Raw genomic sequence first — 115,343 nt, 5'->3', positions numbered from 1 at the left:
CTGTATGGGAGATATATAATTATAAGGATAATAAAAAGTTATAGACAGAAACATATAAAAATAATTAAGTCTGATTATCAGTGATTTATTTTTTTGGTATGTTGCGTAAAAGAATAAGTTTTCTCATGGGGAGGATACTAATGTCTGTAAAAATAGAATGGAAAATTTTTACTGCTGAAACACAGAGTGACGGGACGTGGAAATCAAATAGCCCTAATCTTGAAGAACTGCTCAATGCCATAGCCAGTCCTGTAAAGGTTAAGGGATATACCCCGGATATGGAATATTCAATGGCCCTTCTGGCAGTTAAAGGGTTACCGTACTTTAAAATCACCGAGATCAATTCAGGAAACTTAAGTATTTCCGGCATGAAAGCAGAGCAGGTCAAGGCGTGAAGGCCGATGCAATGTTTCATACCTGGGAACGTTAAATTATATACGGATATGGGGGTATATCTATAGGGATACTATCCAGTATTTTCCATACTAAATGTAAATATTGTTCCTCATGTCCTCATTACGTTCCTGACAGTAAATATTGCGAGGGCCTGGACTATCCCAAGTGCGGAATCTTTTTAAAACGTAAAAGAGAAAAGTAAATCTTGATATTGAATTTAATATTCGGCCTATTGAATCTAATATTCAGCCTATTGAATTTAATATTCAGCCTATTGAATTTAATATTCGGCCTATTGAATCTAATATTCGGCCCCCGAATTTGAAACCATTTTTGTTCTTTTAGAGAAGTTTATTTACTTCTCTTACCCATAAATTATTTCCGGAGCTGATTTTGTGGCCCATAAAAAGGCTTTAACATTTATATTTCTCATTTTTTTTATATCCGTAACTTCCGGTTGTATAAACACTGGCAGCCTTAATAAGGGCCTCGTTACTGAATATTTAAATACGCAGCTTACTGAAGATCCTGTCCGGGAAGAAAATTCCGAAACTCAGGAGAATAATGTTGCTGAAAAAAATGAAAGTGATGAAAGTTTTACCCTCCCTGAGATTCCTGAAGTCCCGACATATATTGAAGAGGGTCCAGCTTACTCTTATTCTGCAGAACGCAGGAGGATGTCTCTGAGTTTCCAGAGAGCCATTAACTCAGATGAAGAAAGGATAAAGGAAGAAATTTTCAATATCACAGGAAAGTCTTCGGGATATAATATGGAAGATGCATGTGCTGTGTATAACCATGTAAACAGGCAATGGAAGTACAGGTATGACAAAAATGCCGAGTTTTTCTTCAGGGCTTCACAGACTATAGACAGCGGATATGTAGGGGACTGCGACGACTATTCCATTGTTATCTCTGCCCTTTTGAAGAATATGGGGTTTAACACAAGGGTGGTTACCACATATAACGGGTCATACGGGCATGCTTTTCCCGAAATCTATATCGGGGATGACCTTGATACTGTTTACAGAATAACGGACTATATAGCAGAAAGGTATCCTTTTGCTGAAAGCGTCTGGTATTGCGAAAGAGAACTGGACGATGGGATGAAACAGTACTGGCTCAACTTCGACTGGAGCGGGTCAAATGGATATATGCACCCCGGAGGCGTGTATTTTGATGGTAAGAGTGTTATATATTACCCGAATGGCCTTGTAGAGTATTAACGTTTACAGGGAGGCTGTACTCCCTTTTTATGCCCGGCCCCTGTCAATACCGGCTGGTTCTGGAGTTCAGATCTATTTTATGTGCTCCTGCCTGAAGAAATTGATACTGGCTTAATCTTTTTTTCGTTATGGGTGTAAGTATTGAAACTAAATTTTTATGATTAACTTTATATGATCATATCTCCACCCTATTTTAGTGAAGGGTATTCCGGTTCAGGGCATCAGGGGAAAGTAAAGCCTGAAGATCTGTTTGATTAATAGGGGGATTTTTATGATTGCTGATTTTAGGGAGATTATAAAGGGAGACAGGGTGAGGGCTAATACGCCTCCTGAAATTAATGAAGCAATTGACCGTGAAATCGCTGCAAGCGTACGGTTCTATGCGGGCAAGACCGACTATGAGATTTCCAGGAGGATAGAAGAGCTTTGCAGTGAATGGGATATAGGGCGCCATGTTGAAACTCGTGCGGCTGTGATTTCCATTGTCGGGCTGGTGCTTGGTTTTAAAAGGGGCAGAAAATGGTTTGTCCTGCCTTTAATAGCCACAACTTTCCTGCTTCTTTATGCTGTACTGGGATGGGCTCCTCCTGTACCTTTTCTCAGAAAAGCCGGTATTCGTACCAGGCAGGAAATTGATGTCGAAAAATATGCCTTGAGGGTTTTGCGCGGCGATTTCGATGATCTTTTTTCCCAGGAAAACAGGACAGAAAACGCAGAGAATTTTTCTGAAATTAATGATGTTTAAGGGGCAGAAACTTCAAAGATAAATTTTTGTTGTTTATTAATTTTTAAATTTATCTGGAACGTATTTTTTGCCAGGGGGAATATGCCGGTGGTTGAATTTGGAGAACTTGTGAGGGGAGACAGGGTAAGAGCCAACACTCCCCACGAAATTAATGAAGCTATCGATGCTGAAATTGCAGCAACTGTCCGTTTTTATTCGGACAGGACCGCCTACGAGATTTCTGAAAGAATTGAAGAACTTGATCATGAATGGGATATTGAACGATATATTGAAGCCAATGCAGCTATGCTTTCTTTTACTGGAGCGGTGCTTGGCTTAAAAGAGGACCGAAAATGGTTAATCCTGCCTGTTGTGGTTTCAACTTTCCTGCTTCAACATGCCATACAGGGCTGGTGTCCTCCTGTATCTTTATTCAGACGGCTTTTTATCCGGACCAGAAAAGAAATAGAAGCTGAAAAATACGCCCTGAAAGCCCTTCGAGGAGACTTTGATGTCGTTTCCTTCCAGGAAAGTGGAAGGGACAGCGAAAAAGAAGCCGTGAGCAGCAGTGGAGGCATTTAAGATTCCGGTTAAATTACCGGTCATTTATTTTTAGCGTTTATTGTTTCCGATTTTATAATGGCTCCCGGGTGTTTTTTCCGGAACAATTCTTACTCCGCGCGGGTTAATACCGATTATTCTTCACAATTCATATATCCAGACAGCTTTATATTATATCATGCGTCTGGTCCAGGTGCTTATACCTGAAGGGAAACGCGAGTCTGTCTTGAGCGTTCTTGATAATGAACAGATCGACTATGCTGTCTGGGATGAAACAGGAAGAGGGGATTTCGAAGCTCTTGTTCAGTTCCCTATTCCCTCCATAGGCGTCGAGCCCATACTTGACAAACTCCGCGAAGCCGGGGTAATTAGGGGAGTTTACACCATAGTATTGTCTCCTGAAACGGTAATTTCCGAGCATATAGATATGCTGAAGAGCCGGTATGCAGGGGAACGTATTTCAAGGGAAGAACTGATTGCGCGTGCACGGAGCCTTGCACCTGCAGCTTCAACCTATTTTGCTTTTCTGATCCTGAGCACGATCATTGCAACTGCCGGGCTTTTGCTAGATTCGGTTGCGACGATTATAGGGGCAATGGTAGTGGCTCCGTTGATGGGACCTGCAATAACTGCCAGTGTCGGGACAGTTGTGGATGACAGGAAGCTTGCCTCTCGCGGAGTAGTGCTTCAGGTCACAGGTCTCGTGATGGCAATTGCAGTTTCTGCACTCGTAGGTTTCTTTATTAAGGAATCTTTCTTCCTGCCTCCTGGCCTCGATATTCGGGATGTGACCCAGATTGCTGAACGCATAAGCCCCAATTTCCTTTATGTGCTGCTTGCCCTGGGGTCCGGCCTTGCAGGCGCTATCAGCGTAATTCGAAACGTAGGGTCTGCTCTTGTAGGAGTTGCCATCGCCATTGCTCTTATCCCTCCTGCCGCAACATCAGGGCTTGGAATTGCATGGGGACTACCTGGGGTGGCTCTTGCTTCTGCTTTGCTTGTGGTCATCAACATGCTTGCAGTCAATGTCTCTACACTTGTCCTGTTCTGGCTTTCCGGGTTCAGGCCGCCTGAATTCTCTGCAATCAACCATGCACGTTATGCCGTGATCTCCCGCAGTGCTCTTCTCCTTATTGCAATCACCATTCTTTCTGTAGTTCTGATCCTTGTCAGTTTTTCATCCTACCAGACCTATGTAATTGAACAGAAGGTGAACGAGGAAGTCAATTACATGTTTGAAGAGCCCATGTACAGTGGAATTGGGCTGACACCTGTCGAAGTCTCTATAGGTTACGACTCTGGCAATATCCTTTTAGAAGAACCTGTAAGGGTTGATATTGTTGTGGCCCATCCTGCAGCACAGGAAGTCCCGGAGGATATTGCAATTCAAATAGACAGACGCCTCACTGAGGCTATAAATAGAAATTTCGAGGTCAGAGTCGGTTTCGTTGAGACTCAGCAGACTGCATAAAATTCGTTATTTTTGTGTAATTTAAAGCGAGAAGATGGGAGTGAAAAGATAGACGAGCCTGCTTTTTACTGCTGTGCCCAGAATTTTATTGATCGAATCGGGTGCATGTCAGAAATTGAATGTTCCGCCACAAAAGATGAAAATTATGAGAAAAAGAGAAACCTGAAAGCAAAGCCCGTGATTGCAAACTATTTCCCCGGAACCAGCCCATTGCCTCTATTTTTTATTGAACGGAACAATTTGAATAAAGAAGAGTTCAGCCTTTTAAAGAGGCACTGGAAAATGTTCAGGAAAAATTTTCCTGTGGCAGGAATACTCTATTCAAATGGCAGGCCGTTTATTTTTTGTGCAAAGGTAACCGATTTTATGAATGAAAATGATTTTGAATTCCTGTATGAAAATATCCATAAGTCTTTTTTATACTTTGCAGATAAGCACTCTTTAGCACTGCTTCAGACAGGGCAATGTGTAATGACACTTTGTTTCGGGTTCAGAGATGCTGAAAGCCTTGAAACAGCTAAAAAATTTGTAGAGCATAACGGGCATGATATGCATTTATTCAAAAGAACATTTGTTGAGACGTGGCTCATAGATTTGAATTCTCTGGAAATTATTCAGGGCACGGGCATTCTCAGAAAAGCAGGTCAGACCATAACAGAAAATGCTGACGAGCTTTTGAAAAAAAATAGGGCTTCAAACTTAAACGGAGCCAGTTTGTCTCCGGATGCATTGACAAAGCCTTCTTCTTTTATCCAGTACGTCAGGGAATTCGATTCCAGAATCCGGGAAGGTAAAGTCAGGGTACCGGAATGCTGGGTTGAAAGGTTCAGACCTGAATGCATCAACCTGAAAATACTCTCATGTAAGAAGCAGATCCAGAAAATTGAAACTAAAAAAGAGGAATACGAACGAAAAACAGGACAGGCAGTACTTTCAAGGTATAAAAACTCGAGATATAAAGAAGATATTTCCAGACAGGGCTTTTCTGAAGACAGATTTTCCAAAGAAGGTTCTCCTAAAGAAAGCTTTCCTATAGAAAACTTTTCAAAAGAGAATTCCTTCATAGATAGCCTTTCTTTTGATGGCTTTGATAAAGAGATTGAGTTTGTACTGAAGAAACAGAAATATCTTGATTCAATTGAGGAAAACATATCTCTCATTAAAAAAATGAGGTTCGAATGGGAAGAATCCCTGACTAGAGTAAGAGAATTACACGGGGAATTTAAAATACTGGACCGGGAATATAAAAACTCCTGTTACCAGCTCACGAAAACACTGTTCGAACAGGAGATGGAAGCCGTCAAAAATGATCCTGATTTAAAAAGAATATTTGCTGACATGCTTCAAACACTGTCTGAAACCAATAACAGAAACAGGAAAATTTCGGAACTGCAAAACAAAAAAACCGGATTTGCCGACAGGGTAAAAACCGAAACAAAAATAATATATTTAAAAGGACTTAATCAGGTTGATGACTGGAATAAGGATAAAAGATGGGTTGAAATGGGAGAAAAGGTCGTAAATTCCTCGTCTTCCGCAGCACATTTGAGTTCATCAGGAAAGATTATTAAAACTATTGAAAAAATCAAAAATGAAAAAGAAATTCTGAACGATAAACATTTCAAGGAAATAAAAGTCCAGGGCCGGATTAAAGAAAATATAAAAAGTATGTCGGATAAAAATGAGATAAATATGTCAGGTAGGAGTGAACATTCCTACCCCTTGCTGGAGCTGGAAAAAGAGCTTACTGAAAAAGCCCTGATGAGTAAACAGGAACTTTCAACACTATTTTTATCTTTGGGGAAATCTTTCCGAAAAATCTCACAGAAATATTTCAGTTCTGACCTTCAAACTCTGGATAACGAACTAAGGGCCTGCGAATCTCAAATAATGGAGCTTGAGTACGAAATAGACGGTTTGAAGGCAGAGTTAAGGAAGCTTACTTATGTTTGATATCTGGAAGCCGGAAATATTTCATGGCCGGAGAAAAGAGAAGAATTTTTTCGAAGGCTGGTATTTTAAGGTGGTGGACCACAGCGAAAAGAATGCCTGTGCAGTCATACCCGGTGTCTCCATAACTGGCGACCCTTCGAAGTCCCACGCATTTGTAATGTTCCTGGATGCCAGGGCGCAGCGAATGCGCTATTTCAGGTATCCTCTCGATGAGCTTAAAGCGAGTGACAAAAAGTTTGAACTCTCTATTGGCGGGTCCTTTTTCAGCTCCGAGAGAATGAATCTCACCCTCGGGCAGGGTAGAGGCCTGATCACTGCCCGAATCAGTTTTAAAGGCACTTACCCCTGGCCTGTGAAACTGTTATCCCCAGGGGTGATGGGCTGGTATGCGTTTGTGCCTGGAATGGAATGCTATCACGGCATATTGAGCATGGACCACTCTATCGAGGGGTTCATCGAGGTTGACGGCATAAGGACAGATTTCACTGGCGGCAAGGGCTATATTGAAAAGGACTGGGGCGTCTCAATGCCTTCCTCCTGGATATGGATGCAGACCAACCACTTCGACCGGGAAGGTGTATCACTCTCAGGCTCAATAGCGAAAATACCATGGTTTGGCAGTTATTTTACGGGTTATATCTTCGGTTTTTTGTACGATAAAAAGCTGTACAAATTTACGGCTTATTCCGGGGCAAAAGTCACTTTACTCGATGTGACCGCAGATAATACTCGGATCCGGCTGGAAAATAAAACATATCGGCTCGATATCGATGCGGACAGGTCGAAAGGCGTCGATCTTCCTGCTCCAAAACTGGGAGAAATGACGGCTAAGGTAAACGAGTCGCTAAATTCCAGCATCAATGTGGACTTGTTAAAGAAAAAAGGTTCTGGCACCGAGCTTATCTATTCGGGGACAGGAAGAAATGCCGGACTGGAATTCGTGGGCAATATTACGGAACTGATAAAGGGGTTGAGGGAATAATTGGGGAAGTTGATCTTTCATAGTTTTAAATCAGTAAGAGTATCTATATCTTTACTCTTCAAATTCTTTTTTAGTTGCTTGCAAAATGCGCAAATGTAACCTATGACAGTCTATACAAATCAATTCCTGCAATGCACAAATCTGGACTAAATTTTTAATTGTATTTAGCATTAAATTTTTTAATTGTATTTAGCGTTACATTTTTGACTGGGAATTCGTTTGCTGCCTGACAAGAAAACTGGATTTTGTTTTAGCTTGATTTTGGGTTCAGAGAACCGATTTTAAATAAAATAAAATAAAGGGTCCTGAATATTTTTTGATTGGAATGAATCAGGGTTTTCTAAGGGATTTCACATTACATGAAGCAGATTCTCCTGTAGACAGGCTTGCTTCGTGGTATGGAATAATTCCAAATGTATATCTATCAGTAGTTAAATTCTATAACGGTCAAATTACAGAGAGAGAATTTTAGCAATAATTGTTAAATGAGAAAAATTTAAATTAATGCATTTGCTCTTTTTATAGATTAACTTTTATATTCTCGCGTGTGAGTGGTCGCAACAATAAGATAAAGTCAGGTATACTGCCGTCAAAGATAGGAGTCTGATGGGAATTATGAAAACAGACCTGGAGCAATTTCCGGCAAAGAATCCGAATCCTGTGCTGAGTGTGGCAAATAATTGTACTGTTCTTCACTCAAACAAAGCAGGTGAGCCCTTATTACACGAATGGGGTGTGGCTGTAGGAGGAAAATTGCCGTCCTATTTAAGAGATCTCGTGAAGAGTGTAATTACTCTAAATAGACCTGAAAAAATGGAATTAAAAATAGAGAAAAAAGTATACCTGGTCGCGTTTCATCCTTCATCTGAAGAAAAATGCGTAAACATTTATGGGTTCGACATAACTGACCAGAAAGAGCTTGAAGAAAGGCTCCGTATCAAGGAAAAGCAGAACGACATTCTCTACAGAATAGGAAAAGTCGCTCTTGAATTCGAAAGCCTGCAAATCTTTCTGGATGAGAGCGTAAAGCTGATTGCAAATATACTTGAAGTAGAATATTGTAAAATTTTGGAACTTATGCCCGACGGAAACTTCCTGTTAAGGGCTGGGTCTGGATGGAAACATGGGCTTGTAGGGAAAGCTATTATTGGGGGAGAAAAGGAGTCACAGGCGGGATATACCTTATTTTCAGGTATGCCTGTGGTTGTGGAAGATTTTGCAGGAGAAAGCCGCTTTAAGAAACCTGAAATACTGAGAATGCACGAGGTTAATAGCGGAGTAAGTGTTACAATCGGCAGTATCGGGAAAATATTCGGAGTACTTGGTGTCCATTCCAGGAAAAAAAGGAAGTTTACTTCAGATGATACCTATTTTCTCAGTTCGGTAGCTTTTTTAATTGCACAGGTAATCGAACGCAAAAAAGCAGAAGAAGCCCTGAAAGAGGCACACGACAGTTTAGAAGAAACAGTTACAGAACGTACATCAGAGCTTGAGAAATCTTATATTTCGTTAAAGGAAAGTGAAAGTAGGCTTGCTGAAGCTCAAAGAATGGCTCATATTGGAAGCTGGGACTGGAATCTTATAACTGGTGAAGTATGCTGGTCTGACGAGCTATATCACATTTTTGGACGTTCCCCTCAAGAATCGGGCGCAACTTATGACGAGTTCCTGAGTTATGTGCATCCAGATGACAGGGACCGTGTAGATAATGCCCTAAAAAAGGGTTTAAATGGAGAATCTGTTGCAGGTAACTACAGGATAATTTTAGGTGACGGAGAAGAGCGCATAGTCCGTACAGAGGCTGAAGTTGTTTTTGATGAGAAAAATAACCCTGTTCAGGTGAAAGGAACGGTTCAGGATATCACTGAGATAAAAAAAGTAGAAGAACAGCTCAAGATCCTGGCAAATATTGTGGAATCATCAAACGATGCTATTGGAACTATATCCCTGGATGGCAACATTACAGGCTGGAATCAAGAAGCTGAGAATGTTTATGGTTATTCGGTGGGAGAGGTTCTGGGAAAGCCTGTATCTATCGTTACTCCACCTCATTTAGATAAAGAAACCATAAAACTAATTGAAGAGATAATGCATGGGAAAAAGGTCCAGCATTATGAGACCTTAAGGTTAAGGAAGGACGGTACGACAATATACGTCTCGATAACTCTTTCTCCTGTTTTTGATTCCTATGGAAAGCTGATTGCTATCTCTTTCATTTCCAGAGATATAACAGAAAGAAAAAAAATAGAAGAAAAACTTCGTGAAAGCGAAGAGAAGTACCGCAACATCGTGGAGACTGCAAATGAAGGCATAAGCATAGTTGATGCTGAAGAAAGAATTACTTTCGTCAATAAGAAGATTGAAGATATGTTTGGTTACAGTTCGGAAGAACTCATTGGCGGATCGATGTGGGATCTTCTCAGTGATGAAAGTAAGACTATTATCAAACAGATGTTAGAAAAAGGTTGGAAAAATGTCAATGAGAGCTTTGAAATTAAATTTATACATAAAGACGGCTATCCAGTTTGGACATATACAAACTCCAAATCTCTTTTTGATAAGGATGGTAAGTTTTTTGGAACTATGAACCTTCATACTGACATTACAAAACGAAAAGAAGCCGAAGAAGCCCTCAGGAATTTCGAAATTGCCCGTAAAAAGGAAATCCATCACAGGATAAAGAATAATCTTCAGGTAATCTGCTCCCTTCTGGACCTTCAGGCTGAAAAGTTCAGAAGCAGAGAATCTGCTGAGGATATGGAAGTTCTTAACGCTTTCATAGAAAGTCAGAACAGAGTAATGTCAATCGCTCTTATACATGAAGAGCTGCACGAAGGCAGGGGAACGGATACATTAAACTTCTCGCCTTACCTCGAAAAACTTGTTGAAAATCTTTTCCAGACTTATATACTTGAAAATGTAAATACGAGCCTGGACATCAAGCTGGAAGAAAACATTTTCTTCGATATGGATACTGCTATCCCATTGGGAATTATCGTTAACGAACTTGTTTCCAACTCCCTGAAGTACGCATTTTCAGGTAGAGATTATGGGGAAATTCAAATCAAACTTTACAGGGAAGACTCTGCAGAACACGAAAACAAAGAGCAGAGAGTCATAAAAGAAAGTTATGGTGGCACTAATGTTATTTTAATAGTTTCGGACAATGGAATTGGTATTCCTGAGGACTTTAATCTGGAAGATTCCAGCTCTCTTGGCTTACAGTTAGTAAAAATCCTGGTTGACCAGTTAGAAGGCCAGATTGAGTTAAATAGAGATTCCGGAACTGAATTTACTATAAGATTTACAGTACAAATATAAATTCTTTTGTCATCGGTTAACGAATTTTATGCACAACTTCGAATACCATGCATAGCGATTTTCCGGTATAATTTAGAGATAGTTACATAAAAGGTAATAATTTATTGGCACTTCGTATCTTAACCGAATCCAAATGAATATAAATTATATATATAAAGTAAAATCGAATTCTCGTACGATAATTGCGGCTCCCGACTAATTCAGGACAAACTGTAACTCAATGGTCTATCGAAAATTAGATAGCAGCTATTATCGAAAAAGATATATATACACTTGGATTCGGTTGAGGATTAAAACGTCAAAAAGTGTTATTTTTTATGCCATATATCTATGAATTTTGTTGGAAAATAGTTATACTTGGTATTCGAAGTTGTGCGTAAAATTCGTTAACCGATGCCAAATGGATATAGATGGTAACTACTTTTTCAGGTTCATCTCTTAAACTGTCTTTAAATTCTCTTATTTTTATCATATGAAACAGTTTCGGTCACTTCATAAATTAATTAATATATATAATTTTTTAGAAACGAAGAGAATATATTGGATAAATTCTAACTATGTTAAACTCTGTGATGTTACAAATCAGAATAATTGTGTTAAGCAGATTCTGAACAATGTTTAGCTTATATATAAGAGGTTTTAAAAATGACCGAGAAACTTGGAATTCTGGCCATCGGCCACGGGAGCAAACTGCCTTACAACAAGGAAGTAGTAACCCAGATCGCAAATTACATCGCACAAAAGCACTCTGATGTTGTTGTTAGAGCAGGATTTATGGAAAACAGCGAGCCGACCCTTGAAGAGGCAATTGCAGGCTTCTCCGGTACAGGAGTAACAAAGATTTCAGCAGTGCCTGTTTTTCTGGCTTCAGGCGTCCACATCACAAAGGACATCCCTGAAATCCTGAGCCTTGACAAAGAAGGGTGCGGAATCCTTGAAATCGATGGGAAGGAAGTCCCCCTTTGCTACGCAAAGCCTCTCGGTGCTGACGAACTGATCGCAGAACTCGTCTTCAAGAGGGTCCAGGAGTCCCTGTAGGAATAATATTCGAGTCCGGTTTTATTATGGGCCTGCTGCGGAAGAAGCTCGCCGTGCTTGACCTTACTCACGGTGGCATTCCAATCGCAAAAAAGCTTGCAGCCCTGGGAAATGATGTGTCCGGGGTGGACGTTTACGGGACCGTGGACCCTGCGCTTCTCGGGGAGCTTGAAGAAAAATACGGCATCCGCTGTTCAAAAGCTCCCCTCCCCGTTTCCGAATTTGACCTCCTGGTAGCACCCGTACACCTTGATTCTGCTTACTCCATGCTGGAGGAAGCCAGAGCAGCAGGAAAAACCATTCTTTCTCACCACGAAATCGTGGGAAAGATCCTTAAAAAAAACCCGTGGCTTTCGGGCACAAAAATAGTAGAGGTAACGGGCGTAAAAGCAAAAACAAGTACTGCATCCCTTCTCGCTGACATGCTCTCCCGCAGGTTCAAAGTTGTGCTCCACACCTCCCGGGGACTGGAAGTCTGGGATAACGGTTTTCACTCTTCAATTTACAGGGGCCTGAGCATCACTCCTGGAAGCATCCTTACAGCCGTTGAAAAAAGCCTTGAGGCGGGAGTAGAGCCTGATTTAAAGCCTGAATTCTTCATATTTGAGATTTCTATCGGAGGCACCGGGACAGCAGATTTCGGGATTCTTACAACTCTTTCCCCTGATTACGGGATCGCAAACAACACAGCCCTTGCAAGCGACGCAAAACTCCAGCTTATCCTTAATGCAAAACCCGGAAGTGCCCTTCTCATCAATTCGGGGGCGGAAAAAGCCCTTGAAGCTGCAAAAAAAACCCAGGCAGAGGTTCTCACCTTTAAAGACCCTTTTCTTGCAGAGGCTCATGCAAACATTTCTGAAACTGGCAGGACTCCGGACTTTGTCCTGGAAACCGAAAAAGCTTCAGGCATTTCAGAAGTTTCGGGCTCTACCCTGCGTTTTCTCAGCCGGGGAAAAGAAATCTTTTCAGCTTCCCTGAGCCCGGGATACAGCAGCTCTGCATACAGGACTGCTTTTGTTGCAGCCTCTGCCGCAGCCCTCGAACTCGGGGTTGAGGTAAAAGATGTAGTTTCCGTGCTTGAGGAGTTCAGAGGGCTTTCAGGCAGGATGCAGGAAAAAGAACTTAACGGGATTGCCCTGATTGACAACTCAAATTCCGGGATGGACATCCTTTCTGCAGAAAAAGCCCTTGAGTATGCCCTTCTTAAGAAAAAAGACGAAAAAAAGAGGAGTGTAATCCTCGTCCTCGGAGAAGAAGCTTCCCAGGTCTGTGAAGGGCTGCCTCCTGCCTCAGTGCAGAAGTTTGTAGAAAAATCAGGTACAAAATGCGGGCAAATTATACTGGTAGGAGAAAGGATGCAGGAAGTAACTGCTAAAAACGCTTCCTATGCAGGCAGCATCCAGGAAGGGCTTTCAAAAGCTGTGGAACTTGCGGGAACTGAAGATATTATCCTTTCCTCTGTGAAATGTTTCCGCTGAGAAATGTTTTGAGGTGGCTTCAAATGTGTGCTGTTTTTTCGAAACTTTTCCTCTCCAATCTGGAAAACAGGGAACACATGTGTGGTTGTCTACGTTTCAGGATTCGTTTCGGGCAGCAGGCTTTTTGCAGAATTTTTATGATACAATTTTATACAGGGTCTTCCAATCTGTATTCGTTTCCGTTGCCTGTCTGATTTCATCACTGATTTAACTATCATTCATTAACCCTTAGCCGACCGTCACCTGTTTAATTTATATGGCTATTTCACCTGTCTAACTGTATTAAAATTCAAATAATCATGTTTTCGGGCACCTTTCCCGTTAATGCAGGGGTAATTGTCCTGCGGGACTCCGAAATTTTCCGGATGGAACCCATACCGGTATTCGTATAATCAGAAAGAGGATTTGTCATGACTCAAAAAGAGATTTCAATTATCCATCCCCGCCCGAGTTCAATCGTTGCGGCTCTTTATACTCTCAGGGACTTAAACGTAGATGTTGCAATCCTGCACGGGCCTCCAGGCTGTTCTTTCAAACATGCAAGGCTGCTTGAAGAAGACGGGATCCATGTGGTAACCACAGGGCTTGACGAAAACGGTTTTGTGTTCGGTGGGCACGATAAGCTTGTGCAGGTCATCAACAAGTCAATCGAGTTATTCAACCCGAAAATCCTGGGCGTTGTCGGGACCTGCGCCAGCATGATCATAGGAGAGGAAATGCACGAAGCCGTGCTTGAAGCAAACCCGGACATCCCTGTAATTGAAGTCGAAGTTCACGCAGGCTATCACAACAACACAAAAGGCGTGATTTTTGCTCTGGAATCCGCACTCGATGCCGGGATAATTGACCATAAAGAGTTCGAGCGCCAGGAATACCTCCTCCAGAAAGCCACAGAGGTTGAAAAGAAATTCGGGGCTGCAAGCAAAGAGTACCTTGCTCCCTCCAGGGGCGACGTCAAATATAAAGTTGCAAAGAGGCTTGTTGAACTCCTGAAGGAAGGCAAGAAAGGCCTGGTCATAATGAACGCCAAAAAAGAAACCGGCTATATGTTTGCAGATATTACCCTTGCAGTCAATGAGGTTGCAGAGGCTCTCGGGAAAAAGGAAAACCTGGTAAACATGGCAAACATTGACCCTGAGCTCGGGCTTCCCCGTGTCAGGCAGCATGCAGAATATATTATGCGGGACTTCAAAGCCCACGGGGTCGAGATTCACGAGATAATCGGTGGCATGGACGAATACCCTGTTGCAGGGGAAAAGGTCAGCGAGCTGATAAAAGAAAAATACAGTGATTATGATTTTGCCGTTATCACAGGTGTCCCACATGCAGTTCCCATGGAAAACATAGGGCATATGGAATTGATCTCGATCACAAATGGTCCAAGGCAGGTTCTCCCATTAAAAGAAATGGGGCATGAGCATGTTATGGTTGAGATTGACCTCCACCCAAAGACCCTTGGAGTAAGCCAGATCGTGGAGTCCGAATTCGGAGCCACATTAAGGGAAGTTGCAAAGGAAGCCTGAAATGGGAAAGAAAGACCGGATAAAAAACCAGAGTCCATGATAAATCAGGATAAAGCCGGAAAATATTCAATAGCGGGAGGAAGATCCTTTGAAAAAACAAAAGATCATTGCAATTTACGGAAAAGGCGGCATAGGCAAGTCGAGCACAGCTTCAAATGTTGCAGCCGCCTGTGCGGAAGAAGGCAAGAAAGTTATGATCATAGGCTGTGACCCCAAAAGCGATTCTTCGATAACCCTTCTCAGAGGGCGGAGAATTCCGACAATTCTTGACCTCCTCCGCGAAGGCGTGGATGTTAAGGAAAAAGACATTGTCTTTGAAGGGTATGCAGGCGTCAAATGCGTGGAAGCCGGAGGCCCGGAGCCTGGAATAGGCTGTGCAGGACGCGGAATTATAGTCGCAATCCAGAAATTAAAGAGCGTCACCGGAGACCTTCTGAAAGAACAGGACCTCATAATCTACGATGTACCCGGGGATATCGTCTGCGGCGGGTTTGTTGCCCCTGTCAGGAAAGGCTTTGTAAACGAGGCTTATGTCCTGACCTCGGGAGAGTACATGCCCCTTTATGCAGCAAACAATATCTGTAAAGGGCTTTCCAAAATCGGGATGCCTCTCAGCGGAGTTATCTGCAACTCAAGAAACGCAAGCAGGGAAGAGGAAATTGTCAGAAAGTTTTCCGAAGAAATCGGCAGCCAGTTAATGGCTTTCATTCCAAAGAGGCAGGCAGTACAGGACTGGGAGAGGGAAGGCTATTCCGTTATGGAGAAAGCTCCTGACTCCGATATTGCCGAAGTCTACCGCCAGCTTGGAAAAGCAATCCTGGAAAATGAAAAAAAGGTTATGGCAGACCACCTGAGCGATGAGCGGCTGAGGGAAATGACAAAGTAAACCGGAAGTTCTGGAACGCGAACTGGAAATAATTGAAAATAAGCGAAACATGAAAAAATAAATTCTTAAAAGCATCATAACTGCAAAACTATCCGTAAAAACTACCTGTGCCGCAGTAAATAGAAAAACCACATCAGGGGTAGTGAAAACATGTCCCAAAGCAACCATCCGGGCGGAAAAGATGCCGGGAGTATTCCCAGAGTCCTGATTTCCGCAGACCGCTCTTCTTCAGGCAAGACCACAATTTCCATGGGGCTCATGGCTGCCCTTGTCTCACGAGGGTATAAAGTCCAGCCTTTCAAGGTCGCCCTTGACTATATCGACCCCAGTTACCATACCGAGATCACGGGCAGGTTCTGCAGGAACCTTGACGGATACCTTATGGATGAGCACGGAATTCTTGATGTTTACACCCATGCCTGTGAAACCGGTGGTGGGGCCGATATTGCAATTATTGAAGGTGTTCGCGGGCTTTTTGAGGGTTTTGAAAGTCTAAGCGACGTCGGGAGCACTGCCCAGATTGCAAAGATCCTTAAATGCCCTGTGGTTTTCGTAATCAATGCTCGCAGCATTACACGCTCAGCTGCTGCTCTCATAGGCGGGTATAAGAACTTCGACCCCGATGTTGAGATCGCGGGAGTAATCCTCAATAATATCGGAGGCCGCCGCCACGCACAGAAGGCAAAAGAGGCAATAGAACATTATACCGGCGTGCCTGTTTTAGGGATCATTCCAAGGGACCCTTCGATGCAGATTTCCATGCGGCACCTCGGGCTTATGCCGGCTCTGGAAGGAAGGCGGAGGCTCGGAGACGGAGGGTTTGAGAACAGGCTACAGGGCATTGAAGAGATTATCAATAAAGGAATTGATGTGGACCGTTTTCTGGGAATTGCAGAAAGTGCAAAACCTCTGACAGCCCTGGAAAACAGCATCTTTTCCCCTGCCGTAAATGAAAATTCTCAAAAACCGAAGATAGGGGTTGCTCTTGATGAAGCTTTTAATTTCTACTACCGCGACAATATCGACCTCCTGGAAATTGCAGGTGCTGAGATTGTTTACTTCAGCCCTGTAAATGACCCCGGGCTTCCTGAGGTTGACGGGCTTTACATAGGAGGCGGCTACCCCGAACTTTTTGCAGCCGAACTTGAAGCCAACGAAACCATGCGGAAATCCATCAAAGAAGCTTCCGCTGCAGGTATGCCCATATATGCCGAATGCGGAGGGCTCATGTACCTTACGGAAAAAATCAGCACCGGTGTCCCCGGGAAAGGCACTTATCACGATGCTTCCATGCCAGAGTCCACCTATTCAATGGTCGGGGCTCTTCCGGGCCACACAATTATGGGACAGACAAGGGTTGTCAGTTACAATATCGGGACCCTTGCAAGGGACTGCCCTATAGGGAAAAAAGGCAACAGCTTCAAGGGGCACGAGTTCCACCACTCTGAAATCCTTGAAATTCCGGATGATGCGGAATTTGCAATAGCACTCACAAGGGGCACGGGGATAAGAGGCGACAGGGACGGGCTTATAGTTAACAATACCATTGGCTCTTATGCCCACCTTCACGGAGTTGCATACAGGGAGCTTGCCGGCTCTCTAGTCGAAGCTGCAAGAAAGTTCAGGGATTCCAGGGTTTCCAGCTAAAGAGTTGTGAGCAACTTGCCTCCTCTGCAGGTAGAAAAAACAATATTATATTAAGCCAGATTATTATACACCAGTTATTAATAAGAGCCGGATTTTTAAATGCCAGGATAAAAATCCGGTCCGGTGCAAATCAGACTGTTAAAAACCGGGATCTTACGAAATAAATTTTTATGTAACTTATTTTCATCCCATTTTCTTTTCAGGTGAATCTATTGAAAACACAACTTAAAGGGGACAGGGTCCTCGCAGGAAAGGAAGCTGTAGCCGAACTTTACAAAACAGGTTATTTCGGGCGTCCAAAAGACGACGGGCTTGAACTTTCACTTGTGGAGGCTGCGTACCTTCAGTCCCGAGGAAAACTCGACATCGAGCTTGAAGGAAAACTGCTAGGTTTCAGGGCATTTTTTGAACAGGCTTCTCTGAGGCAGCAGAATTTCGAGCTTAAGTACATCGTTTACAAGGACCTCAAAGAAAGAGGATATTATGTCCAGCCCTCAGCCGCGGATTTCAGGGTGTACCCTCGAGGCAGCCACCCGGGAAAAAGCGCAGCAAAAATTTTTGTTCACGTCCTTTCCGAAAGGCAGCCCCTTTCTGTAAAACTTTTGCAGGAATCCGTCGCTTCTGCAGAAAATGTCCACAAGCAGTTCATCCTGGCTGTTGTGGACGAAGAAAGTGACCTCACCTTTTACGAAATCAAATCCGCTTCTCCCAAAGGGGAAATGCCTGAGCCCTTCCCTGCAGTCAAAGCCGATGCAACTTTCCTTGAAGACAGGGTAATAGCCTGGGATGCAGAAGCCTCCGGGGCACTTTATTCCAGGGGCTTTTACGGGAAAATGCTTGATCCTGAAAGGCTGCAGCTTTCGCTGGTTGAGTCCCTCTACCTTTTTTCGAGAGGGGTTATAGTCGTCAGGGACAGGAAAGGAAAAATCTTCTCATTCGATGAGTTTGTTGAAAAAGCTTCGGAAATCGAAGGCTCTTTCCTGCGCAAATACAGCGCATATAAAGCCCTCAGGGACTCAGGGCATGTGGTCAAGACAGGATTTAAGTTCGGGACACATTTCAGAGTCTACAGGAAAGTCGAATCAATAGAAAAAATTCCCCACTCAGAATACCTTGTGAACGTTATCCCTGAAGATTACGAGTTCAGGCTTCCGGTCATGTCCGGGGCTGTAAGGCTCGCAAACAGCGTAAGAAAAAGAATGCTCTTTGCGGTCGAGAAAGGGGAAGAAGTCGAGTACCTTGATATAGGCAGGGTCAAAATGTAATTCCGTTTGATTCTATTGATCTCATATTGCTTCTGTATTGTTTCTTAAAGAACGAATGTGTTTTATTGACTTTACTTCTGGCTTGTTACGTTTTCATCCCGTAAAGAGGGTGAAGTATAAAAATGTGGGATATTATTGCAGTGGACATTTCAGGAAGGCACAGGATAAAAGGCGGCTACTACATGGTCTGTGCAGCAGCAGCTCTCACTGTTTCTGCTGACCACATAGAAAAGGTAAAACAGGTAAAAATTCTTCCAGTCTGGCTTAAAAAAGCTCCAGGTCTCCTTGATATTGTCCAGTTAATTGAGGATACGGCTGACCAGCTTTCCTTTGAGGGCACGATTGTGGCAGAAAAAGGGGATATGTATAACCAGCCCCTCTGGGTGCCTGAAAGCATGTTTTCGCAGGCATTTAAGTACCAGGAGTCCATGGCTGAGAGGAGAGCTATCGAGCTTGCCCACCACATCTCTCTGAGTGCGCGAAATTTACTTATTAAAGAACTCAACATCGAGGCGTAAAAATTCCAGCAGATAAGAAAACAGAGGCTGAAAGCCGGGTAATTCTGGTAAAAAGGACAAACCCGCGGGCTGACCCAGAACGCAGTGAATACCTCTTTGAGGAACTGAAAGAGCTTGCAAGAGCCGCAGGCTATATCCCTGTCGGTGAGCTTACCCAGACAAGGTTTCCTGACTCAAGGTACCAGCTCGGGAAAGGAAAGATAGAGGAACTTGCCGAACTTGTGAGGCAGAAGAGAGCCGGAAAGGTAATTTTCTATAACAGACTTTCCACAATTCAGCTTTTCAATATCTCGGAAATCTGCGGGTGCCAGGTAATGGACAAATTCCAGCTTATCCTGGAGATTTTTGCAAAAAGAGCTACTACACGCCGTTCCAAACTTCAGGTTGAACTTGCCAGGCTGAAATATGAAATTCCAAGAGCGCGAGCTATTGTTTCCCTTGTGAAAAAAGAGGAAAGAGCAGGTTTTATGGGGCTTGGGGACTATGAAGACGCCTACGAGCAGGACCTGAAGAAAAGGATAGCCAGGATCGAAGATGAACTCGAGTCTGCAGGAAAAGATGACGAGTCTCTCCGGGCTTTTCGGCACAGGAAAGGCTTTTCCCTTGTCGCTCTTGCAGGTTACACCAATGCCGGAAAAAGCACACTTTTCAATGCGATTGTTAATGAAAGCGTTGAAGCCAGGAACATGCTTTTTACAACCCTTGTTCCTACAACCAGGGCGCTTGACCTGGGAGGAAGAAAAGCACTTTTGACGGATACCGTGGGGTTTATAGAGGAGCTTCCTCACTGGCTTGTCGATGCATTCAAGTCGACCCTTGATGAAATCTTTCTTTCCGACCTCATCTTGCTGGTGGTTGATGCAGGTGAAAAACCCGAAACAATCCTGCAAAAGCTCTCCACGTCCCACGACACTCTCTGGGACCGCATACAGGGAGTTCCGATAATCACAGTGCTTAACAAAATCGACCTGCTTGAAGAAGCCCAGCTTGAAGCTCTTATGGAAGAAATTGGCTATATGGCTCCCAATCCTGTATTTGTTTCCGCAAAAAAGAAGATCGGAATGCAGGAGTTAAAAGATGAAATAATCAAACATCTGCCTGCCTGGTCTTTCTATTCTTTTTCTCTCCCCAATTCGGAAAAAGGGATGTCAGTCCTCTCCTGGCTCTACGATGAAGGCATTGTGCACAGGGTCGAGTACGGAGAAAGGATTTCAGTGGATTATGAAGCCAGAGAAGACATAATTAACAGGATAAAATCTCTGGAACTTAATCCTTATGAGCAGGGTTAAATTTGTTTTTAATGCCCTTTCAGGCAGCACGGAATTATGATAAACTTTTCCAATTATATAAAAATCATTGGCATATTAAACTTATGTTTGCCAATATTTTTCTTCTCAGAAAGTTTTTTGCATAATTTGAATATTGTTCGTATGTCTACGAAAGACATTTATACCCAAAAGTCGTTTGTTTATTTGCGAACGGGTGTCTACTGAATATATCAGACCCTCCTAATATCCTAAACTACCCCTACACCAGATTTTTTAAAATAAGTGTGCCCGTTCGTGATTCCTCCTTTTGCCTCTTATCTGATTTTTGCTTAAATCTTAATTTATTCGTATTCAATCGAAATGCTTTTATTTTATCCTGCCGTCACTATAAAATGCGGGAAGATTTCTCTTTCTGGAGGTAGCGCCTCTTTTCTTTAAAGTGTGAACCCAGTATCCTGAAATCCTGCCGCAGTTAGTTGACTTTTTTCATACTATTTTTTCAAAGTATTTTTTCAAAGTATTTTTTTCATACTATTTTCCTATATTTTAACACTTTTTTCCTGTTCTATTATAAGCAGGAGATTTACAAACGTATAAGCAGGAGATTTTACAGACGTCTGGTTTCTTTTTTCTTTTCCCCTTCAAAATTTATATAAATTCTACTTGCAATTTTATATTATCATGAAATTCGATCTTCACGTACATTCCGAGCATTCAAAGGATAGCAATTCAAGCCACAGGGACATTATTGAGGTTGCCCGCAGACGGGGGCTCGACGGGTTTGCTATCTGTGACCACGACACTGTGGAAGGCGGCCTCGCCTGCGCGGAAAAAGCCCTTGAACTCGGCCTTGAAATTACAGTAATTCCTGGGGTGGAAGTGAGTTCTTCAAAAGGGCATATTCTGGTTCTGGGAGTAAAGGAAAATATCGAGCCCCTGCTGAGCCCGGAAGAAACAATCCTGAAGGCAAGGAAACTTGGCGGCACAGTTATTATCCCCCACCCATTCAAACGCAGTTCCCATGGGATAGGAAGTTTCGAAGGGCTTGATATTGATGCGGTTGAGGTTTTCAATTCTCGCTGCCTTTTTAACTCGGCCAACAGGAAAGCCCTGGAAGAAGCAAAAAGGCTCGGAATACCCGGAGTGGCCGGGAGTGATTCCCATATTCCCGAGATGGTGGGGCAGGCATATACTGAAATCGACGCTGAAGAGAATACGGTTGAAGCAGTACTGAAGGCTATCAGGGAAGGGAAAGTCGCCCCTGCAGGGAAAAACACTCCAACTTCAATTATCCTTGAACAGATGTCAGGAAGCGCAAAAAGGAAAATAAAGAGAAAGTTATTCGGAAAATCTTAAAAAACGACTGGAACTATTAATTTTTTAGATAGTATTAACTGTTCTAATATTGCTTGATTTTCCTTTATTTTTACCCTTATCTGTTTTTTCTAGATTTTTCTGGATTTTTCTGGATTTTTTCCGATTTTTCGGATTTATTTTTCGGACTTTTTATCCGGATCTATTTTCTTGATTTGTTTTCTTGAAGTCCAGATTATTCAGTTCCTTTTCATGACTATAAATTTATACAATGCTTTTTATATATTACTCAGGGATTAATCTTCTGTAACCTCTGATTTAAAAATCATTTTTTCCGAAACCGGGAATGCCTGGCTGCTGAAAATGAGCCAGGGTACTGGGGGCTCAGTATTGGAAGGCATGGCTGCTGGAAAATGTATAGGCATATTGTCCCGAATTGAGGCTAAGGCTCTTGACAGATTCTGGAAGGATACTTCTGCAGGCAAATATCCGATAATTGACCTTGAAGGTAATATGGGTTATTCGCTTTCTGACCAGGAAGGCCTTCTGTTTGTCAGGAACGATTTTACATCTTCGGCTTACGAAGAATGCGAATTTGTCTTCGGAAACATATTCCTGCCGGACACTGTCCAGGAACTCTTTTCCGGAGATAAAGTGCTGTTTTTAATGGTATACAGGAAAGAAACCCGGAGTCTTTTATTAGCCGAGCTTGAAGCAGACATCAGGTGCATGCTTGACCTGCCTCATGGGCTTTACTACTTTTTTGCGCTTGTTCTTGACGCAGGAGCCAGAAACCTTCCTGATTCCAGAATTTTTGCAATTGGCCTTCCCTGTAAAGAAAACATGAACCGTCCGGAGCGCGAGAAATTCTATCTCAAACATCCGGCTGACATCCTGGAATTCGTAGACCCTGCCCCTTTAGAAATTAAACGCGGGGGGCCTTTCTACCTTAATATGATTTTAGTAAGTGCCGAGAAAATCCCTGAATGCTCCCTTATTTTTTCCGAATTATGGCAAGAAGAACCCTCGCCTCCCCTTTGAAAAAAATAGTAAAAATAAATATATAGTTGCCAGCCCCAGTAATTTTGAATGCAGCTAAAAACCGAATATGGAAAGATAGATCCCTATATTACAAAAGACGGTTCAATAATCCGTGAACTCATGCACCCCGCAATCCACGGAAATTCCGGACAGAGCCTTGCCGAAGCTACCGTGCCTGCCGGAGGACAAACAATGCTCCACAAACATGCAGTGGCTGAGGAAATCTATCACATCACGGAAGGCTGCGGGATAATGACCCTCGGCGGGCAGGAGTTTGAAATCCGTAAAGGAGATACCGTCTGTATTCTACCCGGAACTCCGCACAGGATAATGAACACCGGTGAAAAAGAACTGAAAATTCTCTGCTGCTGTGCGCCGGCGTATTCGCATGAGGATACGGAATTGATGAAATGATCAGTGGTTTTCTTCTTTTGTCATTTTTACACCTGTCCATCGTAATTTTCAACCTTTCTCCACATACCACTCGTCCCTTGCCTCCACAAGCGCCCTTATATTAGAAAGCGGAGTCCCTGGTGCGATCCCGCATCCCGGCGCAAGAATATCCACACCTGCTGAAAGGCATTGTTTTGCTTCTGCCTTCACGGCATCCGGGGTTCCGAAAAGCAGAGTTCTTGAGGGAGAAACATTTCCGATTAACCTTGCCCTGTCGCCAATAGCCTCTTTTGCAGCTTTCAAGCTCACTTTTTCTTCTATGCTGATAGCTTCGAAACCGCATTCCGAAAGAGTTCTCAGGGAATCTCCAGCATCGCCGCAGATGTGCAGTATCACGGGACCATTTACTTTTCTGCAAAGGCGTTTGTAGAAAGGTTTTACCGAATCTTCAAGGACTGAAGGTGGCATCATTCTTGATCCCACTATTCCGCCGTCGGGCATACAGAGGGCATCTGCTCCGTGGTCGAAAAGTGTGCTTGCATACTCAATACAGAGTTCGGTGCAAGTTTCCATAAATGTATTAAAATAGTCTGGCTTTTTTAGTGCCCAGATAAGGCAGTTTTTAATTTCGGCAATGTGAGTAAAAACTGTCAGAGGACCTTCCATGCCTGCAATCAGGGGAATTTTCCTTCCTTTTTTGTTTTCAATCATATCTACCAGAATTTCAGTTGCTTTGAGGACAGCCGGGATCCTTCCTTTTTCGAGCAGGTTTTCAGGAATCCCTAGATTCTCGGGCCCTTTTGAGAAAGGGTGAGACAGAACCGAGGGCTGAATGTCTTTTGTACCCATTCTTACATCACAGCCCATGGTTTCAGCGAGAACGGTCAGGCAGTAAGGATAGTGGACAGCTTCAAAGCCTGCTATTTCGTGCCATGCAATTGCCAGTTTTGCCATCTTTTCAGGGTCTGAGTGGGCTTCCGGCCAGGCTGCTCCGGTCATGTCCATAAGCTCTACGGTTCCGGTCTGGGTAACAGAAAGGGCAGGGATCCTGTTAACAGGATTTCCGTGAAGGGCGTTAAGAAAGTTTTTCCTGAGGCTTTTTTCCATTTTTCTGGCTCCGGTACTGTTCAAATGAGTACCCTTTTCGAAGGAATACCTTTTCCAAAGAAGTACTTTTTTCAAAGGAACATTTTTAAATTGATTTTTATTTTATTCTGGTTGCATCATTCAAATCTGTTCTCTTTTTGTAGTTACTGCAAATCCGGAAAAACTCTGGTTTTTGATAGTTCCTCCATTTCAATTTCCTCCAGGATTTCAAAAGCAAGGTTTGCTGCAAGTTCATTTTCCGAATCAAGTAAATTCTGCATCTGCTCTTTGTCTTCCTTTGTACAGATCTTCATAAGAGCTCCGGCAGCTTCTGCTTTTACAAAGCGGTTCTGGTCGTAAAGTGTATTTATAAGAGGCTCTATGGCTTTTTTCGGTTTTATCCTGCCAAGAGCTTTTGCAGCAGCCAGCCGTGTGAAATCGTCCTTATCTTCAAGAGCAAGAATAAGAGGAGCAGCTGCACTTTCAGCTTTAATCCTGCCAAGAGCCTCAGCAGCTCCCCATTTTCCTTCATTGTTTTCATCAAGGAGTGCGCTAACAAGAGGCTCCACGGCTTTTCCGGAATGTATTTTCCCGAGAGCGCGCGCGGCTTCACCCTTAACAAAACCAATAGTATCGGAAAGCATTGTATCTATCAGGGGCTCAATCGCTTTTTCGGACCCCGTCTGCCCGAGGGCTTCGGCTGCAAAGCGCCTTACAACAGGGTCATGGGATTTGAGAGCACTGGCCAGGCGGGGGACGGCTTTTTCGGAACCGAGGCATGTCAGTATTCCGGCAAGGAGCCTCCTTACTTCATCGTCTTCGTCGTCAAGAGCATTAATCAGGGACTTGAAGGCTCTTTCAGGCATGTTTTTTGATATATTTTCCAGAGACCTTGCTGCTTCTCTCCTTACAAGTTTATCTTTATCCTCAAAGGCACTATCAAGGGAATCGAAGACTTTATCCGACATCTGGTTCCGGTTTCCGTCCGGGTTCATCTGTCCAAGGGCTCTAGCCGCCCCCTGCCTTACAAACTGGTTTTCTGACATAAGTGCCTGGCTGAGCAGCTCAAGGACTCTTTCGGACTCGAGCTGGCCGATAGCCTTTGCTGCTTCTTTCCGTACAAAGCGGTTTTCATCCCCCAGCACAAAAAGAAGCGGGTAGATTGCTTCTCTGAATCTTATCATTCCCAGTGCTTTTGCAGCTTCCAGGCGGACGAAATGGCTTTTGTCGTTGAGCATTCTTACCAGTGCATCGGCAGCCGTTCCTGAATCTGCTATTTCGGGTACTATCTCGCCCAGAGCTTCTGCAGCCGCCTTTCTCACGAATTCATCTTCATCCGAAAGTGCGGAAATAAGGTGCTCGAGTGCTTTATCCGAACACGCCGTTCCAATAGCCTTTGCTGCTTCCCTTCTGACGTAATGGCTTTTATCCTCCAGTATATCCGTGAATCTCTCAGAAACTCTGTCCGATTTTATTTTTCCAAGAGCTTTTGCAGCTATCCACCTGACAAATTCATCTTCGTCCTGAAGGGCAACAAGGAACGGTTCAACGGCTCTTTCAGACCCCATCTGCCCAAGAGCTTCTGCAGCCCCGAGCCTTACGAGCTTATTCTCTTCCTGAAACGCTTTTATAAGTGGGTCTGCCGCTTCCCGCGGGTTTGCTCGGCTAAGAGCTCCTATAGCTCCAAAGCGAACGAAATCATCCTTGGATCCGAGTGCAAGAACGAGAACTTCCAGCGCCTTCTTTGACCCAATCTTCACCAGTGCGTCCGTAGCCTCCAGGCGGACAGCCCGGTTCCTGTCTCCGAGAGCATCTGTAAGTACTTCCACTACTTTTTCGGACCCTATCAAGCTAAGAGCCTTTACGGCTTCTATTCTCACGGAATAATCCTCATCTACAAGTGCAGCCGTCAGAGGGGCAAGCGCTGTCCCGGATTTCGTTTCTCCAAGAATTCTTACAGCCTCTCTTTTTATGCCTGTATCCCTATTTTCAAGTACTTTTGAACTGGCTTCAATTCCACAAGCACCAAGGCTTCCCAGGCTGTGAATTGTCCTTATTTTTTCCACTGTATATCTACTGTCAAGCCTGGAGGCAAGTGTTAAGCATAATTTCGTTTTTTTTTCAGGGCTTGCTTTTCCTGCACATTTTGAGGCAAGGTCTAAATTCCCACAGGAAATCATGGAATTTACCAGTTCATCCCCTGATTCTACCATCTCAGATGTAAATATAACCGTATTTTTCCACTCCGGGTGCAGGTATGATTCTGAAATATCCTTTCCTTCATCAAGGAGTTTTTTCAGTTTTAAAGATGCAAAAAATTCCTGAAAAGACCTGTCTATTCCGAACCTTACCTCTGAACGGGTTCTCGACAGCAGGCCAAGTTCAAAACAGGTTCTGAGAAGCCTTCTGGCTTCTGCTTTTTTTGCTTCTGCCTTTTTAATTATTATTTCTTCGCCGGTGCTTATTTCTTCACTCTCTCTTTTAACAGGCGTTTCTCTTTTGACAGGCATGCTGGGCCTGGCATATTTTTCTGCCAGTTCAAGGGCATAACCGTACCTGCATGAAATCTCGTTCCGGCGCTGGATTTTAAATGCCAGGTCCATTAGAAAATTTTCCAGCTCTTTTCTCCATACATCCGCTCCTTTCGTTTTTATACTCCCGGGGTGAGTGTTTCCAGAGCCAGAAGAGTCTGCTTTTATCCGATAATTCATGAAAAGTTCTGAAATAAAATCAATGTAAAGTTCTGCCCGGCCGGAAGGAGTGAAGTCAGAATCAAAAGGAGCAGGCTCCCTGTCATACCTTTTCTTTCCCGCGTTCTCCATTTGAGCGATTGAAATCCTTATCCAGAGCTGGAGCAAAAAGGGGTTACGGAGAAAAGGATGTGAATTAATCTTATTCAGGACCCTGGCTTTCAAAAGTTTAGCCTGCCTCTTATTGGGGACGTAATTATCTATAAAAAGCCCTGTTTTTTCATCTGATAATTTTTCAAGTTCGCAGACCACAAATGTGCTTTTTATATTCCCCGAAGGTCCGTGCCTTGAAGCAATAATGTACCTGCAGTCTTCATGATCCGAAATAAAGTCAGAAATCTCTTTAAAAGGGGAAAAATGATCTGAAGGCGAAAGCATGTCCAGCCCGTCCAGAAGCAGTACGGCTTTGCCCTGGAGTAATTTCCTGAAATCGGTCCCTGATATCCCCTTTTCCTTCGCTTCTGATTTCAGGTAGTCATAAAATGAGCCTTTAGTATAGGAATCAAGAGTCACATAAAGAGGGAAGTATTCCTCTTTTTCCTCAAGGCAGGTTCGGGAAAAAATAAAATTAAGCCATTTAAGCGTGAATGTTTTTCCCGAACCTGCCTCTCCGCAAATTAGAAGGTTTTTTTCTTTTTCTACAAGCTGTGAAATCCTGAATTCGTGCACCAGAGAGAGTTTTTCTTCGAAAAGCCGGCGTGTGATTGTCAACGTCTCCCTGGCAGACAGTTCAACATAAAAATCGCATATTTTATTTCTGTTTTCTACCGCCTCTTTTTCCAGTATTGTGTTTTTCAGGTAATTTTCCAGCTCCTCATTTACCTTTATTCCAGTCTCAGGCATAAGAATCCCAGCATTTTCATAAAGATTCTATCATTTTCTTAAAGAGTTTATCATTTTCTTAAAGAGTTTATCATTTTCTTAAAGAGTTTATCATTTTCTTAAAGAGTTTATCATTTTCTTAAAGAATTTATCATTTGTAGAAGACCGATGAAATCCCCTGCTACTTCTCCACCAAGCAGCCGATAAATCTCGATTACATGCTCAGGGAGGACGATACCATCAAAATCCTCAGGTTTCATTTTTCTTCTCCTTTGAGCACTTCGCGGTAAAGCCCATTATTATAAGAGACAGAAACAACCACGAGCTTACTTTTCATTCTGATACACTCTCTATGCTGTTAAGATTCTGCAGAATTTTTCCAGGCTTGGTTTTTACTCTATGTTTTTATAAACATTATGTTATAAAATAGCTATTTATTTTCCCTGCTAACGTTAGTATGGGTTAGTATGGCAGCCTTATGTTTTGCCCGGAATATCTGAACCTGGCTAATGTCCTGGGACCCCATAGGAACGTCACTACCGCAGCTAAAATTGCAGTGATCACTCCGGTAATAACCGGGTCATAATGTGAACCATAATTTGGAAACAGAAACTCGCTGACATTCATCATGTCGTGAAAGAGAACTGCTGCAAATACACTTTTTCCAGTATTGTTATAGAGCCAGAAAATAATGATTCGAAGTGCTACTGTAGAGATAAATTGTCCTGCAGTCCATGTCACAGTATGGTGAGTTTGAAAATGCCATCCCGCAACATGCCACATCCCCCATATCGACCCCATGAGAATTCCAGCTCCTGATGCGCCCCAGCGATGCTGCATGGGGTCAGCTGCATATCCCATCCAGCCTGCTTCTTCGAATACAGCAGCAATAAAGAACATGACAAAAAACAGAGGAATCGCCAGAACAGGAATGTGAGGTTCGGGAAGCGGCTTTCCCATAAAACGCATTACCAGATAAGATAGCAGCATAATGGCTGGCATCAACAAAAAGATAGGCAGGTACCAGATCTTTGGATTTATTTTTCTATAATTGAGAGTCTTTTTCAATAGCTCATTTATTCCTTCAAATTTGCTTTCTTTATAAACAAGTATCGAAGCTGCTATGAGCGGGCAAACTAACATAAAAGAACTCACAGGAAGATTTATCGGGAGAGGCAGTGGCCGTCCGCCAAACAACAGAAACGGAATTGAAAGAGCGAAAATTAATACAAAGAAGGTTAAAGGAGACTTCTCCGATGATACATCGCTGCTCATGTCCTGTGACCTCTAATATTTATTTCGTCCATGTCGAAAATGTTTTTTTCTGCTCTTCAGATATGTCTAAACATCTTTGAGGAGAGTTTTTGCCGGCCTTCGTAGCGGGGATAGCACTCATTGAGGAACAACAGCAATTGCATCCATCTCTACCAGAAAATCAGGGTTTGCCAATCCTGATACGAATATAGCGGTTATGACCGGTGGGTCAGGTCTTCTACCCCATAATTGCTGGAACGCTTCAAAACCTGGCTGGAGAGGTTGCCCCTGGACTATGTATAAGTTCCATTTGACTACATTCTCCAGTTCAGCGCCGCCAGCTTTCAGTGCTGCTTGCAAATTGGCTAAAACCTGCTCAGTCTGCTTTTTGATGTCCCCTTTTCCAACAATTGTCCCGGAAGCATCTACTGCGTCCTGACCTCCAATGTAAATCGTTTTTACCAGACCGGTTACTGCAACTACGTTTGTGAATGCCGGGTTTTTGTGCAGATCGTCAGGATTTATATAAGAAACCTGCCCTTTAGTTGAATCTATCATCGTTGAAAATCCCCCAATTACATATGTTTTACCTCACAGAGAAAATAACAAACGGTTTGCTGTTTTGCAGAAATGTCCTTTAAGAAAGCTGCTGGACAATATCCACAAAAGTCCGGTTCATTGTCCCTTATGTGCCTGCTTTAGCTTTTCTATGTCAATTTTATCCATCTGAAGCATTGCTTCCATAACTCTTCTAGATTTTTCAGTATCAGAGTCACTCAACAGTTCTCCCAGAACAGTGGGAACTATTTGCCACGAAATGCCGTATCTATCTTTAACCCATGCAGGACCCTGTTTTTCTCCGTCCAGAGAGAGTTTCTCCCACAACTCATCTACTTCTCCCTGAGTCTCGCAGTTGACAAAAAACGATATGGATGGTGAGAAAGTAAATTCTGGGCCGCCGTTTAACGCAATGAATTCCTGTCCTTCAAGCTGGAATGTCATGGACATCACAGCTCCTTTCGGCCCGGGCCCTGCTTCTCCATAGCGCACAGTGCTTAATATTTTTGAATTCTTAAAAATGGAAATATAGAAGTTAACCGCTTCCTCAGCCTGGCTGTCGAACCATAAAAATGGGGTGATTTTTTGCATGTATTTTTCTCCGGACTTATTATTTTAAACAGTTTTTTCTTTCAATGGAAGTTTTATTTTTTCATTTTTTCCAGCAACTCATCAAGACGTTCATAAGAATCATTGATACCTTCTTCCATGCCTGACTGAAGCATACCATCGCGGTCTTCAACCGTCTGGAAGACAGAATGAGATGTTAATTTTGTCCTGTCACCTGGCAACGCTTCAAATCTCGCTGTGTCAAGGATGACATGCCCTTTTTCCGGAAGCCCTTCAAATTCAAAGGTACTGATTATTCTTTCCGGTTCTGTAACATCGTGGTTTACCCCGTGAAATGCGTACTCATTTCCTTCCGGGTCTTTCTGGATATACTGCCATGAACCGCCGTTTTTCGGTTCAAATATCTTAAGAGCCGTTGTGAACCCTCTGGGTCCAATCCATTGTGTATAAAGATCCGGGTCTGTAAATGCTTTAAAAACAAGCTCTCGCGGAGCATCAAATTCCCGTGTGATAATAATCTCCTGCTTTCCAGGTTCTGCAGTAATCTTGGTAGGATTATTTTTTGCCATTTCCCCATACCCCTTCAATGAGCTAATCCGTAGTTTGAAAACAGAAAATATGAAGCCTTTTTTCCAATCAGTGCTTCATTCACCTTTCCCATGTAACTATAAGTCGCGTCCTACAAAAAGGCTACCGTATTAAATGGAGGTATTTCTAAATCGTTTGGCAAAGTGTATGCTCAGGTCTATAGTGAGTATATGCTCAGGTCTATAGTAAGTGTATGTTCAGGTCTACAATTGAACTGATACAGAGCGCATTTTTGTTTTTATATTCACAGGAACTTTTATCAAATTTCCTCACCGGTAGCAAGACTGATTATTTAAAAACCGAGGTTCAAAAAGTAGTTTTTGATTTTTGGGACTGATCCCTTATCATTGAAAGCAGACTCAGCCAAAAAAGTAATTAAAAAAGGAAGTTACAGTTTTTCTATTTTTTTCCTGGCATGAAAGTAGTTCCGGATACTTTCATTTTTTGTGCCTGTTATTCGAAGAATTTCATGTGCGTTTTTTGTGAAAATCCAGTGCATTCAATGCAAATCGTGAATAAGCAGCAGCAGGGCCTCCTCCCATTTCGATGGCCACATCTATAGTCTCATATATCTCTTTATCTGATGCACCTGCTAAACAGGCCTGTTGGACATGCCATTCTATACTGGGCTCACATTTGGTAACAATAGAAATAGACAGGGCCATGAGTTCCTTATGTTTCCGTGAAAGGCTGCCAGCTTCAAATGCTTTCTTTTCTAACTCCAGAAATGAGTTATAAGTACTGCAATTTTCTAAAAATCGGGAATGATATTGTTTTCTATCATTCATACTTTGATTTATTTTATCTTTGACGAATGCATCCATGCGATCACATCCTGATCTACAGTATTAATCTAACATTTACTTGATTATTTCTTCTCAGAATCTAACATTTACTTGATTATTTCTTCTCAGAATCTAACATTTACTTGATTATTTCTTCTCAGAATCTAACATTTACTTGATTATTTCTTCTCAGGCTTAAAAACGGGATTAATTCCAAATAATTCAGTTCTAATACAAGCAAAGTTTTCAAAAATGATTTTTATAATCCTAAATCGATTTATAACTTCAATCCAGCATTTAGAGGAAAAACTAAGGGTTATGGGGGGCTCATTAATAAAAAGAGCTCATTAATAAAAAGCCTGGAATAAATCCATTTTTTAATGAATCGAGTATGATTAGAATATCTCTTGTGTGAGGGGCTTTTTGTTCACCACTTTCAAATGCCTGTATTTTACGGGTGAAGCAATTATTCCGTATCCCTAACTTTTTCTATCACTTTCTTGTTGTATGAGTTTACGACGTCGCTCCGGGTAATGAGACCCAGGAGTTTTGTCCTTTCCTCGCGGTCCACGACAGGAAGCCTGCCTATCTGCTTTGATCCAAGGCGTCTGAGAACAGCTTCAAGGGTTTCGTCGGGATAGGCTACTTCTACGGTGCGGGTAGCGATGTCCCCTATTTTCTTGTCAACTTCTCCATACTTTACTTTGCTGCGGAGGTCTGAAAGTGTTACTATCCCTGAAAGTTTGCCTTTTGAATCCAGCACCGGGAAACCGGCATGACGGCTCGCCTGCATGAGGGCGATAAGGGTCCCCACATTTTTTTCTTCTGAGACGGTCTGGACATGTGTGACCATTGCATCTTTCACAAGCATGGAGTCCATAATATCCACTTCCCTGCCTTTCCGAATCTTGAACCCTTTCCTGCGGAGCCCTTCCGTGAAAATCGACTCAGGGTACAGGGCATTTGACATCACGTTGCTCAGGACGCAGGAAAACATAAGTGGAAGAATGAGGCTGTAGTCTCTGGTCATCTCAAAAAGGATCAGGATAGCGGTAAGTGGCGCCCTCGCAGTTCCGGCAAAGACAGCCCCCATCCCTATCATGGCATAGGCTCCCGGCTCTGCTATCGTCCCCGGAAAGAGGAGATTTGCAGCTGTCCCGAAGGCTCCTCCAAGCATTGCGCCTGTGAAAAGAGAGGGTACAATTGTTCCTCCTGAACCTCCCGATCCCAGGCTCAGGGAGAATGCGAGTATTTTCAGGAAGAGAAGGATTAACAGGAGGTTAAAGGCAAGCTGGCTGTTCAGGGCATCCATGATAACGTTATATCCCATCCCGAGAACTCTGGGATAAAATAGGCCGAGTGCGCCCACCGCAAGACCGCCAAGGGCAGGCTTGAAGACGGGGTGGACAGGGATTTCCGAAAAAAGGTCTTTCATATAATAAAGAGCCTGGATAAGGATAGTTGAGATCACTCCTGCAAGGAGCCCGAGGATAAGGCAGAGCCCGACCTCTTTATAGGGGCTGACCAGCTGGTAGGAAGAGATCTCTATGGGTTTTATCCCGAAAAGAGTGCTTGAGACAAGGGTTGCAAAGACAGATGAAATTACTATCGGAATAAAGGTTTTTGTTTCAAGTTCCCCGTAAATCACTTCCACCACGAAGACCACGCCTGCAAGCGGAGCGCTGAAAGCAGCTGCAATCCCTCCGGCAGCCCCGCACCCGAGAAGGACCTGGAGCTGTCTTTCCGGGCTTTTCAGGATTTTCCCGACAAAAGAGCCTGTCCCTGCTCCTGCAAGTACACCCGGAGCCTCCTTTCCGAGAGCGCCTCCGGAGCTGATAGTAATTATTGAAGTGAATACTTCCAGAAAAACATCAGTGAGCTTTATTCTTGCTCCTCTGAGGGTTACGGTTTCTATAAGACCTTCTACACCGTACCTCTTTTTTATCAGGAAGTGAGAGATCGCCCCCACCACCAGCCCTCCGAGGGCGGGCATGAAGATTACGTAGTAATGCGGGAATTCGTGTAAAGAGAACCCCTGCTGCATCCCAAAAAGAGTATTGCTGTACTGGAGAGCGCGGTCATAAACTCCTATAACGAGCCCTGTCAGGAGTCCTATTAAAATGGCAATTGAATTGACCCTGGTAGCTTCTGTATCAAACCTGCTAATGTACTCGATTAGCCTGGGGTATTCTTTTATTCTATGGATACCGAATCTGGACTCTGGCTTAACTTCCAAATGTTCGCGCCTCTCAGGAGTTTTTTACGCTTCAACTCTTTTTTTGAAAAAAGTAAATCCTCAGGGCTCTGAATAACTCTTAATATTAATCTGCCTGAATTTCTTTTTCTGCCCAGAAGATTTCAAGCATTTATTTAAATGTATCTCTCTAAAATATATGTCTATGTTTCAGGGTCCAGTCAAATTTCTGAGAGACTCATTTTTCTTTTATTTCTGTTCTAGCCTGTTTAATTTACACTAACTTCTCTGGTCAATAAAAGCTGTTAGTTAAGCCTGTTGCTTATTTCTTTTTATGAACCAGCTCCAGGACATCGCACAGCTTTTTTGCAGTTTCGAAAACGGTCTGCATTCCTACGGAGTCTTCTTCTGAAGGGTTCCAGATTATTCCACCGAAGTGTGCATTGTCTCCAACCACTATCATCCCATGGATATGCATCCAGTCATGAATGGACTGTATAGTTTTTTCCTGTCCTCCGTTTCTTGAGCCTCCGACTGAAAGAGCTGCTCCAACTTTGTTTTTAAGTGCAAAGTCTTTACGGCGGAGCAGTACACTCCTGTCAAAAAGGGCTTTGAGCTGGGCAGGGTAATTTCCCATATATACGGGAGCTGCAACAATTACACCATCTGCTGCCCTCATTTTCTCATAAATTTCTTCCATACTGTCATCGATCACACAGCAGTCTTTTTCTCTGCAAGCCCCGCAAGCTTTGCACGGAGCGACCTCAGAGCAGGAGAGGAAAACGGTGTCTGTTTCAAATCCTCTTTCTTTTGCTACTTCAAGAGCGCTTGCAATCATTTTCTCGCAGTTCTGGCCCTTTCTCGGGCTTCCTGAAATTCCCAATATTTTCATTCGTTTCATTCCGGAATTCTTTTATATCTATTTATCATTTATATTCATAACAAATCTTTCAAATATTAATGACAGATCTTTCAGACATCTGTAACAGATCTTTCAAATATTAATGACAGATCTTTCAGACATCTGTAACAGATCTTTCAAGTTATAAAAAATTTCAGCAGAGATTGCCTTCGGTCTTCATATACTTTAGGATAAATATTTTAATATAGATATATACACGGGCTCTTAAAATATATATTTTTGATTTTTATATATCCCTCTATGCTTTTTACGTAAATTTATATATCAAGAGCCAGCTAAGTTAATTACTCTAATTATATAGGAGGTTGGTTGATTGGTAACATTTTTAGAAAAAATCAGTGAGAGAGCAAAGAAACTCAACAAAACAATCGCTTTACCTGAAACTGAAGATATAAGAACCCTCCAGGCAGCTGCCAAGATCCTTGAAAGAGGTATTGCAAAAGTTGTCCTTGTCGGTGATGAAGCCGATATTAAGGCACTTGCAGGCGATCTGGATCTCTCAAAAGCCAGAATTGTAAATCCCAAGACCTATGAGAGAAAGGATGAATACATTAACGCTTTCTACGAATTGAGAAAGCACAAAGGCGTCACACTCGAAGGTGCAGCTGAAATAATGAGCGATTACGTTTACTTTGCTGTCATGATGGCAAAACTCGGAGAAGTAGACGGAGTAGTATCAGGAGCTGCCCACTCTTCTTCGGACACCCTGAGACCTGCTGTCCAGATAGTTAAGACTGCTCCAGGCGCAGCTCTTGCATCAGCTTTCTTCATTATTGCCGTACCTGACTGTGAATACGGGTCCGACGGGACATTCCTCTTTGCTGACTCGGGAATGGTCGAAATGCCAAGTGTAGAAGATGTTGCAAACATTGCTGTCATTTCTGCAAAGACATTTGAACTGCTGGTACAGGACACGCCATATGTTGCAATGCTTTCTTACTCCACCAAAGGAAGCGCACACAGCAAACTGACCGAGGCAACAGTCGCTGCTACAAAGCTTGCACAGGAACTTGCTCCTGATGTTGCAATCGACGGTGAACTGCAGGTAGATGCAGCAATTGTCCCCAAAGTTGCAGCTTCAAAAGCCCCAGGAAGCCCTGTTGCAGGAAAAGCCAATGTCTTTATCTTCCCTGACCTGAATGCTGGAAACATTGCATACAAGATTGCTCAGAGACTTGCCAAAGCTGAGGCCTACGGACCTATTACCCAGGGGCTTGCAAAGCCAATTAACGACCTGTCCAGAGGTTGCAGTGACGAAGACATTGTCGGTGCCGTTGCAATTACCTGTGTGCAGGCGGCAGCGCAGGATAAATAATATTAGATGTTAAAACAGCGTTTTATTAACTTTCATATATAGTAACATTTATCCGGAAACTCTAAATGTAATTGAAAGTAATGGATTGAACTGGGGTTCACAAATGAAAGTACTGGTTATAAACGCAGGGAGTTCTTCTCTCAAATATCAATTAATTGATATGACAAATGAGTCCGCTCTTGCAATAGGGCTCTGTGAGAGAATAGGTATCGATAACTCTATTATCACCCAGAAGAGGTTTGACGGCAAAAAGCTGGAAAAACAGACCGATCTTCCCAACCACAAGATCGCACTCGAAGAAGTTGTCAAGGCTCTCACAGATTCTGAATTCGGTGTTATAAAGAGCATGGATGAGATCAATGCTGTCGGGCACAGAGTTGTGCACGGTGGGGAAAAATTCAATTCCTCGGCTTTGATCAATGAAGGCGTAGAACAAGCAATCAAGGACTGCTTCGAACTGGCACCTCTCCATAACCCTCCAAACATGATGGGAATTTCTTCCTGTCAGGAAATTATGCCTGGGGTCCCGATGGTTGCTGTCTTTGATACGGCATTCCACCATACAATCCCGCCATATGCTTACATGTATGCTCTGCCGTATGAACTGTACGAAAAGTACGGGATCAGAAAATATGGTTTCCACGGCACCTCTCACTTCTATGTTGCCAAGAGGGCTGCCGCTATGCTCGGAAAACCCGAACAGGATGTCAAGGTAATCACCTGCCACCTTGGTAACGGCTCAAGCATTACAGCTGTTAAAGGCGGAAAATCCATTGAAACTACTATGGGCTTTACCCCTCTTGAGGGAGTTGCAATGGGAACCAGGTGCGGTTCTATTGACCCCGCAGTTGTCCCCTTCATCATGGAAAAGGAAGGACTGTCAACCAGAGAGATTGATACCCTTATGAACAAGAAGTCGGGTGTGCTTGGAGTTTCCACTCTGAGTAACGACTTCAGAGATCTTGACGAAGCAGCTTCCAAAGGCAACCAGAAAGCTGAACTTGCCCTTGAGATCTTCGCATATAAGATCAAGAAAGTCATAGGTGAGTATATAGCCGTTCTCAATGGTGTAGACGCAATAGTCTTTACCGCAGGTATCGGAGAAAACAGCGCAAGCATCAGAAAGAGAATCCTTGCTGACCTTGACGGAATTGGCATCAAGATCGACGAAGAGAAGAACAAGATCAGAGGCCAGGAAATCGACATCAGCACTCCGGATGCAACAGTCAGGGTCCTTGTTATCCCAACCAATGAAGAACTGACCATTGCAAGGGACACAAAGGAAATCTGTGAAACCGAAGTAAAGCTGAGAAGCTCAGTGCCTATCTGATGGTAAAGGAACCTTTCCTTTGCCTTTTATTATCTTTTTTAGCCCCGAATTGCGGCTCGGGAGTACGCTGTCCTTCCCGAATTGCGGCTCGGGAGTACGCTGTCCTTCCCGAATTGCGGCTCGGGAGTACGCTGTCCTTCCCGAATTGCGGCTCGGGAGTACGCTGTCCTTTTCACTCGCTCCGCTCGCTCAAGAGGACTAATTTTTGGTTTTCTAAGCAAGTTTCACTTGAAAGGACTGATTTATAAGTTATAGCAGTGACTTTGCTCAGGAAACTATATTCTGATTTTTCGAAGTAAAACTCACTCCAGAGGATTAAAGTAAACTATTTTCAATCTGAAGTTAAGACCTCACAATTTTTAACTTATTAATTAAATTAATTATCTTAAAGAATAACTGTTCTGAGGGCGTCATATGAGTATGAAGCAGGTAGATCCAGCCTTTACGGTATCCGGTTCAGATAAGGCTCTGGCGGATGAAATTTTCAAAGCTGCACTGGATGTTCAGCGGCGAACACTGGGCCTTGAGTCTTTAGGCATTCTGGAAGCGTATGGTATTCCAGTGGTGAAAACTGTGTTTGCAAAAACTGAAGAGGAAGCCGTGAAAGCTGCTGAGGAGATAGGTTATCCTCTGGTGATGAAGGTTGTTTCTCCGCAGATATCACATAAATCGGATGTTGGAGGGATCAGGCTTTCTCTGCAAAGTGGAGATGAGGTGAGGGCAGCTTATCTGGGGATGATGGAAAAGATTCCTGAAAAAAGGCCGGATGCGGTTCTTGAAGGAGTACAGATACAGAAAATGCTCTCAGGGGGAAATGAAGTAATTATAGGGATGATCCGCGACCCGACATTCGGGCCTATGTTAATGTTCGGGCTTGGCGGGGTTTACGTGGAAATCCTCAAGGATGTGAGGTTTGCCATTGCCCCTGTGAATGAAAAGGAAGCCAGGGAGATGATTACAGGGATCAAAGCCTATCCTCTTCTTGCCGGAGCGCGGGGTGCAAAGCCTTCGGATATTGACGCTCTGGTGGATGCCATCTTAAGAATCTCAAGGCTTGTCTGTGATTTTCCGGAAATTGAGGAGTTTGAGATTAATCCTATGATGGTTTTGGAAGAAGGGAAGGGAGCTTTTGCAGTGGACATGAGACTTACATTGAAGAAAAACTGACAGAACTGAAGGTTTTTTCTTTTCGGAATTCTGAGATTTCTGGCTCGGATACACTCAGTCTTCTACCAGTTCTATCGCGTCGGTAGGGCAGACCTCCACACATTGTTCGCATTCTATGCAGTCCTCTGGGCGTGTGACCAATGCTCTTTTTCCTTCTTCCGTTTCTTTAGCGTCAAAAACGTCCACAGGGCATGTATCATAGCATTCAAGTGAACAATGCATTTATTATAGTCAATTCTTGGGTGCACTTTTATCCCTTCAGGATTTTCGGCTTATTCCGGAATCTCTATCGTTTTTTTTCTGCTGAGCTCTTGCCGGGTACTCTGTTTGCTTTTCCTGGCAATTCTTTCCGGAGGTCTGAAATTCACTCCTCTACCAGCTCAATAGCATCTATCGGGCAGGCTTCCACACATTGCTCGCATTCTATACAGTTTTCCGGGCGGGCTACAACTGCTTTTTTTACCCCGTTCATTTCTTCAATATCAAAAACTTCTGCAGGACAGACCTCATAACAGGCAAGAGCGCCGTTACATTTGCTATAATCAATTACTGGATGCATATTTTCTCCATTTAATCGGTTTTTTACTGGATTTTAACATCTACCGTTTCTGTAGATTCCCTGTAGGGCACTTTCACATACAGTTTTCCATCAGTGTATTTTGCAACAGCTTTTTCCGGGACTACATTACAGCAAAATGCGTATGTTCCAGCGTATTCAACTCCGGTTTCTTCCTTTTTTGCCCTTATGAAAAAGCCTTCTTCAACCATTTTCAATTCAATATTCTCTTTCTTTACCCCGACCATATCTACCTCTATAAGCAGATTTCCCTCATCATCAGAACATGAAAGCACATCAGGTGACATTTTCACCATTGACATTTCTTACCCCCCGGTATTGTAAAATAATTCTTATTTATGTGACATAATTATAAAGCAAATCTAGATAATTATAGCGGGATCGCTTTATTTATATTTTATGAGGAATAACCGCCTTTTCAGTTCCATTTTTCTTCTTTCTATTTTTTTCTCCCTTTCAATTATTTTTTTTTCTTTCAATTATTTTTTTTTCTTTCAATTATTTTTTTTCTTTCAATTATTTTTCTTTACTGCCAGAGCTCCCTGTTTTTATCAATGAAACCGCGCTGGACTTCTATCTTCGAAGCTGTGTAAATCAGGGCTGCAGGATGGTAAAGTTTAAGGATTGTCCTTCCCTCATGTTCTACCGGGACTCCCCATTCCAGTTTTCTTTCCGGGCAAAATGACTTTTCAGCTGTGTTGCCCAGGAGAATTATGAGTTTGGGGTTAAGAAGGGTTATCTGGGCAATAAGGAAAGGTTTGCAGCATTCTATTTCCTGTACCCTTGGCTTTCGGTTTCCCGGGGGACGGCATTTAACTGTGTTTGTTACGAACCAGTCTTCTTCCGAAAGCCCCATATACTCAACCATCTGGTCCAGCTTTTTTCCCGCCCTGCCGTAAAAGGGAATTCCTGATTTGTTCTCACTTTCTCCGGGGGCTTCTCCTATAAAGAAAACTTTCGGGTTGCAGGATCCTTTTCCTATCACTCTTTTAATTGCACTTTCATGGAGAGGGCACCGTATACATGCTATTATCTCCCGTGCTACAGTCTCATACCCTGCTTCAACCAGTTTTCTAACCCTTTCTTCACGATTTCCGCAATTCTCTTCCTCTGCTACCATATCGACTTCCTCTCTGGCTTATTCTTTTCTTATTTTTCATATAAAAATAGTAATCTATCTCTTGAGATGTATACGAGGACAAACTTATTTATGGAAAAAATTCCATGACAAGATAACCAATACTGAAAGAATAAGATTCTCTTTAATTTTATTTATCAAGCTTTATTCTTCGATATATATAAAATTTTGTTTACAAAGGTGTGCTGAGGGTAATGACTTCCAGAAACTTTCTTACGATCGATGATTTTGACATACGCGGAAAGACGATTCTTTTAAGGGTCGACATGAACTCTCCTATGGACACCCAGGGTCACATTCTGGACGATATGAGGATCAGGAGTCATATTGCGACTCTTAAAGACCTTGAGAGTGCAAAAGTCGTTGTGCTTGCGCACCAGAGCAGGCCCGGGAAAAAAGACTTCACCACTATGAAACCTCATGCTCACCTGCTGTCCAGGTATCTGGGCAGGCAAGTTACTTATGTGGACGACATCTTCGGGACTTTTGCGAAAACTCAGATCGCTTCTATGGAAGACGGGGACGTCATCATGCTCGAAAACGTCAGGTTCTATTCTGAAGAGAGCATCGAGAGGACTACAGCCGAGCAGGCCAATACCTTTATGGTTAAAAAACTGGCACCCTTTGTTGATATTTTCCTTAATGACGCGTTTGCGGTATCTCACAGGTCTCATCTCTCTGTTGTAGGCTTTACCGAAGTCCTCCCTTCCGGAGCAGGCAGGGTAATGGAAAAAGAACTTATTTCCCTGGAAAAAGGAGTTAAAAGTGGAGAGAGGCCAAGCGTTTTCGTGCTGGGAGGGGCAAAAGTGGACGACTCACTTAGAGTAACCGAAAATGTCCTCACAAACGGGGGAGCTGACAGAGTCCTCCTTACAGGGGTAGTTGCAAACGTTGCCCTTGCCGCTTCCGGAGTAAATATAGGAAAAGCCAATCTGGATTTTATTAAATCCCAGGGCTACGAAGACCAGATAGAAAGGGCGAGAGGTTTGCTTGCGAAGTTCGAAGATAAAATCGGACTTCCGAAAGACGTTGCTTTAAATGATAACAAAAAGCGTGTTGAAGCTCCTATTTCCGAACTTAATTCCGATTCTCTGCCCATTAACGATATAGGTCTTGAAACCATTGTGGACTACACCAATGAAATCCAGAATGCCAAAACAGTTGTCCTGAACGGCCCTGCCGGGGTTTCAGAGATTGAGGACTTTGCCCTCGGAACCCATGAAATTATAAAAGCTGCTATTAAATCCGATTTCTCTATCATTGGCGGCGGGCATATCTCTGTGGAAGTTGCACACCTCGGGCTTGAACACCGCTTTTCACACATAAGCACTGGAGGAGGAGCCTGTATTGATTTCCTTGCAGGGGAAAAGCTGCCAGGCGTCGAAGCTCTCAAGGCTGCTTACAATAAGTATCAGGAAGCTAAAAAGCTTTAAAGGCCTGTTTTCTGCAGCTTCCGGCAATGCCAGAAACCTACTTTAACCAGCTTCGATAAACATACTGTTACACCGGCGCACAGACATACAAGTAAACAGATACCCATAAGCTGATAATGACTTATAATCTGGCTGGTCTTCAGCTTAAAGATATGATTAACAGCTTAAGCTTATAAAAGGTTAAATGCAGTTACAGGTGTTGGTTCAAGCATGCTTACAGAAACAGAAGGCAGGGCTGCAGTCAAGCTTGCAAGGAAAACTATTGAAATATTTTTGTCGAAGGGAAAGTCTCCCAGACCTGACGCGTCAGGTGTTGAGCTTTCTCCGGTCTTTGAAGAATATAGGGGCGTTTTTGTCACATTAACCGAGGGCGGCCTCCTGAGGGGATGTATAGGTCATCCTTACCCTGATTCAACCCTTAAAGAAGCAATACTGGACTCCGCAATCTCTGCGGCAACCCGTGACCCTCGCTTTCCTACTGTTGAACAGGACGAGATGAAAAATATATTGGTTGAGGTTACTATACTGACCCAGCCTGAAAAAATCAATGCTTCTCCAAAGGAGCTTCCGGATAAGGTGGAGATCGGCAAGCACGGGCTTATCGTAAAACAGGGCTACTGCCAGGGTCTGCTGCTTCCACAGGTGGCGCCTGAGAATGACATGGATTCCATTGACTTTCTGAGCCACACATGCATGAAAGCAGGTCTTTCTCCGGATGCCTGGGTTAAAGGGGCAGAAGTCTACTGTTTCGAAGGGCAGATATTCAAAGAAAAGGAGCCTGACGGGGAAGTTATAGAAGAGAAGTTCTAAAGAAAAGTTCTGAAAGAGATATCCTGATTTTTTACTAAATCTGATTTTTTACTAAATCTGATTTTTTACTGAATCTGATTTTTTTACTGAATCCTGACTTTTTGAATATTTTTTTGAGAATCTGGAGTTATCTCTACGGGATCTTGAATACTTTTAGAAATCTGGATATTACAATTCAAATGTAGAGTGATCTTTTTGAGAACCTGCAGGCTCGGAGAGCCAGGACTTCTGGACAGTCTGTTTACAGTTTCTCAAAAAGATTTTTTAGGCAGAGGTGACTTTTAGTTTTTCAGGCTAATTTCAGGAAATGGCAGCTCTGAATTTAATCCGTTTTATTGGTGGTTTGTTTGTCTGTTTGAATAATTTACCAGACTCTCATCATTCATTTTGAATCGTTCATTTTGAATCGTTAATTTTGAATCATTCAATCTGAATTCTTTTCTCAGTTACGTCTTTCGTCTTTGGAAGCGTGACTGTTAAGACGCCGTTTTTGAGCTGGGCAGTTGCCCCGTCTTCGGTTACGTTATCAGGAAGAGGTATCTCACGGTAGTAGCGCATGAAAGACCTCTCTTTTCTGAGATAGCCTTCTTTTTCCGTCTCCTCCTCTTTTCCTTTCTGTGCGCTGATTACAAGTAAATTCTCCCTGAGGTTCAGCTCGACATTTTCTTTGTCAATGCCTGGCAGGTCTGTTGTAACAATTACTTTATTGTCTTCTTCCGCAACATCGGTCAGAGGGGATAAGGTATCGCTTACGTATCTGTTTTCAAGTGCAGGAAATGCTCTCATCATCTGTTCCATATATTCCTGCATCCTTTTGATCTCATCAAACGGGTCCCAGCTGTACACGTCACGTGATGGTCTCTTAATTGGCAGTTTCATGTACAAATTCCTCCTTGCTCAAATTACTCAGTTTACTTCTGGTGGTTTATTGAGGTTGGTTAGTAATTTTTGATCTTATCTGTAGGTTTTCTGGAGGTGTGGAACAGTTTATTTCCTTTCTCAATGGAAGCTGCCTGAAAGACATGGAAACCCTGTCGGGTGGAGATACTTTTATCTCTGTCCATACTTGCAGGCAAAATAGATGAGAGCTTTAAACTTTCATCTGCTTGCTCGTGGAGGGAGGAAATCCGTTTTTAAAGGTTCACGGGTTCACCTTCAGCCTGTTCGCAGATCTTGTTTACAGGTCTTGAAATGTAACTGGTGACGTTGCCCTTACAGTTAGTAATTTATGGTTACTGTAAGTTCGTATTGTTGCTCAGTTACTATAGTGATCCTTCTATATAATGCAACATTTATATAATTGAAGTAATTATATTATTTTAATTATGAGTTTGGAAATGTTTACTACTTCTGATGTTGCCACAGCTATCTGTAGTTCCTGTGACAAGAATGAGAAGTTAAAACTTCAAGCGTTGCTGTTAGTTAAAAATGGTTTGAGTCCAGCTAAAGTTGCAGAAGATTTCTCAGTTCATCGTTCAACAGTTCATCGTTGGATGAAAAGAGCTGAAGAAGAAGGTTTGTCCAGCCTTAAATGTAGACCTGGTCGAGGAGTAAAGTCTTTTTTAACTGAAGAGCAACTTTCTGTGTTAAAGAAAGCATTATCAGAGCCAATACCAACAGATGATGGCTTTTCTCGTGGTTGGCAAACTAAGGATGCAATTCAATTTGTCAGAGAGAAATTTGGAATATCTTATTCCAAATCAAGAATGAGACAAATTATTAAAAATTTAGGATTTAGTAGAATTACATGTAGACCTCAATCAAAAAGACGAAATCAGGCATTAACAAACGAATTTATTGCTGAAATCAAAAAAAAGACTCTTAAATCCTGACTATTTATTTGTCACTCAGGATGAGAGTAGTTTTTATTTAGACTCAAACAGATCAAAATGTTGGGCAAAAAAAGGCTCTAAGCCTATTAAATTTATAAGTGGTTCAAAAACAAAAATCAATATTGGAGGATTCTACACTGAAAACAGAGACTTTTATTGGTATGATTTAGGGATTAAAAAGAATACAGACTCTTTCTTAAAATCATTAATAAAGCTTAAAAAAGACATAGGAAGAAAAATATTTCTTCTACTGGACAGAGCAACATGGCATAAATCGAAAAAAGCAAGAGAATTCTTTCAAAATAACAAATATTGGTTGCAAATATTACTTTTCCCTCCAGCTACTCCAGATAGGAACCCAACAGAATATTGTTGGAAAACGACAAGAGAAGAGTTAACGTCAATAAAATCATTCAAGAATATTAAAGTATTAAAGGAAGAACTAGATGAGTTTTGGGAGAAGCATGTATTCACGCACAAGATGTCGCATTATTTAAAATGGTGACTATAACATTTAGTTAGTATTCATTATATTTAAATTCTTTGTTCAGCCTCTTTTTTTAATTTATTCATAGCAGGTTATTTTTCTGGAAAAAATCAGAGTTTGCAGATGGAATGGCTTTTTTGTGAACTTGAAGAGCTCAGGATTTTACCAGATGACTCAGGAGTTTACCGGATGACTTTATTCTGCAGAAGAAAAAACTGATTACCGAGACTGAAGATCAGTGAAATAAGAATGAAAATGAGAATGAAAATGAAAAAGAGTGAATAAACGAAAACTAAACTTTCACCAGGCAAGCTGAGTTTACATAATAAATCCAGGAATTTTTCAGGCGTGCACTCAACTTATTTTCTCTATAAAAGAAACGAAGCTTGCTCTTAATTTTTCTTTTGTCGCGTCCGAAAATTCATCCAGCTTATCAAGGGTTTTCAGTGCCTGTTCAAAATAGAACTTTGCAAGGCCAGGGTCTATTTCAAGATAGGTTGCTCCCATAATCACATACAGGTAGAGGAAGTTATCATATTTCTCTGTGAGTTTGCTGTAAAGCTCCTGTATCCTGTCATATTTCCTTTTTTCTGCCAGCTCTGATATGTAAATTCCTGCAAATTCATAAAATTCCGGGCCGTTTTCCAGCAGGAAATCGAATTTCTCTTCATCTTCCATCAGGCGGAATTTGTCCTCCATTTCCGCCACCAGCTCTTCATCGCTTAATTCCTTTTCTTTAAACCTTTTTTCAGCCTTATTTTCTATTTTTACTTCCTTTTTTTGTCTTTCTCCTGCATCTTCTCCCCGAAGCCCTTCTATATCCTTGTATTCTTCCCTATATTCTTCCCCATATTCTTCTATAAATTCAAAATAATCTTCCTCTTCCCCTTTCATGAGCATAAGGTCTGCGTGCTTATCCGAGAGGCCAATTTCGGCGGCAAGCTTCTTTATTTCTTTTTCATATTCTTCCTTTTCTCCCTCTGTGAAAAGGTCCATTATATAGGCTACCCATTTTATGTATGCCTGTTTGTCTCCCATCCAGGACCTGTTACTGATAACTTCCAGAACGTAATCTATTACCAGGTTTAATTCGTGGACTGTTATCTGCTTTTCTTCAAGGACTTCTATAAGGCTTTTAATAATCTCTTTTTCAAGGCCACGGTTAAAAAAAGAAATGGGTCTGCTGCAGTTTTTCCTGAGATTCTTCAGTGCTGCTACTGCGTCTTTATCCGTTATTTTTCTGTCAACTTCATAATAGTAACGGGCAATCGAATACTCAACCATTCCGATATACCCGGCATACTCGTATTCCTTTCCCTGCAGGCTTTTTATTTTCTTTGCTTCCGGTGTATCGGGTGCAAGGTAAAGGAAAAGCGAGCCTTCCTCCTCTCCAACGGATTTATCCTCAGTTTTATGATTCATAACTTCCCCTCCTTCACTCCCTGCTTTTTCCTTTTTCATCTCCCCTTTTTAACTCTCCCCTTTTCTTTTTCCTCTTCTTTTCTTTCTTTCTTTCTTTCTTTCCTCTTCTCTTCTCTTCTTTTCTCTTCCCTTTTCTTTTTCCTCTTCTTTTCTCCCTTTCCTCTTCTCTTCTCTCCTCTTTTTCTCATTCCTCTTTCTTTTTCTCTTTTCCCTTCTCTTTAGCGCCAAATTTCCCAATCCATATTAAGAATCTTCCCACTCCATTAAAATCTGAACGCAGCCCGTATATTCGTCAACTTCCTGCCTTGTTGCCCTGAGCCCATTCTTTTCGTAAAAGAGGATGGCTTTTTTATTATCCCTGTAGGCTTTAAGGAAAAGCCTTTTTTTCAGGGATTTTGCATGCTCAAGCAGTTCTTTTCCTGCTCCTTTTCCCTGTGCTTCGGGAGCTACAAAAAGTGCACATACTATCTCTCCTGTAAGTGAAATAAAGCCTGCGACCTCACCTTCCTGTTCGTAAACATAATTTTCTGAAAGGGGGAGGTACTCTTTTTTCATCGCAGGTCTGTACGAAGCCCAGAAAGAGGCTGGCACAAAGGGATGGGCAATAACTGAGGCATCGTACCATATTCTTACCATGTCTTCCAGGTCGTTTTCCCTGTAAACTCTGATCAACGCACCGGCTCCTGTTTTCAAGCTTCCCTGTTTTGTAAATTCAAGTTATCTGATTTGTAGAGAATTTACTGGCCCAGTGTTAAGTTTTCTCTGTTTTAAGGCTTTTACTGGTCTAAAGCTGAAAGCATATTCGCATAAATTGAATTTCAACTGAGTTGAATAGCAACTGAAGCGATTTTTAATAAACCGAATTTCACATAAACCGAAGACAGTGTAACATAAGTTCTGTAAAATCACAAATCTCAAGAAGTTATTGAGTAGAAAATTCCACATCAGAAGATCAATTTCCCGATAATACACAAAAACTTGACTTCAAATTTACAGCAAATTCGCGACACTGCCTAAACCCGAATCTCAAATGAACTAAATTTCACATAAACCGAATCTCAAATGAACTGAATTTCAAATGAACCGAATCTCAAATAAATCTAATCTTATAACATAGCGGACACCAAAAGTATCCACTGCAAGATCATGAGGGCTCTAAAGTATTGGATGATAGAGGTTATCTCAAGGCTATTTAAAGACTTTAGACAAAAAATTAAGAAAAAAGGTAGTTATTTATAGAAAGAAAAATGTTTAAAAAATACCAGGCCGAAAGGGCTTCGGTCTGTAAAGGGGCTTTCACGAAAAACGGGTCCGAATCAAAAATAAAAAGTCGGAAAAAGTTTTTATATTTTAATCCATGGCTTCGATCTGGCGGATCAAGTCAGTGGCGTATCTTTCGGATAACTCCACATGTGGACCGCATGGTACGACTCTCACCAGCTTCCCATACCTGGATACGTACATGTCAGGCCCATGTGAAGTTTTTACTTTTGTAAAATTATATCCTTTAGCAAAGGTCATTGATTTAACCTCCACTTGTTATTATGTATGGCATTCCATATTAATATTTTTTTACCTAATAATCATTATGAATTATGGCTTCTGTGGATGAATCTGTTTTAGACTTCTTTCAATTCAGGTATAATAATATTTTCACTTATATAAAATAAGTTTTAAATATCTCTCAATATAAAAGTCATTTTTATAACTCAGTTAACAGGCTTCATCATTTAAAATTAAATCGCAATCATATCGGTGAAAAATAAGCTGTATACAGGTAAAAAAAGGTTCAGAGACGGTTATAGTTCACTGGTATTTTTCAATTATTTTGATGAGTTCTTCTTCGTCTCTGGCAAGGGCAACTATAGCCATCTCCAGCATCAGGTTAACTATCCCGTCCGAAAGCTCCCTGAAATCCGTCCTGAGCCCTATCACCGGCTTTCCTTTTGCATAGGCATAACCTGCCTCCCATGCTGTCCCGGCATCCACGTCTGCACCGTCAAGGACTGCAACAATAATGTCCGAGGCATCAATGCCTTCCACACATTTTAGAAATATGCATTCCTGGTTCTGCCTTTCGCGCTCCTGTGCCGCATCTTCTGCGTCTTCCTGGGGCAAAAAAACAGAAAAACCATTATTGAGCAACGTATCTCTTAATTTTCTGTTATATTCGAGTTCGGCATGCGTAAAGAGAGGGCCTGCAAGATAAACTAACTTTTTTTCGCTCAAATTCTTTCCTCCTGTTCCTCCGGAAGTCAGCACTCATAAGAATTTTATTGCAGGAAAAAAGGCTGGTAAAGGTAAAATACTTTACCTTATTATTCGGTTTCCTCAGAGGCATTTGCTTGATTGAAGCTGGTATTACCTGACCGGAATATTCTGGAATATCCTTATATATCTGGAAATTTAAACTTTACTGTCTTAATATTAATTATATGACTTTTCTCTTCCCGGGGGATATGATGGTAAAGAAATTTTCAGCCTTGAAGGGCTCAGATGAAAAGGGGCTTGCTCCTGTTATCGGGACGGCAGTTACAATAGTCATCGTGTTCATTCTTGCAGGACTGGTTTCCTCAGTCTTTTTTGAGGAGTACGGCAATCCATCCAATAAGATATCACCAACAGCAAAACTGCAGATCTATTTTACCGGGGACGAGAGTTCCCTTGAGTTCAAACATGAAGGCGGAGATCAGCTTTTTTTCGACAGTCCTTCGATATCGGTTATTATGGACATTAACGGCAGCTCGTATCCGCTAAATGACTCCGAACTGGGGGCTCTCGAAACCGGAGAAAAAGGAGTTCTTGCGTTGAATAAAAGCGAATTGCTGCCTTCAATGGAGCTGAAGCCAGGAGAATGGGTTTCGGTAAAGGTAGTTGATTATGATAGTGGCAGCATTATCGCAGAAAATGATCTTGAAGTTAAAAGACAGATGCTTATAGAGCCGGAATGAGCCCGGATCAAAACAGATCTTATGAGCCATTATCTGCGTGCCAGCAACCCCCAGATCCTTCTCTCTTGTTTTTTTCGATAACAAGCTTAATTATCTTGTATTGACATTACACTGGCAGTGAATACCATGATCAAGGCAGGAATTATAGGAGCTTCCGGATATACAGGAGGAGAACTCCTGCGCTTACTTGTAAGCCACCCCGATGTCAGTCTTGAACTGGCGACCTCCCGGAGTCTTGCAGGAAAACCCGTGGCAAGCACTCACAGGCACCTCGAAGGCTTTCTGGACCTGAAGTACGAAAACCCCGGGCTTGAAGAAATCAGGGAGCGCTGTGACGTAGTTTTTGTGGCTGTGCCCCACGGGACTGCTATGAACTATGTGCCTGAACTTCTTGACGGCAGCACAAAGGTAATCGACCTCAGCGCGGACTACAGGCTTGATATTCCGGTATTTGAAAAAATTTATGGAATAAAACACAGCGACCCGAGGAATGCAGTGTACGGGCTTGTAGAACTTCACCCTGAAGCAGCCAGAGAATATTTTGTGGCAAACCCGGGCTGTTTCCCTACAGGAGCGATTCTCTCAGCAGCCCCGCTTGCCGCAGCCGGGCTGATAGATATCGCGGTATTCGACTCCAAAACAGGGATTTCAGGGGCAGGAATTTCTCCAACTGAAACCTCGCATTACCCGAATCTTGCAGAAAATATTGTCCCGTATAAACTTACAGCCCACAGGCACAGGGCTGAGATCGTCCAGGAACTCACGAGGCTTGACGGAAATCTCCGGAACATCAGCTTCACTCCTCATGTAATCCCGACCATCAGAGGGATCTCTACAACTGCACACCTCTTTACAAAAGAGCCTCTTTCGACCGAAGATGTCAGGGGAATTTATGAGGAATTTTACAGGGATAAGCCTTTTGTCCGGCTCCCGGGAGGAGTCCCGTCCCTTACTGCGGTCAGGGGTTCTAACTTCTGTGATATTGGCTTTGAAGCAGATAAAGAGAATAACAGGGTTGTTGTACTCTCGGCAATCGATAATCTTGTCAAAGGCGCATCCGGGCAGGCTATCCAGAACATGAACCTTATGTTCGGGCTGGCTGAGACCTGCGGTCTCTGGACGCCTGCCACAGCTCCATAAACGTAGAGCAGGCGAGAATATATAACTGGTGACGGATAAAAATAAAGAATGGAATTTATTTTGGGGTAGTCCGATGAAAGTAAAAGATGTCATGAATCCTGATGTTGTATTCTGCAAGCCTGAAACTACAGTTCGGGAAGCTGCAAAGATCCTTAAGGAAAACAACATCAGTGGAGCTCCTGTCCTTGAGGACGGAAAGCTTGTAGGGATAGTAAGTGAGGCTGACCTTCTTGAGCTGCTGGTGATCCCGGAAAAAGGAAACCTCTGGCTCCCGAGCCCTTTTGAAATAATAGAGGTGCCCATAAGGGAACTCCTGAGCTGGGAGGAAACCAAAAAGATGCTTTCTGATGTTGGTTCTACAAAGCTGGAAGAGATGATGACAAAGAATGTGCACACAATCTCTTCCGAGGCATCCGTTGAAGAAGCCTCAGAACTTATGGTCAGGCACAGGATCAACAGGCTTCCTGTGATTGAAAATGGTTATGTTGTCGGAATTGTCACGCGCGGAGACATTATAGAAGGACTTGCAAAACTTTGAGTCTAAGGAGAGTTTTCATGAAGCAAATAGAGGGCGGAATTTGTGCAGTAAGGGGCGTATCTGCATACGGGATAAAACCCGGAAAAATGGGGATAGCTGTTATCCTTGCGGAAGGCCCTGCGGCAGGTGTTTTTACAAGGAATAAGGTGGTTGCGGCTCCTGTTACACTCAGCAGGGAACGGATTGAAACCGAACACAGGCTGTCTGCTGTGATTGCAAACAGTGGAAACGCCAATGCTTTTACTGGTGATGACGGTTTTCTGGACGCTATGGAAATGGCTTCTATGGTCGCTGAAAAGCTAGGCATGAACCCTGATAACGTTGCCGTTGCCTCGACAGGAGTAATCGGCAGGAGGCTTGATGTCTCCTTTATAAAAGAACACCTTCCTGAAGTCCTTGAAGGGCTGGGCAGTTCTCCCGAATGCAGCCGTGCAGCAGCAAAGGCTATCATGACCACGGACAGAGCCCTTAAAGAATCTGCTGTGGAACTTGACTGCGGGGTAAGGATAGGGGCAATTGCAAAAGGCTCCGGCATGATAGAACCGAATATGGGAACCATGCTCTGCTTTGCATATACCGATGCAAAGGTGCCTGCCGATGTTCTGGATGCGGCTCTGAAGATAGCTGTCGACAAAACCTTCAACATGGTTGTCGTGGACGGGGACACGAGCACGAATGATATGGTGCTTTTTACCTCCACCTGTAAGTCCGGAGTCAAGCCCTGCCTGGATTGCCTTGACGACTTTGAGGAAGGGCTTGTTTGTGTGTTTACCGACCTTGCAAAGAAAATGGCTAAAGACGGGGAAGGTGCGACCAAACTTATAGAAGCCAGAGTTACAGGGGCAAAAAAATACGAAGATGCCAGACTTGTTGCAAAAACCATTGTCCGCTCTCCTCTGGTGAAGTCTGCCATTTTCGGAAAAGACCCTAACTGGGGCAGGGTTGTAGCTGCAGCAGGGTATTCGGGTGCCGAGCTTGAGCAGGAAAGGCTCACTCTATCTTTCTCAGGAGGAGGAGAGGAGGTCGAACTTGTAAAAGCCGGGGAAATATCAACGGCTTCGGATCTTTCCCTCCTGAAGAAAATAATGGCAAACGATGAGATTATCATTAACCTTGACCTTGCAATGGGAGAAGAATCCGCAACTGCATGGGGCTGCGACCTGACTTACGATTATGTCAGGATCAATGCCGAATACACAACCTGAACCGAAAAAGAACGGTATTGTGTACGGGTATAGGGCACGGGTGTTGGGTGCACAGGGTAAACCCTGGCATATGCAGTTTTATGTGCCTGTTATGCCTGAATTTTATTTCTGATGCCTGCTATGGGTCTGGAAGCCGGCATCAGGTCAGACTGGACTGCCCTCAGACTCCCAATCTACACAATGTTAAATAAAATAACGTAGAATGGGAAATAGAGTAAATACAGCAGATAACTCCTGTATTCAAAACCAGGGATTTATCCTGGTTTATTTATTTCATTATTCCAGAATAATATGTTTCTTGATTCTGGATACTTTATTTTATTCCCAGGGGGTTTACTGACGTGGACATGGAAGAATGGGAACAGCGCCATAAAGAAGCATTTTACGATGCTAAAGAAGCCCTTCCTTATCTGGACGGGATGTTTGTAGCTTACAACAGCAATATTGATGCTATCAGGCACCTGGATGAAGAAGCCCTGACAAAGCTTATCGGGTTTTTCGATGAGGCTGAAATTCAGGAAAGGGTTGCGGTATACCCGAGAGAAATTGCCGATCCGTTGGATTTCATCGCCCGCCTGCTCATAGCTATGAGGGAAGGGAAAGCCGCAGAAGTGCCCACATATACCGAAGAAATCCATACGTGGCTGAAAGAACACCTTGGTTTCGACTATGCCAGAATGGGAGGCCAGGCAGGAATTATTTCAAACCTTCTTGCCCGGTTAGACCTGAAAAAGGTTGTGGCTTATATTCCCTGGCTTTCCGCAGAGCAGGCAGAATACTTTGAAGATAACGGCAACATCCTTCACCCTAAAGTAGAAAATGGAAAAGTCGTCCTCAAGCCTCCTGCAGAGGCTTTCAATCCCGGGATGGGGTCAAAGGTCAACTGGATATTTGAGTTTTCCAAAGACCTCAAAGTGTCCTGCGCAGGGAGCACTTTCAAAGTGCCCAGGGACAACCGCCTGATTATCTCTTCCCGCCCCAAATGGATCCGCCTTGATATGGACAGAGCGATATATGACCAGCTTGAGACCATCTTTCCGGTTGACGGGGCAATGCTTTCCGGTTATCAGATGATAAAAGAAGAATATGAGGACGGGTCTACCTACAAAGATTATGTTGAGCATTCCTTAGAAGTCATTAATAAGCTGAAGTCATTGAACCCCGACCTCCGTATCCATGTGGAGCTCACTTCTATCCAGAACCGGGTTATAAGAAAGGCTATCCTTACAGAAATTGTTGCAAGACATGTCCATTCTCTCGGGCTTGACACTGTGGAAGTTGCAAATGCCCTTAATGTGCTCGGATATGAAGAGCTTTCATATTCCGTGATCCGGAAGGGAGAAAACGGAATTATGTCCCTTTACCAGGGGGCTGTCCAGTTAATGAAGGATCTTAAACTTGAAAGGGTACATGTTCACTCTCTTGGCTTCTATATCTGTATCCTGGCAAAAGGCCATCCTCTAACCCTGAAAGAACACAGGGATGCCCTGCTCTTCTCTTCTGTCCTCGCAGCTGCCCGGGCTCTTCACGGAAAAATCGAAGACCTTGATGAAGCCGAAACCGGCCTGGACGTGCCTGTCTCAGCCCAGGGCCTGGAAGATCTGGAGACCTTCAAGCTTTACTGTACGGGAAGAAAACTATGCAGCTCGGATGAATTTGAATACGGGTACATATACGGGTCAGATCATGACGCTATCCTCATACCATCCAAAGTGGTGGACAGGCCAAAAGCAACGGTAGGGATAGGAGATACCATTTCTGCAGGGGCTTTTGCAGCCATGCTTGCAAGGATGAAACAGATAAACTCAGGGAAATAAGTTTTGTTATAAATTTCCAGAAATTTCTGAGAAGAGACTTTTCTGGAACTATTTTCAGGATAGGTTTTCCAGGATAGATTCTTATCTTCCACGCTTTATAACGGATTAAATGATTCCCAGCATGGAAACCTGAAAAAGGCTCCCTCTCCGTTTAATTTGCAGGAACAGGTCAGATGAAAATACTTTGTGGCTATAATGTTAATATAGACTCCGTATACAGGATAAACAGAGCTGAAATCTCGGAACTGCTGAAGTCGTTTGAAAAGGCTCAAATTCTTGAAAAAATGGAGAACCCTCCCGGAAAAATCCTTTCAGAGTCTGATTTCGTGGCAGGGCTAGTTTACTGTATGAAAAATGGTTGTGGAGCCGAATGGCTTGTTTTTGAACAGGGAGTCTTTGCGTTTTTGAAGAACCGTTATCTTGAAAAGTCCATTGTAAGAATGGGCGGAAATGCAGGGATTATGGCAAACGTCCTTTCCGAGATGGGGGCTTCGAAAGTCGTCCCGAATGTTGCTGTCCCCTCGGAAACCCAGCTCTCTTTATTCTCAAAAAAAGCAGTCTATTTTCCGGGCACTCCTCTTCAGGCAGATAAAGAGCCGGGAAAAGTAAACCCTGAAGACGAATCTATAAAAAATACTCAGGAATCTGAAGATGCACATAAATCTGAAGATGCACATAAATCTGAAGATGCACATAAATCTGAAGATGCACATAATTCACGGACAGGCAGCACAGGTACTTCCAGAACCCAGGACCCTATCCATTTCGTTTTTGATTTTTCAGAAGGCGAAACTTTTTCCCTTTATGGAAAAGAAATCCGGGTCCCCAGGGAAAACCGCTTTATTGCGACCTGCGACCACCTGAACTTCAGGCTCTTTACCAGCACTGCTTTTGAGAATTATGCCCTGGACAATGCAGGAGAAATGGACGGGGCACTCATATCAGGCTTCCATCTCCTTCTTGATACCTATCCTGACGGCAGCACTTACGGAGAATATCTTGAAAATTCTTTTTCCAGGCTTAAAACCTGGAAATCAAAAAATGAAAATCTCAGGATTCATGTGGAACTGGGACATTTCGCAAGCAGGGATATAGCAAACTCTGTATTTTTAAAATCTGCCGCAATTTCGGACAGCATCGGAATGAACGAAGACGAGCTTGCAATCTTTAATCACCTGCACGGAATACCTGCTGAAGGTCTTTTGCGCATGGAAGCCGAGTCCATAGGAAAGGCAGCCTGTAAACTTGCTTCTATGAACGGGCTTGAGAGACTCTTTATTCATACAAGGGAGTTTGTTCTGGCCGTATCAGGGCCGGATTCCGGAAATCCTGACAGTTCGGGAATTTCAGAAAAATGGGATGAAATAAAATGGAAAGACAGAGAAAGTCCAGCCCTGCTGAAGGAAGCCGGGAAAATAATCGAAGCCATGAACTTTGGACAGAAGTGTGCAGGAGCATATGCCGCTTCAGGGAAGCTCGAAGGGCGGGGATTTATGGAAAAAGAGGCTTTGAAACTTCAGGAAAGCGAGATTGGAATAAAGCAGTTGCAGCTTTTCCTGAAAGCCTTCGGAGGAGCTGCCTGCGGACGGGGAGCATATGCTTTAATGGAAGGCTGCATGCTCTGTATTCTCCCCACTCTGCTCTGCAAATCCCCGATAACTACGGTTGGGCTCGGGGACACGCTAACTGCGGGAACTTTTTTGAGGGGGCTTGAGCTGGATGTACAGACTTGATCCCAATTTTTTCAACCTTGATTATACCCTGGACTGCGGCCAGGTCTTCCGCTGGGAAAAGAATGGAGACTGGTGGACAGGGGTTGTAGGGAACAATGTTATCCGTCTTTCCCAGGAGGAAGACAGCCGGGAACTGCTAATAGACTCCAAACTCCCTCCCGAATTTTTCTCCCGTTATTTTCGCCTTGACGACGACCTCCCTTTAATTTACGAGAGCATCAACAGGGACCTTCTGATAGACAGGGCAATAAAAAGATATAAGGGCCTGCGCCTGATCCGTCAGGATCCCTGGGAATGCCTGATTTCTTACATGCTTGCCACGGCTTCGAGCATCCCGACAATTCAGAAAAGGATCTACCTGTTGAGCCAGATTTTCGGACAGGAGCTCGAAGACGGATATTTCAGCTTTCCGGACCCTGAAACTCTTGCAAACGCTGACATGTCCATGCTTGACCTCTGTAAGCTGGGCTTCAGGGCAGACCGCATAAAAATGGCAGCAGAGGAAGTCTGCTCAGAAGAACTGGACTTTGATGCACTCTTCCGCCTTGAATACAAATACGCCAGGGAACGTCTTATGAGGCTCCGCGGCATAGGAGAAAAAGTTGCGGACTGTGTCCTCCTCTTCGCTTTTGAGAAAATGGAATCTTTCCCTGTAGATACCCACGTCAGGCAGATCATCCAGCATTACCATATCGATGACAGATACTTTGAAACCTGCACAAACCTGAGCTGTATGGGAGACTGGGGGCGGGAATACTTCGGACACTACTGCGGGTATGCCCAGGAGTACCTTTATTATCAGAAAAGGGTTGAGGGATTTGTTCCGCTATATTAAAACCTGCTTTTGATTATGGTTTCTAGGATTTCAAATTAAAACTAAGGATTCAGGTTAACTTTTCAAGGATATCATCTTCATCATGCAGAAGCAAATAACCATTGACTTTGTTAGCTAATCTTTTTGGTAGTTTGGATAATTTGTCTATTGTTTTCCCCCTTATTTGTTTCAGATCTTCTTGCAATTCTGAATACGAAATTTCTTGTAAAGGAATAACGATAGAATGCTGAAATCCAGAACCAGCAAGTTGGAAACCAGTTGAAATTACTATCTCTTCACTGATGCCAGGTCTTGAAATAATTATGAGTTCCTCAACTTTTTTATTGATAGAACTCAGACTTGCATCAATTCTGCTTACACAAGTAATCATATCCAGTTGATAAGAAAATTTGCTTAAAATATCATTAATAAGAGGAATTTTATCTTCAATTGAGTGTTCTTCATGTATGGTTTTGAGTAACTCACAAGCTTCATCTTTTTGACCTTCAGGCAATTTAGAACACATTGAACTGAGTTTATTTTCTAAATTTTGAACCTGTTTTTTAAAACCTACCAGATCACGAACCTGTAAAAGAGATAAACTTCCTTCATTTAAGTCGTAACCTAATTTTTCAAATGGAGTTCCTTTTGTCTGCTTACGAATTACTTCTGTTTTCTTTTGAATCTCTTCGAGAAGCTCTTTTAGATTTCTGTCTAGGATAGGCAGACCTCTTTTCAACGTAGCTGTTGCAAAAGGTGCTGTTTTTTCGGTTTCTCTCATGAGTTCTGCTGCACGATCACAGTATTTTCTATAAAAGTTGAGCTCGCATTTTTTTGTCTCTAAATCTATACTCCCCAGATTCTGGACTTCTTTTAAGGCATTTGCAAGGTTTTCAACAGCTTCAAAGAGTAATTCTTTGCTTTTTGAATTTTCAATTGCTTCTCTCGCTTCTGCAAGATATTTGTTCACTTCCTCATTTGCGTCCTGTTTCTTGAAAATTATTGTATAGAAAGAACGGTAAAAAGGAAGACAAAATTGAGAAATACTTAAGGAAGACCCCCTCTCTGATGCGTTTTCAAAAAACTCTATAGCGCTTTCAAGTTTCTTTCTGTAGTTCTCTTCGGTTTGTGCTTGGGAAGCCTTCAATATAGATATTTTTCCAAGAGAGTGATTTGCATAGGATCGCACTATCCAATCTTCGTCAGTGGTCAATCTACACAAGTTTTCAAATGCCCGTTCTTTATCTGTAATACAAGCGAAAGCAGAACCAAGAGCAAGAGCTGCACCACATCTGACATTACTGTCATCATTAGTCAATCTACATAGGTCACTCCATGCTTGTTGTTTCTCGAACACATAAAAGAAAGCAGAACCAAAGGCAAGGGCTGCTTCCCATCTTACGTCACTGTCATCGTCAGTCGTAAGTCTATGCAAATCTTTCCACGCCTCTTCTTTAGGCATATGAGAAAATGAAGAGCCAAAAGACTTTGCTGCATTCCTTCTCACGGAACTGTCTTGGTCACTGGTCAGTCTATGTAAGTCTTCCCATGCTTGCTGTTTATCGAGTAATTGAGAAAAAGTAAAACTAAGAATATTCGCTGCCCATCCTCTAACAGAACTGTCTTTATCGTTCGTCAGTCTATGCAAATCTTTCCAAGCCTGTTGTTGATCTGGCACTTCAGAAAATGAATGGCGAAGAGCAGCGATTGCCCCCATTCTTACATTCACGTCCTCATCACTGAGCAGTCTATGTAAGTCATTCCATGCTTGTTGCCTATTGGGCAACTGAGAAAACGAGGAGATAAAAACAACGATAGCTCCCATTCTCATATCCCTGTCTTTATCGTTCGTCAGTCTATGCAAGTCTTCCCATGCTTTTTCTTTATCTGGTACATGAGGAAAAACAGAATATAGGGACTTTGCTGCACTCCTTCTCACGGAACTGTCTTGATCAATGGTTAGTCTAATTAAATCATTCCATGCCTGCTGTTTATTTGGAAATAATAGGAAGTTGAGTCTTAATTGATCTAATACCTTGAGACGCTCCTCTGGATCATTACTAAGACATTGAGTACGAATCTCCTCTTGATCAATCAACTGCCCAACACCATAAGTTCCGATAAAACTTAAAGCTTAAAACGATTTCTTTTTAGAATTAGGATTAACGAAAAAGGGCTGATAAAAAGGATTTGTGCGGAAAAATTCCGCTTTATATAAAAAACCGAATCTTGAGGGGCTACTTATGCTTAATGGTAAATTTACACCCATTTCCTCAAAAAAACCCTGAAATCCTGATCTTTCAGCCTGCAAATCTCTGCATCTTCAAGAAGCTCAAAGCCTTTATTCACGCTCTGATAAACCTGTTTTCCCAGGGAGCAGTTTAGAAGCTGTTCTTCAAGGAGCCCTTTTGCAGTTGTATATTTTCGCTGGACTTCATAGACGTACTTCCCGTTTTCGATATATCCTCCGAAAACATTTTCAGCTCCTTCATACTTGTCTTTGAACTTCTCAGCATGCTCCCTGACCCATACCGGAGGACCAATTCTTTTTTTGACGTTGGGGAGGGTGCCTGAGATTAATTCGAGCATAACTACGGTTTCGGGTTTCCCTGACCAGACGCCGGTTTTGATCACTGAAAAATCAAACTCGCTCGCGAGAGATGCTGCAGCCTGTTCCATTTTATACAGTTGCGGGTAGAGTACGTCGTCCACCACATCAGGCGTCTCGAAGACGATTGCAAGCTGTGAAGTTTTCCGGTTTTCCAGCTTTTCAAGAAACTCTTTATCCCCCATGGGCAGGGGGGTTTCAGGGAAAAAGAATTTGATTTCCGGGCTTTTCAGAAACTCCCTGCAGTGGTCTATAAACATGCAGAATTTGTCAAGGGAGAGGGCTGCTGCAACATTCCGCTTTGGGTCGGTCGGATCCACCATTACCAGGGGTTCGCTGTGCTCCATTTCCGAGTGCTGCATAATATCTATTTTCTTGCCGGGCTTCCAGGAAGAGGCTGCTTTAACGGTTTTTTCGAAAGAGCCGTAATAAATGATAAGGAGCTCGGTCAGGTAGCCTGAAAAGCCCTGTGTTTTCAGTTCCGAGCCGTAGACTCTGCCCCCGCGCATAAACTGCTTCATGAGAAGGACATCATCTTCCCTGCCTTTTATGCGGGATTTTATGAATTCATTATGGAAAGGTGTCCTGTCGACTGCGGATTTTAGCTGGCATGCAGAACAGACCCGGAAGCAAGGGACAAGGTCCACATCAAAGCCTTTGTAGACGATATTCAGGTAAGGGTGTTCAGCATGGCGGTCTTCGGCATATTCCGCGTGTTTTGCAACTTCCCTGGCAATTCCCATTCCTCTTATTTCCAGGTCTTTTCTGGAAGTTTCTTCGGGAAAGCTGATAAAAACATCAATATCGTGAGTTCCTGAGAGCCAGGTGCCTCTTGCAGCAGAACCCACCATCTTCACAAAAATATCAGGCACGCAAAGTTTCTCTGCTGCTGCTTTTACTTCTGCGGCAAGCTCATCCTGAACAGCCATGAGTTCTTTCCTTTCGGCTTCCGTGGGTTTAATCTTTTCAAGGACGGCAAGCTTCAGGTCTTCTGAAATACTGGTATCTGTATCCATGCCGGGACGGCTCCATACGTTATTAATCGTTTATGACAGTAAATTATTGAATATGCAATTTATTCTCGAATCTGCAGTGATTCTTAATTTTATAATGATTCTTAACTGGTACTGACTTTCTGGTTACCTGCTGGTAAATTCAGTTAATTAGTTCGTGGTTTTACTGGACTTGTAATTTCAAAGGTCAGAAACCTTCTCTTTTAACTTATATTTTGTGGATCTTTATATAGAATATAGAATATAAAATTTTGAAATACTGGTTATTTCCCGGATTGTAAGGCTGGAAAATTTTCTTTCATCCGGGCATTTACACGTTTCTGTTCCTATGTCGCTGGATGCTCTTTGAGGAGTCCTGGGATAAGAATAGAGTGTGAACTTTAAATAAAATGAACTGCATTTCTATTCCCCGAATCCGGCAGTTTTGCTGGTTTGCCTTACCTTTAATTCAAGCTTAATTCAGACTCAGTTCCAAAATCTAGTGATAAAAGTAAGTATAACATCACTACACAAAATTATAATTCTATAATTATGTAATGATGTTACGGCACAAACAATGGTAACTATAAACCTTACTCTTAATAACTTTTCGGAGCTCCCTGCTCTTTTAGACGTTTTTGGTTGTTTTGGAAACGATTATGAATATACTACACGAGGAATTTTTCGTAGAAAAATTCCTCCAATCTGTTCTATTTGTAGTACTCCAATGGTTCATAATGGCTATAATCCCCATACCAAACAAGGTCTTGGAGAAATCATCATTGGTCGATATAAATGCTCAAATTGTGGTAGTACACACGAAGAAGATCATAGTTTTTGGGAAGATTTGAAGACTTTACTTTTTGATTCATTCAATAATTTCTTCAAGTTACTCAGATACCATAACGTTTCATACGATGGAATTTCTGATGTAATGGGTTTCATTTTTCCAAGATCAAAAAGCACTGTCTTAAGAGCATTCTACAATGGAATGGAAAAGGAAACTGTTCCATATTCAGAAAATATACATATGGTGCATTATGACGAACAGCATCCAAAAGAAGGACGATGTCAGAAATACCGTTTAACCTTACTGGACGCAAAAACTCAAACAACAATAGCAGATGACCTTTTTGATGATAAGAGTCCAGAAACAATCAAGGAATTTCTACGGAAAAATCTTGATGCATCAGAACCTGTATTTATCGTTACGGATTTTGATAAGAGATATCCTGATATATTAAAGGAAATTTTTGGAGATAAGTTAGTTCATCAATATTGTTTGATGCACTTAAACAAGCTTATAGTTAGTGATTTCCCAAAGAATACAACGATTGAACAGGAACTATTGAAGTACAGGTTATTGAATATATTTTACAATCGAGAGAATGAAATTAAATTTTTGGAAGAACTTCAATCTGAAGAACTCAACGTAATTAATAATGAAGAAAAACATCAAGAATGGAGTAAAAAAGCAAAAAAGGAATTTAACCAATTTAGACGTAAATTAAAGCTTGAAAGAAGACGAAAAAAGGAAAATCTTCCACTTAATAGTCTTGAAAAAGCAAGAGATAACTTCGATAAATTAATGGAAAATATAAGAACATACGATCAAACGATTCAAAAACGATTATGGATGATCAATAAACACTGGTTAAATCTTACTTTGTTCCATTATCTTCCAGGAGCGCCAGCGACAAATAACCCTATAGAAAGCTATTATTCTAAAAGTCTAAAAACTGATAACAAGAAGCAGTTCAGGACTGATAAAGGAATTGGGAACCAGATTAAACTTACTCAAATGAGAAGATTAAATTTGCTCAAGAAACCACAAAAGTCATTTCTGGAATTGTTCAGATTATTTAATCCATTTAAGCTTTAGTAATCTAGTTTGAGAGAGGAGTTAAGGATTATGTAGCGGAGCGTATCGATTTTAGGCAAAAAATAAAGTGAAAAGTTAAAGGAATAAAAGAATTCTTTGGCATTCATGCCAAAGAAATTGTTTCTCAAGGAATATTACAGTTTATTTGGGCAGTTAGCAGAGAAAAGTGAAGATTTAAGGAAGAAAAAAATGAGAAATCACTAAATTATGAAATTGTGTCTTAATTCAATTAATTTTATTTTAATTTCGGCTTGATTTCAGTTTAACTGCAGCTTATATCAAATTGCCTTACTTTAACTCCTATCTGCCACCTCATAAGTTTCCCATTCCCTATAAATCCGGTTGTGAAAAAATATGCTTGTCTGGCTTTACTGGATCATCACTCTAACAATTGCTACCTATGCATCCGTGTATATTATTAAAAAAATGCCTGAGAATGGATTTGCAGCCCTCACCGCTTTCTATGTAGTTTACCTCGCAGCTTCGCAGGTACTTGCTACACGCATTATCGTGTTTGACCTTGGCTTCTATTCCTTTTTCGCGCCCGCAGCGGTTTTCATTTATCCTTTTATTGCCCAGGTCGTGGATATGATTAACGAAGTCTACGGGGAGAAAAGGACGCATATATCCATCCTTATCGCTTTTGCTACCCAGGTACTTTTTGTACTCTTCATAGGCATGGTTACAAACCTCAGTCCTGCACCTTTCTTTGAACTTGAAGATGCCTGGAAGAGTCTCTTCGGGCTGAGTATCAGGATTACCATTGCAAGCTGGGTTTCTTTTCTGGTCTGCTCGAACCTTGATGCCTGGATCTTTGCATCCCTTAAAAAGCGTTTTTCGGAAAAAGAAAAGAACTTCAAGCATGACACCATGATAAACCCTTATATCTGGCTACGTTCAGGGGCTAGCGACTTTGTTAACCTTACTCTGGACTCTGTGATATTTGTCTTTATTGCTTATTATGGAGTTATGCCTGTGCTTCCTCTGATTATAGGGCAGCTCATCAGCAAAAATGTTATAGGTTTTCTGGATAACCCGTGGTTTGTGTTCTACAAAAAATTGCTTAATAAAAATACAAATGGTTAAACACGCAAATTGTTGAAAAATATAACGGATAAAAATACCAACTCTTTAACACATACGGATACTTGAAAACTAATAATACTTGCTAAAAATTAAAATTCTTGAAAATAAGTTCTAAATTTAACAGCTAAATATATAATATTTTTTTATATCTTCCTTTGTTTATTTTTGAGCTGTTATATCCCCTCAATTCTTTTTTAATCCTTTTTTAGACCTTATTTTTTTCAGTTTTTCGTTTTATACATACAGGACAGCCCAAAAACTTTTATCTAATTACTTCAATACTTAGAACTGTATATAGTTGAATATTTCAATATGTTCAAAGTGATATGGGGTATCCGGATACGGGAAAAAATCCAGGGGAGTATTCAGGAACTTTTTTGTTTCTATTTCTCCCGGACTTCCTTACGGCCAAACCCCTGCTCCAATCCATTAAAAGGAGGTTTAACTTGGGGAATAAAAACTACTTAAAAATTCTATGCCTATTTTTAATGCTCGGATTGCTGTGCGAATCCGCAGCTGCACAGGTTTCAGGCTCATCAGGCAACCGCATATGGGATGCAAATTTAAGCCAGAACCTTACCTATACCTGGACGCCTCAGACATATTCAGGTTTTTACTATGACCTGGATACCGGGGAAGGCTCGGAAAATATGACTATCCAGCTTACAGAAGGCAGCCGGAGTGTCCAGAGAAACGGATTGCAGTATGAGACAAGACCCATCGAAACAAACTTCGAATATAGGAACTGGGGCTCTTACCAGGTTATAGGATTTATGGCTGAACGGTATTTCGCTGGATATACTGAAAATTCTAATTTTGTAAATGACGATATCAGCGTAATTTCGGACGGTCAGCTTTCAAAAATATTGATTGACAGCGATGATAGGAAATCCCTCTACACAGGCTCCTCCCTTATACTTGAAGAAGGTTATTCCCTGAACATCGTGGAAGTCGATGTTAACGGAAACACGGTCTGGGTTCAGCTCGAGAAAGACGGAGATGTGATAGACAACGGTTTCCTATCTTCCAACAGTAACTATGTCTATGAAACTGATCTCGGGGACGCAGATGATGTACCTCTGATTGCGGTCCATTTAGCTCAGATATTCAGGGGCACTGAGACAAATGCTATATTTGTAGAAGGAATCTTCCAGATATCGGACGAATATGTCCAGATCGAGAATGGGGACAGGTTCGGGAAAATGGAGATAAGTTCCACTTCAAGTTCCGGAATCATAATGAGAAACCGTGATTCTTTTACTCTGGGCAGAGGGGATACGGTTGACATTATGGGAAAACTCAGCTTTGTCGTGGCTGACTCCAGCGAGCTTCGCTTTGCTCCCATAGTTGAAATTTCCGAACCAGGAACCTATGAACTGAGGGGAACGGTTCATGACGAGACATTTAATACCACTGTCTGGACGCCTTATAACTTTGAAGGGTTCTATTACAGCATAGATGAGAATGTCTCAACCGAAAGCCTGACCCTGACAGAAGAGATTAGCGGCAGGTCGATTGATGACGAGGCCCTTGTCTATTCAACCAGCCCTGCACTCGTGAAATTCGAACAGGAAAGCTGGGGTTCCTATCAGGTCATTGGCTTCATGGCAGAGAAGTATTTTGCAGGCTACCCTGCGAATACCTTCGGAAATTCAAGAAGTGTGAGTGTCCTTTCAGATGATATCCTTGCAAAAGTTTTGATTGATGACGATAACAAGAGGTCTATGTTCACGGGCTCCTCCATAGCTCTTGAAAATGGCTACTCCCTCAAAGCCGCAGAGGTCGATGTAAACGGTAACAGAGTACTTCTCGAGCTGTACAGGGACGGAAAGCTTGTGGATTCCGGGATAACTTCCAGCAACGGGGACTACATCTACGAAGCGGATATCGGCGGGGCGGAAGATGTCCCCATGATCGCAGCCCACATAAGCACAGTCTTCCGTTCACGTGAAACTGACGCTGTGTTTATAGAAGGCATCTTCCAGGTCTCAGATGATTATCTTGAGCTTTCCCAGGGCGACTCCTTCGGCAAGATGGAAATCAGCACCATATCCAGTTCAGGAATTATAATGAAGAACGAGGATTCAATTTCCCTTTCAAGGGGCAATACGATCAGCCTGATGGGCAATGTAAGCTTCAAGGTAGCTGATTCAAATGTCCTGCGTTTCTATCCATTCGTTGAAGTCAAGAGCGCGCCACAGGACCAGCTCAGGATAGAAACCCCTGATGTCTTTGTGGTCGGAGAGGCTGCAGAAATCTCTGTAACCGCAAGGGATGCTGCAGTCAGTGACGTTGAAATCCGGCTCGGCAACCAGAGCATCGGAACCACAGGGGACGACGGGATCCTTGCCTACACCCCAACCCTGGAGGGCGATTTCACTTTATATGCAAACAAGGCAGGCTACCTCTCCGGAAGTAAGGATGTGGATATTGTCGGAGCCGGAGTCCTGAAACTGCTGCTCTCAGTTTCTCCTGAAAACATCAGGGAAGGAGACCAGATAAGCATCAGGGTTACTGATTCTGTAGAGAAACAGCCTGTCCCCGGAGCAGATGTATTCTTTGGAGGGCAGAAAGTTGAAGGTCAGACAGGTACGGACGGCACTGTATCTTACTGGGTAACCGCTCCGGGCACATTCACAGTAAATACTACAAAAGCAGGTTATGAAGAAGGAGAAATTATTGTTGAAGTCTCTGAAGACAAAGCCGAATTCGAGTTTTCAGACCTCTTAATTGAACCTGCTTCTGTTAAGGGCGGAGATGCAGTCACAATCCAGGTAAATGTTACAAACACCGGTAACATTGCAGGAGAAACCGAAGTGGAACTTCTGGTCAACAATGAAACCGTGGACTCCGAAACCGTAAGCCTGGAAGCTGGCGAGACCACAACAGTCGAATTCTCGCACACTGAAAAGGAACAGGGCGACTATACGATTGAGATAGGAGACCTGAGCGGAACTTACGAAGTAACGAAATCAACTCCCTTCCTGACCGGCGCTGCAACCATCGGCATACTTGCCACAGCATTTATACTGCTAAGGAAAAGAAGGGACTGAACAGGTTTCTTCTTTTTCTTAGCAGGGACCGGAAATATTTTTTGATTCCGGTCTTTTTCTTCTTTTTTGTTTTTTAAGCACCATTTAGGACTTATTTAAGTCAAAAGTAAATTATCTGCCCTTTCTCTTCTTTCTGTGCAGTCTGTTTATCCTGGTCGGGCATGACATGCCAGGTCCGGTAAATAGAGTAAGGCTTCAGGATAAGAGATATTTTTGTAATTTAATTTTTTTAGCCCTTTATGAAAAATTTACTCCATACTCTTCTTACCCGGTCCTCCCTGGTCCAGTCCAATACCATTGTCATAAATCAGTTTCTTGAGCGAGCCGGGCAGGTGAAAAGGACAGCGTGGTGTTGAAATTGCACCATAATTCTCAGAAAATCTTCAATTTCCTGTGCTCTAAATGAAATTCGGGTGGCAAGAAACACTTTAAATAGAATCGCAGGCAGGAGTGTAAGAGAAGGATTACCATGTTTGAAACCCTGAGTGCTTTTATTGCCGATTACGGTTACCTGAACCTTTTTGTCCTGAGTTTTCTGGCTTCTACAGTCCTGCCTTTCGGCTCAGAGGCTCTGGTAGTCGCTCTTGTTTACCAGGGGTTCAGCCCTTTTTCTGTGGTTATGGTGGCCACTACCGGAAACTTCCTGGGGTCATGCACCACTTATTATCTGGGCTTAAAAGGGCGGCATGTGCTTGAAAAATACCTTTCTCCTTCTCCGGAAAAGCTCGAGAAAAGTGAGAGGCTTTTCAATAAATACGGGGTTTATACTCTCCTTTTTACCTGGGTTCCGGGCATAGGAGATGTAATTACAATGGTTGCAGGACTTATGCAGCTGTCTTTCAGGTCTTTTTCAGTCCTGGTTTTTATCGGGAAATTCGGGCGTTATTTTGCAATTGCTTATTCGGTAGTATTTTTCAGTCACGGGCTTTGAATTCGTAAATTAGGTTCATAGCAATTGTGGGAATAATGCCTTCACCGGGAAAAATTCAGTGGAAAGAAGCATTAATTCACTGAAAAAGAGCTTTAATTCAGTGGAAAGGAGCTTTAATTCACTGAAAAGGAACATTCTATGATTTCATGATTCTATCCCAAACGAAATTTTCTTTTTAAAAAAGCCTTACTTTTAAATCTTCTTATTTTTATTCAAAAGTATACCCTTCCTGACGATCTTATTTCAAGACTTCTTTTCTAAACGAACCAAATGGATATATTTATATATTTCAGGATACAATACTTTTTTGCTAAAGCAATTTTAGTTGATTATATTTTGCTTTGCTTGCCATTCTGACCTGTCTTCCAGGTCTAAAAACAGGATCTATATACATTATAACCTCCATTTTTATTTTTTTATTTTGTAACTATTCAGGTAGCCTTAACGAGGCTACACATTTTTCCTCGTTCCGAGGAAAAATTGGATATAAAATGATTCCTTTTTAGCTTTATGAAACGTGATGAGATTCTTTCTTACTGTGCTTCAAATCCTGAAATTATTGTAGCTTACATTGAGAGTTTAGAATCTCAAGTTAAAGAACTCACTGAAAGACTTGTAGCCTTAGAATCTCGTTTAAATCAAAACAGTCGTAACAGCAGTCGACCTCCTTCTACTGATTATTTTGTCAAAGAGAAACCTAATCCCAAGAGTCTGCGTAAACCAAGCGGGAAGAAACCTGGAGGTCAGGAAGGTCATCCAGGCACGACTCTTGATATGGTTGATCATCCTGAGTAGGTAATAGAACATTCTTTGACCTGCTGCAAAGAATGCGGATCTACCCTTGAGAATGTTGAAGTTGAAGCTTATGAGAGAAGACAGGTCTTTGACATTCCTCCCGTAAATCTAATTGTTACAGAACATAAAAGTCAGATTAAAACCTGTCCTTGTTGTGGAAAGTTGAATAAAGCCGTTTTTCCCGAATCAGTGAAATATCCGGTTCAGTATGGCCCTAATATTTTAGCTTCAGCTATTTACTGTAAAAATTACCAGTTTGTTCCTTATGATAGAATTTCTGAGTTATTTGAAGACATTATGGGAATAAAAATCTGTCCTGCTACGATAATTAGAGCAGAAAGAGAATGTTTCCAGAATTTAGAGGAATTTGAAAACGTTATTAGAGAGAAGTTATTAGCCTCGCCTGTAATCAATTTTGATGAAACTGGTATGAAGATTGAAGGAAAAAGACACTGGCTTCATGTAGCTTCTAATGAAAAATACACATGTTATTTTGCTCATACAAAAAGAGGAGCAGAAGCAATAGATGCTATGGGAATTCTTCCGAAGTTTAAGGGAGTAGCAGTTCATGATGGATGGAAACCTTACAACGTTTATGATTGTGATCATGCTCTGTGTAACGCTCATTTACAGAGAGAACTTACAGGAATTGAAGAGAACTATAAACAGACATGGGCTAAAGAGATGAATGAACTGCTCACTGAGATGAAGAAATACACTGATGAGTGTAAAGAGCAATTAAGAGAACCTGATTTTGAGCAAATTAAAGCATTGGAAGAAAGGTTTGATGCAATTATCATTAGAGCGCTTGAAGAAAATCCGCATTCTCTAAATCCTGAAAAACAGGGAAAACGCGGTAAAAATCCAAAAACAAAATCAAGGAATCTGCTGGATAGGTTTATAGAACACAAAGAAAAGATTCTGAGATTCCTGACAGATTTGAAAGTTCCATTTGATAATAATCAGGCAGAAAGAGATATCAGGATGATGAAACTACAGCAGAAAATATCGGGAACTTTCAGAAAAGCAATGGGAGCGCAAGCTTTCTGCAGAATTAGGGCGTACATTTCTACAGGAAAAAAGAACGGTTTACCTGTTTTAGAGGGTATTCGTGCGGCGCTCATAGGAGCGCCGTTAACTATACTCTGAGCAGTTACTTTATTTTTTTTATTTTCATTATTATCTTTTTAATCATTATACAACTTTACTTTATTATCTCTTTTTCCCTGCTTACTGATACTGATATTAAATTCTACCTTTGTCAGGATATTTTTCACAGCGTCTCAAGTTATTGATTCATTTTTATTTATTCTTTATAATATATAATGTTCCTGCCAGTTTATGCCTGATATTACTCAAGTTTGCTTGTTCTGTCTTATCTGTCCAGATTTTCAAGAGTTGTATTACCTTCAAATTAATTTTTATAGGCTCTTGTGCACCCGTTTCTCTTCCACCGTAACCTTTATGTATTCTATAACTCAATCTAACTTTACTTAATCCCAATAATCTTTACTTGATATCCTTGCGGTGATCCTATGCATATAATGGAAGGTTTTTTACCTACTCCCTGGTGGCAGTTATGGTTTGCAGTATCAATTCCCGTGATACTGTACGGCATTTACAAAATGAACAATCTGGTCAAAGAAAAACGCGAAATATTGCCTCTCCTTGCTGTCGCAGGTGCGTTTATTTTTGTGTTATCCTCCCTGAAATTGCCTTCGGTAACCGGAAGCTGTTCCCACCCTACAGGAACCGGAGTTGCAGCAATTATATTCGGTCCGGCAATATCCGCAGTGCTCGGGACTATCGTGCTTCTCTATCAGGCACTTTTCCTTGCGCACGGGGGACTCACAACTCTTGGAGCAAATGTCTTTTCCATGGGCATCGTAGGGCCTGTGGTAGCATACCTTGTTTATAAAGCAGGTATGAAAGCTAATATCAACTTCTTTGTCGTGGTCTTCCTTGCTACGGCTTTTGGGGACTGGGCAACCTATCTAACTACATCCGTGCAACTTTCTCTGGCGTATCCTGCAGGTGGAGCGCTTACTATTGCAGGTTTCATGAGTTCATTCGGCAAATTCGCCACAGTCTTTGCAGTTACTCAGGTGCCCCTTGCGATCATGGAGGGAGCTATCAGTGCCCTGCTCTTCAAGTACGTTGTCAACGTCAAGAGCGACATCCTGGTTGAAATGAAAGTCATTGAAGATGCTGTTGTAAGAAAACTGAGAGGTATTTCCGCATGAGCAGAAAACTGGAACTTATTGTACTCGCAATTTTCCTGGTCTTTGCAGTGCAGTTCGTTTATATGTCATCCACGTCAGACGCCGAATACGGAGGAGCTGACGGGGAAGCTGAAAATGTTATCAATGAGATCACCGGCGGAACCTATGAGCCAAATGCAGAACCTTTCTGGGAGCCTCCAAGTGGTGAAATTGAAAGCCTCCTCTTTGGCCTTCAGGCAGCTATCGGCGCAGGGATTATCGGTTATTTCCTTGGCTACTACAAGGCAAAAGGCCGATACGAAAACGATCTTGGATATAAAGATAAAAAAAAGTCAGAAAGTGACAAACATTCCTTATAATTTCTTTTCTACCCCTTTACTTTCCTGCCTTCATTGCAGGAAAGTTTTTATCTTTTGCCTATTATTTTTAACCTTTGATTTTTGCTTAAATCCACAATCTGCGGGTTTGCTATATGACAAATATTCTTGATGATTATGCGCTTATGAGCCCACTCAGGCACATAAACAACTGGCTAAAGCTTGCAATAGTCTTTTTCGGGCTGCTTGTGGGAGTCTCATCCACGTCTCCCATAGCTCCTCTCTTCATAGCCCTCTGCATGAGCTTTGCAACTGTTGTTCTCGGCAGGACTCCCCTCAAATTCTACCTGAAACTCCTGCTCGCTCCTGCAGGTTTCGCTCTTACGGGTGTGATTATTATCGCTTTCTTTTCAGGCTCGGGGCAGGAACTGTTTTCCTTCAAACTCGCGGGTTATCCTCTTGCGGTAACTGCAGACGGGCTTGAGCTTGCCCTCCTTGTGCTTTCACGGTCTTTAAGCGGGATGTGCTGCCTTTACTTCCTTGCGCTTACAACCCCGATGATAGAACTCTTTGCCGTGCTCAGGGCTTCCAGGCTACCGGAATCACTCATAGAGCTATCCATGCTGATTTACCGGTATATTTTTGTTTTCCTGGACATGGTTCTTTGCATAAAATATGCCCAGACAGTGAGGCTGGGCTATTCGAATTTCAGGCGGTCACTCAATTCAATAGCCATGCTCGGGAGCACGCTCTTTATCAGGTCCTGGGAGCAGGGAGATAAGCTCTTCCTTGCCATGAATTCCAGGTGTTATGACGGAAAAATGACCCTTTTCGAAGTGCACAGGCCTGTAAGGGCGGTGGAACTCCTGCTGACCTCTGCTTATTTCCTCTCAGCTCTTGCACTTTTTTATTTTACAAAAAACATATCCATCATTTGAGGAACATATCATGATTATTCTTGAAACCAGGAGCCTTAAATATTCTTACCCTGACGGGACTGCAGCTGTTCAGGACATAAACATAGAGATCAAAAAAGGAAAAAAGGTTGCCTTTGTAGGGCAGAACGGCTCCGGTAAGTCCACCCTTTTCCTGCTCCTTAACGGGACTTTAAAGCCACAGGAAGGTGAAATTCTCTTCCATGGGGTTCCTTTTAAGTACGATTCAAAATCCCTCCGGGAAATCCGGAAATCCGTAGGAATCGTTTTTCAGAATTCCGATGACCAGATCTTTGCTCCCACAGTATACCAGGACGTAGCTTTCGGGCCTGCAAACCTCGGTTATTCAAAAGAAAGAGTCGATGCCTGTGTGCAGAGTGCCCTTGAGTATGTCGGGCTCATCCGCCTGAAGGACAGGCCTCCTCACCACCTCAGCGGTGGGCAGAAAAAAAGGGTTGCAATTGCCGGTGTTATGGCAATGGAGCCTGAAGTGATCATCCTTGATGAGCCCCTCTCAAACCTCGACCCCGTAGGGGCAGACGAGATTATGGATCTTCTCAACGAATTCAACCATTTCGGGAGCACCATTATCATATCAACTCATGATGTGGACCTTGCATACCGCTGGTCTGACTATGTTTTCCTTATGTCAAACAGCAAACTTATAGGGCAGGGTACACCCGCAGAGGTGTTCAAAGAGCAGGAACTCCTTAAAAAAGCGGGCCTGCGCCAGCCCACTACGCTTGAGATTTATCATGAAATTGAGAGAAGAGGCCTTGCATATGGCAGAAACTCCCCCAAAACCATCCCTGACCTTGTCAATACCCTGAAGCCACTTGACCTTATGTGGGTTGACGTCGCTCCCGGAGTCAGGGAGGGAGATAACCTGAATATTGGAGTCATGTACGGAGAGTATGCCACCCAGTCCCCTTACGAGGCGATTAATGCCACTGTCCTGCACATTCACCCCAACGGCAGGGCTATTGTTGAGCTCAAGCGCAAGGGCATCAAAGCCGGCGGAGTGCTGCTTTACGATACTGATAAATATTCCCCGGATGAGGTCAGGCAGATTATCAAAGAAGGAGAAATCGCTTTCGTGGGGGCAATGGGAAAGAAGAGCAAAACCCTTGCCGAACAGGACGGAATTCGCCTGGACGTCACTTCAGGCGTCATAGACAAATCAATCCTTATGGCTCTCTGTGGAAAACGCTGTCTTATCCTTACAGCAGGCGGAATGGTGGACCATGCCCTGAAAAGAACCAGGGAGTACGTGGATAAAAGCGGGATAGAATTTACAGTTGGCGTGGTTAACAGGGACGGAGGATGTAAGTGGCTCGAAGAAACCGAGGGAAGCCCTGAAAAGCTTAAGACATAATTTTCCACAATTTTTTTCTTTTTACGATTTGGCATGAAAGTACTTCCAGATACTTTCATTTTTTGGGCATGTTATTCCAAGATATCATGAGCGTTTTTTTCTTTAGCGTCTAGCAGTGTGAAAATTAGGAAATTCTCATTGTGACACCAGAACAATTTCAATATCTTTAAGATTCTATCTTCCTTAATATACAACATGCAGGAGATTATTTTTATCGATGAAGGCAGCTTCCCCACACCTGAAGGTGTCACAAGGGAGTGGGTGCAGGGTGCGGCGGAAAACCGGGATGAAGATGAAAAACTCTTTTCAATAATAAGAGAGGCTTTTCAGATAAAAATTGATGCGGGAGTGCAAGTTCCCACATATCCCCAGTTCAGAGATATGATAGGGCAGTTTTTTGATATCATAAAAGACGAAAAAAACTGTCATGAGCCTTATGTGTTGAAAGAGGAACGTGCGACTATCCTTGAGCTGGAAGCAATTGATGAAGTTGCAAAGCAGTATAAAATAGAGACCGGAAAAACTCTCGAAGTCAGGGTCTGTATCGCAGGCCCTACGGATATGTATTTTCAGGCTTTTGGAGCAACGGCTTTTGTAGACGTATATAATATCCTTGCTGAGGATATCGAGAAATTCATCAAACAGGCATTTAAGACAGCAAAAAATTTCAAAATTAAAGTTATAGCTCTGGATGAAATCGGCCTTGGATTAAATAATAAAATTCAGTTTTCCGACGATGAAATTATATCGGCTCTTACCGTTGCCTCTACCTTTGCCAGGCAGCAGGGAACAGATGTTGAAATTCATTTATATTCTCCATTGAAGTATGAGCTTATATGCGAGACCCCTATCAATGTCATAGGATTTGAGTATGCTGGAAACCCTTCCTATATTGACCTTCTGGACAGAAAAGTGCTGGAAGATTCTAATACATATGCGGGGGTCGGGATATCAAGGACCGATATTTTTAGCCTTATAAGTATTGTCAATGAAAAGTATGGAATTAATGCCTGGAAGGATAAGGAATACATGCAAAAAATAGTAACCGAACTCGAGACTCCGGATATTATAAAAAAGAGGCTTGAAACAGCTTATTCGGTTCTCGGGGACCGCATAAAGTATGCGAACCCGGACTGCGGGCTTGCATTCTGGCCGGACCAGAAACTTGCTTTCAGGCTTCTTGAGAATACGGCAAAAGCTGTTAACGAATTTAATGTAGAAAGAATAAATAACAAATAAATTGGGTTGAGACCTTTCTTTTTATTCGGCTGTGAGTACCCCGTGTACGCCTTAAAAAATTGTAAGATTAATCTTCAGAAAGGAATTTGAGATTAATCCTTAAAACGACATTCTCAGCCTGTTTTTAGTAAGAACTTCTGGATTATAATTCCGCGTAAGTCCTTTTCAGAAGAAGTGCATCTTCTTCCATTATTGGGCTTTCGCAGATAACAAGCCCTTTAACTTCAAATTCTTTAAGGGCTTTCAGAAGTTCGGGATAGTTAAAATCGGATTCTTTAAGGGTCAGGTGCTTTTTTTCCCCGTTTCTGTCGTATTCTATTCCTGATACGTGCATATGCATGTTTTCAAGCCCTTCTTTTCCAAGGGCTTCCTCCACTTTCGAGAGGATTGACGTAAATTCGGGATAGGAGTTTTCCTTTCCTTCCCTTGCGTGCAGATGGGAAAAGTCAAGGCAGGGCATGACCCCTTCGATTTCTTCGCTTAAAGAAAGCACCTCATCAAGGGTTCCGAACTGAGCACGTTTGCCCATGGTCTCAGGGCGAAGGACTGCATCTATGCTTTCATCCCGGAGCCGTCCTGCAAGCTCACTGAGGGCTTTTGAGACGTTCTGATAAGCGGCTTCCCTGCTGCTCTTCTGGTAAAAGGCTGCGTGCATAACTATCGACTCTGCTCCACAGAGGCTGCCTATCCTTGCAGCCTGATATATCCTTTCCATGCTGGCTTTTAATTTTTCCTCTTCAGAAGAGTTCAGGTTGATATAGTAAGGTGCATGTACGCTCAGGGCTATATTTTCTCTTCTGGCTGCTTCCAGGACGTTTACTGCCCCTTTTTCACTCATACGTACTCCCTGCACGAACTCAAGTTCCATGCAGTCAAGCTCCAGTTCTCTGACCCTAGCTATTCCTGCAACGCTGTTGCTGGCTTTCGTGCTTCTGGGAATTCCTGCAGTCCCAAAAATAAGTTTTTCAGGTAACATGTTAATGCATTTTTTCAGGGTGCTTTTAGTTGGGCTTTTTGAAAATCTGTCTTTCAGCTGTTTTTGTTTACACTATTTTTCTATCTTCAGCTATTTTATCTACTAGCTTTTCAGCTATTTTATCTACCAGCAACTTTTTTAGAAGATTCCTACAAAGTCCTTCAGCTGTTTTGCCCTTTCAGGAGATACTTTTTTCTCGACCACCGCGACCAGTTCTTCAAGATCTTCGTCAAGTGACTGGACATCTTCTTTTCCTTCAAGGGCAAGCCCTACAAGGTAATCAATCTCATCAGCGTCCAGCCTTTCGAGCCTTTCCCTGAAGTCTTCGGGGGATTCGGCAAATTTATGAGAAACCGGGCGAAGTATAAAGGGAAAGTGGTGCCCTGCTTCTCTTGAAATTGTGTTTCCTCCCGCTTCCGGGACGAGCTTATTAAAGATCTCGATGTCTTTTTGTGTAAATTCTCTGGGCATGTTATCACTTTATTATTCTATCCTGATTTATACCTGTTGTAGGCCGGTTATATCTGTTGTCCGATTATATCTGATGCCCGATTATATCTGTTGCAGGGAGAATTTACAAAAAAAGGAGTTCAGGATTTCAAACCTTTTTTTCAAGCTTCTTTTTTTAACCTGCCGTGCCTGTCTATTTCTCCTTTTGAAATCCTGGTAGAAGAAATCGGTATCCCGTCTTCAGCCATCACGTACTCAACATATACAATTTCCAGAGGTTTCTTTCCTTTTTTCTCCCTTATAGTGTTAATTTTCAGGGCAACCGGATAGGTCTCAGGGGAGACAATTATGTGGTCGAAGTCCTCTTCAATAGTTGGGCCGCAGGGATCGTTCAGCCTTGTAACTTCGTATTTCTCTTCCGGAACCCCCATTTTTTTTATATACTCAAGCAGGCGTGACCTTCGGATTTTATAGCTCTCGACGCTGTGGTTTTTTTGCAGCATCTCGTCCGAAGTAAGCCCTATGTAGACTTTTCCACTGCCTGCTATCTCAAACGCTTTTTCAATTAATCTGGCGTGTCCGTCATGAAGATACTGAAACGTACCGCCTACGGCGACCTTTGGCATGATTGGTGATAATCTGCTAAGTAAAAAGAAGTTTTGGTTTTTCTCGGTTTTTTGAGGGCTTTCTGTATTTTTTTCTCTCTTTTCCTCTTTTCTTTTGCAAGTTTAAGTGCCTGAAAAGAACTCTTTTTATCCACTTTTTTGCCAGGTTCTCTCGAATAAATTGGCGCAATTTTTAGCGGTTAAGAATACTTTCACCCCGTCTCCTCTAGTTATATATACGTGCAAAACCATAGTTGAGCCACTGTCATGCACCTTATACAAACATGTGCATCTAGGAGAATTTGTAATGAGCGAAATAGCACTCGAAGAACTGCCAGGAGTTGGCCCTGCTACTGCAGAAAAACTCAAGGAAGCCGGATTTAACACAATTGAAGCAGTCGCTGTAGCGTCTCCTTCTGAACTTGCAACCACAGCCGAAATCGGGGAATCGACTGCCGCAAAAATCATTAATGCCGCAAGACAGGCTGCTGATATAGGGGGGTTTGAGACCGGAGATCTTGTCCTTGAAAGAAGGAAGCTTGTAGGCAAACTTACCACCGGTTGTACCGAATTTGATGAAATGATGGGTGGAGGTGTCGAAACTCAGGCTATTACCGAACTCTACGGAGAATTCGGTTCCGGAAAGACGCAGGTGGCTCACCAGCTTGCAGTAAATGTCCAGATGGACAGGGAACACGGAGGTCTCGGCGGTTCCGTCATTATTATCGACACTGAAAATACCTTCAGGCCGGAAAGGATCACCCAGATGGTAGACGGGCTTTCCGAGAAGTACGGAATGGAACTTAATCCTGAAGAATTCCTGCAGAACATCCATGTAGCGAGAGCTTACAATTCCAATCACCAGATACTTCTTGTTGACTCTGCTGTGGACCTGGCAAACGAACTCAAGGAAATGGGCAAACCCGTTCGCCTCTTAATTGTTGACTCCCTTATGGCTCACTTCAGGGCTGAGTATGTCGGAAGAGGAACCCTTGCAGACAGGCAGCAGAAACTCAACAAACACATGCATGGCCTTCTCCGCTTCGGAGACCTGTTCAACGCCTGTGTTGTTGTTACAAACCAGGTTATGGCAAAGCCCGATGCCTTCTTTGGAGACCCCACAAGGCCAATCGGAGGGCACATAGTCGGGCACACGGCAACCTTCAGGCTTTACCTGAGGAAATCCAAAGGAGAAAAGAGAATTATACGCCTCGTTGACTCGCCCAGCCTCCCGGAAGGAGAAGCTGTTGTTGCAGTAACCACAGCCGGGCTTACTGACCAGTAAACCTGGAATCAAACTCTGATCAAAATACAATCAGAATACGATCAGGATACGATTAGAATACGATTAAAATAAGATTAGAATAAGTAAGGATCTGTGATCAGAATACGATCAAAATACAATCAGAATCGAATAAGACCAGAATCGAATCGATCTGAATCGAATCCGATCTTATTCTGATCATCACACCTGAAACCCAGTCTGCACTTAAAGAGCAATTAATGGGGGAAGCATTTTATTCCTCCATCCCCATATTTTTTTAATGAAATTTAAAGCTCTGGTCATTGACATTGACGGGACAATTACCTGCGAGAACAGGGAACTCCATCTCGGTGCCGTCAAAAAAATGCGCACCCTTAATGTCCCTGTAGTTCTTGCCACAGGCAACATCCTGTGTTATGCAAGGACAGCATCAAGGCTTATCGGGCTTGGAGGAGCTGTGATTGCTGAAAACGGGGGAGCCGTTACTGTCCGCTATGATGTGAATGGCATTTTTGAAGGAAGCCTGGAAGAATGTGAAAAAGCCTTTTCTTTCCTCTCTCAGCATTTCAAGCTCACAAAACTCGACCCCACGTACCGCAAGACCGAGATCGCTCTCAGGCGGGACTTTGACCTTGAAGAAGCCAGATCCCTTCTCGAAACCCAGCCCTTTGACATCGAGCTTGTTGATACGAAATATGCAATCCATATCAAAAGCATAAAAATCAATAAAGGGATAGGGCTCCAGAAGCTTGCCGGGATGATGGGCTTTGAAGCCGAAGATTTTGTGGCAATAGGGGACTCGGCAAATGATGCTGAAATGTTTGAGGCGGCAGGCTTCGGAATTGCTGTTGCGAACGGGGATGAAAGAGTAAAAGAGGTTGCCAATTACGTAACAGAGGCATCTTTTGGGGACGGGGCTGTAGAAGCTATTGAATTCCTTGAATCCAACGGCTGGATATGATGGCTGGATACGATGGCTGGATACGATGGCTGGATATGATGGCTGGATATGATATCCACAACTGACACGCTTTCCCTGAGAAGCTCCTGATTAATTTTTTTAATTCAGGATTAATTCTTAATCATGGAACAGGTCCCTCAGCCCAAGATCCCACTGTTCCCACATTTCTTTCCTGCTGTTGCTTTTCTTTAAGATCTCAATAACAGTCGGACTCGGCTCTTTGAATATTATTGGGTGATCCTCTTCCCCACGCTCTTTCTTAACCGGCCAGGCAATTTTTTCTTCATATAAGGAAAACTGAGAGTCTACACCCGGCTTATTGCCTCTTGCGTCCAGCCTTATCCATCTGTCCAGGTCTTTCAAGTATACAGCGTTCAGTCCGTGCAGGACTTTCCTGTCAATTCCTTCCTGACCTGAACAGAGTTTCTGGTAACAGAACCCGGCTGGTATCCCGAAATACCTCAGCATGGCTGCAAGCAGGTGGGATTTGGCACAGCAGATCCCATGCCCGAACTCAAGAACTTCGGATGCCGTACAGGTGACCTCCTGTGCTCCAATATCTCCTGAATGATGGATATCGTCCCGGACAAATTCGTAAATCTTCCTGATCAGGCTGATTTCTTTTTTGTCTCTCTTCTCTCCCTCCTCTACCATATTTTTCTCTAATTCACGGCACTTTCCAACAATCAGTTTATGATCGTAGTTTATCACTTCACTCTTTTTGAGGTAGTCCTGAATGTCGTTGCTTTCAGCGTGTATTTTATTCACCTGCCGGTACTGCCAGTAAATACAATAAAATCTCTATAAAATTTAAACTGATACGGAAACTATTTTTTTATTGACTCTGATATATAAATACGTATGAAATACTATGATTTTCTTAAATTGAAAAGGAAACATTAATTCAGGAACGATTCCGGAATGGTATGGGAATGATGTAGGAATGATTCAGGGCTAATGCAGGGATGATTCAGGATTGATGTGGGAATGATTCAGGATTGATGTGGGAATGATTTGGGGAAAAAGGTATGGCAGAAGACGAAATCCGAACTATGCAAAGAAATGTTGAAAAAGATCTGTTCGATGAACAGAGCAAAATTCTGGATAGATTTTATTCACTGATGACCTTAACATTTACAGCGTTTGCTTTCTTTATTACGGCTCTTACTTTTATTTTTGGGAGAGGGGCCACCAGTTTCCATGCAGCTTTCAGTTCTTATCATATCTCTTTTTCTTTTTTCTGCTTATTCATGACTTTTTTAATTTCAATTATTAATGTGCTGGCAATATTCAACCACAGGAGGCTGGTAAGGAAGGGTGACATGATAGGATACAGAGAGGATAATGAGCTGGTAAATAACAATTTGAAATTATATTTCAATATTTCAAGGCAAAAAACTTACTATGTAATTGCACTTACTTTTATCGCACTTGGACTTACATCCCTTCTCAATCACTTTTCACAGCATCGTGGCATATCTGTTGTGCTTTCCTCCGGATTCGTCGTGATAGTAATGTTGCTAATATTCAATTCTCGAAGGTATTTATCCTGATAGTTCTCGAAGGTATCTATCCTGATAATATAACAAAATAATCAATTAATAGTTCCATAACCGAAAAGACAGATTATAAAAAAAGAAAAAGAGGAGAATCTAAGACTTCCAGTGTGAGTAAGAAATTATCCTTTTCTCACTGTTTCAAAATAAATGAAGAAATAAATTACGGTTTTTAAATTAAGATTTTCAGGCCGGAATTCCCATGTAAATTTTATGAAGCTCCTCGGCGACATCCTCATCGCTGTAGTATTTCCTGTCCGGAAGCATGCCAAGTTCCCGCATTACGTCAGGGATCGCCCCACTCCTACTCGCTCGTCCAATAATTTCATTTCTTTTTACAGGATAATCCATATTTTTCAATATTTCCTGAGTTTTTACAGGAAGCTCTGTAATAAATAAGTCTTTGCTCTCGGTTTCCATACTATTCCTCCTTTATTTTTGTTTATTTTTCTTTAAATCCCCTGCGACGTCCACATAATTTGCCTGCTCCTTTTCAGGAGACAATTTCTATCCCGTATGTCGTCTCCAGCATCATCACCCTGGAGCTAACAGGTTTTTCCTTCTCTGCAGGAAAAATCGATACATTTCCAGGCTTTCTGAAGGAAGCCTAACTTCTTCTGTTAGTAAGAATATCATGGATGATTTACTATTTAAATCTTAACATGTTTGTATAAAATAATACTAAAAATTAATACTTTTATTCATCTTCGTAACAGTATATATTTGTATGTAAGTAATATTCTCATATAAAATTACTAAAAATGAAACCTAAAAACAAAAATATATGTATCTGAAGAAATAAGAATTGAGATTATAAAATCAGTTAAACGTTTGTGGGTTAGGTAATTTTATCCTCGCCCAACATTGTTTTTATTTTTTATATCTTTTATGCAATCTATTTTTTTCAAGATTTAATGCTAAGTTTTTATCAGATGCATATATCCATTTAATAATAATTAACTCCGCCATTACTCTGTATATTTAAACTCTATCTAATGAGGTATAAATTGAACATTAATAACTTTCTTCAGAACAATATAGAAAATAAAAAAATTCTATTAAAATATTTAGTAAATATATATACACAGCATCAAATATATCTATAAGAATGGTGTGATACTTTTAGGTTTTGATGAATTTCTATGAAGGAGTATGGAAATAATGGATTTCATAGATCAAATAAAAGTATTAGCTGCAAAAATTCCGAAATTATCTGAAAGTATAAAAACTGAAGAAGCTACAAAAAATGCTCTTGTAATGCCTCTCTTAAATATACTGGGATATAATGTTTTTGATCCTACTGAAGTTGTTCCTGAATTTACAACCGATTATGGCACAAAAAAAGGTGAGAAGGTTGATTATGCCATTATTCAGGGCTGTAAGCCAATAATACTAATTGAGTGTAAAAATATTGATGCCGATCTGGATAAAGAACATGCTTCCCAACTATTCAGGTATTTTAGCGTAAGTGAAGCAAAAATTGGAATCTTAACAAATGGAATTGTATATCGATTTTTTACCGATATCGACACTCCAAATAAAATGGATGATAAAGCGTTTTTGGAGATTAACCTGTTAGATATCAAAGAGCCTTTGATAAATGAATTAAAACGATTTAAGAAAGAATCCTTCAATATTGATGATCTGGCGAATATAGCCTGCGAATTAAAATATACAAGGGAAATAAAGCTAATTCTTGCTAATGAAATTAATTCTCCTTCTGAAGAATTTGTTAAATATTTTACTAAGAAAGTAAATAATGCTCCTTTTACTCAGAGTGTCCGTGAAAAGTTTACAATTTTCACAAAAAATGCTCTCAATCAGTTCATTAATGACCGGATAAATGACAGGTTAAAACTTGCTATGTCCGATGAGTCACTTTCATCCAATCCAGCAGAGTATATACAGGCTCCAAATTCGGGGGAAAGTAAAGAGTTGCCTTTATCTGACGTTCCAAATACTAGTCCTGCGGGAATTCTAACAACTGGAGAAGAACTGGAAGGCTACTATATTATAAAATCGATTCTTCGTGAAAGCCTGGACCTTAAAAGAATTGCTATCAGGGACAAGAAATCTTACTGCGGTGTACTATTAGACGACAATAACAGAAAGCCAATCTGCCGTATGTATTTCAATACAAAGCAAAAATATCTGGGCTTATTCTCTGAAAATAAAGATGAAGAAAAAGTTCCAATAGAAGATTTGAACTGTATTTATAACTATGCAGATAAACTGAGAAACATAGTTAACAGTTATGATAATGGAAGACAAAACATGGAAGGTACGGATTAAACTCTCAAAATATCTTCTTATATTTTCTTTTTAGTGAGCTATTTTCTCAATTTTTTGTTAATAAGGAGTGTAACATTTTTTTACTTTTAGAAATTCCTCATTCTTCGTCCCTACGAATCCTTCTTCCCCCAAACGCATGAATAGTTCTCGTTCCTGCGATACACTTTCCCCACTGTTCTGTCCCCTTCTCGATGAATAATTCGTCCCCCGGATTAAGGACAAACTCCTCGTCATTTAAAAACGCTGTATATCGCCCGCTAACGCAAACCATCCACTCGTCAAATTCATGCGTATGTTTCCTGGAAGCCCTGTCAGAATAACAGGTCCAGAAAGCCATCTGGCTGCCGTCTGCGCCTTCGTAAAAATAGCCGTCAATATCTTCAGTATTTTGCTCCTTACTGCTGATATGATTGCTTTTGCTTTTCATAAAATCCGGAAAATCTTTCATGTTCGAAATCTCCCAGCATTTAACTAATTTATATAATATCAAATCAATGTATGAATTGTAACTTCAAATCAAAAAACAACTTATAGAGAACTTGTATTCCCTGTTCGCAAATTGAAACAACATAAAGCAGTAATTGCAAGAATACCTTAATATTTTATGCTATTGATTTTTTATTTAACATAAACACAGGTTTGTATTGCCATAAACAATTCAGCATCAGTAAGCGTTTCAGTATATTTATTGCTTTAGCAGACATCAAATTATTGAGGTGAACAAATGCCGGCAAGAAAAGTAAAGAATGATAATAAAGAAAAAGAACTAATGGAAAAACTAGAGTCAATACAAGAAAAAAGAGAAGATACAGCAGAACAAATAAACATAGAAGAGGAACCCGATGAAAGTAAAAGGCCTAAATAAACAGTATGTTACAAATTAACGTTAAAAAATACGTAACTGCTCAGAGTATAGTTAACGGCGCTCCTATGAGCGCCGCACGAATACCCTCTAAAACAGGTAAACCGTTCTTTTTTCCTGTAGAAATGTACGCCCTAATTCTGCAGAAAGCTTGCGCTCCCATTGCTTTTCTGAAAGTTCCCGATATTTTCTGCTGTAGTTTCATCATCCTGATATCTCTTTCTGCCTGATTATTATCAAATGGAACTTTCAAATCTGTCAGGAATCTCAGAATCTTTTCTTTGTGTTCTATAAACCTATCCAGCAGATTCCTTGATTTTGTTTTTGGATTTTTACCGCGTTTTCCCTGTTTTTCAGGATTTAGAGAATGCGGATTTTCTTCAAGCGCTCTAATGATAATTGCATCAAACCTTTCTTCCAATGCTTTAATTTGCTCAAAATCAGGTTCTCTTAATTGCTCTTTACACTCATCAGTGTATTTCTTCATCTCAGTGAGCAGTTCATTCATCTCTTTAGCCCATGTCTGTTTATAGTTCTCTTCAATTCCTGTAAGTTCTCTCTGTAAATGAGCGTTACACAGAGCATGATCACAATCATAAACGTTGTAAGGTTTCCATCCATCATGAACTGCTACTCCCTTAAACTTCGGAAGAATTCCCATAGCATCTATTGCTTCTGCTCCTCTTTTTGTATGAGCAAAATAACATGTGTATTTTTCATTAGAAGCTACATGAAGCCAGTGTCTTTTTCCTTCAATCTTCATACCAGTTTCATCAAAATTGATTACAGGCGAGGCTAATAACTTCTCTCTAATAACGTTTTCAAATTCCTCTAAATTCTGGAAACATTCTCTTTCTGCTCTAATTATCGTAGCAGGACAGATTTTTATTCCCATAATGTCTTCAAATAACTCAGAAATTCTATCATAAGGAACAAACTGGTAATTTTTACAGTAAATAGCTGAAGCTAAAATATTAGGGCCATACTGAACCGGATATTTCACTGATTCGGGAAAAACGGCTTTATTCAACTTTCCACAACAAGGACAGGTTTTAATCTGACTTTTATGTTCTGTAACAATTAGATTTACGGGAGGAATGTCAAAGACCTGTCTTCTCTCATAAGCTTCAACTTCAACATTCTCAAGGGTAGATCCGCATTCTTTGCAGCAGGTCAAAGAATGTTCTATTACCTACTCAGGATGATCAACCATATCAAGAGTCGTGCCTGGATGACCTTCCTGACCTCCAGGTTTCTTCCCGCTTGGTTTACGCAGACTCTTGGGATTAGGTTTCTCTTTGACAAAATAATCAGTAGAAGGAGGTCGACTGCTGTTACGACTGTTTTGATTTAAACGAGATTCTAAGGCTACAAGTCTTTCAGTGAGTTCTTTAACTTGAGATTCTAAACTCTCAATGTAAGCTACAATAATTTCAGGATTTGAAGCACAGTAAGAAAGAATCTCATCACGTTTCATAAAGCTAAAAAGGAATCATTTTATATCCAATTTTTCCTCGGAACGAGGAAAAATGTGTAGCCTCGTTAAGGCTACCTGAATAGTTACAAAAATACATGAATTTTATTTTCAACAGTTCGGTTTTTCACTCAGGGTTGTATGGCACAACTCTTACAATGCCTTTCATTTTCGCATCCATATTTTTCGATCCTGCTGTGCCTGTTGATTATTTAAATTAGTAATTCTCCTTCCAGCACCATCACAGCTTTTCCTGAAATTAAAACCCTTTCTCCGGCAACTTTTACTTTCTGGACCCCGCCGCGTTCCGAAGCCTGATACGCAATAAACTCGTCTTTGTTTAGTCTCTTTTGCCAGTAAGGTCCCAGACAGCAGTGAGACGATCCCGTAACCGGATCTTCCCAAATCCCTATCTCAGGTGCAAAAAACCTGGATACAAAATCATATTCTCCGGTTCTGGATCTGGCTGTAACGATTACTCCCCTTGCCGGCACTTTTGAAAGTTTCACGAAATCCGGCTTCATTGTTCTCACTGTTTCTTCGGATTCGACTTCTATCAGGTAGTCAAATATATTTTTCCCGACATAAGTCGCTTCTACTCCGAGTGATTCAAGCAGTCCTGCCGGCGGTTCTGTTTTTTCTTCAGGCAGCGCCGGGAAATTTAATTCGATCCAGCCATTGTTCATTATAGCCGTCAATAAGCCGCTTTTTGTACTGAATCTTGCTTCCTGGTCGTTTTTCAAAAATCCTTTCTCCCACAGAATATGGGCGCTTGCCAGTGTTGCATGCCCGCATAGGTCAATTTCTCCTTCCTAAACCATCTCAGGTCATACCTCAGATCATATTCCTTATTGCTTTTTACAAGAAATGCGGTTTCTGAGAGGTTTATCTCATGAGCTATGTTCTGCATTATTTTCTCATCCAGCTTCTCATTCAGGACACATACACCTGCCGGGTTTCCCGAAAATGGCTTTTCAGTAAATGCGTCTACCTGATAGATTTTCATATTAAATGCTCCTTGCAGGGCAAACATTACAATGATTTCAACGGTTTTGCGGCCAGATAAAATGGCGTGCCCCTCTATGAAAAAAATTAAATTTACAACCTGGTAGCTATAATTAAAACCAGATTGAAGTAATTTCCACCCTCAGCTTCCATCATTCCAATATCTCTGCGGGCATAGTCATTATCACACGAAAGCCAGTCCTTCCACGCTTCTTCCAGGCACTTCATTTCCTTACATTCATCTATACCGACCAGATCAGATTTTTTCCATAAATTATACCACCAGTCGCCGGAGTGGAGAGTCATGCTCATGTCTTCAAACCAGTACGGTTGCATCTCTTCAGGAACTCCGTCTGTAAACTCTTTCTTCAGTCCCGGGACTGCAACCGCTATTTTTCCTCCTTTTTTAACAAGTGGGGCAAGGTGTTTTGTTAAGTAATCCTCTTCAATTCCAAAATAGTGGTATGCATCCACACTTATGGCGACATCAAAAAATTCATCTGCAAACGGCAAATCATGTGCTTCCGCGTGTATTGGTATTATTTTATCTTCCAGTCCCATTGACTTAATTCTGTCATAATTTTCTGTTGCACTGATCCATAAGTCGGTAGCAAAAACAGTAACTCCATATTCTTTTGCCAGGAAGATTGAAGTTAATCCTTTTCCACAGCCAAGGTCAAGTACCCTCATGCCTTCTTCAAGTTTCAAGGATTCCAACAATTCTTCAATGATCTTTATTGCGTTCGGTCCCATCATGTTCTCTTTCAAAAAAGCAGTATCATACTTGCTGGATTTTGTAAACATTGTCTTGACCTTCTTTGTTTTATCTTTTTCACACCATTTATACAGCTTGTTCTTTATATTTGCTTCTTTTTCTTGTTTTAGCAGAAAGATAACGGAAGGTAGACGAAATAGAAAGGATAAAAATAGAAAAGATAAAAACAGAAAAAGCTTCGGAGTTGATAAAAGCAGAAGTGAATTATCATTTGCTTGTCTTCTTTTTTTATATTTGAGAAGGTCACTCTCCTTCGTCGAGCGGAACAAGAACGGTTTAGTATAGTGAATGAGATTGCATAGGCTAGAGATATTCATAACTTAATCTCTTCTGGTCCTCTCGGGTCAGATCACTATTATCTTAACCCATCTTAACCCAAAAATTAGTCCTCTTGAGGAAGCGAAGCGACCGAAAAGGACACCGCCCTCCTGAGGCGGAACTCGGGTGCCGAGGCGGAACTCGGGTGAGCAAAAAAAGTGAAATAGGGTCTGAAAAGGAAAGTAAATGAGTTCTTCCCTTTCCCTGTTTTTCAATTCATGCCCTTGCTTTCATTTTGTCTATGATAATATAGTCTTTGATGGCGCTTACGGAATCGAAAGGAATCAGGAGGTAGTTGTCCTCTTTTTTGTATCTGGAAGCATCAAAGGTTGGGTTCGGGCTGACCATAAGGTCAATAATGCGCCCTCCCTTGATCTCGATTACAATATTGCTCAGTGTTCCTATTTCTGTTCCGTCGGTAGCCATCACCTGCTTATTGAAGAGGAGGTTTCTTGCAAATACTTTAGACATTCTTATCTTGTCTCCGTGCTCAGTGTTATGCGGGATTAGGTAAAGCCGGCTTTTCAGTTTAAATACATTTACTTTTTACATTTATTCAGTTTGAATCCGTATACTTTATAAACTCTTCCTTTTTAAGAGTTACTAATTTAAATTTTTACCTGTATCCCACCAATCCGGCTGTCTCGACCGGTCTCTGGCCTCCTTTAAACTGCTCCTCTATCTTCTCATAGAACTGGGCAATGTTCTCGTTAATTGTGGGCTTAACTTTCTTAAGGGCTTCTCTGAAGTGCCTCATCTCAATCGCTTCAATATCGAAGTTTTCTCTGAGAGCAAACATTACAGCCTCTCTGCATACCGCTTCTATATCCGCACCCACATATCCTTCTGTCGTATCGGCAAGGTTCTCAAGGTTCACGTCCTCTGCAAGAGGTGTATTCTGCGTATGGATTTTGAAGATCCTCAGCCTGCCTTTCCTGTCCGGCGCCCCCACATAAACAAGCCTGTCAAAGCGGCCAGGACGCAGGATTGCGGGGTCAAGCAGGTTAGGGCGGTTAGTTGCGGCAATAATTACCACATCCTTGAGTGTCTCAAGCCCGTCCATTTCGGTGAGCAGCTGGTTGAGTACCCTTTCAGAAGTCCGGCTGTCCGTGGATTCCATACCCTGCATACCGGCAATAGAGTCGATCTCATCAAAGAAGACAACACAGGGAGAGACCTGCCTCGCTTTCTTGAAGGTTTCACGAATTGCTTTTTCCGATTCTCCAAGCCACTTTGAAAACATCTCCGGCCCTTTAACGCTTATGAAATTGGCATTTGACTCTTTTGCAACAGCCTGGGCTATCAGGGTCTTTCCTGTTCCCGGAGGTCCGTAAAGCAGGATTCCTTTAGGAGCTTTTATTCCCATCTTGACAAACTTTTCCGGGTTTTTAATAGGCCACTCAACAGCTTCGATGATAGAATGCTTTGCTTCATCAAGACCTCCAACATCGCCCCAGCTGACAGAAGGCATCTCAACAAAGATCTCTCTCAGGGCTGAAGGCTCGGCTTCCATCAGTGCATCTTCGAAGTTCTTTTTGGTTACAACAATCTTCTCCAGCCTTTCAGGTGGGATTGTGTCAATTTCCAGGTCGAGGTCAGGCAGGTTTTCCCTTAGGCACCTCATTGCTGCTTCCTGCACAAGAGCCAGAAGGTCCGCACCCACAAATCCCTGCGTCCTCTCAGCCAGGGACATGAGATACAGGTTTGTCTTCTCTTTCTTTTCCCTCTCCATGGCAGCTTCATCGACTTCTATCTCAGTCCCTGTTTCAACCTCGAATTCATCCAGGGCTCCAATTTCGACTTCCGGCGCAGGCTCACCTGTCACGGACTCTTCATCTTTTTCAATCGGCATGCCCCTTGTATGGATCTGCAGAATCTCATACCTGTCTTTGGTATCCGGCACTCCTATATGGATTTCCCTGTCAAAGCGGCCAGGTCTCCTGAGTGCTGGGTCTATTGCGTCCACACGGTTGGTAGCCCCTATAACCACAACCTGTCCTCTTTCCTCCATCCCGTCAAGCAGGGTCAGGAGCTGGGCAACCACACGCCTTTCCACTTCCCCTGTCACGTTTTCCCTCTTGGGGGCAATGGAGTCGATTTCATCGATGAAGATGACTGAAGGGGCTTCCTGGGTAGCCTCCTCGAAGATCTTCCTCAGCCTTTCTTCACTTTCCCCATAGAACTTTCCTACAATCTCGGGCCCGGCAATGTAATGGAAACTTGCTCCGGACTCGTTTGCCACGGCTTTTGCAATCAGGGTCTTTCCGGTTCCCGGTGGGCCGTAGAGGATGACTCCTTTCGGAGGCTCAATGTTAAGGTGGGCAAAAAGTTCAGGGTGCTTCATGGGCATCTCTATCATTTCACGGACACGCATGATCTCGTCACCCAGGCCCCCTATATCTTCATAGGTGGTGACGCCTCTTGTTGCCTTTTCGTAGCCCTGTACCGGTTTTTTCCGGAGTTCAATGTTTGTTGTTTCGGTAATCAGGACAATTGTATTTGCAGGGTCAGTCTCGACAGCAACCAGGGGGATTACCTGGCTTGTTGTCAGGGACTCTGTCATTGGCTGAGACATTGAATTTATTATTGGAATTATGTCCCCCTTGAACACAGGTCTTTTCAGGATATGCCGTTTTATGATCTCATTTGCATGTTCTCCAAACTGAAGTTCGGGCCCTCCCTGTGTCATGCTTTCCGGAAGCGCCAGGATCAATTTTTTTGCTTCCGGGGCTTCAACCTTTTTAATTGTCACCTTCTCCCCTATGGAGACCCCGGCATTTTGCCGGATGAAATTATCAATGCGCACAATTCCCTGTTCCCAGTCCTGCCGGTCCGCTCTCCATACCTTTGCAGTGGTCTTTTTCTTCCCCCTTATCTCCACAATGTCACCGGGAGAGAGCTGAAGTTTCAGCAGAGCTGTAGGGTCAAGCCGGATAATTCCTCTTCCAAGGTCAATAGGATATGCCTTTTCAACCTTCAACTGTATTTCTTCCATGGATCATCCCGAAAATAGTTGTCTTTTTGATTATTATTCTATCTGGTAATGGTATAAAATGAAAGGATACCGTTTTTTCCGAATTTTCCGGATCGAATACTTCTTAACTATCGTTTTCTACGGATAGAGTTCTTAACTATCTGTTTTCTATATTAGATTCTCTTTTTATTTTAATGCCTTTCTCCGGAAAATTTATCCTGTATGCGTTTAAGCTGGAGCGTGCCGCGGATATGGTGTAATTTTCGTTTGCTTCAAATTTCTAGCTTCAAATTTCTAATATCTACACATGTTTCTGCTTTTCTCTTCCGGAAAACATACTTTCGCCAGTTTCTGGCTTTCTGGACACAGGACTACTGGATGCTCAGGACCGGGAAATAGCTCAGTATATTTTAACACTCAGGTATTTATATTGAAATGTCCGGAAGACACGCCTCCTATATTCCCCATTTATTAAATAAGTTTACCTTTCACTCTGTTTTCTCTGGAAGGTTAATATATTTACAGCTTCTGTGTATAAAACTGTTTAACAGGGTCTGAATCAAATTTTTTGATGTTATTGTTCAGACTCTCCAGCAAAGCAGCCTTTAGTTTAAATTTTAGGTTAAAATATTTGAATTCACACGATTCACAAATTTCAGGAATTTAAGATTATGGACCTTGAAAACGCACAGAACAGGATTATTGATTTTATCCGGGACGAGACTGGCAGAGCAGGCGTAAAAGGGGTAGTCGTTGGCATCAGCGGAGGGATTGACTCCGCCCTTACCGCAACTCTTGCCGTAAAAGCTCTCGGAAAGGACAGGGTTCTTGGCATCCACATGCCTGAGAGCAGCCTTACCCCCGCAGTTGACAGTGAGGACGCTGAGGCTCTGGCAGGCTGGCTCGGGATAGAGTACAGGACAATTGACATCTCAGGCATTATCTCGGCTTTTATGGCTGCAGTCCCGGAGAGCGAATCTGCAGACAGGCTCACGAAAGGCAACCTGAAAGCAAGGACCAGGATGTCTCTTCTTTATTTCCATGCAAACCGGCTGAACCGCATGGTTATCGGGACAGGAAACAAAACCGAGATCCTTCTCGGCTACTACACGAAATACGGGGACGGAGGCGTTGACCTTGAACCTATAGGAGGGCTTTATAAAACCGGGGTATGGGAGCTTTCCAGCAGGCTGGGAATCCCGGAATCTCTCATCACCAAAAAACCGTCCGCAGGTCTATGGGCAGGCCAGACAGATGAAGCAGATCTTGGCATATCATACGTGAAGGTTGATGAAGTTCTGAAAATGATTGAGGATGGCGTAGAACCGGAAGTAATTCTGGATAAGACAGGGGTTTCCGCAGATCAGCTTAACTCTGTCACCAGGCGCATTGAGATAAATGAACACAAAAGAAAAGCTCCTCCGGTGCCGGAACTCTATTGAATTTACTGGTCAACTCCATTAAATTTGCTGGTTAACTCCATTGAACTGACTTGTTAACTTCATTGGATTCGCCGGTTAACTTCATTGGATCCACCGGTTAACTTTATTGAATTCACCGGTTAGCTCCATTGAATTTACCTGCTATCTATGTCGAATTTGCCGGAATAGCTGTGTTGAATATATGGACTGACTTTACCAGACCCGCCGGATTGAAGACGAAAAAGAGGCGAAAAAGGAATTTTTTCCTCTTATCGAGCAGGATTTATCGAGCAGGATTAAGTCTTATGTCCCTGCGCTTTTCTCTTGCAAGCGGCTTTGCAAGATGCCTCCTGGCGCAGGGGGGGACTTCATAGAGGCCGGGGTCAAGGTCCCTGTCCACTTCAGATCTGACTTTTGAAGGGGAATCCGTTCCGCATTTTTTGCAGCGGAACCCCTGCCCCCTGCCTGAGGATTTCATATGTTTTCCGCATTCAGGGCACATGGGGTTTTCTTCCCTGGACACCGGAGCAAGAGATTTGATTTCGATTTTTTCAATATTAAGGGTCCCGGAAGTGACACTTCCTGAGAGACAGATAAGATCTCCGGGGACGAGTTTTCTTATAAGCGACCTGAAATTCTTTGTCGGTTCGAAGGCTGCACAATCAATTTCTGCTCCCTCCCTGTCCCGGACTGCAAAAATGACATGTCCACCTTCAAGGGTTTTCGGGGCTGCCGAAACCGTGCCTTCAAGCCTGTAGGAGTGCATATCCCTGGTCTCAGCGATATTCTGAGCCGGAAGGAGGTGCATGTCAGTTCCCTGGTTAGTCCTGTACACGGCAAAGCGCTCGACAGGCTCAGCCCGGATGAGAGATGCAGCTTTATTTACTATCTCAGGGCTTTCTCCTCTTATCCCGAACAAAACCGGGTCTGCTGAATGGGGAACACAGACTACTAGCCTGTTTGTAAGGTCCACGGTATCCCATGTTTCGGGATATGTTTCCTTATCAGCTTCAAAAAAACTTTTTTTATCCACTTCACGCGGAGTTCCCCATCTATCTTTCTGCCTGTACGCCAGATGCTCAAAAGTGAAGTCCAACCCATCCTGATCGAGCATTGCCCCGCAGGCTGCAAGTGCACCTATAAGTCCTCTCCCGTTTTTGAATCCCTTTGAGGCGATCCCGAGTATGGAGATAAGGTCTTTTGCTTTTTTTATTTCAATTACGTCTCTTACAGCCTCTTCCAGAAAACGCATGAGTACAGGCCTGAGCCTTCCGTAATCTTTATCCTGAATAAATACCGCACCCGGGTTGGTCTTCTCGCACTCCATGCGTGCAAGTTCTTCTATTCTGGATGTTACATGTGCGATTACCTTTTCAGGACAGTCGGTTTTAAGTTTCAGGGCTACTGCTGCATTTCCCCTTGTTTTATAAGGGATTGTAGGGTTCAGGCGCACGAGGAGAGGCAGGGTTTCTATATTTCCGTATTCCTGAAGTTCCTCAAGCAGCAGGGCTCCCAGATATGTGGTGCACATGCCTTCGTTTGAGTCCGTATCGTCGATTCCGATGATCATTTTTTTCCTTATCCAGTTTTCTCCCTTAATATTTCTGCAATTGCGGTCAGGGGAAACCAGCATTTTCGGGATTCTCCGGCTTGTTTTCCCCATCTACTCGCTGACAATGTTGGAGAAATATATATATAGATGTTCAAACAGAAATTAATAGCGGAATGACAAAAGAGGTTCTCATACATCAAATTATTGATGTATTGGCACGTGCGGGTTTTGCACTCTCTGACCGCTGTAATATACGCCCGAGGAGCTTTGACGTTGCCGCACGAAAAGATGATACACTATTACTTTGCAAGGTTTTATTTAATATTGACGGCCTGAACGAAGAAACAGCAAGGGAGATGAAATATCTTGCTGAGTATCTGGGAGGTTCCGCTATCGTGGTCGGAGCCAAGACAAGGGACCAGATGCTTGAAGACAGCGTTGTCTACATGCGCTATGATATCCTTGCCCTCAGCGTCCAGACCCTGTATGATTACTTTGTTGAAAATATCAGGCCTCTGGTATCGGCAGCACCTGGAGGGCTTTATGTCTCAATAGAGGGAGATCTCCTTAAGAAGGCAAGAACCACCCAGTCCATGTCCCTCGGGACTCTGGCTTCCATGGTGGGGGTTTCAAGAAGAACTATCAGCAAGTATGAAGAAGAAGGCATGGACGCTTCCATTGACGTCGTGCTCCATCTTGAGGACATTTTCGGGGTAGAGCTGGCAAAACCCATTGATATCCTGAAGTCCTGCGGGAGCAGAAAGCCGAGGAAAAAAGCAGAGCCTGAAAAGGAGGAGCCAAAGGGGAAACCCGGAACGCTTTTGCCCGAAGACCTTATCTTGAATACAATTTCAATGCTGGGGTATGATGTGCTCCCTACAGCTCAGGCACCTTTCAAAGCCATCTCCAGGGATAAGTCTTCGGTTATCCTTACAGGTGTGAGTGAATTCAATACAACCGTAATCAAGAGGGCTCACCTTATGAGCAGCATTTCCTGCATTACGGAAACACAGTCCGTGTTCATAATTAACGGGCGTTCCAAACTGAAATCCGTTGAAAATACGGTGCTTATAGAAAAGAAAGAACTAGACACTATAAGTGATTCTCAGGAACTCCTCGATTTTATAGAGGAACGCAAGGATACTCATGAGGCATAAACTACTTCTTTTTCCTGAGGTTCGGAGAGGACCCTGAGACAAACTATTTTTCTCTTCCTCTGGATTTACTTCCGTTTTTAAGGGTGCGGTAAAGCTCCAAAAACCTAATATATCACTGTTTCAATCTAAATCCCTCAATGACGGTAAAGATTGCAGTGCTGGTCTCTGGACGGGGTTCAAATCTCCAGGCGATCATAGATAGCATTGAAAAGGGCTACATAAAAAACGCGGCAGTTAATGTAGTTATCTCCAACAAAGCCGATGCTTATGCGCTCGAACGTGCAAAAAACCACGGTATCAGTGCTGTCTTTCTTGACTCCAGAGGGCGGGACAGAGCTGAATATGACAGGGAAATCCTGAAAGTGCTCAGACAGTATGATACTGACCTCCTTTTGCTTGCAGGCTATTTCCGGCTTCTGGGAAGCGAGATTATTAATGCATACCGGAACAGGATACTGAACATCCATCCCTCTCTTCTCCCGGCTTTCAAAGGGCTTCATGCCCAGAAACAGGCTTTTGAATATGGGGTAAAGGTTGCCGGCTGCACTGTTCATTTTGTAGACGAAGGTCTCGATTCAGGTCCGATTATTATCCAGAGATGCGTGCCTGTGCTCCCGGGAGATACCGAAGAGACCCTTACTGACAGGATTCTTGAGCAGGAGCATATTATCTATCCCGAAGCTGTCAGGCTTTTTGTCGAGGGGAAACTTAAAGTTGAGGGCAGGAACGTAACAGCCCCTGATTAAGACCTTTGAAAAGGAAGATAAAGGAACCCGGGATTTCATCAGTTTTATCATGAGGTGCAAGACTGGAGAGAATCAGACCCTGACATGGAGTAAAGTTTTCCGGAAAACATAGTTCCATATAGCAATTTCAGCTTCGCAGGTTAGAAAACTTCTTTCAAAAAAAGAAGGCGCACCAAAACGGAACAGATTTTACCCATTAGTATCTTCATTAGTGTATTCATCCGCTGGTATCTTCATCAATACCCTGATGGTTATAAGTACATGAAATTATATTACTCACGCGAAATTGCCCCTTCAACCGAAAGCTTTCAATATTACATAATTTCCTGAGTCTAAAGATTACTCAGAAAATTTTTCATTAACCTTTAAATGAGTCTGAATGAGATCCCTGATCTCAGTATAAAGTTTATTTCAATCAGAGCTCCTTTAATCAGAGCTCTTTTAAATCCAGAAGGTTGAAAACCTCCTGATAAATCTGCCTATGAAGAAATTCAATTAACTCTATCAAGAAACCCTTAAAACAAGTTTTAAATGCATGAGTTATAAGGTGACAGTGATGTCTTATATTGAAAAAATTGACCCGGAATTGTTCGAGGCTATCAAAAATGAAGCCGATCGTCAGGAACACAAGCTGAACCTGATCGCATCAGAAAACTATGCGAGCAGGGCTGTTATGGAAGCCCAGGGCTCTATCATGACCAACAAGTATGCCGAAGGATATTCCGGTAAACGCTATTACGGAGGCTGCGATTTCGTTGACGTTGCCGAAAATCTCGCCATTGCAAGGGCAAAGGAACTTTTCGGGGCAAAGTATGTAAACGTCCAGCCTCACTCAGGTTCAGGCGCCAACATGGCTGTTTATTTCTCTGTGCTGCAGCCAGGGGATACTATCCTGTCCATGGACCTCTCTCACGGCGGACACCTTTCTCATGGCAGCCCTGTAAGTTTCTCAGGAAAACTCTATAACATCGTGCCCTATGGGGTCAGCAAAGAGACCGAAGCCCTGGATTACGATGAGCTCCTTAAACTGGCAAAAGAATGCAAGCCCAGGATGATAGTATGCGGAGCTTCAGCCTATCCCCGTGTGATTGATTTTAAAAGGTTCAGGGAAATTGCTGATGAGGTCGGAGCTTACCTCCTTGCAGATATTGCACACATCGCAGGGCTTGTAGTTGCAGGCGTACACCCGAGCCCTGTTCCTTATGCGGATTTTGTTACCACAACCACCCACAAGACCCTGCGCGGTCCCAGGGGCGGGATGATTATCTCGAAGACTGAAGAGCTTGCAATAGGCGTGAACAAAGCGGTTTTCCCGGGTATTCAGGGCGGCCCTCTCATGCATATCATAGCTGCAAAAGCTGTTGCCTTCAAAGAAGCCATGAGCGAAGAGTTCAGGCAGGACCAGGCTCAGACCGTAAAGAACGCAAAGGTCCTCTGTTCATGTCTGAAGCAGAAAGGTTTTGATATTGTTTCAGGCGGCACCGACAACCACCTTATGCTTATAAACCTCAATAATATGAATATTACAGGAAAGGACGCTGAAGCTGCACTGAGCAAAGCCGGGATCATCGCCAACAAAAACACAGTTCCTTTCGAGACCCGCAGCCCATTCGTAACCAGCGGGGTAAGGCTCGGGACCCCTTCCTGCACCACAAGGGGCATGAAAGAAAAGGAAATGGAACTGGTTGCAGACTACATCGAGGCTGCAATAAAGAATTCGGAAAACGATGCTCTTCTGTCGGAAATCAATATTAAGGTAAGGGATCTCTGTTCAAAGTTCCCTGTTTACGAATAATTGAGGAGATAGGGGGTTTACCATTTGTTAGATGAAAGCTATGAGTCACGTATCATAGATGGAAAAGTCCTTGCACAGCAGGTCGAAGAAGAGGTAAGGTCAGGAGTAGAAGACCTTGAAAGCAACAGGGGAATTACTCCCGGGCTTGCCACCATCCTTGTAGGGGATGACCCTGCATCAAAGATGTATGTCCGCCTGAAGCACAGAGCCTGTGAGCGTGTGGGCATAAGAGCAGAAGACTTCCTTCTTCCTGCAGATTCTACCCAGGAAGAACTTCTTGCCCTGATCGATTCCCTTAACAATAACAAGGATGTGCACGGCATCCTGCTTCAGCTGCCTTTGCCAGAGCATTTCTCTCCGCAGGAAGCAATGGAAGCCATATCTCCTGCAAAGGATGCAGACGGTTTTCATCCCTATAATATGGGAAAACTCATGATAGGGGATGAAGGGCTTGTCCCATGTACTCCGCACGGGGTAATCAGGGCACTCGAAGAGTATAATGTGCCTGTCAAGGGGAAAAATGCGGTTATTGTCGGACACAGCAATGTTGTGGGAAAACCAATGGCAGCAATGCTTCTTAATAGAAATGCAAGCGTTTCTGTCTGCCACATCTTCACCGATGACCTGAAGAAATACACCCTTGGTGCCGATATCCTTGTTGTTGCAGCAGGAGTCAAACACCTTATTAAAGCCGACATGGTTAAGGAAGGGGCTGTAATTTTCGATGTGGGAATCACCAAAGAAGAGGACGGTGTATACGGGGACGTGGATTTCGAAAATGTAATCAAAAAAGCTTCCCTTATCACTCCCGTCCCTGGCGGTGTAGGACCCCTGACAGTTGCCATGCTTATGAAGCACGTACTTATGTGTGCTGAGAAAAGCCTTTAATTTTTTAATTTAAGGCTTTTCCTTTTATGATGAAAAGAGCCGGTTCAATTTTCCGGAAAAAACAAGTAAGTTTGTTTTTTGATTGCATCGAACTGGAGCCAAATTTTATTTTTTCTTAGTCTGTCAGCCCGGGTTATTCTTTTCATATTTTATAAATGCTTTTTATTATTCTGAAATTGACTTTTCCTTATTGTGATAAACTAATTTTACACATCAATATTTTTATCTATCATTGAAGCTTATTTTATTAACATTCCTGTTCGCCATTAATAAACAATCAAAATTATTGATGAAAACTTAAATAAATAGTCTGGCTCTCATAAAGTTTCCAGGCGTTAAACTGGTGTTTATAATCCCTAAACAAATATACCTGATATATTGACAGTATGGATACCTGATATAGTGACAGTTACTGTTCCCACAGGCAGTCTTCACTGTTTCCATATTGTTCCTCTAACCCGAAACAAAATCTCCAGATCCCTCAGTTTCCACATATATGGTTTTCAGGAATTCTGAATTCCTTTATTCTCAAGCTTAACCAAATATAAGTTCCATTTCCCTTTCAGATCCCCCAGTGCCCGTTTCGCAGCCGGAATTTTTTTTCTTGCTTGCAGAAAGTCTTTCAGATGGCGGAGTGGAAGGCTTTCAGCAATATCCACGGACGAGTATTGTCATATTTATCAGCGCTGTTGCGCTACTGATTTAGTATCTATATAACCTGGTTGTCAAAAATGGTAATTAATACTGATATTTGCGGTATAAAAGTAGGAGACCAGTATCCTGCACATGTAATGGGTATTATTAATCTGAGCCCTGAGTCTTTTTACAATGGTTCAATTATAAGTCCTGACTCTACACTTGAGACCGCCCAAAAAATGGTTGAAGACGGAGCAACTTTCCTGGACATAGGTGCCCGGTCAACATGGCGCTTTTCAGAACCTATTAGCAGAAAAGAAGAACTTGACCGCTTACTTCCCGTGCTTGAAGCTCTGGAAGGCAATGTGGACGCTGTGGTCTCAGTTGATACCATGTTTTCCGAAATAGCAGAGGAAGTTCTTAAAAGAGGGGCACAGGTCATAAACGATGTTTCCGGCTTTACGGCGGATCCCAGGATGATGGAAGTGGTGGCAGACAACGGCTGTCCGGCTGTGGTTATGGCTTCCAAAAAAGCCCCCGGAGACCTCCTGGGCATGGATGCCATTATTGAAGCCCTTGATTCCATTATACAGGCTGCTGAGTCCAGGGGCATAGCGTCTGAAAGCCTCATCCTTGACCCTGCGATAGGAAGATGGATGGACGAGAAGCAGCCCATGTACGACTTTGAGACTTTGGACGATTTCGAGCGCCTTAAGATCTTTGAAAAACCTCTGCTTGCAGCCCTTTCAAGAAAATCCTTCATAGGTGAAGTCCTTGGAAAGCCGGCAGATGAAAGGCTCTATGGCAGCCTGGCTGCAGCGGCGATTGCTGTCTATAAAGGCGCACATATTATCCGTACACACGATGTACCTGCAACTTCTGACGTTGTCAGGCTTTCAGGAGCCCTGAGGAGCCGCACAAGTGTTGTAAAGGAAGGCAGGTATGAAGTTTCGGTGCTTGAAGTGAAAACCCCGCAGGACGCGGGCATTGCAATGAGAAATATCGGAGCCACAAGAGTCGGTTCACAGGTTATGCAGGGAAAAAGCGTTCATCTTGTTTTAAAAATAAGGAACCTTACAACCACGGAAGCTCTGATAATTAAACAGGAGATGCTTGCAAGGGGAGGAGATGCAGCCCTCGCCAGGGATGCTGTTTCCCATGAAACGGAAGCTACCGATGTTCTTGTTATGGGAACCCTGCTGCAATTTGAGCGTCTTGCACGTAAACTGGATGGGCAGGCCCGTTCTTTGCCGCTTATCGCCGAGATGATTCGCGAATGCATATCTAATCGGACTAACCTGGAATACAGATATTTGAGGTAATTATGATCATAACTTCAGCAAAACCCTTTGAAGAAATCCTGGACATGTTAAAAGACGAAGATAATATTTTTATTGTCGGATGCAACGTGTGCGCTGCAAAACTGAAGACAGGAGGAGAACCTGAAGTCCGGGAGATGTGCAGAAAACTTGAAGAGAGCGGAAAGCATGTGGTGGGCTGGTCTCTCCCGACCGCTGCTTGCAGCATACGTTCTTATGATTCTCTTGTCGAAAAAAGCGAGAAAATAAATGACGCAAGCTGTGTTCTTGTTATGGGCTGCGGTAGTGGAGTTTCTGCTGTTGCGACTGTTGTGGACCTGCCTATATACGGTTCAAACAACACGCTTTCGCTTGGCGGCTCCAGTGGAGGAAAATTGCTTTCTGACCAGTGTGTTATGTGCGGGGACTGTACTATAAGTCAGTACGGGGGGCTCTGTCCGAAATCTCAGTGCCCCAAAGCCCTTCTCAACGGACCCTGCGGAGGGTCTGTGGAAGGGATGTGTGAGGTCAACAGGGATAAAGACTGTGTCTGGTATCTTATTTATGATCGTCTGAATAAAATAAACAGGCTGGATCTTCTTTATGTCACCCATGCTCCCCAGGAACATGGGACTAAATAATTTAATTAACTTTTCGACTCAGTTGCAAATATAGTGATTTTTAATTTTATCTCATCATGAGACTCTGGAACTGAGTCGCAATTTTCATAAATTATACCACTTTTTATATAATAAGGGGCTTGATTTCTTTACGTCCTTATGCTCCACAGGAGCATGGATTTAAATAATTTCATACCTAATATTCTTATTTAATGCTTTTTAATTTTCGTGAAAAACTGAATTCCAGAAAATTTCTGGTTACTGCTGAAGTTTCTCCTCCCAAGGGTACAAGATTCTCAGCTTCTCTGGAAGATGCCAGCCAGTTAAAAGGTATTGCAGATGCTCTTAATGTTACGGATAATCAGTGTTCAATTATGCACATGAGTTCTCTGGCTTTTAGCAAGCTTCTGCTTGATGAAGGGCATGAGCCTATCATGCAGCTTACCTGCCGGGACAGGAACAGAATAGGGCTCCAATCTGACCTTCTGGGAGCATATGCGCTTGGAATAAGAAACATCTGCCTTATGACCGGAGACTATCCTACCTGTGGAGACCATCCGGGCTCGAAGCCTGTTTATGACGTTGACTCCGTGCAGCTCATAGAACTCGTGAGAAAACTCGACACGGGCGTCGATTTTGCAGGAAACAAACTGGACGGGGGGACCTCATTTTGTGCGGGAGCAGTTTCGGGAATAGACCCTGAAAAGACAATGCAGCTGATAAAGCTCCAGAAAAAGGTTAAATGCGGGGCGGATTTTATCCAGACGCAGGCTGTATACGATATAGGTATGTTCGAGGAGTTTATGGACGCAGTAAACTATCTTGAGGTGCCTGTAATTGCAGGTCTGATTCCTCTCAAGTCTCTGGGTATGGCTGAATTTATGAATAAAAACATCTCAGGGATTCACGTGCCCGAAGAAATTATGCTTCGAATGAAAGATGCATCATCCCCTATGGAAGAAGGGCTTTTGATAGCTTCCGAAACCATAAAGGAGCTGACAAAACTTTCGCGGGGAATTCACGTTATGCCAATAGGGTCCCATAGAAACACAGCAAGATTGCTTTCTCTGGCGGGAATTTCTCAGAAGTGATTAATTCAGAAAAACCGGCAAATAAAAACAGTAAAGTTAGCTGGCACTCTTTTTATGTTTATTTATTACCTGATATCTTTTTTTCTCCTTTTTTTGGCAGGCTGGTGTAACTGCATCAGATCGAACAGGAAAACAGTTCTGATTCCAGATATCCTCAGGTCCTGCTCGAATCCGATATTCCCCGGACATATCTATATTTCAAAGCTTTTTTATCCTTCGAAGGAGTATCCAAACCTTTGGATACATTTATCAATATCTTCCGGTATTTTACGGTTTAATTCTATTCATATTGGTTTTATTTTTTTCTAAAACCGAGACTAACCACAGTTTTTAAGGCATGAAAATGAGTCCAGAAATCACTTCCGTCCAGATGTTCGGGATTAAGACCCCTATAATTAAATCAGGGGACGACATCGTACAGATTCTTGAAGCTTCACTTCAGGAAGCATGTCTTGTCCCGGTTGATGGGGATATTTTTGTACTGGCTGAGTCTGCTATTGGTACGGCAGAAAACAGGATTGTCAATCTTGCCAGCATTACCCCCGGAAAAAAGGCTCTGTTCCTCGGAGAAAAGTATGGGATAGATCCCAGGGAAATGGAGCTTGTGCTTCAGGAATGTGACGAGCTCTTCGGGGGTGTTCCTGGAGCCGCACTTACCATCACAAAAGGTATTCTCTCTCCCAATGCCGGAATAGACGCCTCGAATGCTCCTGATGGTCATGTGGTCCTGCTCCCCAGAGACCCGAGAAAAAGTTCCGAGAACATACGGAAAAGGCTTGAGAAGCGTTACTCCTGCAGGCTGGGAGTAATTATAGGAGATAGCAGGACACAGCCCCTGCGGCTTGGCTGCACAGGAATTGCACTTGGAGTTTCCGGTTTTATACCTGTTGAGGACGCGAGGGGCAGTTTTGATATTTACGGAAAGCCTCTCCGCCTTACTTACAAAGCAGCGGCAGACAACCTTGTTTCTGCTGCAGAAATCCTGATGGGAGAAGCCGGAGAAAGAGTCCCCTGTGTGCTTATCCGTGGAGCTCCTGTAAAAATGGTTGACGAATCTCCTGAGATGCCCACGATCTCTATGGAAGGGTGTATGTATTTCGGCAACATTATTAAATGTCGAAAAGAAGACAGCGAGAAAGGAGATCAATAACGAGCTGCTATGTCTCCCTTTTCGGAATAACTTTAAATACAGGCTCGAAGGACTTAGATAAGCATTATATATGCTCGAAGATAATATATACAAATCGAGCCCCTACCCTGTATCTGGTAATTTACTTTATATACCTCTATATTCAGGATTGGGTTTCGGTAGCTGTGCCGTACGGACGCATGTATACGATCCCTTCGTGCGCTGACCGGAGTAGATAAGCTAAGAACAGAAAAAGTCTCAGACGTTTCAAGTATTGCAGGTGATTTTATGAAACCGATGTTATTGGACTTTTCCGCAACATGGTGTGGACCTTGCAGAATGCAAAAACCTATTCTTGAAGAGCTCGAGAAAAAGTACGGGGATAAAGTTGAGTTTAAAGTTGTCGATGTGGATGAAAACCAGGAGCTTGCCTCAAAGTACGGCATACACGCTGTCCCGACCCTGATCATTCAGAAGGATGGGACTGAAGTGAAGCGTTTTATGGGTGTGACTCAGGGCAGTGTACTGGCTGCTGAACTCGATAAGCTTCTCTGACCCTTTATTCTTCTGAAAAAGCTGCCCTGGTTCGGGGAACCTGAGGGCGCCAAACTTTTTCCCGATTTCTTTTTAGGATACTCTTTTGAAGTACTCATAGACGGGAGTTTCTATCTTCGGAATTTTTCTGGGGTTTCCTTACTGTAATTTATCGTAACACTCTTCTAAAATTCTCTCTACATGACTGAATTCTATAACTTTTTTCTAAATCCTGATTGGGGTTTAATATTTGTTTCTTTCAGTAAAACCTCAGTTAAACTTCAAGCTAAAAACAGGAAATCTAAACTTTACAGTCTGAATAATTCAAATAGTATCCTAAAATTTTTTTATTACGAAAAGAGGCGAAAACTGCCAGAACAGTTAAATATTTGCCTGGAAAAAAAGGGTTTAATCATTTTTAAGGCATTTTAATACTTTTTTCTGAACTATTATAAGGATGTATCTACTGATAGACTATCTAAATAATGTTAGTGCAATGAGATAACTATTTATAATAAGTATAAGTACTTTCTAATAAAGTAAAAACACAAAATAACTTAAAACCTGGATTAATTAAAAACATAAAATGACTTAAAAAATAGTTCAACTTGATACCTGGAATAACTTAAAAAAGTTCAGCTTGATACCTGGAATAACTTAAAATCAAAATAACTTAAAATCAAAATAACTTAAAATCAAAATAACTTAAAATCAAAATAACTTAAAATCAAAATAACTTAAAAAAAATAACTTAAATAAAAATAACTTAAAATATTTTTAGAGTGGGGGAAAAAACATGAGAATAAGAGTGGTTAGTTCAAGGGAAGAAATTTTTACACTTAATCCGAATGAGCGTATTGTTCACCTGGCTTTCAGGCCGTCTAATAAGGACATCTTCGGACTGGTTGAAACCTGCCCGAAGATTGAGGTAATCCAGTTACCCAAATCCTATATGCGGACGGTTTCAAAGTCCATAGAGATGTTCCTTCAGATGCAGAGGATCCAGCTCCTTGAAGGGGATGTCTGGGGACACAGGAAAGATATAAACGAATACTATGCAATTCCGTCTTCAGTGATCGATAAGATAAAAGAAATGAAGAATGAAGGAAAATCCACTGAGGAAATTGAGAAAAAGGTTGCAAGGGAAAGTAAACTGAACCCTGAAATGGTCGCTTATATACTTAACAAGGAAGTTTCTAGCTGATTCCGTGCATTTAATTTTTCCTGGCTGGAGATTGGATTATAGAGATAATCGGTTCCACAAACTTCAACGATTCCACAATTATTATCTAATCTCCAGTTTAATTTTTTAAGCTAATTGGAAAAAGACCTAAGTGGGATCACTCAGCTGCTTTTCTGAATCGGATCTTTTTTGCAGATTCCGTTCCTGGCATTCATATAGGACTTCATTGCAATTTCCATACTGCCTTTCATTTCAATAATACTCATATCATAAGTCCGGGCATAATTTAAGACATTTTTATCAAATTCGCTTCCCATAGAAATCTCATTACTTATTTTGACAACCTTTCTATAATGTCTTTTCAAAAAGCTTACATTGAAGTCAGAAGTGTCACTGGGTTCCATTCTCATTTCTTTCCAGCTGGAAGCCCACATAGGTGTCAGGTATATCATACCTGTACCGTTTCCACTCTGCATAACCTCAGCATAATTATCGTTGCCTCCAAGAGCTACGCTGATACAGTCATCTACAATATTTCCTTTTTCATCTTCGAGGAAATACAGAGGGCAATTAAAATCTTTGAACTCAACTTCCAGGCCCCTTAACGGGCGTCCGCAGTTCCCATAAAATATAAGAATTCCATCTGAATATTCTACCATTTCCTTCATATTTCGGTAGATTTCAGACTTTAAAAGGTCACAATCTGCATGCAGGCCAAGTTTCAGAATGTTTACAATTACAGTCGTTTTTTCTTTGTTCTTTTCTTTACACTTTCCTGTTATATTAGGTATTATCTTAAAAAAGGGAAATTTCAACAAAAGTCTAATAAGGTTCATGGATAGAGAGTTATTTGCCTCTTTTAAAAAAATAGGTATCCTGTCCAGAGAAAGAATTCTGGGCTGACAATTTCTTGACTTAAGCTTTCGAACAAGCATGAAACTTTGCCTGCTTTCAATTACGATTAATTGATTTAAGTCATGGTCTTTTGAGAGGACATACACCAGTTCGTCTTCAAGCATTTCACAGGCAATTATGCTGAGTACAGACATCCTCTCACCATTCGTTTATAAATACAAAATCTATTCAACCTTTTGATTTTTCCTAAAGTTCCGCTTTGAGTTCGTTATAGCAATCTTCAAAAATTTTCTGATTGCCGTCATCAAATTCCAGGATTTCGAAATCAAATAACTCTGCAAATTCTTGAATAGAAGCATCGAAGTTTTCAGTGTATTCAAGACCGGTATTAATCTTAGCAACTCTTTTGTAACCGATCATCTCATGGGTTTTTTTCATTAATTGCAATGCTTTAGAGGGGTCTTTGTTTAGCTTATTCAGGTCAAGCAGTTCCCTCCAGCCCTTGCTGTACATGGGGGTAAAAAGATATGTTCCAGCGTCACTGACACTTTTAAGTATCCTTAGATAGTTATTAACTCCTCCCACAGTAGCTCCTATGCAGTCATCTACAATCCTGTGATCCTTGTCTTTAAGAATACGGACCGGACATGAGGTTGAACTGCGCTCAAAATCTTTTTCAACATCTCCCAGCACATTCCCACACAATCCGTAAAAGAGCAAAATTCCCGAAGAAAAAGGAGCAAGAGTCTTTATAGTCTCATATACCTTGATTTTCAATTCTTTAGGACTTCTATGAAGACCCAGTTCCATCAGATGAATCATAACTGTGTATTTTTTGCATTCACTTCTGATTTCTGCAAGTGAGGAAATATCTTCCAGAGAGAGCACTTTATACCGGAGGTTTACTTTATCCAGTTTTTCTACGAATTCCCGGATATTTTTGCTGTCAACTATAATGATCTCATCAATGGAAGAGTCATTTTCAAGAATCCAGATAATTTCGTCCTGCATTATCTTGCATGAAATAATACTCATACTGGGCATTGGGTCGTCCTCTTAAGAACTTATTCAGAAAACCTGATTTTTTTCAAGCAGTAGATTGATTATATTAGGGTAATATACTTACTTGCATATAAGTAAGTAGTGGTTGGGAAAAAAATCAGTCCTTCCACCCAAGGTCGGATTTAATTAGAGAAATGGATCTCACGAGTGTTTTTCTCCCTTTAATGCTGGATAGTTGCCTGGCACCCATTAAGGCTTCAACTACTAATTCTGCACGTGCTTCTACAGAATCAGAAAAACTAAATTCTCCCTGTTGCAGACCGGCTTTAAGAACTCCAGAAATCCAGGTCAAGATATCATCCAGCAGTAACAGATTCTGCTTTTTAACTTTCTCAGGAAGTTCTTTAAAATCGAGAATCACAGAGCCTGGAGGGCAGATACTTTTGCCTTCATCAAACTCCTTCAACGCATAATCAAAATAGTATTGAAGTTGCTCACGGGCTGAGCCTCCAGATTCAACTATTTGTGCAATATTTTCAGCTAATTTCTTTCTGCTGTCTTCAAGCAGGGCTGCAACCAGATCTTCTTTTTTGGGATAGTAATTGTGAATTGCGGCATTTTTTATTCCCAATTTCTGAGAGATATCTCTATAACTGAATCCATTATAACCTCTGCATTGCAGAAAATTCCTTGCGTAATAGAGTATCTGTTGATTGGTCTGGTTTATATCTTTCATAACAGCACACTTACTTATTAGTAAGTAATAAATGGATGTGCAATCATATAAATGTTAGTTTCTCGAGCTGAATATTTATTAATTTGTCCACGAATTTGAAAGTGCTTCAGCTTGCTTCAGTACTAATTCAATAGCTTCCGGTGCCTTGTCCGGTGGATATTTATAACGTTGCAATGTACGGCGAACAAGAATACGCAATCTAGCTCTTACACTTTCACGTACCTGCCAATCCACCGTAGTGGATTTACGCAGTTTCTCGGTAATTTCTACAGCGATCTTTTTGAGAATTTCATCACCTAACTCACGAACTGCGCTTTCGTTATTCGCTAAGGCGTCATAAAAAGCCACTTCATCCGGTTGCAGGCCAAGTTCGTCATTGCGTTTGAGTGCTTCTTGAAACTCTTTAGCCATTTGAATCAGTTCTTCAATCACCTGGGCAGTCTCAATGGCACGGTTGTTGTACTTACGCAGGGTTTCTTCCAAACGATCGCTGTACTTCTTCTCCTGCACCACGTTATTACTGGTTTTCGATTTTATGTTGTCTTTCAGCAATTTTTCCAGCAGCTCCACTGCCAGATTACGGTAAGGCATCTGCCTGACATCTTCTAAAAACTCATCCGACAGCAGGCCAATATCAGGTTTCTCTAACCCTGCCAGCTGGAACACATCGACAACACCTTCGGCAATCACGGCATTATCCAGAATCTGCTTGAGAGCCGAGTTCATCTCTTCCTGGGTGCGCTTTTTATCGACGTATGTGAATTTACTGATGGCGGCTTTAATGGCTGAAAAGAAAGCGATCTCTGCACGCAGTTCTTTTGCTTCGTCCAGGGTGCCGCACAATGAATATGCTTTGTTAATCGCCAGCACTGCATCTAAAAAGCGTTTTTTACCGTCATCAAGCCCCAATATATGGTTTGATGCTGGCACCAGCAGTTTGTAAGCTTGGTCTACAAATTCACTGTAATCAAAACCATGGAAAAGCCCATGTACGACATCCATTTTTTCCAGCAATACCGAAAACGCTTCTTCGGCGCGTAGCGTGGGCTCGCCTCTCCCTCTGGCATCGGTATAGGTTTTCAGTGCTTGCTTTAATTCATTGGCAATGCCGATGTAATCCACTACCAGGCCGCCAGGCTTGTTTTTAAATACCCGGTTTACCCGTGCAATGGCCTGCATCAGGTTGTGGCCTTTCATCGGTTTGTCAATATACATGGTATGACAGCAGGGTACATCAAAACCTGTGAGCCACATATCCCGCACAATCACCAGCTTGAGAGGGTCATTATTATCTTTAAAGCGTTTTTCCAATCTTTTTCTGGTCTGCTTGTTGTAGATATGTGGCTGTAACAACTCACGATCGGATGCCGAGCCTGTCATCACAATTTTGATTGCGCCTTTGCTGGGGTCGGTATCATGCCAATCAGGGCGCAATTCCACAATGGCATCATATAAATGCACGCAAATCTCCCGGCTCATGGCCACAATCATGGCTTTGCCATCTATCGACTCAGTGCGTGCTTCAAAGTGTCCCACCAGATCGGAAGCTACCTGCCGAATGCGCGGTTCAGCCCCTACCAGTTTTTCTAAGCGGCTCCATTCCCCTTTAGTTTTCTCGCGGTTAGACGCGTCTTCTTCGTCTTCCACGATGTCTTCAACCTGATCGGACAACCTTTCAATTTCGGCATGATTTAAATCGAGCTTTGCCAGGCGGGACTCGTAATAAATGGCTACGGTTGCACCATCGTCAACTGCATCCTGGATGTCGTAAATAGAAACATAATCACCAAATACCGAGCGTGTGTCTTTGTCTTCAAGGGCAATCGGTGTACCTGTAAAACCAATAAATGAGGCATTGGGCAGGGCATCACGCATGTACTGGGAAAAGCCGAATACCAGTTTGTTACCTGTAACATTGCCGTCTTTATTTTTTACTTTTATAAAGCGGCCTTTATGGCCATACTGGCTGCGGTGTGCCTCATCGGAAATAACCACAATATTGTGGCGGCCGTTTAAGATCGGGTGGGCACCTTCGTCCTCAAAGGGTGAAAACTTTTGTACCGTAGTAAAAATAATGCCGCCTGATTCCCGCTCAGATAACAACTGGCGCAGTTCATCCCGGTCGTTGGCCTGCACCGGTGTTTGCTTAAACAGCTCGTGCGCATTGGAGAATGTTTGGAACAGCTGGCCGTCCAGGTCGTTGCGATCCGTCACCACCAGCAGGGTCGGGTTATTCATTTCCGGCTGCTGCAACAGCTTCCCGGCATAACAACACATAGAAATACTCTTACCCGAGCCCTGAGTATGCCACACCACACCAGCCTTTTTGCTGCCGGGCACCACCTCATCCCCGTATTTTGCGCGCTTTTCTGCCACACCTTTCGGGTCCTGTGCAGCAATAATCGTGGCTTTTACTGCTTCTCGCACAGCATGGAACTGGTGATAACCGGCTATTTTTTTGATGATTGCTCCACCGTCGTTTTCAAAAAGCACAAAAAAGCGGATGTAATCAAGCAACATCTCGCGGTCGAAAAAACCCCGCACCAGGGTTTCCAGCTGCCATTCCAGCAGTGGCTTATCATCTTCATTTTTTACAGCACGCCAGGGTGAAAAGCGCTCCTTGTTTGCCGTCAGCGCACCAATCCGGGCGTTATAACCATCACTTACAACCAGTGCTTCATTAAAAACAAAGAGGTCGCTGATTTCATCTTTGTAGGTTTGCAGCTGATTAAAGGCATCCCAGATATCGACGTTCTCATCTTCAGGACTTTTAAGCTCTAATACTGCAATGGGCAAGCCGTTAATAAAACAGACCACATCAAGGCGGCGTGGTCTTTTAGTTCCTTGAATGGTGAACTGATTTACTGCTAAAAAACGGTTATTAGCAATGTTTTCAAAGTCAATTAAAAAAGCGCGGTCGTGAATCGTCTCGTCATCTTTACGATATTCAACCGGTACACCTTCCAATAACAGGCGGTGGAAGGCGCGATTATTGGTTATCAAATCCAGACTTTCGGGCTTTAAAACAAGAGCGATGGCTTGCTCAATGGCATTAAAAGGGAGATGGAGATTAATTTTCTCCAGTGATTCCTGTAGATAATGCTTTAAAATTACCTCGCGGTAATCTTTGCGTTCGGGATTGTCTGAATCGGGGGCAATGTCAGGGCCATACTCCACTTCCCAGCTGTTATCTCGGAACCAGTCGAGACAGTGTTGTTCTAGATCTTCTTCATTCATCCTTCATTTCCTGCTGCATATCTTCCCTTAACTCATAAAAACTCAAAATATTTGAAATAATATTATCTCTCGCTGATTCTGGATATCCTGCCTTTCGCAAGTAATTTTTAATGATAATACGTAGCTTAGCTTTTACACTATCTCTATTTTGCCAGTCAGTGTATTGATACTTCTTTATTTCACTCGCCAAATCTTTAGCCAACATAGAAACTTTTACACTTTCCATTTGTTTATGGGATATGGGGAAGCGTAACATTTCCTCAATTGTATCTATTTCTTGCTCAGAAACGTCTAACTTAGGAGTTAGCTTGGAAATAACACCATTACTTTCTAGTTTTGGCTCTGCGTCAGCAGAATGTTGTTTATTAATCTCTTGGGCTTCGATCCATTCAGCCATAATCAGATTACAATAATCAGAAGCTCCAATTAGATCAGGAAATAAACTGGCATGATGTACGTTCATTTTTCTCAAATGTTTAATGCATTCATGCCGAAACTCGTTTTTTATATATATTTTGCAAATATAATCTGCAAAAATTTCAGGAAAGCGACCTTCATCTTCATCCATTAATTTTTCTTGAGTAAAATTACTGTCTTTACTTAATGATGCTAGCAGCTGATTTTCAATCGTTGCATCATGACAAACTGTAAATAGTCCCGCCTGATTAACCAATCGGCCATGGTCGTCACGCTTAGGTTCTACGACAATAATTTCTGGGCATTCGTTCTCCACGAAGGATTTATTCAGTACATATACTGTTCGGTAGTAGTTATCGTTACCTTCAGAAGATGGATCTTGCTCATTAAAAGCAAAAAAAAGTGCAACATAGGGCGAACTAGTCCAATCCAGCAGAGGTGTTTTTAAGCCGTAATGTTGGCCAATTGCCCACAACTCATCCGGATTTGAATCATTAACGAGACTCGAATCATTAAGTCTACCCCTTACTGCTTGACGAAATAAAGCATGCATTTTCTCTGCTTTTTCTTTAGTCACATTCCCGTCTTTTGAATACGGCTCGCGTCCTAATGTAGGCGATAACTGCCAATCCCAGCGCCTCTGTCCTCTAAAAATAAGTTCGGTACCAGCTCGATCAAATAGGCGACTATCAACTAACTTGAAAAAATCTTTCCAATACTCAATACGTGTTACAGGTATATTCTCTTTAATAAATTCGTTGTTAAAAATGACAAAACTCCTTTCAGTCGCTTTTTCCGACCATTCAGGAATTCTCACCAAATGTTCCAATGGCTCCGTCATAAGTCACCTCCCACAACTTCTGCCGCGTCAACAGGAAGTTCGCCTGATAGAAGTTTGGGGAGCGAAATGTCGCGGATTGCCGCCAATACTTCTGATTGTTCTTTATTCACTTGAATTTTTTGATATATTTTAGTTAACTGGATATCAAAGAGATCCAAAATATCTCTTTGCGGAACTATCATCTTATTCATATAAACCATATTTCTGTTCAGTCCAGGTACTGCAGAATCAGCTGCTAAAAGAGGTAATTTCTGTTTTTTGAGAGTATATAAGAGATAATAAAGACTTTTAACTGGACCTTTAGGCATTGCATAAAAAGTTGTATCTATTGGATAGAAATGTGTGTGCACCCAAGTGACAGTTCCTGGATTTCCTTTACGCCCAACTACGATACCAGGTCCATCAACTAATTTTTCATTGTGCCAGCCAATTTGACCATTTGAACCATATACAGGAATATTCCCTGGAAGCCTCACGTCTTCTTTCAACGGTTTTCCGTAAGCAAGTTCCAGAATCTCATTGACTTTCTTAATTCTCCACCCCTCCGGAATCTCTCCAAATTCCGAATCCTGCATGGCGGCGGGAAACAGTTCTGCGGTAGTTTTGAGTTGCGTGTAGTGTTCTGGCTGCTCGGCCTGCAATTGGTCTAACTCTTCATCAGCCTTGCCGGAGATGACACTCATGGCAGCGCGGGTTACACCCTCTGCATCTTCACCTGCTTCAACGGCAGCTATTTTGGCTTTGACAGGCTCAAAATCCACAAACCAGCTTTTGAAAATGGCTTGCGCCATGGATTCGAGGGTTTGGTTGATTTGGTGGTTGACTGAGATTTTGTAGTCAAAGCCAGACAAAATTTTGGATATTTTTTTTTGTACTGTCAACTTGGGGACTATAATTGGAAATTTTTTCAAATAATCTAAATTGATTTTTGGGACTCCAGTAAACTCGGAATCCCGCTTTATCTTCTCAACAGATGCTTTTGAAGAGACATAGTAATAGACATATTCAGGATCCGCCAGATTCGTATTTACACGTAATCTCATCTGGTTCGAAGACAATAGATATCTCTCATAACGAGAATCAGATGGTACTAGCCCTGTTTGCCCTAACGTTCCTTTCTTTGTAAAAACAATATCATTAGGCAAGCATTCACTTCTTTTAATGAGTTTTAGAGTTTCGCTTGAAACATAAACAAAATCTTCAGACTTAAAACGTTCCAAACCCACTGTTAAGTTGCTACCTCTGATGACAGGAACACCATCTTCAACATAGCAAGATGCAGGTAGATTAGAACCAAAAGGTCCGTCTACTAATCCCCCTTTAGACTCAGCAATATCAGCCAATGTCAGCTCTTGCCAATCACAACTCATAACCCAACCCCGCCAAATTCTGTTTAATCTGTGCTTCCAGTTTGTCGCTTTCTTCAAATTGTGTTTTCAACTGGCTGGTGAGTGCGGTCATTTTGTCGGCAAAGGGAATGCCGTCGTCTTCCTCTACTTCTGCACCTACGTAGCGGCCGGGGGTGAGTATAAAGTCATGTTTTTGGATTGTGGCGAGATCAGCTGAGAAACAGAAGCCTGCCTGGTTGTTTTCCTCTGTCCATTCTCTCTGCCACACATGGAAAGTATCGCTCATTTGCTGGATATCTTCATCTTTAAAATCTCGCAGTACGCGATCTTTCATGTAACCCATGTTACGGGCATCGATAAACAACACCTGGCCGTGGCGGTTACGCTTGCCGTTCTTAGCACTTTTATCCTTCGTTAAAAACCAGATGCATGCTGGGATTTGGGTGTTGGTAAAGAGTTGCCCCGGTAATGCCACCATACATTCAACCAGGTCTTGCTCGACGAGAGTTTTGCGAATCTCCCCTTCGTTATTGGTGTTACTGCTCATGGAACCGTTAGCCAGTAAAAGTGCCATGCTGCCTGTGGGAGCCAGGTGGTACAACATGTGCAACATCCATGCGAAGTTGGCGTTACCTGTCGGTGGGGTAAGGATGTGTTTTTGGCCGTTGGTATTAATTGTCCAGCGTGGATCGTCGGCAAGCTTTTCGTGCCACCAGTCCTTCATATTAAAGGGCGGGTTGGTCATGACAAAGTCGGCTCGCAGGTCGGGGTGCTGGTCGTCTAAAAAGGAGTCGGCGTTCTTTTTGCCAAAGTTAAAATCAATGCCACGGATCACCATGTTCATGGCAGCGAGCTTCCAGGTTGTTGGGTTGGATTCCTGCCCGTATACCGAGATTTGTTTTTTCTGTTCGGAAGCATTGTAATGTTTTACATTGGCGTGGTTTTCAATGAATTTGTCACTGGAAACAAAAAAACCACCGCTGCCCATGGCTGGGTCGTACACACGGCCTTTATAGGGTTCCAGCATTTCCACGATCAGGGTAACGATGGATTTGGGTGTATAATACTGGCCTCCCTGTTTGCCTTCTGCAAGAGCAAATTGGCCCAAAAAGTATTCGTAAACATGGCCGAGAATGTCTTTGGACTTAAGGTTAAGTTTTTCGCCGTTGTACTCGGGGTTATTAAAACTGGTAAGGCTAAATTCATTGATCAGGCCAATAAGCTTGTCCGCATCCAGCTGGTACTGGCTGATGCGGTTGAGAATGCCTTTGAGCTTTGGGTTGGCTTTTTCAATGTCATCGAAAGCATTATCAATCAGCCATGACACGGATCTCAGTTTAACGTCTTCGCCTTGTTCGTCTTGCCAGATAACGCTGCCAGTGGGAAGAGTTATTACATCTCTCAGATTGTTCCAGCGGGCGGTTCTGGGTACCCAGAAGACGTTTTTTTCAGTGTAGTAGTCACCAATTTCCAGCTCTTCTGCTATGGCTTGCTGATAGTCTTCATCGCTGTCGTAATCCTCGCGGGGCAGGTAATAGATATTGTCGTCATCGTCTTTTTGAAACAGCTCAGTAAGTTCTTGCTGGCGCTCTTCGAAGGCATCGGACACGTATTTAAGGAAAATAAGCCCTAACACCACATGTTTGTAATTGGCGGCATCCAGGTTAGAGCGCAGTTTGTCAGCGGCTCTCCAGAGCTGGTTGTCGAGGTCATTTAAAAATTGCTGTTCAATATCAGTCATTATTAATGCCTTCCGTTATTGAATTGTAAATGGACCTGGTAAAATAATGAAATAATCAGTTATGAATATTTTATAGGTAGATGTATCAGCTATAATTGGCACTTTGACCTTAATAGTCTGTGTTTTTCAGCGCAAAATTTGCTGAACTACACACCGAATATTGTATCCTGGCCGTAGTATAACCTGACTTAAAATTCGTGTAAACTTAATAAGTCTTGTAATTCAAAATATGAATTTAGATATAAATGATTTCCTAAAATTTGTCTAACTCTGTTTAAGTAGTGACGGCTCACATTTTAGATGGCACCTTTTATTCTTTTTTAAAAATGATGTATTGCAAATTCAGTGTTTTCCCTAAGCTTAAATAACTTAAGTGTAATCTCCTCAGGGATTGGCGTGATTTCTAAAAAACTTATTGACCTTGGAGTGCTTGCGCTCAGGCAACGCAACTCGCGAGGTACTTTTAAACCCCACATCTCCATCCGTTTCCGGGACAATGCAGGAGATTTACGTACCTTTTCCATTGATACGACCCGGACTCCGGGAAAACACCCCCAGCCCGATGCTTATCTTATCACCCATGCTCACTCTGACCATCACGGAAAATCAGCCATGCTCTCCCCCAGGGCGGTCTGTACGGACAAAACGGCAGCCGCTCTTGAAATCAGGCACGACAAAAAATACGTGGGCAGCACATGCAGGCTGGGAAATGAAATTGAAATCGAAGGGACAGTTGTAAAGACTTACCCGACGGAGCATACTGCCGGTGCAGCTGCTTTTTTTTGGGAGAACGATGTAGGGACAAGAATTCTGGTCACAGGGGACGTTAAAGACGCCAGCAAACTTCCTCCGTGTGATGTCCTTATCACCGAGGCTAACTACGGCGATCCTGACGATCCGTCGTGTCACTTTGCAGATGATCTTGACAGCATGAAATGCGCCCTCTTTGAGAGCGGCCCCGTAGCCTTTGGAGCTTATGAGTTCGGAAAAGCACAGCGTGCGGTTGAACTGATGAGAGGCTTTGGATACAATGGAGCGATCCGGATGGAAGCAAGGGTAAGAGCGCTTACCAGGAGCATGCTTGAGGACGCTGGAGAACTTGCAGGGCTTGAATCCGAAGGAGATGATGAAGTTTTCGTTGTGGCTCCCTGGGAACTTGACAGGCTCCCATGGAACGTGAAAAAATATGTATTGAGTTGCCGGGCAGATTATTCCTATCCGATTATTAAAATAAGCGACCACCTTGATGCCTGCGGGCTTGAGGCTATGGTCAGAAAACTCAATCCCGAAGTCACGGTTGTTTACCACCCTGGAGGGCACAGACCCTCAAAATTTTCAAAACATTTAAATTCTATAGGGATCGATTCGATATCAATAGATCAGATCGGTAATGTTTTAAGCAATGAATTTATTTAAGTCGCTGAAACTCAGTCCTAAAAATTTAATTCTAAAAATTTAAATATGATGATCTAAATCTGATGATCTAAATCTGGTAATCTAAATCTGGTAATCCGGTTTTAACCTTTTTAACTTCAGTTAATAATATATCCCCGGGAAGATAATTGTCGTTCAGGAGAGAATACAGGTTGAGCAAACAAAGCCCAAAATCAAAGTCCAGGAAGGAGTTAACAAAAGCTGCCGAGGCTTCCATAGAAGGTACTGCAGCCGATGTTGAAGTTCCTGAAAAAAAGAGCTTTATCAAACAGCTGACCCCTGAAGAGAAGCAGAAAGCTCACAGGGAAGGAATTATAAAAACTATTGTTTCTTCAATACTCGGAATACTTGCCGGGTTAATACTCTACAGCCAGTACGGTACAGGCGAAGACCGGATGTGGTATGCTATACTCATGATCGTGATAGGAATAACGTATTACGTCCAGAAGCTTATATATCCGTCTCTTAAGATAAATGTAAAGGAATTCAAG

General features: G+C 42.4%; 102 protein-coding genes and 2 pseudogenes (1 of these 104 cut by a window edge). 61 read left to right on the top strand and 43 right to left on the bottom strand.

What is annotated here, in order from left to right; genetic code table 11:
• The first annotated feature begins 140 nt into the window (after positions 1 to 140).
• From M886_RS17285 to M886_RS17195, 19 genes are all read left to right on the top strand, one after another.
• Positions 141 to 395, top strand: a complete 255-nt coding sequence (locus M886_RS17285) for a hypothetical protein (protein ID WP_015411164.1) — start codon at positions 141 to 143, stop codon at positions 393 to 395.
• Positions 396 to 791: 396 nt separating this feature from the next.
• Complete coding sequence (locus M886_RS17280) at positions 792 to 1,622, top strand: transglutaminase-like domain-containing protein (RefSeq protein WP_015411163.1); 831 nt, start codon at positions 792 to 794, stop codon at positions 1,620 to 1,622.
• A gap of 271 nt (positions 1,623 to 1,893) precedes the next feature.
• Positions 1,894 to 2,367 (top strand): hypothetical protein, encoded by a 474-nt coding sequence (locus tag M886_RS17275; RefSeq protein ID WP_015411162.1) that lies wholly within the window; start codon positions 1,894 to 1,896, stop codon positions 2,365 to 2,367.
• Positions 2,368 to 2,448: 81 nt separating this feature from the next.
• Positions 2,449 to 2,928, top strand: coding sequence for a DUF2892 domain-containing protein (locus M886_RS17270; RefSeq protein WP_048037098.1), 480 nt, complete (start codon positions 2,449 to 2,451; stop codon positions 2,926 to 2,928).
• Positions 2,929 to 3,085: 157 nt separating this feature from the next.
• On the top strand, positions 3,086 to 4,378 hold the full coding sequence (locus tag M886_RS17265; protein WP_048037096.1) for a TIGR00341 family protein: 1,293 nt from the start codon (positions 3,086 to 3,088) through the stop codon (positions 4,376 to 4,378).
• 105 nt (positions 4,379 to 4,483) lie between these two features.
• Positions 4,484 to 6,331 (top strand): hypothetical protein, encoded by a 1,848-nt coding sequence (locus tag M886_RS19275; protein WP_235204009.1) that lies wholly within the window; start codon positions 4,484 to 4,486, stop codon positions 6,329 to 6,331.
• Positions 6,324 to 7,313: a tocopherol cyclase family protein gene (locus M886_RS17255; protein ID WP_048051589.1), complete on the top strand. Its 990-nt coding sequence runs from the start codon at positions 6,324 to 6,326 to the stop codon at positions 7,311 to 7,313. Before M886_RS19275 ends, M886_RS17255 begins: the two co-directional genes overlap by 8 nt.
• A gap of 615 nt (positions 7,314 to 7,928) precedes the next feature.
• Positions 7,929 to 10,634, top strand: a complete 2,706-nt coding sequence (locus tag M886_RS17250; RefSeq protein ID WP_048051794.1) for a PAS domain S-box protein — start codon at positions 7,929 to 7,931, stop codon at positions 10,632 to 10,634.
• A gap of 645 nt (positions 10,635 to 11,279) precedes the next feature.
• Positions 11,280 to 11,672: a sirohydrochlorin nickelochelatase gene (gene cfbA / locus M886_RS17245; RefSeq protein ID WP_015411158.1), complete on the top strand. Its 393-nt coding sequence runs from the start codon at positions 11,280 to 11,282 to the stop codon at positions 11,670 to 11,672.
• Positions 11,673 to 11,698: 26 nt separating this feature from the next.
• Positions 11,699 to 13,150, top strand: a complete 1,452-nt coding sequence (gene cfbE / locus M886_RS17240; protein WP_048037959.1) for a coenzyme F430 synthase — start codon at positions 11,699 to 11,701, stop codon at positions 13,148 to 13,150.
• Positions 13,151 to 13,560: 410 nt separating this feature from the next.
• Positions 13,561 to 14,673, top strand: coding sequence for a Ni-sirohydrochlorin a,c-diamide reductive cyclase catalytic subunit (cfbD, locus tag M886_RS17235; RefSeq protein ID WP_011032467.1), 1,113 nt, complete (start codon positions 13,561 to 13,563; stop codon positions 14,671 to 14,673).
• An 88-nt stretch (positions 14,674 to 14,761) separates the two neighbouring features.
• Positions 14,762 to 15,559: a Ni-sirohydrochlorin a,c-diamide reductive cyclase ATP-dependent reductase subunit gene (gene cfbC, locus M886_RS17230; protein WP_015411155.1), complete on the top strand. Its 798-nt coding sequence runs from the start codon at positions 14,762 to 14,764 to the stop codon at positions 15,557 to 15,559.
• A 150-nt stretch (positions 15,560 to 15,709) separates the two neighbouring features.
• Positions 15,710 to 17,206, top strand: coding sequence for a Ni-sirohydrochlorin a,c-diamide synthase (cfbB, locus tag M886_RS17225; protein WP_048037092.1), 1,497 nt, complete (start codon positions 15,710 to 15,712; stop codon positions 17,204 to 17,206).
• 212 nt (positions 17,207 to 17,418) lie between these two features.
• On the top strand, positions 17,419 to 18,471 hold the full coding sequence (gene endA, locus M886_RS17220; protein WP_048042917.1) for a tRNA-intron lyase: 1,053 nt from the start codon (positions 17,419 to 17,421) through the stop codon (positions 18,469 to 18,471).
• A gap of 122 nt (positions 18,472 to 18,593) precedes the next feature.
• On the top strand, positions 18,594 to 18,989 hold the full coding sequence (locus M886_RS17215; protein ID WP_011032463.1) for a DUF2209 domain-containing protein: 396 nt from the start codon (positions 18,594 to 18,596) through the stop codon (positions 18,987 to 18,989).
• Positions 18,990 to 18,991: 2 nt separating this feature from the next.
• Positions 18,992 to 20,278 (top strand): GTPase HflX, encoded by a 1,287-nt coding sequence (gene hflX / locus M886_RS17210; protein ID WP_080925744.1) that lies wholly within the window; start codon positions 18,992 to 18,994, stop codon positions 20,276 to 20,278.
• A gap of 660 nt (positions 20,279 to 20,938) precedes the next feature.
• Entirely contained in the window at positions 20,939 to 21,613 is a 675-nt protein-coding gene (locus tag M886_RS17205; protein ID WP_048051588.1) for a PHP domain-containing protein, read from the top strand.
• Between the two features lie 321 nt (positions 21,614 to 21,934).
• On the top strand, positions 21,935 to 22,612 hold the full coding sequence (locus M886_RS17200) for a hypothetical protein (protein WP_235204008.1): 678 nt from the start codon (positions 21,935 to 21,937) through the stop codon (positions 22,610 to 22,612).
• A 48-nt stretch (positions 22,613 to 22,660) separates the two neighbouring features.
• A complete protein-coding gene (locus tag M886_RS17195) occupies positions 22,661 to 23,026 on the top strand; it encodes a cupin domain-containing protein (protein WP_011032459.1) in 366 nt (121 codons plus the stop codon).
• Positions 23,027 to 23,074: 48 nt separating this feature from the next.
• On the opposite strand, the gene mtaA is transcribed toward M886_RS17195, so the two are convergent.
• The 4 genes from mtaA to M886_RS17180 all read right to left on the bottom strand — a co-directional run bounded on the left by mtaA (position 23,075) and on the right by M886_RS17180 (position 28,665).
• Positions 23,075 to 24,112 carry a methylcobamide:CoM methyltransferase MtaA gene (mtaA, locus tag M886_RS17190; protein WP_011032458.1) on the bottom strand — a complete coding sequence of 346 codons (1,038 nt, stop codon included), beginning with the start codon at positions 24,110 to 24,112 and terminating at the stop codon, positions 23,075 to 23,077.
• Positions 24,113 to 24,255: 143 nt separating this feature from the next.
• A complete protein-coding gene (locus tag M886_RS17185; RefSeq protein ID WP_048051587.1) occupies positions 24,256 to 27,684 on the bottom strand; it encodes a HEAT repeat domain-containing protein in 3,429 nt (1,142 codons plus the stop codon).
• 110 nt (positions 27,685 to 27,794) lie between these two features.
• Positions 27,795 to 27,923, bottom strand: a complete 129-nt coding sequence (locus M886_RS19440) for a hypothetical protein (protein WP_268745869.1) — start codon at positions 27,921 to 27,923, stop codon at positions 27,795 to 27,797.
• A gap of 202 nt (positions 27,924 to 28,125) precedes the next feature.
• The gene (locus M886_RS17180) at positions 28,126 to 28,665 is read right to left on the bottom strand and encodes a CPBP family intramembrane glutamic endopeptidase (protein WP_235204007.1); all 540 of its coding nucleotides are present in this window, start codon (positions 28,663 to 28,665) and stop codon (positions 28,126 to 28,128) included.
• 121 nt (positions 28,666 to 28,786) lie between these two features.
• Here M886_RS17180 and M886_RS19270 point away from each other — a divergent pair, with 121 nt between their 5' ends.
• Complete coding sequence (locus M886_RS19270; protein ID WP_235204006.1) at positions 28,787 to 28,954, top strand: hypothetical protein; 168 nt, start codon at positions 28,787 to 28,789, stop codon at positions 28,952 to 28,954.
• Positions 28,955 to 29,055: 101 nt separating this feature from the next.
• Here M886_RS19270 and M886_RS17175 read toward each other — a convergent pair whose 3' ends face one another.
• The 6 genes from M886_RS17175 to M886_RS17150 form a co-directional block, all read right to left on the bottom strand.
• Positions 29,056 to 29,475 (bottom strand): RidA family protein, encoded by a 420-nt coding sequence (locus tag M886_RS17175; RefSeq protein ID WP_048051585.1) that lies wholly within the window; start codon positions 29,473 to 29,475, stop codon positions 29,056 to 29,058.
• 117 nt (positions 29,476 to 29,592) lie between these two features.
• A complete protein-coding gene (locus tag M886_RS17170) occupies positions 29,593 to 30,066 on the bottom strand; it encodes a VOC family protein (protein WP_048051584.1) in 474 nt (157 codons plus the stop codon).
• 53 nt (positions 30,067 to 30,119) lie between these two features.
• Positions 30,120 to 30,614 (bottom strand): SRPBCC family protein, encoded by a 495-nt coding sequence (locus M886_RS17165; RefSeq protein ID WP_235204005.1) that lies wholly within the window; start codon positions 30,612 to 30,614, stop codon positions 30,120 to 30,122.
• A gap of 486 nt (positions 30,615 to 31,100) precedes the next feature.
• A complete protein-coding gene (locus tag M886_RS17160; protein ID WP_048051582.1) occupies positions 31,101 to 31,457 on the bottom strand; it encodes a carboxymuconolactone decarboxylase family protein in 357 nt (118 codons plus the stop codon).
• Between the two features lie 427 nt (positions 31,458 to 31,884).
• Positions 31,885 to 33,654: a chloride channel protein gene (locus tag M886_RS17155; protein WP_048051581.1), complete on the bottom strand. Its 1,770-nt coding sequence runs from the start codon at positions 33,652 to 33,654 to the stop codon at positions 31,885 to 31,887.
• 280 nt (positions 33,655 to 33,934) lie between these two features.
• Positions 33,935 to 34,504 (bottom strand): flavodoxin family protein, encoded by a 570-nt coding sequence (locus tag M886_RS17150; RefSeq protein WP_048051580.1) that lies wholly within the window; start codon positions 34,502 to 34,504, stop codon positions 33,935 to 33,937.
• 343 nt (positions 34,505 to 34,847) lie between these two features.
• Between M886_RS17150 and pta the strand changes: the two genes are divergently transcribed.
• Positions 34,848 to 35,849, top strand: a complete 1,002-nt coding sequence (gene pta / locus M886_RS17145) for a phosphate acetyltransferase (RefSeq protein ID WP_011032449.1) — start codon at positions 34,848 to 34,850, stop codon at positions 35,847 to 35,849.
• 103 nt (positions 35,850 to 35,952) lie between these two features.
• On the top strand, positions 35,953 to 37,179 hold the full coding sequence (locus M886_RS17140; protein ID WP_048051579.1) for an acetate kinase: 1,227 nt from the start codon (positions 35,953 to 35,955) through the stop codon (positions 37,177 to 37,179).
• Between the two features lie 38 nt (positions 37,180 to 37,217).
• On the opposite strand, the gene M886_RS18795 is transcribed toward M886_RS17140, so the two are convergent.
• Positions 37,218 to 37,355: a hypothetical protein gene (locus M886_RS18795; RefSeq protein WP_160173174.1), complete on the bottom strand. Its 138-nt coding sequence runs from the start codon at positions 37,353 to 37,355 to the stop codon at positions 37,218 to 37,220.
• Positions 37,356 to 37,593: 238 nt separating this feature from the next.
• On the opposite strand from M886_RS18795, the gene M886_RS17135 reads away from it, so the two are divergent.
• A complete protein-coding gene (locus tag M886_RS17135; protein WP_048051578.1) occupies positions 37,594 to 38,346 on the top strand; it encodes an acetate--CoA ligase family protein in 753 nt (250 codons plus the stop codon).
• 54 nt (positions 38,347 to 38,400) lie between these two features.
• Here M886_RS17135 and M886_RS17130 read toward each other — a convergent pair whose 3' ends face one another.
• From M886_RS17130 to M886_RS17115, 4 genes are all read right to left on the bottom strand, one after another.
• Positions 38,401 to 38,568 carry a 4Fe-4S dicluster domain-containing protein gene (locus tag M886_RS17130; protein ID WP_235204004.1) on the bottom strand — a complete coding sequence of 56 codons (168 nt, stop codon included), beginning with the start codon at positions 38,566 to 38,568 and terminating at the stop codon, positions 38,401 to 38,403.
• Positions 38,569 to 38,710: 142 nt separating this feature from the next.
• Positions 38,711 to 38,905 carry a 4Fe-4S dicluster domain-containing protein gene (locus tag M886_RS17125; RefSeq protein ID WP_011032441.1) on the bottom strand — a complete coding sequence of 65 codons (195 nt, stop codon included), beginning with the start codon at positions 38,903 to 38,905 and terminating at the stop codon, positions 38,711 to 38,713.
• A gap of 23 nt (positions 38,906 to 38,928) precedes the next feature.
• Positions 38,929 to 39,225: an Hsp20/alpha crystallin family protein gene (locus M886_RS17120; RefSeq protein WP_011032440.1), complete on the bottom strand. Its 297-nt coding sequence runs from the start codon at positions 39,223 to 39,225 to the stop codon at positions 38,929 to 38,931.
• A gap of 224 nt (positions 39,226 to 39,449) precedes the next feature.
• Positions 39,450 to 40,043 (bottom strand): uracil-DNA glycosylase, encoded by a 594-nt coding sequence (locus tag M886_RS17115; RefSeq protein WP_011032439.1) that lies wholly within the window; start codon positions 40,041 to 40,043, stop codon positions 39,450 to 39,452.
• Positions 40,044 to 40,243: 200 nt separating this feature from the next.
• On the opposite strand from M886_RS17115, the gene M886_RS17110 reads away from it, so the two are divergent.
• On the top strand, positions 40,244 to 41,494 hold the full coding sequence (locus M886_RS17110; RefSeq protein ID WP_048047173.1) for a phosphoglycerate kinase: 1,251 nt from the start codon (positions 40,244 to 40,246) through the stop codon (positions 41,492 to 41,494).
• A 210-nt stretch (positions 41,495 to 41,704) separates the two neighbouring features.
• Entirely contained in the window at positions 41,705 to 42,304 is a 600-nt protein-coding gene (locus tag M886_RS17105) for a TIGR00296 family protein (protein WP_011032437.1), read from the top strand.
• Positions 42,305 to 42,724: 420 nt separating this feature from the next.
• Here M886_RS17105 and M886_RS17100 read toward each other — a convergent pair whose 3' ends face one another.
• Positions 42,725 to 43,183 carry an Hsp20/alpha crystallin family protein gene (locus tag M886_RS17100; RefSeq protein ID WP_011032436.1) on the bottom strand — a complete coding sequence of 153 codons (459 nt, stop codon included), beginning with the start codon at positions 43,181 to 43,183 and terminating at the stop codon, positions 42,725 to 42,727.
• A gap of 446 nt (positions 43,184 to 43,629) precedes the next feature.
• Here M886_RS17100 and M886_RS18140 point away from each other — a divergent pair.
• Positions 43,630 to 44,641 (top strand): IS630-like element ISMma17 family transposase gene (locus tag M886_RS18140; RefSeq protein ID WP_137726715.1). Its coding sequence is split into 2 segments (ribosomal slippage): positions 43,630 to 44,114 and positions 44,113 to 44,641, totalling 1,014 coding nucleotides; the frame shifts between segments, so codons are not numbered across the junction.
• A 336-nt stretch (positions 44,642 to 44,977) separates the two neighbouring features.
• On the opposite strand, the gene M886_RS17085 is transcribed toward M886_RS18140, so the two are convergent.
• The 5 genes from M886_RS17085 to M886_RS17075 form a co-directional block, all read right to left on the bottom strand.
• Positions 44,978 to 46,045: a hypothetical protein gene (locus tag M886_RS17085; RefSeq protein WP_235204003.1), complete on the bottom strand. Its 1,068-nt coding sequence runs from the start codon at positions 46,043 to 46,045 to the stop codon at positions 44,978 to 44,980.
• A 35-nt stretch (positions 46,046 to 46,080) separates the two neighbouring features.
• The gene (locus tag M886_RS18790) at positions 46,081 to 46,233 is read right to left on the bottom strand and encodes a hypothetical protein (protein WP_160173173.1); all 153 of its coding nucleotides are present in this window, start codon (positions 46,231 to 46,233) and stop codon (positions 46,081 to 46,083) included.
• 55 nt (positions 46,234 to 46,288) lie between these two features.
• Positions 46,289 to 46,738 (bottom strand): GNAT family N-acetyltransferase, encoded by a 450-nt coding sequence (locus M886_RS17080; RefSeq protein WP_235204002.1) that lies wholly within the window; start codon positions 46,736 to 46,738, stop codon positions 46,289 to 46,291.
• A 657-nt stretch (positions 46,739 to 47,395) separates the two neighbouring features.
• On the bottom strand, positions 47,396 to 47,566 hold the full coding sequence (locus tag M886_RS18785; RefSeq protein WP_015411132.1) for a hypothetical protein: 171 nt from the start codon (positions 47,564 to 47,566) through the stop codon (positions 47,396 to 47,398).
• A gap of 285 nt (positions 47,567 to 47,851) precedes the next feature.
• Complete coding sequence (locus M886_RS17075; RefSeq protein WP_011032431.1) at positions 47,852 to 48,274, bottom strand: nucleoside 2-deoxyribosyltransferase; 423 nt, start codon at positions 48,272 to 48,274, stop codon at positions 47,852 to 47,854.
• 233 nt (positions 48,275 to 48,507) lie between these two features.
• Here M886_RS17075 and M886_RS17070 point away from each other — a divergent pair, with 233 nt between their 5' ends.
• The 7 genes from M886_RS17070 to M886_RS17040 all read left to right on the top strand — a co-directional run bounded on the left by M886_RS17070 (position 48,508) and on the right by M886_RS17040 (position 56,264).
• Positions 48,508 to 48,996 (top strand): type IV pilin, encoded by a 489-nt coding sequence (locus M886_RS17070; protein ID WP_015411131.1) that lies wholly within the window; start codon positions 48,508 to 48,510, stop codon positions 48,994 to 48,996.
• A gap of 126 nt (positions 48,997 to 49,122) precedes the next feature.
• A complete protein-coding gene (gene argC / locus M886_RS17065) occupies positions 49,123 to 50,136 on the top strand; it encodes an N-acetyl-gamma-glutamyl-phosphate reductase (protein WP_048051575.1) in 1,014 nt (337 codons plus the stop codon).
• Positions 50,137 to 50,209: 73 nt separating this feature from the next.
• On the top strand, positions 50,210 to 50,674 hold the full coding sequence (locus M886_RS17060) for a CBS domain-containing protein (protein ID WP_048051574.1): 465 nt from the start codon (positions 50,210 to 50,212) through the stop codon (positions 50,672 to 50,674).
• Positions 50,675 to 50,691: 17 nt separating this feature from the next.
• Positions 50,692 to 51,879, top strand: a complete 1,188-nt coding sequence (argJ, locus tag M886_RS17055; RefSeq protein WP_048051573.1) for a bifunctional ornithine acetyltransferase/N-acetylglutamate synthase — start codon at positions 50,692 to 50,694, stop codon at positions 51,877 to 51,879.
• A gap of 341 nt (positions 51,880 to 52,220) precedes the next feature.
• The gene (gene pfkC / locus M886_RS17050) at positions 52,221 to 53,696 is read left to right on the top strand and encodes an ADP-specific phosphofructokinase (RefSeq protein ID WP_048051572.1); all 1,476 of its coding nucleotides are present in this window, start codon (positions 52,221 to 52,223) and stop codon (positions 53,694 to 53,696) included.
• Between the two features lie 173 nt (positions 53,697 to 53,869).
• Positions 53,870 to 55,429, top strand: coding sequence for an ADP-dependent glucokinase/phosphofructokinase (locus tag M886_RS17045; RefSeq protein WP_048051571.1), 1,560 nt, complete (start codon positions 53,870 to 53,872; stop codon positions 55,427 to 55,429).
• Positions 55,416 to 56,264, top strand: a complete 849-nt coding sequence (locus M886_RS17040; protein WP_048051570.1) for a DNA-3-methyladenine glycosylase family protein — start codon at positions 55,416 to 55,418, stop codon at positions 56,262 to 56,264. The genes M886_RS17045 and M886_RS17040 overlap by 14 nt, the downstream gene beginning before the upstream one ends.
• 49 nt (positions 56,265 to 56,313) lie before the next feature.
• Here M886_RS17040 and M886_RS17565 read toward each other — a convergent pair whose 3' ends face one another.
• On the bottom strand, positions 56,314 to 58,341 hold the full coding sequence (locus tag M886_RS17565) for a HEAT repeat domain-containing protein (protein ID WP_053228912.1): 2,028 nt from the start codon (positions 58,339 to 58,341) through the stop codon (positions 56,314 to 56,316).
• A gap of 161 nt (positions 58,342 to 58,502) precedes the next feature.
• Positions 58,503 to 59,867: a CCA tRNA nucleotidyltransferase gene (gene cca, locus M886_RS17030; protein ID WP_048051569.1), complete on the bottom strand. Its 1,365-nt coding sequence runs from the start codon at positions 59,865 to 59,867 to the stop codon at positions 58,503 to 58,505.
• A 553-nt stretch (positions 59,868 to 60,420) separates the two neighbouring features.
• Here cca and M886_RS17025 point away from each other — a divergent pair.
• The 10 genes and pseudogenes from M886_RS17025 (at position 60,421) to M886_RS16970 (ending at position 73,678) form a co-directional block, all read left to right on the top strand.
• Complete coding sequence (locus tag M886_RS17025; RefSeq protein ID WP_048050816.1) at positions 60,421 to 61,725, top strand: ISNCY family transposase; 1,305 nt, start codon at positions 60,421 to 60,423, stop codon at positions 61,723 to 61,725.
• 354 nt (positions 61,726 to 62,079) lie between these two features.
• Entirely contained in the window at positions 62,080 to 62,811 is a 732-nt protein-coding gene (locus M886_RS17020; protein ID WP_011032421.1) for a queuosine precursor transporter, read from the top strand.
• 446 nt (positions 62,812 to 63,257) lie between these two features.
• Entirely contained in the window at positions 63,258 to 65,864 is a 2,607-nt protein-coding gene (locus M886_RS17015) for an S-layer protein domain-containing protein (protein WP_048051568.1), read from the top strand.
• A 469-nt stretch (positions 65,865 to 66,333) separates the two neighbouring features.
• Positions 66,334 to 66,795, top strand: coding sequence for a YqaA family protein (locus tag M886_RS17010; RefSeq protein WP_048039923.1), 462 nt, complete (start codon positions 66,334 to 66,336; stop codon positions 66,793 to 66,795).
• A gap of 510 nt (positions 66,796 to 67,305) precedes the next feature.
• Positions 67,306 to 68,739: pseudogene (locus M886_RS17000) on the top strand (IS66-like element ISMma14 family transposase).
• Positions 68,740 to 69,125: 386 nt separating this feature from the next.
• Entirely contained in the window at positions 69,126 to 69,833 is a 708-nt protein-coding gene (locus tag M886_RS16990) for an energy-coupling factor ABC transporter permease (protein ID WP_011032418.1), read from the top strand.
• Positions 69,830 to 70,171 (top strand): energy-coupling factor ABC transporter substrate-binding protein, encoded by a 342-nt coding sequence (locus tag M886_RS16985; RefSeq protein ID WP_011032417.1) that lies wholly within the window; start codon positions 69,830 to 69,832, stop codon positions 70,169 to 70,171. The genes M886_RS16990 and M886_RS16985 overlap by 4 nt, the downstream gene beginning before the upstream one ends.
• A gap of 113 nt (positions 70,172 to 70,284) precedes the next feature.
• Positions 70,285 to 71,067 (top strand): cobalt ECF transporter T component CbiQ, encoded by a 783-nt coding sequence (cbiQ, locus tag M886_RS16980; RefSeq protein WP_011032416.1) that lies wholly within the window; start codon positions 70,285 to 70,287, stop codon positions 71,065 to 71,067.
• Positions 71,068 to 71,077: 10 nt separating this feature from the next.
• Positions 71,078 to 72,439, top strand: a complete 1,362-nt coding sequence (locus M886_RS16975; RefSeq protein ID WP_048039928.1) for an energy-coupling factor ABC transporter ATP-binding protein — start codon at positions 71,078 to 71,080, stop codon at positions 72,437 to 72,439.
• 195 nt (positions 72,440 to 72,634) lie between these two features.
• Positions 72,635 to 73,678 (top strand): methionine synthase, encoded by a 1,044-nt coding sequence (locus M886_RS16970; RefSeq protein ID WP_048051567.1) that lies wholly within the window; start codon positions 72,635 to 72,637, stop codon positions 73,676 to 73,678.
• A 142-nt stretch (positions 73,679 to 73,820) separates the two neighbouring features.
• Here the strand turns inward: M886_RS16970 and M886_RS16965 are convergent, their stop codons facing one another.
• The 3 genes from M886_RS16965 to M886_RS16955 all read right to left on the bottom strand — a co-directional run bounded on the left by M886_RS16965 (position 73,821) and on the right by M886_RS16955 (position 75,730).
• Positions 73,821 to 74,654, bottom strand: coding sequence for a TIM barrel protein (locus tag M886_RS16965; protein WP_015411115.1), 834 nt, complete (start codon positions 74,652 to 74,654; stop codon positions 73,821 to 73,823).
• A gap of 138 nt (positions 74,655 to 74,792) precedes the next feature.
• The gene (locus M886_RS16960) at positions 74,793 to 75,125 is read right to left on the bottom strand and encodes a hypothetical protein (protein WP_011032412.1); all 333 of its coding nucleotides are present in this window, start codon (positions 75,123 to 75,125) and stop codon (positions 74,793 to 74,795) included.
• Between the two features lie 140 nt (positions 75,126 to 75,265).
• Positions 75,266 to 75,730 carry a phosphopantetheine adenylyltransferase gene (locus M886_RS16955; protein ID WP_011032411.1) on the bottom strand — a complete coding sequence of 155 codons (465 nt, stop codon included), beginning with the start codon at positions 75,728 to 75,730 and terminating at the stop codon, positions 75,266 to 75,268.
• Positions 75,731 to 76,016: 286 nt separating this feature from the next.
• On the opposite strand from M886_RS16955, the gene radA reads away from it, so the two are divergent.
• Both radA and M886_RS16945 read left to right on the top strand, forming a co-directional pair.
• Positions 76,017 to 76,994 carry a DNA repair and recombination protein RadA gene (radA, locus tag M886_RS16950; protein WP_048051566.1) on the top strand — a complete coding sequence of 326 codons (978 nt, stop codon included), beginning with the start codon at positions 76,017 to 76,019 and terminating at the stop codon, positions 76,992 to 76,994.
• Positions 76,995 to 77,253: 259 nt separating this feature from the next.
• Positions 77,254 to 77,934 (top strand): phosphoglycolate phosphatase, encoded by a 681-nt coding sequence (locus tag M886_RS16945; RefSeq protein WP_048051565.1) that lies wholly within the window; start codon positions 77,254 to 77,256, stop codon positions 77,932 to 77,934.
• Between the two features lie 117 nt (positions 77,935 to 78,051).
• Here the strand turns inward: M886_RS16945 and M886_RS16940 are convergent, their stop codons facing one another.
• Positions 78,052 to 78,702 carry a transglutaminase-like domain-containing protein gene (locus tag M886_RS16940; protein WP_235204000.1) on the bottom strand — a complete coding sequence of 217 codons (651 nt, stop codon included), beginning with the start codon at positions 78,700 to 78,702 and terminating at the stop codon, positions 78,052 to 78,054.
• A gap of 260 nt (positions 78,703 to 78,962) precedes the next feature.
• Between M886_RS16940 and M886_RS16935 the strand changes: the two genes are divergently transcribed.
• A complete protein-coding gene (locus M886_RS16935) occupies positions 78,963 to 79,487 on the top strand; it encodes a hypothetical protein (RefSeq protein ID WP_048051564.1) in 525 nt (174 codons plus the stop codon).
• Positions 79,488 to 79,676: 189 nt separating this feature from the next.
• Here the strand turns inward: M886_RS16935 and M886_RS16930 are convergent, their stop codons facing one another.
• Positions 79,677 to 79,910: a DUF2795 domain-containing protein gene (locus tag M886_RS16930; protein ID WP_011032406.1), complete on the bottom strand. Its 234-nt coding sequence runs from the start codon at positions 79,908 to 79,910 to the stop codon at positions 79,677 to 79,679.
• A gap of 732 nt (positions 79,911 to 80,642) precedes the next feature.
• Here M886_RS16930 and M886_RS16925 point away from each other — a divergent pair.
• Positions 80,643 to 81,782 (top strand): type I restriction endonuclease, encoded by a 1,140-nt coding sequence (locus M886_RS16925; RefSeq protein ID WP_084685115.1) that lies wholly within the window; start codon positions 80,643 to 80,645, stop codon positions 81,780 to 81,782.
• A gap of 97 nt (positions 81,783 to 81,879) precedes the next feature.
• Here the strand turns inward: M886_RS16925 and M886_RS16920 are convergent, their stop codons facing one another.
• On the bottom strand, positions 81,880 to 82,230 hold the full coding sequence (locus M886_RS16920; protein WP_048038013.1) for a cupin domain-containing protein: 351 nt from the start codon (positions 82,228 to 82,230) through the stop codon (positions 81,880 to 81,882).
• A gap of 276 nt (positions 82,231 to 82,506) precedes the next feature.
• Here M886_RS16920 and M886_RS18780 point away from each other — a divergent pair, with 276 nt between their 5' ends.
• On the top strand, positions 82,507 to 82,647 hold the full coding sequence (locus M886_RS18780) for a hypothetical protein (RefSeq protein ID WP_155395190.1): 141 nt from the start codon (positions 82,507 to 82,509) through the stop codon (positions 82,645 to 82,647).
• 40 nt (positions 82,648 to 82,687) lie between these two features.
• Here the strand turns inward: M886_RS18780 and M886_RS16915 are convergent.
• The 6 genes and pseudogenes from M886_RS16915 to M886_RS16890 form a co-directional block, all read right to left on the bottom strand.
• Positions 82,688 to 84,121 (bottom strand): annotated as a pseudogene (locus M886_RS16915) (IS66-like element ISMma14 family transposase).
• 209 nt (positions 84,122 to 84,330) lie between these two features.
• Entirely contained in the window at positions 84,331 to 84,879 is a 549-nt protein-coding gene (locus M886_RS16905; RefSeq protein ID WP_268745892.1) for a PhzF family phenazine biosynthesis protein, read from the bottom strand.
• Positions 84,858 to 85,124 carry a PhzF family phenazine biosynthesis protein gene (locus M886_RS19435; protein WP_268745868.1) on the bottom strand — a complete coding sequence of 89 codons (267 nt, stop codon included), beginning with the start codon at positions 85,122 to 85,124 and terminating at the stop codon, positions 84,858 to 84,860. Before M886_RS19435 ends, M886_RS16905 begins: the two co-directional genes overlap by 22 nt.
• Before the next feature lie 92 nt (positions 85,125 to 85,216).
• The gene (locus tag M886_RS16900) at positions 85,217 to 85,927 is read right to left on the bottom strand and encodes an SAM-dependent methyltransferase (protein WP_048039948.1); all 711 of its coding nucleotides are present in this window, start codon (positions 85,925 to 85,927) and stop codon (positions 85,217 to 85,219) included.
• A 505-nt stretch (positions 85,928 to 86,432) separates the two neighbouring features.
• On the bottom strand, positions 86,433 to 86,687 hold the full coding sequence (locus M886_RS16895; RefSeq protein ID WP_011032401.1) for a PRC-barrel domain-containing protein: 255 nt from the start codon (positions 86,685 to 86,687) through the stop codon (positions 86,433 to 86,435).
• Between the two features lie 145 nt (positions 86,688 to 86,832).
• The gene (locus tag M886_RS16890) at positions 86,833 to 89,211 is read right to left on the bottom strand and encodes a CDC48 family AAA ATPase (protein WP_011032400.1); all 2,379 of its coding nucleotides are present in this window, start codon (positions 89,209 to 89,211) and stop codon (positions 86,833 to 86,835) included.
• A gap of 650 nt (positions 89,212 to 89,861) precedes the next feature.
• On the opposite strand from M886_RS16890, the gene M886_RS16885 reads away from it, so the two are divergent.
• A complete protein-coding gene (locus tag M886_RS16885; RefSeq protein ID WP_048039950.1) occupies positions 89,862 to 90,632 on the top strand; it encodes an NAD+ synthase in 771 nt (256 codons plus the stop codon).
• 262 nt (positions 90,633 to 90,894) lie between these two features.
• Here the strand turns inward: M886_RS16885 and M886_RS16880 are convergent, their stop codons facing one another.
• Positions 90,895 to 92,181 (bottom strand): tRNA(Ile)(2)-agmatinylcytidine synthase, encoded by a 1,287-nt coding sequence (locus M886_RS16880; protein WP_048051790.1) that lies wholly within the window; start codon positions 92,179 to 92,181, stop codon positions 90,895 to 90,897.
• 155 nt (positions 92,182 to 92,336) lie between these two features.
• Between M886_RS16880 and M886_RS16875 the strand changes: the two genes are divergently transcribed.
• The 10 genes from M886_RS16875 (at position 92,337) to M886_RS16830 (ending at position 103,261) form a co-directional block, all read left to right on the top strand.
• Entirely contained in the window at positions 92,337 to 93,320 is a 984-nt protein-coding gene (locus M886_RS16875) for a transcriptional regulator (RefSeq protein WP_011032397.1), read from the top strand.
• Between the two features lie 137 nt (positions 93,321 to 93,457).
• Entirely contained in the window at positions 93,458 to 94,066 is a 609-nt protein-coding gene (purN, locus tag M886_RS16870; RefSeq protein ID WP_011032396.1) for a phosphoribosylglycinamide formyltransferase, read from the top strand.
• 556 nt (positions 94,067 to 94,622) lie between these two features.
• Positions 94,623 to 95,861 carry a bifunctional serine hydroxymethyltransferase/L-allo-threonine aldolase gene (gene glyA / locus M886_RS16865; RefSeq protein WP_048039955.1) on the top strand — a complete coding sequence of 413 codons (1,239 nt, stop codon included), beginning with the start codon at positions 94,623 to 94,625 and terminating at the stop codon, positions 95,859 to 95,861.
• Positions 95,862 to 95,885: 24 nt separating this feature from the next.
• A complete protein-coding gene (locus M886_RS16860) occupies positions 95,886 to 96,749 on the top strand; it encodes a bifunctional methylenetetrahydrofolate dehydrogenase/methenyltetrahydrofolate cyclohydrolase (RefSeq protein WP_011032394.1) in 864 nt (287 codons plus the stop codon).
• A 731-nt stretch (positions 96,750 to 97,480) separates the two neighbouring features.
• Entirely contained in the window at positions 97,481 to 98,707 is a 1,227-nt protein-coding gene (gene folP / locus M886_RS16855; protein ID WP_048036525.1) for a dihydropteroate synthase, read from the top strand.
• A 2-nt stretch (positions 98,708 to 98,709) separates the two neighbouring features.
• Positions 98,710 to 99,324 (top strand): methylenetetrahydrofolate reductase C-terminal domain-containing protein, encoded by a 615-nt coding sequence (locus M886_RS16850; RefSeq protein WP_011032392.1) that lies wholly within the window; start codon positions 98,710 to 98,712, stop codon positions 99,322 to 99,324.
• Between the two features lie 191 nt (positions 99,325 to 99,515).
• Complete coding sequence (locus tag M886_RS16845; protein WP_011032391.1) at positions 99,516 to 100,394, top strand: methylenetetrahydrofolate reductase; 879 nt, start codon at positions 99,516 to 99,518, stop codon at positions 100,392 to 100,394.
• A 337-nt stretch (positions 100,395 to 100,731) separates the two neighbouring features.
• Positions 100,732 to 101,544: a coenzyme F420-0:L-glutamate ligase gene (cofE, locus tag M886_RS16840; RefSeq protein WP_015411103.1), complete on the top strand. Its 813-nt coding sequence runs from the start codon at positions 100,732 to 100,734 to the stop codon at positions 101,542 to 101,544.
• A 267-nt stretch (positions 101,545 to 101,811) separates the two neighbouring features.
• Positions 101,812 to 102,078 carry a thioredoxin gene (gene trxA, locus M886_RS16835; protein WP_011032389.1) on the top strand — a complete coding sequence of 89 codons (267 nt, stop codon included), beginning with the start codon at positions 101,812 to 101,814 and terminating at the stop codon, positions 102,076 to 102,078.
• Between the two features lie 775 nt (positions 102,079 to 102,853).
• Complete coding sequence (locus tag M886_RS16830) at positions 102,854 to 103,261, top strand: DUF1699 family protein (RefSeq protein ID WP_048036529.1); 408 nt, start codon at positions 102,854 to 102,856, stop codon at positions 103,259 to 103,261.
• A gap of 140 nt (positions 103,262 to 103,401) precedes the next feature.
• On the opposite strand, the gene M886_RS16825 is transcribed toward M886_RS16830, so the two are convergent.
• The 7 genes from M886_RS16825 to M886_RS16795 all read right to left on the bottom strand — a co-directional run bounded on the left by M886_RS16825 (position 103,402) and on the right by M886_RS16795 (position 113,418).
• Positions 103,402 to 104,289, bottom strand: coding sequence for a DUF1638 domain-containing protein (locus M886_RS16825; RefSeq protein WP_048036530.1), 888 nt, complete (start codon positions 104,287 to 104,289; stop codon positions 103,402 to 103,404).
• A gap of 52 nt (positions 104,290 to 104,341) precedes the next feature.
• Positions 104,342 to 105,139 (bottom strand): DUF1638 domain-containing protein, encoded by a 798-nt coding sequence (locus M886_RS16820; RefSeq protein ID WP_048051563.1) that lies wholly within the window; start codon positions 105,137 to 105,139, stop codon positions 104,342 to 104,344.
• A gap of 115 nt (positions 105,140 to 105,254) precedes the next feature.
• Positions 105,255 to 105,833, bottom strand: a complete 579-nt coding sequence (locus tag M886_RS16815) for a TetR/AcrR family transcriptional regulator (RefSeq protein WP_048036533.1) — start codon at positions 105,831 to 105,833, stop codon at positions 105,255 to 105,257.
• Between the two features lie 78 nt (positions 105,834 to 105,911).
• Entirely contained in the window at positions 105,912 to 109,070 is a 3,159-nt protein-coding gene (locus tag M886_RS16810) for a type I restriction endonuclease subunit R (RefSeq protein WP_048051562.1), read from the bottom strand.
• Positions 109,063 to 110,328 carry an FRG domain-containing protein gene (locus M886_RS16805; protein WP_048045464.1) on the bottom strand — a complete coding sequence of 422 codons (1,266 nt, stop codon included), beginning with the start codon at positions 110,326 to 110,328 and terminating at the stop codon, positions 109,063 to 109,065. Before M886_RS16805 ends, M886_RS16810 begins: the two co-directional genes overlap by 8 nt.
• On the bottom strand, positions 110,325 to 111,698 hold the full coding sequence (locus tag M886_RS16800) for a restriction endonuclease subunit S (RefSeq protein ID WP_048045465.1): 1,374 nt from the start codon (positions 111,696 to 111,698) through the stop codon (positions 110,325 to 110,327). Before M886_RS16800 ends, M886_RS16805 begins: the two co-directional genes overlap by 4 nt.
• Complete coding sequence (locus M886_RS16795) at positions 111,688 to 113,418, bottom strand: class I SAM-dependent DNA methyltransferase (protein ID WP_048045466.1); 1,731 nt, start codon at positions 113,416 to 113,418, stop codon at positions 111,688 to 111,690. The genes M886_RS16800 and M886_RS16795 overlap by 11 nt, the downstream gene beginning before the upstream one ends.
• A gap of 396 nt (positions 113,419 to 113,814) precedes the next feature.
• On the opposite strand from M886_RS16795, the gene M886_RS16790 reads away from it, so the two are divergent.
• Both M886_RS16790 and M886_RS16785 read left to right on the top strand, forming a co-directional pair.
• Positions 113,815 to 114,834 carry an MBL fold metallo-hydrolase gene (locus tag M886_RS16790; protein WP_048051561.1) on the top strand — a complete coding sequence of 340 codons (1,020 nt, stop codon included), beginning with the start codon at positions 113,815 to 113,817 and terminating at the stop codon, positions 114,832 to 114,834.
• Positions 114,835 to 115,004: 170 nt separating this feature from the next.
• Positions 115,005 to 115,343: the 5' portion of an EMC6-like membrane protein gene (locus M886_RS16785; protein ID WP_048038149.1), read on the top strand. The gene runs 75 nt beyond the window's last position; the window shows 339 of its 414 coding nt (coding positions 1-339); the start codon lies at positions 115,005 to 115,007; the stop codon falls past the right edge of the window.

Source organism: Methanosarcina soligelidi (assembly GCF_000744315.1).
Taxonomy (GTDB): Archaea; Halobacteriota; Methanosarcinia; order Methanosarcinales; family Methanosarcinaceae; genus Methanosarcina; species Methanosarcina mazei.
This window is presented reverse-complemented; position numbering and strand designations above follow the sequence as displayed.

Bases quoted from the DNA above. Each gene is read 5' to 3' on its own strand.
- M886_RS16815 (WP_048036533.1), bottom strand. From the start codon at position 105,833: ATGAAAGATATAAACCAGACCAATCAACAGATACTCTATTACGCAAGG.
- M886_RS17250 (WP_048051794.1), top strand. From the start codon at position 7,929: ATGAAAACAGACCTGGAGCAATTTCCGGCAAAGAATCCGAATCCTGTG.
- M886_RS16990 (WP_011032418.1), top strand. From the start codon at position 69,126: ATGCATATAATGGAAGGTTTTTTACCTACTCCCTGGTGGCAGTTATGG.
- M886_RS16805 (WP_048045464.1), bottom strand. From the start codon at position 110,328: ATGACGGAGCCATTGGAACATTTGGTGAGAATTCCTGAATGGTCGGAA.
- M886_RS17135 (WP_048051578.1), top strand. From the start codon at position 37,594: ATGAGTATGAAGCAGGTAGATCCAGCCTTTACGGTATCCGGTTCAGAT.
- M886_RS17270 (WP_048037098.1), top strand. From the start codon at position 2,449: ATGCCGGTGGTTGAATTTGGAGAACTTGTGAGGGGAGACAGGGTAAGA.
- mtaA (WP_011032458.1), bottom strand. From the start codon at position 24,112: ATGGAAAAAAGCCTCAGGAAAAACTTTCTTAACGCCCTTCACGGAAAT.
- cfbE (WP_048037959.1), top strand. From the start codon at position 11,699: ATGGGCCTGCTGCGGAAGAAGCTCGCCGTGCTTGACCTTACTCACGGT.
- M886_RS17060 (WP_048051574.1), top strand. From the start codon at position 50,210: ATGAAAGTAAAAGATGTCATGAATCCTGATGTTGTATTCTGCAAGCCT.
- M886_RS16825 (WP_048036530.1), bottom strand. From the start codon at position 104,289: ATGTCTGTACTCAGCATAATTGCCTGTGAAATGCTTGAAGACGAACTG.
- M886_RS17020 (WP_011032421.1), top strand. From the start codon at position 62,080: ATGCTTGTCTGGCTTTACTGGATCATCACTCTAACAATTGCTACCTAT.
- M886_RS16955 (WP_011032411.1), bottom strand. From the start codon at position 75,730: ATGCCAAAGGTCGCCGTAGGCGGTACGTTTCAGTATCTTCATGACGGA.
- M886_RS17025 (WP_048050816.1), top strand. From the start codon at position 60,421: ATGGTAACTATAAACCTTACTCTTAATAACTTTTCGGAGCTCCCTGCT.
- M886_RS16875 (WP_011032397.1), top strand. From the start codon at position 92,337: ATGACAAAAGAGGTTCTCATACATCAAATTATTGATGTATTGGCACGT.
- M886_RS17200 (WP_235204008.1), top strand. From the start codon at position 21,935: ATGAGCCAGGGTACTGGGGGCTCAGTATTGGAAGGCATGGCTGCTGGA.
- M886_RS16925 (WP_084685115.1), top strand. From the start codon at position 80,643: ATGGAAATAATGGATTTCATAGATCAAATAAAAGTATTAGCTGCAAAA.
- M886_RS17140 (WP_048051579.1), top strand. From the start codon at position 35,953: ATGAAAGTACTGGTTATAAACGCAGGGAGTTCTTCTCTCAAATATCAA.
- M886_RS17255 (WP_048051589.1), top strand. From the start codon at position 6,324: ATGTTTGATATCTGGAAGCCGGAAATATTTCATGGCCGGAGAAAAGAG.
- radA (WP_048051566.1), top strand. From the start codon at position 76,017: ATGAGCGAAATAGCACTCGAAGAACTGCCAGGAGTTGGCCCTGCTACT.
- M886_RS17215 (WP_011032463.1), top strand. From the start codon at position 18,594: ATGTGGGATATTATTGCAGTGGACATTTCAGGAAGGCACAGGATAAAA.
- M886_RS17130 (WP_235204004.1), bottom strand. From the start codon at position 38,568: ATGCATTGTTCACTTGAATGCTATGATACATGCCCTGTGGACGTTTTT.
- M886_RS17120 (WP_011032440.1), bottom strand. From the start codon at position 39,225: ATGTCAATGGTGAAAATGTCACCTGATGTGCTTTCATGTTCTGATGAT.
- M886_RS17195 (WP_011032459.1), top strand. From the start codon at position 22,661: ATGCAGCTAAAAACCGAATATGGAAAGATAGATCCCTATATTACAAAA.
- cfbB (WP_048037092.1), top strand. From the start codon at position 15,710: ATGTCCCAAAGCAACCATCCGGGCGGAAAAGATGCCGGGAGTATTCCC.
- M886_RS17115 (WP_011032439.1), bottom strand. From the start codon at position 40,043: ATGGTAGCAGAGGAAGAGAATTGCGGAAATCGTGAAGAAAGGGTTAGA.
- cfbA (WP_015411158.1), top strand. From the start codon at position 11,280: ATGACCGAGAAACTTGGAATTCTGGCCATCGGCCACGGGAGCAAACTG.
- M886_RS16945 (WP_048051565.1), top strand. From the start codon at position 77,254: ATGAAATTTAAAGCTCTGGTCATTGACATTGACGGGACAATTACCTGC.
- M886_RS16960 (WP_011032412.1), bottom strand. From the start codon at position 75,125: ATGCCCAGAGAATTTACACAAAAAGACATCGAGATCTTTAATAAGCTC.
- M886_RS17180 (WP_235204007.1), bottom strand. From the start codon at position 28,665: ATGCCAGCCATTATGCTGCTATCTTATCTGGTAATGCGTTTTATGGGA.
- M886_RS17010 (WP_048039923.1), top strand. From the start codon at position 66,334: ATGTTTGAAACCCTGAGTGCTTTTATTGCCGATTACGGTTACCTGAAC.
- M886_RS17285 (WP_015411164.1), top strand. From the start codon at position 141: ATGTCTGTAAAAATAGAATGGAAAATTTTTACTGCTGAAACACAGAGT.
- M886_RS19440 (WP_268745869.1), bottom strand. From the start codon at position 27,923: ATGAAACCTGAGGATTTTGATGGTATCGTCCTCCCTGAGCATGTAATC.
- M886_RS17185 (WP_048051587.1), bottom strand. From the start codon at position 27,684: ATGCCTGAGACTGGAATAAAGGTAAATGAGGAGCTGGAAAATTACCTG.
- M886_RS16800 (WP_048045465.1), bottom strand. From the start codon at position 111,698: ATGAGTTGTGATTGGCAAGAGCTGACATTGGCTGATATTGCTGAGTCT.
- M886_RS16810 (WP_048051562.1), bottom strand. From the start codon at position 109,070: ATGAATGAAGAAGATCTAGAACAACACTGTCTCGACTGGTTCCGAGAT.
- cbiQ (WP_011032416.1), top strand. From the start codon at position 70,285: ATGACAAATATTCTTGATGATTATGCGCTTATGAGCCCACTCAGGCAC.
- M886_RS17175 (WP_048051585.1), bottom strand. From the start codon at position 29,475: ATGATAGATTCAACTAAAGGGCAGGTTTCTTATATAAATCCTGACGAT.
- M886_RS17150 (WP_048051580.1), bottom strand. From the start codon at position 34,504: ATGAAAATATTGGGAATTTCAGGAAGCCCGAGAAAGGGCCAGAACTGC.
- M886_RS17125 (WP_011032441.1), bottom strand. From the start codon at position 38,905: ATGCATCCAGTAATTGATTATAGCAAATGTAACGGCGCTCTTGCCTGT.
- M886_RS16850 (WP_011032392.1), top strand. From the start codon at position 98,710: ATGATCATAACTTCAGCAAAACCCTTTGAAGAAATCCTGGACATGTTA.
- M886_RS18790 (WP_160173173.1), bottom strand. From the start codon at position 46,233: ATGAGAAAAAGAGGAGAGAAGAGAAGAGGAAAGGGAGAAAAGAAGAGG.
- purN (WP_011032396.1), top strand. From the start codon at position 93,458: ATGACGGTAAAGATTGCAGTGCTGGTCTCTGGACGGGGTTCAAATCTC.
- M886_RS17275 (WP_015411162.1), top strand. From the start codon at position 1,894: ATGATTGCTGATTTTAGGGAGATTATAAAGGGAGACAGGGTGAGGGCT.
- M886_RS17205 (WP_048051588.1), top strand. From the start codon at position 20,939: ATGAAATTCGATCTTCACGTACATTCCGAGCATTCAAAGGATAGCAAT.
- M886_RS16920 (WP_048038013.1), bottom strand. From the start codon at position 82,230: ATGAAAGATTTTCCGGATTTTATGAAAAGCAAAAGCAATCATATCAGC.
- M886_RS16795 (WP_048045466.1), bottom strand. From the start codon at position 113,418: ATGACTGATATTGAACAGCAATTTTTAAATGACCTCGACAACCAGCTC.
- M886_RS19275 (WP_235204009.1), top strand. From the start codon at position 4,484: ATGTCAGAAATTGAATGTTCCGCCACAAAAGATGAAAATTATGAGAAA.
- M886_RS19435 (WP_268745868.1), bottom strand. From the start codon at position 85,124: ATGAAAATCTATCAGGTAGACGCATTTACTGAAAAGCCATTTTCGGGA.
- M886_RS16830 (WP_048036529.1), top strand. From the start codon at position 102,854: ATGAGAATAAGAGTGGTTAGTTCAAGGGAAGAAATTTTTACACTTAAT.
- M886_RS16890 (WP_011032400.1), bottom strand. From the start codon at position 89,211: ATGGAAGAAATACAGTTGAAGGTTGAAAAGGCATATCCTATTGACCTT.
- M886_RS16935 (WP_048051564.1), top strand. From the start codon at position 78,963: ATGGCAGAAGACGAAATCCGAACTATGCAAAGAAATGTTGAAAAAGAT.
- M886_RS18780 (WP_155395190.1), top strand. From the start codon at position 82,507: ATGCCGGCAAGAAAAGTAAAGAATGATAATAAAGAAAAAGAACTAATG.
- M886_RS17085 (WP_235204003.1), bottom strand. From the start codon at position 46,045: ATGAATCATAAAACTGAGGATAAATCCGTTGGAGAGGAGGAAGGCTCG.
- cca (WP_048051569.1), bottom strand. From the start codon at position 59,867: ATGGATACAGATACCAGTATTTCAGAAGACCTGAAGCTTGCCGTCCTT.
- M886_RS17170 (WP_048051584.1), bottom strand. From the start codon at position 30,066: ATGCAAAAAATCACCCCATTTTTATGGTTCGACAGCCAGGCTGAGGAA.
- M886_RS16880 (WP_048051790.1), bottom strand. From the start codon at position 92,181: ATGATCATCGGAATCGACGATACGGACTCAAACGAAGGCATGTGCACC.
- M886_RS16985 (WP_011032417.1), top strand. From the start codon at position 69,830: ATGAGCAGAAAACTGGAACTTATTGTACTCGCAATTTTCCTGGTCTTT.
- trxA (WP_011032389.1), top strand. From the start codon at position 101,812: ATGAAACCGATGTTATTGGACTTTTCCGCAACATGGTGTGGACCTTGC.
- M886_RS17100 (WP_011032436.1), bottom strand. From the start codon at position 43,183: ATGAAACTGCCAATTAAGAGACCATCACGTGACGTGTACAGCTGGGAC.
- argJ (WP_048051573.1), top strand. From the start codon at position 50,692: ATGAAGCAAATAGAGGGCGGAATTTGTGCAGTAAGGGGCGTATCTGCA.
- M886_RS16895 (WP_011032401.1), bottom strand. From the start codon at position 86,687: ATGTCTAAAGTATTTGCAAGAAACCTCCTCTTCAATAAGCAGGTGATG.
- M886_RS16965 (WP_015411115.1), bottom strand. From the start codon at position 74,654: ATGTTACCTGAAAAACTTATTTTTGGGACTGCAGGAATTCCCAGAAGC.
- M886_RS16820 (WP_048051563.1), bottom strand. From the start codon at position 105,139: ATGCCCAGTATGAGTATTATTTCATGCAAGATAATGCAGGACGAAATT.
- cofE (WP_015411103.1), top strand. From the start codon at position 100,732: ATGAAAATGAGTCCAGAAATCACTTCCGTCCAGATGTTCGGGATTAAG.
- M886_RS16900 (WP_048039948.1), bottom strand. From the start codon at position 85,927: ATGTTTACAAAATCCAGCAAGTATGATACTGCTTTTTTGAAAGAGAAC.
- M886_RS17045 (WP_048051571.1), top strand. From the start codon at position 53,870: ATGAAAATACTTTGTGGCTATAATGTTAATATAGACTCCGTATACAGG.
- M886_RS17040 (WP_048051570.1), top strand. From the start codon at position 55,416: ATGTACAGACTTGATCCCAATTTTTTCAACCTTGATTATACCCTGGAC.
- M886_RS16885 (WP_048039950.1), top strand. From the start codon at position 89,862: ATGGACCTTGAAAACGCACAGAACAGGATTATTGATTTTATCCGGGAC.
- M886_RS18785 (WP_015411132.1), bottom strand. From the start codon at position 47,566: ATGACCTTTGCTAAAGGATATAATTTTACAAAAGTAAAAACTTCACAT.
- M886_RS17160 (WP_048051582.1), bottom strand. From the start codon at position 31,457: ATGGATGCATTCGTCAAAGATAAAATAAATCAAAGTATGAATGATAGA.
- glyA (WP_048039955.1), top strand. From the start codon at position 94,623: ATGTCTTATATTGAAAAAATTGACCCGGAATTGTTCGAGGCTATCAAA.
- M886_RS16930 (WP_011032406.1), bottom strand. From the start codon at position 79,910: ATGGAAACCGAGAGCAAAGACTTATTTATTACAGAGCTTCCTGTAAAA.
- M886_RS16975 (WP_048039928.1), top strand. From the start codon at position 71,078: ATGATTATTCTTGAAACCAGGAGCCTTAAATATTCTTACCCTGACGGG.
- M886_RS17165 (WP_235204005.1), bottom strand. From the start codon at position 30,614: ATGGCAAAAAATAATCCTACCAAGATTACTGCAGAACCTGGAAAGCAG.
- M886_RS16970 (WP_048051567.1), top strand. From the start codon at position 72,635: ATGCAGGAGATTATTTTTATCGATGAAGGCAGCTTCCCCACACCTGAA.
- M886_RS17070 (WP_015411131.1), top strand. From the start codon at position 48,508: ATGGTAAAGAAATTTTCAGCCTTGAAGGGCTCAGATGAAAAGGGGCTT.
- argC (WP_048051575.1), top strand. From the start codon at position 49,123: ATGATCAAGGCAGGAATTATAGGAGCTTCCGGATATACAGGAGGAGAA.
- cfbD (WP_011032467.1), top strand. From the start codon at position 13,561: ATGACTCAAAAAGAGATTTCAATTATCCATCCCCGCCCGAGTTCAATC.
- folP (WP_048036525.1), top strand. From the start codon at position 97,481: ATGGTAATTAATACTGATATTTGCGGTATAAAAGTAGGAGACCAGTAT.
- M886_RS16845 (WP_011032391.1), top strand. From the start codon at position 99,516: ATGCTTTTTAATTTTCGTGAAAAACTGAATTCCAGAAAATTTCTGGTT.
- M886_RS17265 (WP_048037096.1), top strand. From the start codon at position 3,086: ATGCGTCTGGTCCAGGTGCTTATACCTGAAGGGAAACGCGAGTCTGTC.
- M886_RS19270 (WP_235204006.1), top strand. From the start codon at position 28,787: ATGAGCGGGCAAACTAACATAAAAGAACTCACAGGAAGATTTATCGGG.
- M886_RS17105 (WP_011032437.1), top strand. From the start codon at position 41,705: ATGCTTACAGAAACAGAAGGCAGGGCTGCAGTCAAGCTTGCAAGGAAA.